At 39.0% G+C, this 115343-nt stretch carries 110 protein-coding genes and 1 other annotated feature (1 of these 111 running past the window's edge); of the genes, 34 read left to right on the top strand and 76 right to left on the bottom strand.

Annotated elements, in window-relative coordinates; genetic code table 11:
• Positions 1-224: the 3' portion of an endo-1,4-beta-xylanase gene (locus J2Z32_RS16550; RefSeq protein WP_210090288.1), read on the top strand. It extends 2095 nt beyond the left edge of the window; the window shows 224 of its 2319 coding nt (coding positions 2096-2319); its start codon lies off the left edge, out of view; its stop codon occupies positions 222-224.
• A gap of 285 nt (positions 225-509) precedes the next feature.
• Here J2Z32_RS16550 and J2Z32_RS16545 read toward each other — a convergent pair whose 3' ends face one another.
• Positions 510-776, bottom strand: coding sequence for a hypothetical protein (locus J2Z32_RS16545; protein WP_210090287.1), 267 nt, complete (start codon positions 774-776; stop codon positions 510-512).
• Positions 777-971: 195 nt separating this feature from the next.
• On the opposite strand from J2Z32_RS16545, the gene J2Z32_RS16540 reads away from it, so the two are divergent.
• The 22 genes from J2Z32_RS16540 (at position 972) to J2Z32_RS16435 (ending at position 31914) form a co-directional block, all read left to right on the top strand.
• Entirely contained in the window at positions 972-3551 is a 2580-nt protein-coding gene (locus J2Z32_RS16540) for a hypothetical protein (protein ID WP_245251545.1), read from the top strand.
• Between the two features lie 216 nt (positions 3552-3767).
• Positions 3768-4046: an HU family DNA-binding protein gene (locus tag J2Z32_RS16535; protein WP_210090285.1), complete on the top strand. Its 279-nt coding sequence runs from the start codon at positions 3768-3770 to the stop codon at positions 4044-4046.
• Between the two features lie 19 nt (positions 4047-4065).
• Entirely contained in the window at positions 4066-4791 is a 726-nt protein-coding gene (locus J2Z32_RS16530; RefSeq protein ID WP_210090284.1) for a hypothetical protein, read from the top strand.
• A gap of 40 nt (positions 4792-4831) precedes the next feature.
• A complete protein-coding gene (locus J2Z32_RS16525) occupies positions 4832-5578 on the top strand; it encodes a hypothetical protein (RefSeq protein WP_210090283.1) in 747 nt (248 codons plus the stop codon).
• 214 nt (positions 5579-5792) lie between these two features.
• Entirely contained in the window at positions 5793-6335 is a 543-nt protein-coding gene (locus J2Z32_RS16520) for a hypothetical protein (protein ID WP_210090282.1), read from the top strand.
• Positions 6336-6338: 3 nt separating this feature from the next.
• Entirely contained in the window at positions 6339-11972 is a 5634-nt protein-coding gene (locus tag J2Z32_RS16515) for a phage tail tape measure protein (protein ID WP_210090281.1), read from the top strand.
• A gap of 46 nt (positions 11973-12018) precedes the next feature.
• Positions 12019-15504, top strand: coding sequence for a phage tail spike protein (locus tag J2Z32_RS16510; RefSeq protein WP_210090280.1), 3486 nt, complete (start codon positions 12019-12021; stop codon positions 15502-15504).
• Positions 15505-15825: 321 nt separating this feature from the next.
• On the top strand, positions 15826-16215 hold the full coding sequence (locus J2Z32_RS16505; RefSeq protein WP_210090279.1) for a PAAR domain-containing protein: 390 nt from the start codon (positions 15826-15828) through the stop codon (positions 16213-16215).
• An 11-nt stretch (positions 16216-16226) separates the two neighbouring features.
• A complete protein-coding gene (locus J2Z32_RS16500) occupies positions 16227-16847 on the top strand; it encodes a phage tail domain-containing protein (protein WP_342453972.1) in 621 nt (206 codons plus the stop codon).
• Positions 16848-16872: 25 nt separating this feature from the next.
• A complete protein-coding gene (locus J2Z32_RS16495) occupies positions 16873-17514 on the top strand; it encodes a hypothetical protein (RefSeq protein ID WP_210090278.1) in 642 nt (213 codons plus the stop codon).
• 9 nt (positions 17515-17523) lie between these two features.
• Entirely contained in the window at positions 17524-18159 is a 636-nt protein-coding gene (locus J2Z32_RS16490; protein ID WP_210090277.1) for a phage tail domain-containing protein, read from the top strand.
• Positions 18160-18173: 14 nt separating this feature from the next.
• Entirely contained in the window at positions 18174-19331 is a 1158-nt protein-coding gene (locus J2Z32_RS16485) for a hypothetical protein (protein WP_210090276.1), read from the top strand.
• 39 nt (positions 19332-19370) lie between these two features.
• On the top strand, positions 19371-19916 hold the full coding sequence (locus J2Z32_RS16480) for a hypothetical protein (RefSeq protein ID WP_210090275.1): 546 nt from the start codon (positions 19371-19373) through the stop codon (positions 19914-19916).
• 143 nt (positions 19917-20059) lie between these two features.
• A complete protein-coding gene (locus J2Z32_RS16475; protein ID WP_245251544.1) occupies positions 20060-20692 on the top strand; it encodes a hypothetical protein in 633 nt (210 codons plus the stop codon).
• Between the two features lie 35 nt (positions 20693-20727).
• Positions 20728-21078 carry a hypothetical protein gene (locus J2Z32_RS16470; protein ID WP_210090274.1) on the top strand — a complete coding sequence of 117 codons (351 nt, stop codon included), beginning with the start codon at positions 20728-20730 and terminating at the stop codon, positions 21076-21078.
• A gap of 81 nt (positions 21079-21159) precedes the next feature.
• Positions 21160-21741, top strand: a complete 582-nt coding sequence (locus J2Z32_RS16465; RefSeq protein ID WP_210090273.1) for a hypothetical protein — start codon at positions 21160-21162, stop codon at positions 21739-21741.
• Between the two features lies 1 nt (position 21742).
• Positions 21743-22849 carry a hypothetical protein gene (locus J2Z32_RS16460; RefSeq protein WP_210090272.1) on the top strand — a complete coding sequence of 369 codons (1107 nt, stop codon included), beginning with the start codon at positions 21743-21745 and terminating at the stop codon, positions 22847-22849.
• Positions 22850-22852: 3 nt separating this feature from the next.
• Complete coding sequence (locus J2Z32_RS16455; RefSeq protein WP_210090271.1) at positions 22853-24622, top strand: hypothetical protein; 1770 nt, start codon at positions 22853-22855, stop codon at positions 24620-24622.
• 90 nt (positions 24623-24712) lie between these two features.
• A complete protein-coding gene (locus tag J2Z32_RS16450; RefSeq protein ID WP_210090270.1) occupies positions 24713-25957 on the top strand; it encodes an SPRY domain-containing protein in 1245 nt (414 codons plus the stop codon).
• 34 nt (positions 25958-25991) lie between these two features.
• Positions 25992-27254 (top strand): SPRY domain-containing protein, encoded by a 1263-nt coding sequence (locus tag J2Z32_RS16445; RefSeq protein WP_210090269.1) that lies wholly within the window; start codon positions 25992-25994, stop codon positions 27252-27254.
• A gap of 73 nt (positions 27255-27327) precedes the next feature.
• Positions 27328-29922, top strand: a complete 2595-nt coding sequence (locus tag J2Z32_RS16440; protein WP_210090268.1) for an SPRY domain-containing protein — start codon at positions 27328-27330, stop codon at positions 29920-29922.
• 33 nt (positions 29923-29955) lie between these two features.
• Positions 29956-31914 carry a DNRLRE domain-containing protein gene (locus J2Z32_RS16435; protein WP_210090267.1) on the top strand — a complete coding sequence of 653 codons (1959 nt, stop codon included), beginning with the start codon at positions 29956-29958 and terminating at the stop codon, positions 31912-31914.
• Positions 31915-32120: 206 nt separating this feature from the next.
• On the opposite strand, the gene J2Z32_RS16430 is transcribed toward J2Z32_RS16435, so the two are convergent.
• Together J2Z32_RS16430 and J2Z32_RS16425 are read right to left on the bottom strand one after the other, a co-directional pair.
• The gene (locus tag J2Z32_RS16430; protein ID WP_210090266.1) at positions 32121-32849 is read right to left on the bottom strand and encodes a class I SAM-dependent methyltransferase; all 729 of its coding nucleotides are present in this window, start codon (positions 32847-32849) and stop codon (positions 32121-32123) included.
• A 291-nt stretch (positions 32850-33140) separates the two neighbouring features.
• Complete coding sequence (locus J2Z32_RS16425) at positions 33141-33578, bottom strand: peptidylprolyl isomerase (RefSeq protein WP_210090265.1); 438 nt, start codon at positions 33576-33578, stop codon at positions 33141-33143.
• 265 nt (positions 33579-33843) lie between these two features.
• Here J2Z32_RS16425 and J2Z32_RS16420 point away from each other — a divergent pair, with 265 nt between their 5' ends.
• On the top strand, positions 33844-34614 hold the full coding sequence (locus J2Z32_RS16420) for an alpha/beta fold hydrolase (RefSeq protein ID WP_210090264.1): 771 nt from the start codon (positions 33844-33846) through the stop codon (positions 34612-34614).
• A 364-nt stretch (positions 34615-34978) separates the two neighbouring features.
• Here J2Z32_RS16420 and lysA read toward each other — a convergent pair whose 3' ends face one another.
• From lysA to J2Z32_RS16345, 15 genes are all read right to left on the bottom strand, one after another.
• Positions 34979-36310, bottom strand: coding sequence for a diaminopimelate decarboxylase (gene lysA / locus J2Z32_RS16415; RefSeq protein ID WP_210090263.1), 1332 nt, complete (start codon positions 36308-36310; stop codon positions 34979-34981).
• 114 nt (positions 36311-36424) lie between these two features.
• Complete coding sequence (locus J2Z32_RS16410) at positions 36425-38284, bottom strand: spore germination protein (protein WP_245251542.1); 1860 nt, start codon at positions 38282-38284, stop codon at positions 36425-36427.
• A gap of 194 nt (positions 38285-38478) precedes the next feature.
• Positions 38479-39234 carry an RNA polymerase sporulation sigma factor SigF gene (sigF, locus tag J2Z32_RS16405; protein WP_210090262.1) on the bottom strand — a complete coding sequence of 252 codons (756 nt, stop codon included), beginning with the start codon at positions 39232-39234 and terminating at the stop codon, positions 38479-38481.
• Positions 39235-39245: 11 nt separating this feature from the next.
• The gene (spoIIAB, locus tag J2Z32_RS16400) at positions 39246-39698 is read right to left on the bottom strand and encodes an anti-sigma F factor (protein WP_210090295.1); all 453 of its coding nucleotides are present in this window, start codon (positions 39696-39698) and stop codon (positions 39246-39248) included.
• Positions 39698-40051 carry an anti-sigma F factor antagonist gene (gene spoIIAA / locus J2Z32_RS16395; protein ID WP_210090261.1) on the bottom strand — a complete coding sequence of 118 codons (354 nt, stop codon included), beginning with the start codon at positions 40049-40051 and terminating at the stop codon, positions 39698-39700. The genes spoIIAB and spoIIAA overlap by 1 nt, the downstream gene beginning before the upstream one ends.
• A 94-nt stretch (positions 40052-40145) precedes the next feature.
• On the bottom strand, positions 40146-41324 hold the full coding sequence (locus tag J2Z32_RS16390; RefSeq protein WP_210090260.1) for a D-alanyl-D-alanine carboxypeptidase family protein: 1179 nt from the start codon (positions 41322-41324) through the stop codon (positions 40146-40148).
• 206 nt (positions 41325-41530) lie between these two features.
• Positions 41531-42358 carry a purine-nucleoside phosphorylase gene (locus J2Z32_RS16385; protein ID WP_210090259.1) on the bottom strand — a complete coding sequence of 276 codons (828 nt, stop codon included), beginning with the start codon at positions 42356-42358 and terminating at the stop codon, positions 41531-41533.
• 69 nt (positions 42359-42427) lie between these two features.
• Positions 42428-43615 carry a phosphopentomutase gene (locus J2Z32_RS16380; protein WP_210090258.1) on the bottom strand — a complete coding sequence of 396 codons (1188 nt, stop codon included), beginning with the start codon at positions 43613-43615 and terminating at the stop codon, positions 42428-42430.
• Positions 43616-43621: 6 nt separating this feature from the next.
• Complete coding sequence (gene xerD, locus J2Z32_RS16375; RefSeq protein ID WP_210090257.1) at positions 43622-44539, bottom strand: site-specific tyrosine recombinase XerD; 918 nt, start codon at positions 44537-44539, stop codon at positions 43622-43624.
• A gap of 23 nt (positions 44540-44562) precedes the next feature.
• Positions 44563-44799 carry a DUF4227 family protein gene (locus J2Z32_RS16370; RefSeq protein ID WP_210090256.1) on the bottom strand — a complete coding sequence of 79 codons (237 nt, stop codon included), beginning with the start codon at positions 44797-44799 and terminating at the stop codon, positions 44563-44565.
• Between the two features lie 275 nt (positions 44800-45074).
• Positions 45075-46082 (bottom strand): ABC transporter substrate-binding protein, encoded by a 1008-nt coding sequence (locus J2Z32_RS16365; protein ID WP_210090255.1) that lies wholly within the window; start codon positions 46080-46082, stop codon positions 45075-45077.
• A gap of 160 nt (positions 46083-46242) precedes the next feature.
• Entirely contained in the window at positions 46243-46704 is a 462-nt protein-coding gene (fur, locus tag J2Z32_RS16360; RefSeq protein ID WP_210090254.1) for a ferric iron uptake transcriptional regulator, read from the bottom strand.
• Positions 46705-46796: 92 nt separating this feature from the next.
• Positions 46797-47408 carry a stage II sporulation protein M gene (gene spoIIM / locus J2Z32_RS16355; RefSeq protein WP_425343015.1) on the bottom strand — a complete coding sequence of 204 codons (612 nt, stop codon included), beginning with the start codon at positions 47406-47408 and terminating at the stop codon, positions 46797-46799.
• 110 nt (positions 47409-47518) lie between these two features.
• Positions 47519-48688 carry an endonuclease Q family protein gene (locus J2Z32_RS16350; protein ID WP_210090293.1) on the bottom strand — a complete coding sequence of 390 codons (1170 nt, stop codon included), beginning with the start codon at positions 48686-48688 and terminating at the stop codon, positions 47519-47521.
• Positions 48689-48780: 92 nt separating this feature from the next.
• Positions 48781-49350, bottom strand: coding sequence for an NUDIX domain-containing protein (locus J2Z32_RS16345; protein WP_210090253.1), 570 nt, complete (start codon positions 49348-49350; stop codon positions 48781-48783).
• Between the two features lie 143 nt (positions 49351-49493).
• Between J2Z32_RS16345 and mciZ the strand changes: the two genes are divergently transcribed.
• Complete coding sequence (mciZ, locus tag J2Z32_RS16340; protein WP_210090252.1) at positions 49494-49661, top strand: Z-ring formation inhibitor MciZ; 168 nt, start codon at positions 49494-49496, stop codon at positions 49659-49661.
• Complete coding sequence (locus J2Z32_RS16335) at positions 49654-50235, top strand: hypothetical protein (protein WP_210090251.1); 582 nt, start codon at positions 49654-49656, stop codon at positions 50233-50235. Before mciZ ends, J2Z32_RS16335 begins: the two co-directional genes overlap by 8 nt.
• 59 nt (positions 50236-50294) lie before the next feature.
• Here J2Z32_RS16335 and J2Z32_RS16330 read toward each other — a convergent pair whose 3' ends face one another.
• Positions 50295-51419 carry a M20/M25/M40 family metallo-hydrolase gene (locus J2Z32_RS16330; protein WP_210090250.1) on the bottom strand — a complete coding sequence of 375 codons (1125 nt, stop codon included), beginning with the start codon at positions 51417-51419 and terminating at the stop codon, positions 50295-50297.
• Positions 51420-51486: 67 nt separating this feature from the next.
• Between J2Z32_RS16330 and prli42 the strand changes: the two genes are divergently transcribed.
• Complete coding sequence (gene prli42, locus J2Z32_RS16325) at positions 51487-51585, top strand: stressosome-associated protein Prli42 (RefSeq protein WP_210090249.1); 99 nt, start codon at positions 51487-51489, stop codon at positions 51583-51585.
• Positions 51586-51707: 122 nt separating this feature from the next.
• Here prli42 and J2Z32_RS16320 read toward each other — a convergent pair whose 3' ends face one another.
• The 7 genes from J2Z32_RS16320 to J2Z32_RS16290 form a co-directional block, all read right to left on the bottom strand.
• Positions 51708-53135 (bottom strand): dihydrolipoamide acetyltransferase family protein, encoded by a 1428-nt coding sequence (locus tag J2Z32_RS16320; RefSeq protein ID WP_210090248.1) that lies wholly within the window; start codon positions 53133-53135, stop codon positions 51708-51710.
• An 18-nt stretch (positions 53136-53153) separates the two neighbouring features.
• Positions 53154-54140 carry an alpha-ketoacid dehydrogenase subunit beta gene (locus J2Z32_RS16315; RefSeq protein WP_210090247.1) on the bottom strand — a complete coding sequence of 329 codons (987 nt, stop codon included), beginning with the start codon at positions 54138-54140 and terminating at the stop codon, positions 53154-53156.
• 2 nt (positions 54141-54142) lie between these two features.
• On the bottom strand, positions 54143-55168 hold the full coding sequence (locus J2Z32_RS16310) for a thiamine pyrophosphate-dependent dehydrogenase E1 component subunit alpha (protein ID WP_210090246.1): 1026 nt from the start codon (positions 55166-55168) through the stop codon (positions 54143-54145).
• Positions 55169-55310: 142 nt separating this feature from the next.
• Positions 55311-56732: a dihydrolipoyl dehydrogenase gene (gene lpdA, locus J2Z32_RS16305; protein WP_210090245.1), complete on the bottom strand. Its 1422-nt coding sequence runs from the start codon at positions 56730-56732 to the stop codon at positions 55311-55313.
• A 121-nt stretch (positions 56733-56853) separates the two neighbouring features.
• Positions 56854-57066 carry a hypothetical protein gene (locus tag J2Z32_RS16300; protein WP_210090244.1) on the bottom strand — a complete coding sequence of 71 codons (213 nt, stop codon included), beginning with the start codon at positions 57064-57066 and terminating at the stop codon, positions 56854-56856.
• Between the two features lie 201 nt (positions 57067-57267).
• Positions 57268-57552 carry an LCI fold-containing protein gene (locus J2Z32_RS16295; RefSeq protein WP_210090243.1) on the bottom strand — a complete coding sequence of 95 codons (285 nt, stop codon included), beginning with the start codon at positions 57550-57552 and terminating at the stop codon, positions 57268-57270.
• 30 nt (positions 57553-57582) lie between these two features.
• Positions 57583-57867, bottom strand: a complete 285-nt coding sequence (locus J2Z32_RS16290; RefSeq protein ID WP_210090242.1) for an LCI fold-containing protein — start codon at positions 57865-57867, stop codon at positions 57583-57585.
• Between the two features lie 301 nt (positions 57868-58168).
• Here J2Z32_RS16290 and J2Z32_RS16285 point away from each other — a divergent pair, with 301 nt between their 5' ends.
• Positions 58169-58495, top strand: a complete 327-nt coding sequence (locus tag J2Z32_RS16285) for an antibiotic biosynthesis monooxygenase family protein (RefSeq protein ID WP_210090241.1) — start codon at positions 58169-58171, stop codon at positions 58493-58495.
• Positions 58496-58576: 81 nt separating this feature from the next.
• Here the strand turns inward: J2Z32_RS16285 and J2Z32_RS16280 are convergent, their stop codons facing one another.
• From J2Z32_RS16280 to J2Z32_RS16130, 31 genes are all read right to left on the bottom strand, one after another.
• Positions 58577-59125 (bottom strand): GNAT family N-acetyltransferase, encoded by a 549-nt coding sequence (locus J2Z32_RS16280; protein ID WP_210090240.1) that lies wholly within the window; start codon positions 59123-59125, stop codon positions 58577-58579.
• 171 nt (positions 59126-59296) lie between these two features.
• Positions 59297-59800 (bottom strand): hypothetical protein, encoded by a 504-nt coding sequence (locus tag J2Z32_RS16275; RefSeq protein ID WP_210090239.1) that lies wholly within the window; start codon positions 59798-59800, stop codon positions 59297-59299.
• A gap of 144 nt (positions 59801-59944) precedes the next feature.
• The gene (spo0A, locus tag J2Z32_RS16270) at positions 59945-60754 is read right to left on the bottom strand and encodes a sporulation transcription factor Spo0A (RefSeq protein WP_210090238.1); all 810 of its coding nucleotides are present in this window, start codon (positions 60752-60754) and stop codon (positions 59945-59947) included.
• Between the two features lie 247 nt (positions 60755-61001).
• A complete protein-coding gene (spoIVB, locus tag J2Z32_RS16265; protein WP_210090237.1) occupies positions 61002-62336 on the bottom strand; it encodes a SpoIVB peptidase in 1335 nt (444 codons plus the stop codon).
• A 102-nt stretch (positions 62337-62438) separates the two neighbouring features.
• On the bottom strand, positions 62439-64178 hold the full coding sequence (gene recN, locus J2Z32_RS16260) for a DNA repair protein RecN (RefSeq protein ID WP_210090236.1): 1740 nt from the start codon (positions 64176-64178) through the stop codon (positions 62439-62441).
• A 39-nt stretch (positions 64179-64217) separates the two neighbouring features.
• On the bottom strand, positions 64218-64667 hold the full coding sequence (ahrC, locus tag J2Z32_RS16255) for a transcriptional regulator AhrC/ArgR (RefSeq protein ID WP_210090235.1): 450 nt from the start codon (positions 64665-64667) through the stop codon (positions 64218-64220).
• A 29-nt stretch (positions 64668-64696) separates the two neighbouring features.
• Complete coding sequence (locus tag J2Z32_RS16250) at positions 64697-65110, bottom strand: hypothetical protein (protein ID WP_245251538.1); 414 nt, start codon at positions 65108-65110, stop codon at positions 64697-64699.
• Between the two features lie 207 nt (positions 65111-65317).
• Complete coding sequence (locus tag J2Z32_RS16245; RefSeq protein WP_210090233.1) at positions 65318-66166, bottom strand: TlyA family RNA methyltransferase; 849 nt, start codon at positions 66164-66166, stop codon at positions 65318-65320.
• A 43-nt stretch (positions 66167-66209) separates the two neighbouring features.
• Entirely contained in the window at positions 66210-68114 is a 1905-nt protein-coding gene (gene dxs, locus J2Z32_RS16240; RefSeq protein WP_210090232.1) for a 1-deoxy-D-xylulose-5-phosphate synthase, read from the bottom strand.
• Between the two features lie 98 nt (positions 68115-68212).
• Positions 68213-69073 (bottom strand): polyprenyl synthetase family protein, encoded by an 861-nt coding sequence (locus J2Z32_RS16235; protein WP_425343014.1) that lies wholly within the window; start codon positions 69071-69073, stop codon positions 68213-68215.
• Between the two features lie 47 nt (positions 69074-69120).
• On the bottom strand, positions 69121-69354 hold the full coding sequence (gene xseB / locus J2Z32_RS16230) for an exodeoxyribonuclease VII small subunit (RefSeq protein ID WP_245251537.1): 234 nt from the start codon (positions 69352-69354) through the stop codon (positions 69121-69123).
• A complete protein-coding gene (gene xseA, locus J2Z32_RS16225; protein WP_245251548.1) occupies positions 69338-70669 on the bottom strand; it encodes an exodeoxyribonuclease VII large subunit in 1332 nt (443 codons plus the stop codon). Before xseA ends, xseB begins: the two co-directional genes overlap by 17 nt.
• A gap of 80 nt (positions 70670-70749) precedes the next feature.
• Positions 70750-71607 (bottom strand): bifunctional methylenetetrahydrofolate dehydrogenase/methenyltetrahydrofolate cyclohydrolase FolD, encoded by an 858-nt coding sequence (gene folD / locus J2Z32_RS16220; protein WP_210090228.1) that lies wholly within the window; start codon positions 71605-71607, stop codon positions 70750-70752.
• 104 nt (positions 71608-71711) lie between these two features.
• Complete coding sequence (gene nusB / locus J2Z32_RS16215) at positions 71712-72167, bottom strand: transcription antitermination factor NusB (RefSeq protein WP_210090227.1); 456 nt, start codon at positions 72165-72167, stop codon at positions 71712-71714.
• 141 nt (positions 72168-72308) lie between these two features.
• Entirely contained in the window at positions 72309-72542 is a 234-nt protein-coding gene (locus tag J2Z32_RS16210) for a DUF2273 domain-containing protein (RefSeq protein WP_210090226.1), read from the bottom strand.
• Positions 72543-72556: 14 nt separating this feature from the next.
• Positions 72557-73099 (bottom strand): alkaline shock response membrane anchor protein AmaP, encoded by a 543-nt coding sequence (gene amaP, locus J2Z32_RS16205; RefSeq protein ID WP_210090225.1) that lies wholly within the window; start codon positions 73097-73099, stop codon positions 72557-72559.
• An 84-nt stretch (positions 73100-73183) separates the two neighbouring features.
• Complete coding sequence (locus J2Z32_RS16200) at positions 73184-73591, bottom strand: Asp23/Gls24 family envelope stress response protein (RefSeq protein ID WP_210090224.1); 408 nt, start codon at positions 73589-73591, stop codon at positions 73184-73186.
• Between the two features lie 120 nt (positions 73592-73711).
• The gene (gene accC, locus J2Z32_RS16195) at positions 73712-75055 is read right to left on the bottom strand and encodes an acetyl-CoA carboxylase biotin carboxylase subunit (RefSeq protein ID WP_210090223.1); all 1344 of its coding nucleotides are present in this window, start codon (positions 75053-75055) and stop codon (positions 73712-73714) included.
• Between the two features lie 24 nt (positions 75056-75079).
• Positions 75080-75571: an acetyl-CoA carboxylase biotin carboxyl carrier protein gene (accB, locus tag J2Z32_RS16190; RefSeq protein ID WP_210090222.1), complete on the bottom strand. Its 492-nt coding sequence runs from the start codon at positions 75569-75571 to the stop codon at positions 75080-75082.
• 415 nt (positions 75572-75986) lie between these two features.
• Positions 75987-76736, bottom strand: a complete 750-nt coding sequence (locus J2Z32_RS16185; protein WP_210090221.1) for a SpoIIIAH-like family protein — start codon at positions 76734-76736, stop codon at positions 75987-75989.
• Positions 76737-76780: 44 nt separating this feature from the next.
• Positions 76781-77434 carry a stage III sporulation protein AG gene (gene spoIIIAG, locus J2Z32_RS16180; RefSeq protein WP_210090220.1) on the bottom strand — a complete coding sequence of 218 codons (654 nt, stop codon included), beginning with the start codon at positions 77432-77434 and terminating at the stop codon, positions 76781-76783.
• Positions 77435-77446: 12 nt separating this feature from the next.
• Complete coding sequence (gene spoIIIAF, locus J2Z32_RS16175) at positions 77447-78253, bottom strand: stage III sporulation protein AF (RefSeq protein WP_210090219.1); 807 nt, start codon at positions 78251-78253, stop codon at positions 77447-77449.
• A 44-nt stretch (positions 78254-78297) separates the two neighbouring features.
• Positions 78298-79506, bottom strand: coding sequence for a stage III sporulation protein AE (gene spoIIIAE / locus J2Z32_RS16170; protein WP_245251535.1), 1209 nt, complete (start codon positions 79504-79506; stop codon positions 78298-78300).
• Between the two features lie 14 nt (positions 79507-79520).
• Positions 79521-79910, bottom strand: a complete 390-nt coding sequence (gene spoIIIAD / locus J2Z32_RS16165; RefSeq protein WP_210090218.1) for a stage III sporulation protein AD — start codon at positions 79908-79910, stop codon at positions 79521-79523.
• 11 nt (positions 79911-79921) lie between these two features.
• Entirely contained in the window at positions 79922-80125 is a 204-nt protein-coding gene (gene spoIIIAC / locus J2Z32_RS16160) for a stage III sporulation protein AC (protein WP_209858749.1), read from the bottom strand.
• A 42-nt stretch (positions 80126-80167) separates the two neighbouring features.
• Positions 80168-80683 carry a stage III sporulation protein SpoIIIAB gene (gene spoIIIAB / locus J2Z32_RS16155; RefSeq protein ID WP_210090217.1) on the bottom strand — a complete coding sequence of 172 codons (516 nt, stop codon included), beginning with the start codon at positions 80681-80683 and terminating at the stop codon, positions 80168-80170.
• The gene (gene spoIIIAA / locus J2Z32_RS16150; RefSeq protein WP_210090216.1) at positions 80676-81674 is read right to left on the bottom strand and encodes a stage III sporulation protein AA; all 999 of its coding nucleotides are present in this window, start codon (positions 81672-81674) and stop codon (positions 80676-80678) included. The genes spoIIIAB and spoIIIAA overlap by 8 nt, the downstream gene beginning before the upstream one ends.
• A gap of 632 nt (positions 81675-82306) precedes the next feature.
• Positions 82307-83557, bottom strand: coding sequence for an aspartate kinase (locus J2Z32_RS16145; protein ID WP_210090215.1), 1251 nt, complete (start codon positions 83555-83557; stop codon positions 82307-82309).
• Between the two features lie 160 nt (positions 83558-83717).
• Positions 83718-84275, bottom strand: coding sequence for an elongation factor P (efp, locus tag J2Z32_RS16140; protein ID WP_210090214.1), 558 nt, complete (start codon positions 84273-84275; stop codon positions 83718-83720).
• 76 nt (positions 84276-84351) lie between these two features.
• A complete protein-coding gene (locus J2Z32_RS16135; RefSeq protein WP_210090213.1) occupies positions 84352-85428 on the bottom strand; it encodes a M24 family metallopeptidase in 1077 nt (358 codons plus the stop codon).
• Positions 85429-85523: 95 nt separating this feature from the next.
• Complete coding sequence (locus J2Z32_RS16130) at positions 85524-86102, bottom strand: YqhR family membrane protein (protein ID WP_210090212.1); 579 nt, start codon at positions 86100-86102, stop codon at positions 85524-85526.
• Between the two features lie 158 nt (positions 86103-86260).
• Between J2Z32_RS16130 and J2Z32_RS16125 the strand changes: the two genes are divergently transcribed.
• Complete coding sequence (locus J2Z32_RS16125) at positions 86261-87265, top strand: DUF1385 domain-containing protein (protein WP_425343012.1); 1005 nt, start codon at positions 86261-86263, stop codon at positions 87263-87265.
• Between the two features lie 7 nt (positions 87266-87272).
• Positions 87273-87593, top strand: a complete 321-nt coding sequence (locus J2Z32_RS16120) for a hypothetical protein (RefSeq protein ID WP_210090211.1) — start codon at positions 87273-87275, stop codon at positions 87591-87593.
• Between the two features lie 66 nt (positions 87594-87659).
• Here the strand turns inward: J2Z32_RS16120 and J2Z32_RS16115 are convergent, their stop codons facing one another.
• The 6 genes from J2Z32_RS16115 to J2Z32_RS16090 form a co-directional block, all read right to left on the bottom strand.
• Entirely contained in the window at positions 87660-88631 is a 972-nt protein-coding gene (locus J2Z32_RS16115) for a patatin-like phospholipase family protein (RefSeq protein WP_210090210.1), read from the bottom strand.
• Between the two features lie 82 nt (positions 88632-88713).
• Positions 88714-90345: a family 10 glycosylhydrolase gene (locus tag J2Z32_RS16110; protein WP_210090209.1), complete on the bottom strand. Its 1632-nt coding sequence runs from the start codon at positions 90343-90345 to the stop codon at positions 88714-88716.
• Between the two features lie 134 nt (positions 90346-90479).
• The gene (gene mntR / locus J2Z32_RS16105) at positions 90480-90905 is read right to left on the bottom strand and encodes a transcriptional regulator MntR (RefSeq protein ID WP_210090208.1); all 426 of its coding nucleotides are present in this window, start codon (positions 90903-90905) and stop codon (positions 90480-90482) included.
• Between the two features lie 150 nt (positions 90906-91055).
• Positions 91056-91859 (bottom strand): metal ABC transporter permease, encoded by an 804-nt coding sequence (locus J2Z32_RS16100; RefSeq protein WP_210090207.1) that lies wholly within the window; start codon positions 91857-91859, stop codon positions 91056-91058.
• 71 nt (positions 91860-91930) lie between these two features.
• Positions 91931-92680, bottom strand: coding sequence for a metal ABC transporter ATP-binding protein (locus tag J2Z32_RS16095; protein WP_425343013.1), 750 nt, complete (start codon positions 92678-92680; stop codon positions 91931-91933).
• Between the two features lie 104 nt (positions 92681-92784).
• Positions 92785-93846, bottom strand: coding sequence for a metal ABC transporter substrate-binding protein (locus J2Z32_RS16090; protein WP_210090205.1), 1062 nt, complete (start codon positions 93844-93846; stop codon positions 92785-92787).
• A 258-nt stretch (positions 93847-94104) separates the two neighbouring features.
• Between J2Z32_RS16090 and J2Z32_RS16085 the strand changes: the two genes are divergently transcribed.
• Complete coding sequence (locus J2Z32_RS16085) at positions 94105-94914, top strand: undecaprenyl-diphosphate phosphatase (protein WP_210090204.1); 810 nt, start codon at positions 94105-94107, stop codon at positions 94912-94914.
• Between the two features lie 704 nt (positions 94915-95618).
• Here J2Z32_RS16085 and metG read toward each other — a convergent pair.
• The 7 genes from metG to adhE all read right to left on the bottom strand — a co-directional run bounded on the left by metG (position 95619) and on the right by adhE (position 107257).
• Positions 95619-97631: a methionine--tRNA ligase gene (metG, locus tag J2Z32_RS16080; protein ID WP_210090203.1), complete on the bottom strand. Its 2013-nt coding sequence runs from the start codon at positions 97629-97631 to the stop codon at positions 95619-95621.
• 67 nt (positions 97632-97698) lie between these two features.
• Positions 97699-97953 (bottom strand) — a binding site (T-box leader).
• Between the two features lie 85 nt (positions 97954-98038).
• A complete protein-coding gene (gene yidD / locus J2Z32_RS16075; RefSeq protein WP_210090202.1) occupies positions 98039-98317 on the bottom strand; it encodes a membrane protein insertion efficiency factor YidD in 279 nt (92 codons plus the stop codon).
• The gene (locus J2Z32_RS16070) at positions 98317-98799 is read right to left on the bottom strand and encodes a Fur family transcriptional regulator (protein WP_210090201.1); all 483 of its coding nucleotides are present in this window, start codon (positions 98797-98799) and stop codon (positions 98317-98319) included. Before J2Z32_RS16070 ends, yidD begins: the two co-directional genes overlap by 1 nt.
• 181 nt (positions 98800-98980) lie before the next feature.
• Positions 98981-101122: a copper amine oxidase N-terminal domain-containing protein gene (locus J2Z32_RS16065; protein ID WP_210090200.1), complete on the bottom strand. Its 2142-nt coding sequence runs from the start codon at positions 101120-101122 to the stop codon at positions 98981-98983.
• A gap of 232 nt (positions 101123-101354) precedes the next feature.
• Complete coding sequence (pflA, locus tag J2Z32_RS16060; protein ID WP_210090199.1) at positions 101355-102098, bottom strand: pyruvate formate-lyase-activating protein; 744 nt, start codon at positions 102096-102098, stop codon at positions 101355-101357.
• A 55-nt stretch (positions 102099-102153) separates the two neighbouring features.
• Complete coding sequence (gene pflB / locus J2Z32_RS16055) at positions 102154-104415, bottom strand: formate C-acetyltransferase (protein ID WP_210090198.1); 2262 nt, start codon at positions 104413-104415, stop codon at positions 102154-102156.
• A gap of 226 nt (positions 104416-104641) precedes the next feature.
• Positions 104642-107257, bottom strand: coding sequence for a bifunctional acetaldehyde-CoA/alcohol dehydrogenase (gene adhE, locus J2Z32_RS16050; protein WP_210090197.1), 2616 nt, complete (start codon positions 107255-107257; stop codon positions 104642-104644).
• A 420-nt stretch (positions 107258-107677) separates the two neighbouring features.
• Here adhE and J2Z32_RS16045 point away from each other — a divergent pair, with 420 nt between their 5' ends.
• A complete protein-coding gene (locus J2Z32_RS16045) occupies positions 107678-108394 on the top strand; it encodes a Crp/Fnr family transcriptional regulator (RefSeq protein ID WP_210090196.1) in 717 nt (238 codons plus the stop codon).
• 147 nt (positions 108395-108541) lie between these two features.
• Here the strand turns inward: J2Z32_RS16045 and J2Z32_RS16040 are convergent, their stop codons facing one another.
• The 6 genes from J2Z32_RS16040 to J2Z32_RS16015 form a co-directional block, all read right to left on the bottom strand.
• Positions 108542-109282: a hypothetical protein gene (locus tag J2Z32_RS16040; RefSeq protein ID WP_210090195.1), complete on the bottom strand. Its 741-nt coding sequence runs from the start codon at positions 109280-109282 to the stop codon at positions 108542-108544.
• Positions 109283-109423: 141 nt separating this feature from the next.
• Positions 109424-109990 carry an FAD-dependent oxidoreductase gene (locus tag J2Z32_RS16035; protein ID WP_210090194.1) on the bottom strand — a complete coding sequence of 189 codons (567 nt, stop codon included), beginning with the start codon at positions 109988-109990 and terminating at the stop codon, positions 109424-109426.
• 61 nt (positions 109991-110051) lie between these two features.
• Positions 110052-110369: a winged helix-turn-helix transcriptional regulator gene (locus J2Z32_RS16030; protein WP_210090193.1), complete on the bottom strand. Its 318-nt coding sequence runs from the start codon at positions 110367-110369 to the stop codon at positions 110052-110054.
• Positions 110370-110647: 278 nt separating this feature from the next.
• Positions 110648-111616: a sugar phosphate isomerase/epimerase family protein gene (locus tag J2Z32_RS16025; RefSeq protein WP_210090192.1), complete on the bottom strand. Its 969-nt coding sequence runs from the start codon at positions 111614-111616 to the stop codon at positions 110648-110650.
• A gap of 60 nt (positions 111617-111676) precedes the next feature.
• Positions 111677-112759 (bottom strand): Gfo/Idh/MocA family protein, encoded by a 1083-nt coding sequence (locus tag J2Z32_RS16020; RefSeq protein ID WP_210090191.1) that lies wholly within the window; start codon positions 112757-112759, stop codon positions 111677-111679.
• Positions 112752-113522 carry a sugar phosphate isomerase/epimerase family protein gene (locus tag J2Z32_RS16015; RefSeq protein ID WP_210090190.1) on the bottom strand — a complete coding sequence of 257 codons (771 nt, stop codon included), beginning with the start codon at positions 113520-113522 and terminating at the stop codon, positions 112752-112754. The genes J2Z32_RS16020 and J2Z32_RS16015 overlap by 8 nt, the downstream gene beginning before the upstream one ends.
• Before the next feature lie 148 nt (positions 113523-113670).
• Here J2Z32_RS16015 and J2Z32_RS16010 point away from each other — a divergent pair, with 148 nt between their 5' ends.
• The gene (locus tag J2Z32_RS16010) at positions 113671-114486 is read left to right on the top strand and encodes an AraC family transcriptional regulator (RefSeq protein ID WP_210090189.1); all 816 of its coding nucleotides are present in this window, start codon (positions 113671-113673) and stop codon (positions 114484-114486) included.
• Positions 114487-114572: 86 nt separating this feature from the next.
• Complete coding sequence (locus tag J2Z32_RS16005) at positions 114573-115187, top strand: TVP38/TMEM64 family protein (protein ID WP_210090188.1); 615 nt, start codon at positions 114573-114575, stop codon at positions 115185-115187.
• Positions 115188-115343: the final 156 nt, after the last annotated feature.

Here is a 115343-nt window from a genome sequence, read left to right as displayed (position 1 = left end):
GAGCCGATCATTATATCGAAATTTCATTTAAGGCTGATGCAGGTACTATTGCAGCAAATGGCGACTCAGGCAGTATTCAAGCACGCCTTCACAAATCAGATTGGAGCAATTTTAACGAAAATAACGATTACTCCTATAAAGGAACCCAAACCTCATTTAGTGATTGGTCTAAAGTGACCTTATATCGAAATGGACAGCTCGTCTGGGGCGTTGAGCCAGAGTAATGAAGCTGTAAGAGGGAGCCAATATTCGGGTTCAAATAAAATTAGTGGTTGTCAACAATGGAGATGGAAGGCTCGAGACAGAGGGTTCTTCCGATCGTTGTTAAAACCAGATTTCATAGTTGATTATTTTATTGTAAAAATCTGGTTTTAAGAGACGAACATTTCACTTCTCCAGAATCCCTCTGTCCCTTCGCTAGCTTGGGATGGTTGTCAACCACTAATTTAAATAAAGAGCCAATATTCGCTTCCTCTTTTTTGCTGTTTTGCTATTGATTTAATTTTCCTCTATGAGGCGAGCTGTTCACCAAAAAATCGAAGTAATGCTTCACTGCTACGCACCTCAAATACAGGGCTCCAATCACAATCCCCCTCAGGATCCTGCCAATCAAACTGGTAGCAGATTCGCCGTCCTTGACGCTCTATTCGACTACACTTCACTTTGATATGAGCTTGTTGACCTTGCTCACCTTCCTCTATTGGATACAGCAGAATTTTACCTATTGGAATTAGCACCTGCTCAGCTTCATAGTTATGGTTAAGTCCTCTCTCCATTGTAGAAATCCACCCTCCAATCCCCCACTAATTATAGGAACGTATGTTTGATTATAACTCTATTATATGATAATATTACCGTATTGGCAATATAAAAAGAAATGAGATTGTCATGTAAGTCGTTGTTATTTCGATTTCCAGTACCATAATGGCAATGAACTATTCATAATGGCTTTATACACAGGGGGGCAACCTATGAATTTACAAAAGCAGGTCCAAATTTACAGTGTGGATACTAGCTTCTTTTATCATCCAGATGAGCAAAAAATACATCATCGTTTATTACGAGCTTATGTATTTCGGAAGCAGATTAAGAGGTTGATGGAGAGCAAAAATGCACCTTATAACGCCGTCAAGCTAGCACAACATCAAGAGAGCAATCAAAGCCGCATTAAACGTTTAAAAGAGCAGCTAGCGACAGAAATTAAAAAAAATGAGCAGATGAGGACGTTAACAGAGGATTTTATCACGCAACCCCGCTATCAAATTTCAATATTTGAGTCGGTGCTTACTAGAACAATAGGGATTGAAACTAATACATTAAGTACCGATATTTTAGTCGTCAAAACGTATTATTTTGATATTTTAAAAAATTTGATTCAGGATGGCTTTTGGTTTCAGGGAAATAAATATGTGTGCTTTACTGCAAGCGCCGGTCAAATCCGCAATAAAAAAACAATGTTTATTAAAGAGGACGTATTTATAAAGCACCAGCCCACGCTGATGTGTGGATTAAGCAAAACAACGATCAATGCCAAAGGAGGCATCAATATTAATAAATTTCTAGCTTACCTGGCACTTTGTTCGACGGCTACTGAAGTCTGGCATGATTTTGATATTGATAAAGCCATTGTAGTAGAGGATATGGAGACGCTAGTTACTGGGGAATTTGATTATATTGATGAAAGCACCTATCAGATTACGAGACAACACATGTCGATTCCTATCAATCATACAGACGGCTGTGGCATGATTTTGCCAAAGAAAAGTAAGAGAAGCAAAATGATTCGTTTGCCTTGGGTAAAAGGCTTACTTGTTCCCTTCCCTTTCGATAAATTTATACGCGAGCAAAACAAAAAAACGGGCAACAAGTATGGGGTTGTAAAGGACATTTACGGGAAGGAGCATGACCTCCTCGCAGAAAAGATTGAGGTTATTTTTACACGCAGTCAATTTAAGCTCTGGAACTATTATGACTCTTGGGAGCAATACCGTCAGTTTTATAAGCAACATCAGTGTGAGGCTGGGTACTGTAATGAGGAGGAAACCTATTTTGCAGATGCAAAGCTCAATTATCAGGTTCTACAATCGTTAAGTGAGATGACAACCAATGAACTAGCGGCGTTATGTGAACCAACGATTCAGCAGATTGGGCAAATTGGCAAGGATAAGCAAGCCATGCTACGGATTTTAGGTGTGGTGCCTGCAAATCGTCATAAAAACTACTATCAACAGGCATTAGAGGTTTATCCTGAAATGCTACAAGATACATACAGCAAAGAAATTTTAAAAAGTGTAAAACGAAAGATGGTCAAGGAGGCGCGTGCAGGAAAGCTAGATATAGAAGGGAAATACACGTTTATTTGTCCTGATCTGTATGCCTTTTGTGAGCATTTAATATTAGGGCATGTTCTGCCCAAGGGCTTGTTACAGGATGGCGAGGTTTATTGCAAGCTATTTGAAGCGGCTACCGAGGTGGATTGCTTGCGAAGCCCTCATTTGTATCGGGAACATGCAGTTCGGCGCAATGTTGTGAGTAAGGAGCGTAGTCGTTGGTTTGTCACAAACGGTTTATACACCAGTGTACACGATACGATTAGTAAATTACTTATGTTTGATGTGGACGGAGATAAAAGTCTAGTATGTGCAGAGCCTACCTTGATTGAAGTTGCCAAACGTCACATGCAAAATACCGTTCCGCTCTACTATAAGATGGCAAAGGCGGCAGATGAAAGGATTACGAACGAGGCGATTTTTAATGGTTTACAAGCTGCTTATACGGGTGGAAATATTGGCGTGATCAGCAACAACATTAGTAAAATATGGAACAGCTCAGTCATCAAATTAGAGGCGATTAAGTGGTTGTGTATGGAAAATAACTTTACGATTGACTACGCCAAAACATTGTACAAGCCAAAGCGACCACCCCATATTCACGAGCAAATTAGTACATATACAGCAAAACGTGTGCCTCACTTTTTTTATTATGCAAAAGACAAGGAGTCTGGGGGCATTGAGACAATAAATCAAAGTGTGGTCAATCAGCTAGAGTCTTTGATCCCTAATCCAAGACTGCAATTTCAAGCTAAAAATATAGGAACCTTTCATTATCAAAGCTTAATGCAGGACGCAAATGTGAAAATAGATCCACAACTTATTGAGCTTTATACAGAACTAGATCAGCGCAGTCATTTTATGATCAAACATGACGAGGACCCTGCCCTACTCCAAGTGTATCAGCATATACGAACACAACTGATCAGCTTGACTGGAAAAGAACCCACCTACATTACAGATGTCCTTGTGCAGTACCTATATGTACATAAAAAATCAAGCTATAAAACCACGTTGTGGGAATGCTTTGGCGATATTTTAGTGCAAAATCTGCATCGTAATGTGGGAACACATTTGGCACAATGTGAATGCTGTGGGGAACGGATCGAGATCACCTCTAATCGGCAAAAGTACTGTCAACGCTGTAAGCTAGAAAATCGTCGCAAGCAAAACCAGCTTCATTTTCAAAAATGGTATCAGTCCACGAGTAAGACTTCATAAAGTTCATAAGCATTTTAAAAAAATGTATTTTAGCTTGATAATCAACGTTTTTTCACTCAATGGACGATTCACTTTCCATCACGATTGGATGCTAAAAGGCTTAAAAAGCTTGATAAATCAAAGAAAACGATAAACTAGTCCATTTTTCCTAGATTGTCTCTAAGGGGAACATAAGTTCGTTTCCCTTTTTAATTTCATTAGAAAGGAGTTGATCCTATGAACAAATCTGAGTTTATTTCACTAATTGCAACCAAGCTAGATATTCCTAAAAAGGATGCCTCAGCCTATGTCACCACGATTTTTGACACGCTAGCAGACACGATTGCAGTAGGGAAAAACGTACATATTACACGCTTCGGTAAATTTGCCGTTAAGCCTGTTGCTGCTCGAAAGGCAAGAAACATTCATACTGGAGAACCTATTCATTTGCCCCCATCACACAGACTGGTATTCTCCCCTTCCCTTTCATTAAAAAAAAGGATGAATAAGAAATAAATTAGGATGATATGTGGTGATGAAGATCAATGAAGCAGATATTAAGCTTAGTGCACTTGCAGGACTCCCCACTATTCTCTCTGGTGTAACCATCCAGCCTGTTGTGCTCAGAGAGATTGCCCGTATTGGTTATGAAGGATACCAGCAGTATTTGTCTATTACTGCATTGCAGAAGGAGCATCTACTAGAGCCGCAGTTTGCTGAAAGTGTGCCAGAGCATATCGCTGTATATGATGTGATTGAGATGTTTGGGACATCCCACCCACTGTATTCATTATTTTATGAGGCCTTACGGTTCCTGATCGGAACGGATAATATTTATTATCAAGACGGGTTAATTATTGATGATATACAGGTGGACACCGAGATGTATCAACAGCTCATGAGGATCATTCAGGTGCAAAATTGTGTGCCGCAAGAGGCAACAGCTACGTTTGCTCCTGCCACTGAACGTGTGCGAATGCTACAGCAAAAAATGCAGGCTAATCGTCAAAAAATTAGACGTCTTAAAAATGAGCAACTGGAAAATCAAGATGCCCCCACCTTCTATGATTTGGTATCCAGCTTATGCAGCCATGCAAATGGGATACATATTTTCAACGTATTTGACTTGAATATTTTCCAGTTCAACGACCAGTTCTATCGGATGAAGCTAGTGTCTGATTATGAGCTTAACATACAAGCATTATTGCATGGTGCAGACTTAAAACATATTAAACTAAAACATTGGATCAGCAAATCATAACAAAAAGTTAGGTTTGCAAAATTTAAGGAGGAAATTACATATGCGTTATGGAACTCGTGAAATTATGGATGTTGTATTAAAGGATGTTGTGACAAAAGAGCCTAAGGTTTACCTTGAAAGCTTAACAACTAGTTCATTAGAATTTGCTGGCTCTACCGTGTATGCACGTGGTGGCAAAGGTCATCCGAAGCTAATCGGTTGGGATTCTGAAAAGGACATTACGATGACGATGGAGGATGCGTTGATCTCCAAGGAATCGCTTGCTGTACTTACTGGCTCTAAATTTGCAAAGGCAGCTAAAATTGTACATAAAAAAGAAGTTATCGTCGTCGATGCAGATAAGAAAATCACGCTTGCTAAAGCACCAATTGCTTCTCAAAAAAGCTTTTTCTACAAAAGTGCTGATGGTACCTCGATGGATGAAAAGCTTGAAATCACACCTGCTTCTGCTTCCAACACCATTGATCTTAAAGATGTCACTAGTGTAGCGGTTGGCGACCAAATTATCGCGGATTACTACTATACTGCACCAAATACAACTCAAAGCTTAACGGTCAACTCCAATGTGTTCCCTGGCACGTACATGCTAGAAGGAACAACAATTTGGAAAAACGAAGCAGGTCAAGACGTGGAGGCACTATATACCATTCCTAAGCTTAAAATCCAACCGGGCTTCACCATTGGGATGGCAAGCTCTGGCGATCCACAACCGTTCACATTTACGGCAGATGTGTTAAAGGATAACAAGTCTACATCGATGGTCATTATTGATTTGTTAGAGCAATAAAAATTAATGCCGACGGTTAGTCGGTAGATCGGGTTATGTAAAATCTAGCTCTAAGCATTAATCGTAAGTTAGATGTAGCCTTGACAAGATTAGCTTTATCGCTTATCGCTTTAATGCTGAGAGCTAGCAAGGAGTGTAGCGTGTGGGGCATATCAACACCCCCTCCTACGCTTCTTTTTATTTTGATCATAAAATTAACAGGAGGTTTATATTCATGGCACGTACTCCACGCAAAAAAATGTTAACGTTAGACATGATTACAAAGGATGCCGCACAATATGATAAAAAGGTCAAAGTTACTTTTGACAACCATACATATACGGAAGTGTACAAAAGCTTTTCTCATGCCAAAATTGATGCCATGCTAGACGATTTATCTTCATTTGTAGCAAGCTATGATGCACAAATCGGCCAGCTTCCCGATTCCAAGTTTCTTGATTATTTATCCCTACATATTATTTTTCATTTCTCTACCCTTACGGAAGAACGTGAATATGCCTTTGAGGAAAAGGTTCAGCTATTTGAAAAAATGCTACAAAGCGATCTCACCGAGCAAATTTTCGAAGCCTTCCCAGCAAGTGAGCTAACTAAGGTATATGAGCGGATTTTCAAAAAAATCGAGCAATACCAGCTGCTATTAGAAAATAATGAGGCGGCTCGCACCTCGCTTGCCAACCATATTGAGGGTTTAAATTTGGAAAACAGAGATGTGATTAAGGAAGTTTTGCTAGGAACTGGCTCCGCAAAGGAGGAATAACCTATGACCTCTAAAAACACACCCATTAAGGTCACGCTAGATATCGATCAGAAGCAGTCTATTTCTCAGCTAAATAAAGCCATTAAAGTCATCGAAAAAAATGCGACGCTGAAAAGGCTCACCTTAAACCTCTCCGTAGACACCACGCTAAAAGAGAAGCTGAAAGAAGCTTTAAAGGAGCAAGCGATTTACAATAGTAAAGCGCTCGCCATTGATAAAGCCCATTACTTTGCCTTACAGCAAAATGCGGCAAGAGATTTAGACTATTCCAAGCAGGTTGCTTCAGCTAAAGGGAAATTAGGACAGCTCAAAAGCAGTTTACCTGTAAATTCAGAGGCACTTAGCTCTCTACAAGCGCTAGAGGGTAAGCTTAAGCAAATTACGAATATCGGGAATTTTTCTACACCTATCGCAGAATTAGAGCAAGAAATCGCTAGTTTTTCCAATGAATTAACGCTAGCAGATACAAAATCGCAGACGCTAAGTAAAGCATTGGAAAAGGTCAGTCTTTGGGGTAAGCAGTTGGCATGGACAGGTGCAAAGGATGTTGTAAAAACGATCATTGAGATCGATGCCCAGATGACCTCCCTTGGCTCTACTATGGGAAACACAGCCAATTTAAAGGCAATGCTAGAGAGCAGTCAGCAAACGGCAAGTCAATATGGACGTTCGATTCAAGAGGTTAATCAGCATATGCTTAGCTTTGCTGGGTTAGGGTATAACGAAAGTGATACCACCGCCTTAAGCAATACCGCTACTTTATTCCAAAATATTGCGAATCTATCTCCAGAACAAAGTATCCAGACGGTTACTGCTGCGATGTCCGCCTTCCAGATTGAAGCCGAAAAAAGCACTAGCCTTGCCGACAAGGTCGCAAGTGTGAATCAAAGCTTTGGCACTTCGTCTACTGTATTATCTACTAGCTTAGCAGGTGCCGCCGAAGCCGCACGTACCTATGGCTTTAGTATTGATGATGTGCTAGGAAATACCGCCGCCATTTCAAGCGTTACCCACCAAAGTGGTGTGGTCATCTCAAGCTCGCTCCAGTCGATTTATGCTGGCATCACTTCACTTTCTACAGCAGGTCCTCTGCTTTCTAATGTTGGCATTTCCATGCAGGATGTAAGTGGCAATCTAAAAAGTGGTACTGTCATTTTAGGGGAACTAGCAAGCAAATGGTCTTCCCTCACCCAAGCCCAGCAAACTAACCTTGCAACGCAAATTGCTGGTAAAGACGGACTGAGTGCCTTTATTGCCCTGATGGGGAAATATGACCTTTCTAGTCAAGCCGCTACCACCTCCCTGTATGCTCAAGGCAATGCGATGCAAAGCAATGAAGTCTATATGGATTCGCTAAGTGGGCGAATTCAAGGAATGAAGACCGCTTGGGATGGGTTGGCGGTGAGTTTGGGGGATGGTGGAGTAAATGCTGCCATCGGACTGCTTGCAAGTTTGCTAACTAGCTTAACAAATGGAGTTACGTATTTGACTGAAAAGTTTGGAGCTTTGCCTGTGGCTTTGGGCGCAACTACTTTTGTATTAACTTTGTTAAAAACGTCGTTCACAGCTTTAATGACAAGCATCTCTAATACAGTGAAAACAATGCTTAGCTTACCCGCAAGTAGTGTTAGCGCTGCCGCTGGAATTTCAGGTGTAAATGCCGCAGCAACGGCAGGTGCATTGGGCATGCGTGGTCTAGGTGCGGCTACGACCGCAGCAAAGGTTGCATTTAAAGGACTGATGTCGGCTACTGTCGTGGGTGCAGTATTTACTTTGATTGGAACTGGATTAGAATGGCTGATCAATAAATTTACTAATGCAGATGATAAACAAAAACAATATTCTAACAATCTTAATGAGACTATTAATCAGTCTAATGAAAAAATTAACTCACTACAAAATCTTAAAAGTGCCTTAGATGATAATTCTAAATCACAAGAAGAACTAAATAGCTTATTTGCTCAAAGCTCCACTCTACTTCCGGAACTGATCGATCATTATGATAGTGAAGGAAATGCAGTTTACAAATCAAAAGCAGCGATTGATGAGATGATCGAGGCGGAAAAAAAACTAAATCTTGCACGTGAAAAAAGACTGTATGCGGAAAAAGGAGATAGTTTAGCGCAGGTTGGAGAACAGGTTGAGGATGCGAAAAGCGAAATCAATGATAAACAAGAGCAACGAAAGGCTATCTCCACTTCCTATGAAGCTATTACCTTTGCACAGCAATTTGTTAGTGATAATGATTTAGATAAGCTAGATAAAAATTCACAAGACTATGTGACTAAGGCGACAGAGTTAAATAATAAAATAAAGCAACTTTTTGCAGATCAAGGCCAATTCGTAACAGAGAACTGGTTATTTTCACAAATTCAAGACAACAACGGCTTAGATAACGCTGCTATGGCTATCCGATCTAGTCTGAGTGACATTGATAATGAAATTAGTGGCTACAACGAAACGATTCAAAATGGTGTCTCCCAATACGCCAGTCATTTTGCCTCCTTTAACAATCAATTGTTAGCTGAAAGCAACAATACAGATGGCAATATGAAGCTCTTTTTCAATAAGATTGCGACCTCATTCGCAGAAGGATCTACAATTACTGAAGGTGGTACTCAGCAGTTAATTTATGACTATCAGGATTTCGCAACCTCAGTGAACAGCTATTTAGCAGAAAATAAAATTGATATATCCCAAGCGATTAACAACGGCAATCTTAATGAGGTTTTGGATGGGCTTAAAGCGCAGTTCCCACAATACGAAGCTTTATTTGAGAAGATGCGAACAAGTGCCGAAACAGCCATGAATGCCCCTACTGCTAAACTTCCTGTATGGGATGAGTTTGGAAAAAAAATCGGTGAAATTAGTGGCAAAGCAGATCAGGCTGCGAATAGCTTTATTGATTTAGAAGAAAAACTAGACGCTAACGGCAATGTTCAAGGCTATACAGGCGCCATTGATAATATTACGAACCGCTTTCTCTCCTTAGCAAAACATGTTGATGACACTAAAAGTGGGATTTCTTTATTAGAAAGGGCTCAACAAGAGCTAACAGATAACAATCTTCTTTCGGCATCCACTTTGCAACAGGTTATTGATAAATATGGAGATCGAATAGATGTCACTAATTTAACAAGAGAAAGCATTGGAGAGTTAATTAAGAAGGTAAGAGAAGATGAAATCGTTACAAGACAATCCGAAATAAATAAAACTGAGATTACAATAAGACAAGCAAGAAAACGTATTGAGATGCTAAAGCTTCAGGCGGCGGCTTTTAATATAATAGGAAACTTGATAACCCTAGGATCAGGAAAAGTAGCTATTAACACCGGAATAGAAGCTGCGATAAGTAATGAAGAGAAACAAATTAATCAATTGCTTTCACTCATAGATCAAGATAAAGCGGCAATTAAAAGCTTAAAATCTTATTCTTCCAAATCCTCCCCCACCTCTAAAGGCTCTAGCGGAGCTAAAAGCACTTCTTCTGCCACCCCAAGAGAAAAGGATCAAAAGGATACTACGAGTGCAATCATCAATGAGATTAATAAAGAAGCTAAAGCGAGAAACGATCTTAATAAAACGATCTCTGAGCGAGCGAAAAAGCTAGAGGATGAGAAAAGATATGCTGATGCGATTAGCAAAACAAGCATGTATATCAAATCTCAAGGAATTGAAGTCGATTTACTTAACAAAGCAAACCAAAAATTAGAGAGTGAAAGAAACAAACTACAGAAGAATGCTGGCTATAATATGTCAGGTTGGCTTGACGGTAAAGGTGAAGAAAGTCTTTCTTTTATAAAATTATACAATTCCTCCTCAGAAGCCACACAGAAAAAGCTGAAAAATTCGTTTGATAAATGGAAATTGCTAACCAATGCGATCCATGAAAACAAAGAAGCAATTTCTAGTGTACAGAATGCGATTCCTGACACAGAGGAAAATTTAAATAAATTAAAATTAAGTCAATCTAATCAAGAGCTAGATGCGCGTAATAAAGTACTTGAAGAGCTAGACCATAACCTCTCTTTGGCGGAGAAAACACAAGCAACTTACACAGAAGGCACAAAAGAATATAACGAGCAGCAAGCTCTCCAAAATCAGATTACGAAGGCTAAAATCAAGTTTTATCAAGAAGAAATCGTCGCAACAGAGCAAAAATTAAAGCAAGGTGATCTCACCAACGAGCAAATTGAGCTTTACAATGACTATCTGAAAAAAAATAAGCTTGCATTGCTAGACGCGCAGAAAGCAGCTCGCACTCTCGCTGAAACTTATGCAAATGACATTATTAGCAACTACAAGCGAATGCTAGAGAAAAGACGAGATTTAGAGCTACAAGGCATTGAAAATTCAATAAAAGCTGAAAATGAAAGACATAAAACCTATACTGACAACCTAGATAAAGAGCAAAAGCAATTTGAAGAATATATTAATCACAAGCTTAAATTGATGAATCGTCAGGATGCTACAGATGATTATGAAGAAGAGCTTCGTAAAAAGCTAAATGAACGTCAAATTCTCGTAGATAGCATAAATACGCTCTCTCTTGATAACTCGATGGAAGCAAAAGCAAAAAAGAAAGGCTTGCAGGAGCAATTAAATACAAAAAACCAAGAAATTGAACGCTTTAAGCTTGATCGAGAGCGGGAGCTTAGAAAAGAAGGATTAAGTGATCAATTAGAGGATCGCAAAGGTTATCTTAGCAAGTTACAGTCAGAAGAAAACGATCATCATACTAAACTACTGGACAATTTGGATGAGCAGAAAAAGCAAACAGAGCAAACCTATCGAGATATTTTGACTAATGAGCAAAAATTTTATGACATGAAAAATGCCTTACTCAGTAATGATAAAAATACAGTTAGCACAACAATCGCTGCTTTAAGGGGTGAATATGAGACCTTTTTCAAATCCTTAACGACTGAAATGTTTGCTACTGCTAAAGAACTTGAGAACTTAAAGTATAGCTTTGAACAAGATAAAAGTAAGCTAAATGATTATGATAATCTCCAAAAGGATACAGGTAGCTCCCAATCCCCCTTACCATCATCACCTTCCCCTGCCAATCCAATTACAGATCGAGCAACAGGATGGACAAAGTATTTAAATAATAAATATGAAGCAGAGGCTCTTTATGAAAAGATTGCTAGCTTAGATAAAAAATCATCCGACTATAAAACAAATAAAGCTATAATCGACAAGCTAAAGGAAGAAAACGATCAGCTTAGAAAGCAATTTGGTTTTGCTGATAAAAGCTATGCGGACTTAAAAGATTTAGACGTGTATCATGCGGGTGGCGAGGTTGGCATTGCGGGTACAACTAGTGAAAAATGGTGGAACAACGTATTAAAATCAGATGAAGTCCCTTCTATTTTAAGAAAAGGCGAGGTTGTGTTAAATGATCCTCTCTCCTTTATTAAAGAGATTGTAATGAATACAGCACAAAACCTTATGAATACAGTACGTCCTTCAACCGTTCCCTCTCCTATGACGCAAACAAAATCAGGAGATGTGAATATCGACACCATTGTTATACAAGCAAACGATCGGGATACTGCCAATACGCTATTAGACAAGTTTAGTACGGCATTAAATAATGCAAACAAGCTTGGTATTTTTAAAAGTGGAAGTTAAAGTTACATGAAGTTAGTGAACTCTTTCTTATTCAGGAGGTGAATATATGCTTGGCGAAATTGACTATCTTAAAAAGCCGATTCAGCCACAATATTTTTTGTGTAAGCCAAATCGAGAAATCATTAGTAAATTAAGCGAAGCCTTTAATGATCGCTTGAGTATTTCGTTAAATAGCGTAGATGAGCTTAGTTTAAGTCTCCCCTACCAAATCGCTATTCGCCATCAGCTTACTCGCAACAAAAATGTGGATCTCATTCATGAGAAATACTTAATCAAAATGGTAACAAATAAGGATATAGCTTGGTTCATTATTGATGAAGTTTCAGAAGAGGTTTCAAATGATAGCGACGTTATAACACTAAAATGTTATTCATGTTCACACGAGTTGACAAATAAACTAATTAAAAGCTATTCCGTTGAATCCTACTATTGTCGTCAAGTACTTAATGACCTGTTAGCGAATACAATTTGGGAAATTGACTACATTGATGCTGATTTTGATCTCACTTATAGAGCTTTTGATTTTCCTTCAAGTAATGTGTTAGAAGCGATTTACACCGTCGCAGAAACCTATAATGCCATTGTAGAATTTAATACAGATCAGAGAAAAATTAGCTTTAACAAACCTGAGCTATATGGCACGAATAAAGGGCTGACGATCAGCTACGGCAAGTACATGAAATCAATGAACCAAACCATTAGTGCAGAACAAATGGTAACTAGATTGGTTGCTAAAGGTAAGGATGAGCTTAGTATTCATAAGGTCAACCCTACTGGACAAGGCTACATTGAAGATTTTAGTTACTTTATGTACCCCTTTGAGCGCAATGACCAAAAGCAAGTGAAAAGCTCTTCCTATCATATGAGTGATTCCTTATGTCATGCGATTTTAGACTATCAGTTACTAGTTGAAGAAAGCACAGGACAATTTGAAGCTCACTTAAAACAGTTAGAAGTGTACGAGCAAGAGCTAGGCAGGCTTGAAGTTGAGCTTAATAAGCTCAAAAATAATGAAGCTGTAATTACAGATGTGGTGCTTAGTCAACAATTTGATGGAAAAATGTTTTTTGAGCGTTATGCCCATGTCGGTAGCTCCTCCAAAATCTTTGGACTAAATAAATTGTACCCATTTGCAGTTTTAATTAAAGTCGATCAAGAAGGTTTAAATGCTACTGTAGGTGGTCTTAATCAGAGTATTCCAGTTAATAAGTGGACTCTAATTGGCAAGGTTAAAGATATTGAATCCTTACAGGTCAATGTAGAAGGAGCTAACAGTAATGTTTTTATTCAAGTTGCCAATATTACTCTAGATGAATGGAACTCGCCTAATAATCATGATGCAATTATTCAAAAATATAGCCTAGACAACAAAGAAAATGAGGTTAGCTTTAAATTACAAGAAATAACTCAAAAACAGAATCAAATCAAAAATGTTCAAGCACAAATTGATGCTTTGCAAGACAAATTACTAGCCCATAACAACTTTACCTCTGCTCAGCTTCAAGAGCTGAATCCTTATGTGATTGAGCGTGAATTTAGTGATGATACCTATGTGGATGAACATGATCTATACTTAGCAGCACAAGAAAAATTTGCAGAGCTTCAAACCCCAGCCCTATCCATTGATATCGGCATCGTTAATTTTCTGGAAATTGTAGAAGAACAACGTAACTGGGACAAGCTGGTGCTGGGTGACTTTATAAACGTCAACTACGAGCCAACACAAACGAAGATCACTGCACGCATCGTTAACATTACGTTTGACTATGAGAAAAGTGATATTAAATTAACGTTATCTAACATTAAAAGCATCCATGATGAAAGCAAAAGCTTAGAAAAATTTCTACACGACGCCAAATCCACCAACATTATCGTCGATACCAACAAAAGCAAATGGGGCAAAGCCGTTATTTCCTCCAACAACATGACCAAGCTTTTTGAAAACTTCTGGAATGACGTGACACAGCAAATTAATATGGCAAATAACGAATTTGTTCATATTGACCATCGGGGTATTACGATCTATGACATCCATGATCCGAACAAATTTGTGCGGATGACCCATGGCGCAATTGGCATGACGGACAACGGCGGATTGCTATATAAAATGGCGATTACCCCTACGCATATCGTAGCTGAAAATGTATGGGGTAAGCTGTTTGTTGGTGAACGCCTTACGTTAGGTGACGTGGATGGGTTGCTGGAGATTACGGGTCCTAAGTTTATGATTTTTGATCGCCAAGGAAGGCTTATACAGCAAATGGGCTTATTAGCGGATAAGCCTGATGTATTTGGCACAGAGGTATTACATTACGCCACCGAAAACAGTGGTGACAACAGCATTATTAACAAAATTTCAATGACCAATAATGATGGTTTTAGAATCGAACGTTATGAAAACGGAGAGTTTAAACCTATATTTATGACTACCCCAGATGGTGATCTATATGTTAGAGCAGGTACAGACGATGAAGTATTTACGATTAATAAGCAAGGACTTGCTCTTGGTAGCTCTGTTTGGGAAAACGCCCCCTTCCATGCAGATTACAAAGGTCAAGTATGGATGAATAAACTCTATGCATTTGAAGCAGACATCAAAAAAAGTAAGTTTACTGATGGTCATATCAGAGGTTCTGACTTAGTTTTAGAGGACGGCAAGGGCGGCATCATTAGCATGTTCCCTCAGTACGGCTTATGGTTTGGTGCTGAGAAGGCTGAAGATGCACCTACTTGGATCAAAATGGACGGAACTGGTATTTTTAAAAAGCTGATTGTCAAAGACAAAGATGATGGGCTGATGATTGATTCCGAAGCCAAAAAAATATTTATGGATAATTGGGATCTAGTTGGTGCAGGCATGGTGGATACTGAGTTACTTGCAGCCAATCTTGTTTCCGCCGAATTTGGTTATATTTCCGATCTTACAGCTAATAAGCTATCCACTATGTCCAGAAGTGCCATTAATGCATACGCCAATTTTATCAATATTGAAAAAAACAACATCAAATGGATTACAGGCAAGGTCGTTCAAGGAGAGCAAAAAAAGCTATCTGATGGACGACCTTTATTTTGGCTAAATGCATCGCAAACTGGAAAAATGACCACTGACACAACCCCATATCCTGTGTACGAATACATATTGGATAAAGAAAGCACCAAAACCAAAATGGAGCAGGGCTTTGACAATGAAGGTGATAGTGCAAATCCCTTTATTACAATGGGTGCAGGCGATGGGACCCCTACTGGCGGTAAAGCAAATCTCAGAAAATATAATGGTGGCTTCAAGGTCTCCTATAATACCTCTAACTCTGGCCGAGATATGAGTATTGATTTCAAGGATAACGGTGTCTACGTTAATGCTGAAACGGACAAAGTGCAAATTCAAGGCAAAGACTTTGAAGTTAAGGCACAAGGTGGCAAAGTCACCATCGCGGATGCTAGTGGTTCTACGATTACGCTAGAGAATGGGAATATTAAGATTCATGCAAGTGGGAAGCTCGATGTGAATGCAACTAGTTATAATTTTAATTGAGTTGTAAAAGCGTTAATTAATAATTAGTGGTTGACTACCTAAGAAGAAAGAGGCTACGGTGCAGAGAGTGGCTTCACCCGCTGTTAAGATCCCATTTCTTTTTTAAATTGTATAAATAGATAGAAATATGAACTTAAAGGCGGGCGCTATCGCTTTTCCACCATCTCCCTGCCCCTTCCCTAATGTAAGCTGTTGTCAACCACTAATTTAAATAAAAGAGCGTTATAAGCTATAGTAAAAAACTAAAGCACTGAGGTGATGATATTGGCTGGTGTTGCAATAAATGGTTCAGTAATAGCCAGATCAAGAAAAAGTAATCATGTGGTTTATGTTGAAGAATACATTGATGGATATTACGATGATGGAAGCCCCCATTATACTACAACAACATGGTACTCCGATGCCATTATCACAGGTACAGTATCATCGAATCATAATATGAAAATCCAAGGGGTTTCCGTTGCGGTGAAGGATGATAAGACAGAAGAGTCTTGGGTTGCTGATCCAATTCCTTTTGCTCATTATGGAGGTACTATTACTAATATTTTTCCAGCTTCTTCTGACACCGGTCGAGGCAAAATCCTTACAGGCAGCAGCACAGCCAATTTAGACGGACAACCCATTGCCCTCATCGGCTCACAGGTTGAGACCTGCCTTGGCACGATTACCACGATCGAAACAGGTAATACCAAAATGAATTTTACAAAATAGGAGGTGAACATGTGACGATACGTGATGCGTTATATTTTAGCTATGCAGGTAAAAAGTCAGTAGATTTTGGCATTACTAATGTCGATCTAAGCTCTGGAATGCAGGAGGAAGCCCTCACCTATAGCAGAGCTATTAACAAGGTATCTACTAAAGGAAGGGATACGCCCTACTTTCAATCGGTGGAAAAGGATGTGCTGAAGTTTAATGTCTCCTTTGCCTTTGAGGATGCTTTTAATGAAAGGAAGCTTAGAGAGGTAACGCGGTGGCTGGCAGGGGATTATAACTATTATCAGGAGCTATATTTTACTAATGAGCTAGGTCAGGAGCCTGAGAAAATCTATTATGCGCTTGTTGTAAATGATCCTGTGCTTATCCATAACAGTCTACAGCAGGGTTATCTCACGTTAACCTTTGAATGCAGCAGTCCTTACGCTTATTCTCCCTTTATCTCCTCTCCCCTTTATGCCTGTAGGGAAAGCAAATTTGAAAGAAAGGACAAGCAATTTACTGAAGGGCAAATAATCGTTTTAAAACCTACAGATTCAGGCTCCCTCACCCTCCCCCCGCATCGTGCAAAATGGAGTGACTGGACGCAGACGTTAAGCTGGCAGGAGCTTGAACAGCAACTTTAAATCATGAAGGCAGGTGATGATTGGAATGGCAAACACAACAAGCAAGCTTGGCTTAATTAAGCCAAATTGGGCAAGTGATGAAATTGCCTACACGCTACAATCCTTAGCAGATAATTTTGAAAAAATAGATGAGGTGCTTGCACCTAACTATGCGGAGGCTCCACCCCTGACGGGAACTTGGCAAGCCAAGCATATGATTTATAACGATCAACCTGAAATTGATCAGCACATCGGATGGGTCAATTTAAGAACAGGAGTCGCCGCCCCAATCTGGAGCAAGCTCACGAAATACAATAATGGGGATCAGGTGGTACCAAAACGAGATAATGGGCATGTATATACCTGTACACAATCTGGATACTCAGGACTAACCGAGCCGATTTTCCCAGTGTCAGAGCAAGGCAAGGTGCAGGACATACGTGGTGCAGGAATGTGGCGGACAAATGAATTTTATGAGGTAAATGATCTCGTTTTTCCAACCCTGGAGAACGGTTTTTTTTATGTGTGCATTCAGGCCGGGGAAAGTGGGGATGTGGAGCCGCAGTGGTCCATCGTAGATGGCTCCACCACTTATGACTATAATGTAGCATGGCATGGCTACCGAATTGCGGAATGGGAAGAGCATGGAACAGCGGCGTTATTTAGACCCTTTGGGAAGATAGAATAAGGTGATCAGATGGCAAAATGGGCAACTTTATTAAACCTAAGAGGCACATATACCTCTCCCCCCTTCCCTATTCCTTTGACCTCAGATGGTGTGGTCAGCAGTATGGATTGGCAAGCAGATGTACCGGAAGGGACACAGCTTGTTATTCAAACCCGTTATCAAGTAGGCAACCAAGATTGGTCGCCATGGCAGACCTGCACCGCGAAGGCTGAAATTCCTGGCTTAGATAACCTACCCCCTTTCCATCAGGTTACTTTGATGTACCGAATTACAATGTGGTCGGATAGCTACGAGGTGAGTCCCTCCCTCCATCAGCTTCAATTTAAGATGAAGCCAGTCATTATTTTTGATAACCAAGGCGATCAGCATTGCCGTCCTGAATTGTGGATTACTAAGGTAAACCAAGGTGACCTAACGATAACCAACCTATCTAGCGCACAACCCCCATTCACCTTTACACAATTGTTGGATGAGGAACAGCTATACATTAATAACGAACAGCAGCACATTGAAACAGACTTGCCTGTTGTCTATCGCTATAAAGATTTTAATGACAACTATCTATCACTTCCCCCAGGGAAAAATATTCTTCATGTCGAGGGACAAGCAGATCTCTCATTAAGGTATCAATATACGTATCTGTGAAAGGAGGTGAAAATTTGCCTGATTTAATTACTCAACTGGAGTACAACGATCCGCTAGTCATTATTAGCCGTACAGGGGACGATCAAGACCCCTATGTGCGACGTACCGACTCCCTGCCGATCATAAACGGCTGTATCACATTATTTGAAATCCCTTCTACCACAAAACGCGTGCAAATTTCAGACATGCTTGAGGTCGATCAGAGTTACTTTGAGCAAAAAAAACAGCTTGCGCCAAATGAGTTCCTTGTGCATTACCAGACGGGAATGATTCAATTCCATCCCTCCTTAGAAGGGACAACCAAGCTATGCACCTATTATGGCAAAGGGTTAATTATGTACCCTGCTTCCCGTATTTATGCCATGGTGTCAAGACATCCTGATGTCGTGGTCACTTTGCAGGATTACATGGATGAAATTGAGCTTAAGCTAACTGAGAACACCTCTCTCGTTCAGCAAATTACAGCTTCTTTAGCCGAAATGAAGGCAACAACACAGCAAGCTAAGCTTGCCATAGAGCAGACCGCAGAAGCAATTGATGCTACGAATGAGGCAGCTGCCTTTGCAAGAGATGCTTATGTAACGACAAAGCTAGTCTGGAAAGAGCCTGTGCAAAGTGATAAGCAGCTATACTCCACCTACCCCCACCCTAACGTGGGCTGGACGGTGCAAACAACAAATGATGGCAAACGTTATCGCTTTGACGGTAGCAATTGGGTGCTGATCGACATCTTTGGCAGTAACCTGCAAACCGTCAACGAAAATAAAGACGGACTTATGTCCATCGCTGATTATCTCAAGCTAAAATCATTTCCAGACACGCTCACGCATAAAACGATTGTCTTCTCTTTTCCTGACGCTGTGCAAGGTGTAATTGAAAATAGCTTCTCCTTTCCCTTCAAAGGAGAGATCATTAGCTTTTATGCCACATGTGAGGATGCTGGAGAAACACCAACTACTATCTCTATTGAAAGAACAAGGAATATGAATGATTGGACTGAAATCACAAACCGTAGACTTACCTTTCAGCCTAATCAAAAGGTTGATGATGGTTTGGTTACCTTTCATAATTTAGAGGTTCGTCCTAGAGACAAATTTAGATTACATATGAATCAGCAAGGATTTGGATTTTATAACTTGACTGCTAATTTTATTATTAAGGTTTTGAATTAAAATAAAATATTTTTTATATAAAAAGGAGAAATGAAGATTATGGCATTAGACGCACCTGTTTTTACTTGGTATAACGAAAATCATAGCCCTATTACAGAACCTTTCAATTTTAAAACAGTAGATGCTGGAGACTGGTCAGAATTATTTACATTTAATATTTGGAACAACAAAAATGGAACCGAAGATGCTCCTAAAGCAGAAGAGTGCACAATTACAACAAGAGACACTAATGGTGGACTTGGAAATACCAATGATCTTAACATTCCTTTGGTTTATGAAAACTGGTTTCATTGTCAAGTAGACTCCCTTGGTGAAACTGACTTGCAAGATGACACTTCTAAGATTGGTATAGTCAGAGCTAAACCAGTAGGCACAACTGGCTCAACCATTAAAAATCATGCAGGAACCAATTATTCTGCACCTATTACCCCTGCTGCTCAAGAAATTTTAGGAATTAATAACAATGGTGAACCTGCTGACTCTGCTGGTAACTTTGTAACTATTACTTTAGCAGCAGATGTTCCATCTAATGCTCGTAGTGGACGACAAGACTTTAAGCTCAGATTGCAATACCGTTACGTATAAACTTAAATACAAATATTTATATCAAAAATTTCAAAATACATACTCATATTTTACTTTACATTCAAAGGGAGTTCACAAATTGTCATGATTTGTGTTCTCTCTTTTTTTCTGTTAACTCACAATGCAATGGGAGGAAAAACTTTATGAACATTTTTAAGAGCAAAGATAAACAGCATCTATATTCTCCAGTTCCAAACAAGCAAGCTTTGATTTGGGTAGCTGAATATGACGATGACACATTTTTAGCAGAATACGATTTTTACTCACAAAAAAAGAATGACTTTTATAGCATCGATAAAGATAAATTATTACGTTTTGGTTTCATCGGAAATGGATCTAAGGCTTATTTTAATGTTTCGGATGGAACGTTTATTATTGATGACAATAAAATTCAGATTAGCTATATCCATAATGAAAACGAAGTTTTTCTTACAGGAAGAACATTTATATACAATGACATTATTCAATTTAAAAGTGCAATCGCTGATATTGACGTAATGTCCCTTAAAAGCAATGAAAATATCATTGGAGATGTGTCTTGTCACTCTATAGGTTATAAAAAGCAATTAGACCTTTTTGACTCAAGCATTCATTTCAAAAGTATTTTACATATTCCAAGTATTGGAAATCAATCGCCGTATTTAGAGATCAAAATATCTTCAAGTATAGATGTAAATGGAGATCTGTTAATTAGAGTAAACAATAGCGAAGTAGATAAAATCGATGCGCCTTTAAAAGCAAATATGGCAGGAATTGTAAACTGGAGATTACATTAAACTAAGTTAATTCATTGAAAGGGTGAAATTTAATAATGATGGAAAATACCTATGTAGACATTTATAAACGTGTATGGGGAAGCTCTTATATTACTGGTGAAATTGAAGTAGATTCATCAAGCCAAGAAATTTTAATAACAACAGATGTAACAAGTTATCCTATTACTGTACCAACAGGGAAATATAAAACTTCATTCCAAAAACAAGAATCAGAAATTATTGATGAGCTTAAAGCACAGGTTCAAAATATTCCACTTGAAGTACAATTGGGTTTTGTTCATAACTCTCCTAAATATTGCTGTATTGTATTCAAAATGAATAATGAAGAGACAATTACTGATATTACTGGTAGCTTTGCTGATAAATTTTTTAGTGGTACAGAATAAAAATTGAGTATTACATACATATCTCTACAATAAAAATTATTACCTTATTTCACGAAATGTTAGGATGGTGAACAAAATTATATGGCAATTCAAGAACTAGACATTCCTATTAATTTATCGCTTGGTGAATTTAAGAAAACAGTATATAAGGATGACAAAATTCAGCTTATTGAACTAGGAAGAGATATTAATGACAAACCGATTTATGAGAAATATGGTGAATGGACTTCTGAAACAATTAAACTCAGAGATAGATTTAAATCATTTAAAAACCTTGTCAAAACCATGACAGGAACCAATGGTGAATATAAAATATTTACCCAATCCTCACTTGATTCATACATATGGACAGACTGGCAAGAAATCAACTATGAAACAGGCAACATCCTCTCCCCTCTTGGTCTATTTGCAAGGATTAAAATTGAAATCACAGCAATTGAAAATGAGAGTGAAATTGTTATTGATCAGTTTAAGGATTTAGAGGAATTTGATAATAAATATATTGATAATAGCAATGGGTATTTGGAATTGAAGAAAAAATATGAGTTTGAGATGATGAAAGACAATGTGAGTCAAGGGAATAATGAGAGCAATGTATACATAAAAACAGTACCTAATAGTGGGTTTAAGAAAATAGATAAAATACGGATTGGGGTGAGATAGGATGGCGAGTGTAGGAGATCAATTAACACAGCCTGAGGCTGGATGGCGTAGGTACGATGATAGTGATAGTGTATTTGAGTATACTGGTTTGTGGATGTTAGGTACATCTACTCTTTACTACAAAGAAAGAGGGAGATACACCACAGATACAGTAAGTACAGTTAGTTTTAAATTTACAGGAACAAGAATAAGAATAATTGCTTACAGATACTCAAATCAGTCACCTAACATAGTTATTACAATAGATGGTGAAGACAATTCTTATTCTTTGGTTAATACTTCAGAAACTTTTATGTCTCTTGTTTTTGAGAAAGAAGGACTTTCATCAGGAACTCATACAGTAACAATTAAGAATAATGCATCAGGAACTTTCAATTTTGATGCTGTGGATGTTGATGAGACTGGAGAAATATCTGGTAGCCCAGTGAACACTACGGGAAAATTGTGTAACAAATTGCATGATATGGAAATTGGAGACTATATTGTATGGAAATATGACGCTACAAATAACTACCAATTTGGCGGTATTACAGATAGACATATTTTAATCCCATCAAGCGGTGTTCCTTTTGCGTCTATGCCTTCATCTTATTTTATGTATTTTATTAAAGTAGATCGAGGATTGTTAATATCTGATAGAGTTTTTTACCATACAAGATCATGGGATTCACTTAACTCTGCAAAAGCAATTCAAGGCTTCCCTACAACCATTAGTGGTGTTTCAGGTGTGATTAGATCCTTAACTGGTGGAGTTGCTTATGCTGATGAAAATGGGAATAAGTCCTTTAAGAATGTAGATCATGGTTGTTTTCCTATTAACAATGAGTACAGCAAGTATATTGTAAATTTCCCAATAAATAAAATCAAACAAGGAAAGACATTAAATGATGTTTGGAACGACTTATCAGTAGTAACATTGACTCAAGATACTATTGCTAACGGTAACTTTATTTCTAACACTGGTTCTCCTTTAAATGGTATGACAAGTACCGTAAGAGTAGCTAGATATGCAGATCAAGGTCAGTGGGGTGGATTTTCAACAATTCTCACAACAGTGTCACATGCAAGTTATGGACTTCGTCCAGTTTTCGAATGGAGGGAGGTATAGACTATGGCTACAATTGGACAACAGTTATTGCATCCAGAACAAGGTTGGAATAGGTATGATGATAGAGACTCAAATATTAAATATAGTGGAACATGGACAAAAGCAACTAATTCTGCCTTACTTTTTCAAACAGAGTCCTACTCAAATGTAATAGGCTCAAATTTGTCTTTTAAGTTTTTAGGGACTGGAATTAGAATCATATCTTCTCTTAATACGAATCGAAGTTCAAATATTGAAGTTTCACTTGATGGAAATAAAGAAATAATTAGCATGTATAGATCAAGTGTCTTAAATCATGTTGTTACCTTTGAAAAACTAGATTTGGTTAATACAGAACATGAAATAGTAGTAACATTAAATGATTCTTCTGGATATATTCAAATTGATGCTATTGACATTGACTCCACAGGTCGCCTTATCCACCCAGATGAAGTTACAGATATTAAAGACATTGAAATAGGCAAACGTATTCGATGCCACTATCAAGCTACTACTGCTAATACTGTTGGAACTTTTAGTGGATTAGGTCAAGAAACCTTAGACTTTATCCCTGTTACAAGCTCCAATGTACCTAACGGTGATTTCAATTGGATTTGTGTTGACGAATATAATAAAAAGAAAATTTTAATTGCGGATAGAAATATTCAACATAGTATATCTTGGGATACATTAAATAGTGATGGAATTGCTAGTGGTAGTGGATTGCCTGTTAATTGGATTGATAACAGTAGGTATAAAACTGCTATAAGACTTCCAACTGGTGGAATTAACTCATCAGATAAAGACAACGAATGGGATAAATATATTGTTAGTTCTACGCTTAATGGAAGTATTGTGGCAGGAGATAATAATGTTTGGAATTGGAGTGGCAAATGGTCATTAACAAGTACCACCACACCTGCCTCTTCTTCAAATAGAGTAGTTCGAGGGTACAACAATCCAAGTGGTTATAGTTATATTCCTTCATCTCAAGTTGACCCATTTAATCAAAACTTCCGTCCATTCCTAGTCATAGAAGATATATTAAAAACTTACACTTTCATCAAAACAAATAATCAATATAAATCATTTAAAAATAATCAATGGAATAATATATCTACAACCTTACCTTCTCAATCAACTTTTATAAGTGATGGAATGCAAAATCTGGCTATTTTAGATAGAAAAGAAACTAAGTTTACTCAAAAAATGAGTAACAATGGAACTTTAGGTGAAGGTAAAGTTTTTAAAAGCACTATTGATTTGAAGAAGCTATTTGAAATTGAGAGCATTAAAGTTATGACGAAGACTCCAACCTACGGAACTGAAACAGCTATACCTCAAATGACATCAAATACTACTCCTAATGGTAGAGCTTTCGCTAGTAGTGTATCTTCAACTAATAATGAGCCTTGGAGAGCATTCGACAGATTAGTGAATGTATTTTCAACTTCTGAAGGTTCAGGTGGTGTTGGTCATTTAGGTTATGAATTTGTTAATCCTATTAAAATTGGTAAGTATGCTGTTAGAAGCCAAAATAGTACTGATGTTACTCGCAATCCCAAAGATTGGACTTTTGAAGGCTCAAATGATGGAACTAATTGGACAGTATTAGATACACAAGATAATCAAATTTGGACTTCTGCAAACACAGATAAAAAATATATCATCGATAATAGTAAAGTTAATAATTACAAGATGTATCGTTTAAATTGGACAGCTAATGGTGGTTATAGTGGTTATACTTTTATAAACGAATTAAGTATGTTCGAAGTATCTTACGAATGGACATAGTAACTAAACAGGAATCCAATAATTAAAAATCGACAAAGTATTTTAATGAATGAAATAATGATTTTATGTAGAAAGGGGATGAGATAAGTTATGGAGATAATTGATGTTACATTAAGTCCAACAGACAAGGATAGTGGAACTACAATATCTGCTGACAGACTTTCGGTTGTTAGTGTATCGAAATCAGGAGGGATTCGAGCAACTCATGGTAGAACCACTGGTAAATGGTATTGGGAAGTTAGATTTGATAGTGGAGAAACAGCTACTAGTATAGGCATAGCTACTAATAGTTTTTCACTAGGAAGTTCTAATACTGGTTCTAATACTAGAACTATTTATGGGAGAGGATATTTATATCCAGACAATATAAAGTACAGCGATAATAGCTGGTTAATTGGCGATATTGTAGGTGTCGCCCTAGATTTAGTTAATTACAATATTGAATTTTTTGTGAACGGTCGGAGTGTAGGAATTTTATACGCATTAAAGACATTAGGAGAGGTATTTCCTTATCTTACATCTTTAAATAATGGAACAAAAGTATATACATTTAATTTTGGAAAGACACCTTTTAAGTATGAAATACCTTATGGATTTTACTCGTATGATGGGAGTCAACGCTACCCCAATAAAATCTTACTTTCATCCAATAGTAAAACTTACTCAATAACACCACCAATCTATGCAACTGAAACAGCAGTCCCCAAAATGACATCTAACACTGCTCCAAGTGGCAGAGCTTTTGCTAGTAGTGAATCTACTATCGGTGTTAGTGCAAGTCAGGCTTTTGACAGAATTGAAAATGGGTATGCAAGTCCAAATGGGTTAAACAGTATTGGTTATCTAGGTTACGACTTTATTGACCACATTACAATTGGAAAATATGCAGTTAGAAGCTATGGAAATTCACTTAATGCAATGCCTAAAGACTGGACGTTTGAAGGTTCTAATGATGGTGCTAATTGGACTGTTTTAGATACACAAATTAATCAAACATGGACAACTGTTAATACAGATAAAGAATATCTTATTGAACTTAACAAAGTTAGTGCATATAAAATGTACCGTCTAAATTGGAGTATTAATAATGGTGGGACACAGATAATTATTAATGAGTTAAAGCTGTTTAAAACAACTATACCTAAGCTAATAACTCTCCCCAACCAATTAGAGCAAACTTTTATTACTTATGGTATAGAATCACCAATAAATATTACACAACTAAATGGAGTTAAGTCTATTGAATCAAACTCAATCACACATGAATCGGGTAAAACATTTACTCATACAATTGATCTATCAAAACGAAGAGTGGATAAAATAATACTTTCATAGCTAAATAATTATGTAGAAAGGAGATGAGTAAAGTATGGAGATTATTGATGTTACATTAAACCCTAATGACATGGGCAGTGGTAAAACATTGAGTAATAGTAATTTAACTGTGACTAGCACCTCTGGATCATCCATTCGTGCCACACATGGTAAATCTACAGGTAAATGGTATTGGGAAGTTAAACTTGATAGCGGTGGAACAAGTAGCGCAATAGGGGTTTCTAATAAGTCGTTTGGAATTTCATCTGTAGCATTAAGCACTAGTGCATATCGGAGAGCTTATTATACTATAAATGGTTATAAATTGCCTGAAAACACTCCCTATGGGTCATCTACCGCAGTTGGAAATATTATAGGAGTAGCTCTCGACTTAGATAATGGAACTCTAGAATTCTATAAAAATGGTGTAAGCATGGGTATCAGTCACACTAATGTTAAAGAATTGGGTGAAGTAGAAATATATCCAACACTAAGCACTCAAAATGCGACAAGTACTGTTTTTACAGTTAATTTTGGTGTAACACCTTTTGTATATTCAATCCCACATAAATTTTATTCTTATGACGGAAGGCAATATGGTAGTGTAAATAAAATCTTGATTTCATCTGAAAATGATTTTTATAGTGTTGTACCAGAAGTTATAGGAATTGAAACAGCAATACCTAATATGACTTCTAATACCACCCCAAGTGGTAGAGCTTTTGCTAGTAGTATTTATGGTAGTGGAAGAGAGCCTTGGAGAGCTTTTAGTGGGAGTGAATATATCAGCGCCCAAAACACCTCTAGTGGCCATATAGGATATGAATTTTTAAATAAAATTAAAATTGGTAAATATGCTCTAAGTTCATCAGGTAATCATACTTACGCACCTAAAGATTGGACATTTGAAGGTTCTAATGATGGTACTATTTGGACAGTATTAGATACTCAAGTTAATCAAACTTGGACTGCTATCGGTATAGAGAAAGAATATATTATCGAAGTAAGTAAAGTAAATAAATATAAAATATACAGATTAAATTGGACTGCTAATAATGGTGGTGGAACATATACTCGTCTTAGTTTATTTAAAATGTATAAGTTCACATCTGGGAAAATAATCAAACTTTCCAACAATTCAGAACAAACCTTCATCAATCATGGTATGAACAAAGAAACTTCGATTGATCTAACCACATCAAAAATATTAGAACGAACATATATTGTTCAAGACAATACACAATTAGGTTCAGGTAAAGTATTTATGAAAAAAATTGATACTGCTAAGATACCCATTAGAAATGCAGTGATTGATTAACTATCAAAATATTTATAAATGAAATTGTTTTTTTATGTAGTTACTTAAATATGGAAAGGAGAGGCTGATTTTTATGAATATTCTTCCGGTCAATTTAAACCCTAATGACCTAAATTCAAGTAACACATTGAGTAATGGGGATTTAACTTTAGTTAGTGGTAGTCAAAATGCGATTCGAGCTACACATGGTAAGTCCAGTGGTAAATGGTATTGGGAAGTTAAGTTTGATAGTGGTAATTCATCAACTTGGATTGGTATATCTAATAAATACTACCCTGTGACTTTAAGTACTTCTAATTCAAATTGGAGATCATACTATGGAAATAATGGCACAAAACATCCTGAAAATACACCTTACGGTTCTGCATGGGTAGTTGGAGATATTATAGGAGTAGCTCTTGACTTAGACAACGGAACTTTAGAGTTTTACAAAAATGGTACTTCAATGGGGATAAGTCACACCAACATAAATGAGTTAGGTGAGGCATATCCTACTATTGGTGTAAATGGAAATGTAAAGACCAATACCTTTAATTTTGGTACAACACCTTTTACTTATAGTGTCCCTAAAGGTTTTTTGGCATATAATAATGAACCAACATATAAATCCCTAATCCTCAATAACTCAACTTATTATTATAACAGTATTAAGAAATTAGATATAAAAGCACACGCTAGCTCTACTGCTAATAGTAGTTGGCTTCCTGAATCTGCAATCAATGAAAATATCACAACAAATAATTCAATTGGAAGTAGATGGTGTTCTGCATTAATAAGTGATGATCCAGAACCTTGGTTTATGATCAATTTTTCTAAAGAAGTAGAGTTAAATAAAATTAAGTTTTTACAATTTTCTGCAAGTGAAACTTATGACAGAATAAAAGACTGTATTTTAGAATTTTCAGATGGAAGTCAGTATACGTATATTTTACCTGATAAATCTGTTCTATTAAATCAAACCATCACAGAAGACAACTGGTCTATAATCGAATTTCCTTCAAAAAGTAGCAAATCAATTAAAATAATTAAAAAAAGTGCATATGGGGGTAAGTATGGTTATACAACCTTTATCGAATTTGAAGCCTACCTAAATGATAAAAAAATTAGAAAAGGTGAAGTTTTTAATGCTGAATGGCGCTCCCTTCCCTCCCCACCAACCGAACAAGACTATCTCGACTACGGAATGGACGACCTATCCATCATCCCCGAATCCGCTTGGCAGGAACTCGAAGGTGAAGTGGAACTCTGTTACTACACAGACGACCCAACTAAATCAGAAGCCTCGTTTAACATCACTACCACCCCCTTCACTCTTGCTGAAGAATGGGAAGATAAAACGATTAGCGTCATTGAATACACAGACGACCCTAATCAGACTGAATCATCGATCACCTTAGAGACTGAACCCTTCACGATTTATGATGAGCTTGGTGATAATGTAGATGTATTATATTACACTGATGATCCTGAAAAAAACGAAGCTAAATTAAATATCACAGCCAACTACTCCCCACTCGATGAGTTAGAGGGAGATTTTGACGTGGTGACATATAGTGAGGATCTAGATGAAAGTGATACATTGTCTTTAAATGTGGAGGCATTACCAGTTGGACAGCTAGTCATTCAGCCTAATTCATTTAAATACTTAGGGGAAATTAAAAGCTTTATCTCTAATTTAGTTAACTCTAATAATGTTGGCATTATTCGCTTTATTATTAGCTTTGATAACGGAGCAACATGGAAATCCTATTCCAAGGGGTTAGACACATGGAGAACTTTTAATATTAACATTTCAGATCACGCTAATGTCATTAAGTATGGAATGAGACATCAGACGTTTAACGATATTCCTGAACATCAGATTACAGCTCATCCTAACGGCAATATCAAGTTAGCTTATTACATTGAAGAAACAAAACATTTAAATCAGCCCATTAGCATTGATTACATATCATACCGCAGCCTTGTTCCCCAAGAGGATGTTAAGTTTGGTGATGTTGCATTCTATGTTCTAAATACAACGGCTTCCATTAAATTGGATTTTGGTGGGAATAAGCTGACTGGGACACTAAGTGACGAAGATTTAACAAAGGTTCAATATCGAGTTTTATTAAATGGGAAGCCATATTATCCGATAAGTGGTGAGTTTACACGTTTAAATACTTCACCACTCAATATTTCTCTAAACATAGATGAAAGAGATATAATTTTTGGACAAGAAAATATGTTAAGAGTGGAGTTCAAGGATAGTTGGGGACAAGAAGCTTATAAAGAAATTCCGTTCACTGGTACATACTCTGGAATCATGTTCAAGGACGCTTCTGGCAAATACTTATCTAATTCATTTGGCGACATTTTAAAAAGATTGGATTTTGATTTTATTATTGCTGGTCAAATCTCATTAGAGCAAAAAGTGATTGCAAAAAATGAAACTGGACAAAGAGTTCAAAATCTATTGTTAGAGGTGAATAAAGACGTATTGCCTGAAGGCGTAGAATTACAATTGTCACGCTCCATTCCATTTATTAATGAAGAACCTTTATTGTTTAATAAGTTTTTTGAGCCAGATGAAGAGTTTGAATTTTATGTACGAATAAAAACAGATATTGAAGCACCTGCAAATGCAAATGGCTTATTTGAAGTCAAAGCAAAAGTACAACCAGTATAATGAGATGTCTCAATACAATGAGATCGGAAGTGAATGCAGTTGGAAGAAAGAAACGACATATTTAGTGAAATCACCGTTATAAATAGAACCGAAAACAGATTTCAGGGTGCGTTTAAGTTATATGCTGTTACTAAGAGTGAAACAAAGGCTTCAATCAACATCGTTCAAAAAAGAGAGTCAATGCAAGAATCCTACATATCGATCAGAGTCCAAAAAGAAAAGGATATTACATCTAGCATTAGAATTACGTATGCAAATACCTCTGATATGATTGGCACGATCCAGACAGTTTCAAATATTGACTTCCCATGTTTTATTGAAGTTCCTATTCATAACAGATTTCAAGGCAGCTTTACTTTGCTATCCGCACCTGTAAAAACTGTAGCATTATCTCCTATTTCAGATGCAATGACACGAAGTAGAGAAGATTTGCGTTCCATAAACTATGGTGATTTAAGAACAATGCTCATTGGTAAGGTCATTGATGAAGGTTATCAATCTTTCCTACAGTTTGGAGACTTAAAAAAATCAATTCCAGATTTAAATATCATTAAAAAAGCAAAGCTTAGATTATATTATTCTGGAATGTTGGGACATGCGAATATCAAACTTTCTCAACCAAATACCTTTTGGTATGAACTAGGAATTACGGATTTAAATAAACCCCACAGTGTAGATATACTAAATGATAATGAGTACCTTAATAACACAAAAGAAAAATACATAGAATTTGACTTTTTTGATGTAGTAAAACGATGGCAGGATAAAGAGCTAGAGAACAATGGATTGATTATTAGTACAGATGATGATAAATTTTACACCTTGTTTACTAGAGAATCCAACAGACCACCACAGCTCATCGTTGAATACATTACAACAGAAGTCTATTCCACTGGTCGAAGCGACAGACAATCAACCATCTTTATTTATGGCAAAAAGCACAAAGACTTATCTGCAAAGATCAACGTTCATAGTGACATTGGGTTTGACTGGCGAAAAGCAACCATCTACGTTCATAGATATGAAGACCCTGTAAACCATGATGTTAGCGCTCAGATAACAGTATCGAAGCCTTCATTAAAATCAAATATATTTGTCAAAATCAGAAAAGAATCCGAACGTGACGCAACGATTCGAGTCACAAATCAAAAGTATAAGTTCTATAAATCTGATCTCACTATTAATAGACCTGATTTAAACAGTGTCATTGACGTATATGGCAATTCTTTTATGAATGCAGCTATAACCATTAGAAGACAAGATGATTCTCCTTTAGTGTCTAATATGAGCATCAATCAACCTGATCTTGTTTCTATGCTTGAAGTGAGTATTTATAAAAAGAAAAATGATTATATTGATTCATCTATTGCGATTAGAACACTGGAGAAATATGATGACATTGCTTCAGGAATAATAACAAATATTCCAAATTTACCTTCGTATATTACTGTGAGCATGTATAAGAAACAGAATGAGGAAAAGAAGGCATTTGTCTCTGTTAGAACCAAAGAACAGTATTACGATATTAAATCAAGCATAGTTGTTAATAATCCTGATCTTAAAGGATTTATTAAAGTAAAAGGCATTAAGGATGCTTATTTATCAAGCACGATTGATGTCATGCAAAATACAAATCAAGCTTCCTTTATTGCAATAAATAGACCTGACTTAACTTCATTTATTACGATAAAAGAATTCAAAGACCTCACATCCACGATTTATGTTAGGTATCAAAGTGATATTAATGCAACAATAGACATTAAACAGATAAGTCAAATATCAGGAACCATAAATATTAAAAGATTTATTGAGATATTAGGTGAACTCTCAGTTAACAGACCTGATTTGGAAGGAATTCTTAAAGTAAGAGTTCAAGGTGAAACAGACCTAGATTCCATACTGATGGTTAAGAAACGGTTTGTAAGCGATGTGAGTTCTGTAATTACAGTTAGTGGTGGTTCAAGAAACAAAAATATGATCATTATGTTTTAACTACTTCAGTTCTGTTACAAACGTTTCAATCTATCAATCGTTATTAATCTTACGCAAATTGTATGCAGTAAAAAGGAAGCTCCTCTCTTGTAGAATTAAGTAATTACAACAACAATTCCAAGAGAGGTCTTCCCTCTTTAAATCAGTAATCATTTTAATTATGAAAATTAAGCTCAAAAACCGAGTTATAACATATATAGATGTTCCTATCCCTTCCTCGCCCTAAACAAAATAAACGAAGGTCTTCGTACCTCGTTCACCAGATTAGGCTTCTTTTCAATCCCTTCTGGTATCGACTCCGGCTCTAATACCTGCTCAATACATAACCCATGTGCGATCTGCACATTAATTAATGTTGATAAAGTACGATGATATTTAATCACCCCATCCACCTTCCAAAACTGTGACCTCTCCCCTTCCTCCTTATAGTTATCTAGCGTCCAATAAAGATTTTCGCCTTGTTCATTGGTGATCCATTTTGCTTGTGCCTTAGAAGCAAGCACAACAGGATGCTCGGTGGAAAATATAAGCTGCCCGTCGGGTTTCAACCAGCTTGCGATACGTCCCATTAGCTCATCTAAATCCTTTACATAATGAAAAGCTAATGAGCTTATAATGAGATCAAATTCCCCTTGTTCAAATTGTAAATCCTCCATTGCCGAATGAATAAAGGTGATATTAGGATGTCCTTCTGCAAGCGCTAACATCTTTTCCGATATATCCACACCCGTTACATGATCCGCGTGATGATCGATGCAATAATGTGCCATTTCACCATACCCACAACCTAAATCAAGCACCCTTTTACCAGCCAAATCAGGTAACAATGACTTTAAAGCAGGCTGCTCCACAAAATCATTATACGTAATTTTTGACGCTCGAAGCTGATGGTAATTTTCAAAAAACTCCGGATTATCGTATATATTTTGCTTCATCGTACACCTAACCTCTCTAATTTTATTAGACTTCCAATGTTCACTGGACGCCGTCGCCTTTGCATTTGTTTGTACTTTTGTTTATTGTCAGTCCTAACTTTTAAATTAAGCCTTATTAATTACTGTCATTTTTAGCTACTTTTTATTTTAACGTGCTTAGGTATTAAGTGTATGCTAAAATTTTTTCCTCGTAAAAAAAGCCCTAAGCAAGCTACGTGATCCAAAGATCAACGTAGCCCCAAAGAGCCTATCCTGCTTGTCCATTATGAACTTAAACTTACAAACCTAAGCTTACGCTTCGTCCCAAACTGTAACTTCCTTCATCTTGTCGCCTGCTTTAATGCCGTCAACAAGCTCCATACCAGAGGTTACTTTACCAAATACAGTGTGTACCCCGTTCAAGTGTGGTTGTGCTTCGTAAACGATAAAGAATTGGCTACCGCCTGTATCTTTACCCGCATGTGCCATAGACAATACGCCACGCTCATGCTTGGTTGTGTTCGTTGCAGTTTCACATTTAATAGTGTAACCAGGACCACCAGTACCTGTACCATGTGGGCAGCCACCTTGTGCTACGAAACCTGGAATAACACGGTGGAATGTAAGTCCATTGTAGAAGCCTTCGTTTGCTAATTTTTCAAAGTTAGCTACAGTTCCTGGTGCTTCCTCAGGCAAAAATTGAATTTCTACCTCGCCGCCTTTTTCTAATACGATCTTCCCTTTTTTCATATCGGTCACTTCCTTAATTTGTTTGTCTTTAAAAAACACTATTACAGTGTACTATGAAATCGTCACAAGAGCAAAGTACGTCATGAAAAAACAGCTTAGCTTGTCCTTATTTAGTCACCAAATCTGACCTGACGTAAAATATATTGTAAATTTAAAATATTGCAGGTTATAATTCTAAGTACAGGGATTGGTAGCTTATTCCATTCGCGGCGAAATACCATCTTGCACAATTATAATTACAGATGATCGAGAGGATTAATTAAAAATGAAAACATTTAAAATTCCAAGCTCAGGCTACCGTTTAAGATATCATGATTTACCTGGGACAGAGACACCGATTATATTTATTCATGGTTTAGGTTGTGCGGGATCATTTGATTATCCTAACCTAGCTGCACAGGAACCGCTAATTGCACATCGTCGTATTCTTATTGATTTGCTGGGTAATGGCTATAGTGATAAACCCGAGGACTTCAGCTATACCATTCAGGGGCATGCAAATTATTTGTTTGAACTCATTACACACTTAAATTTAAAAAAGTTTATCCTATTTGGTCATAGCATCGGGGGTTCGGTTGCTCTAAGTTTAGCCAAGCTATGCGAAGAGCGCATCGAAGCCGTTATTTTGGGCGAAGCTAATTTAGATGCTGGCGGTGGCTTTACAAGTAAATCGATTGCTGCCTATTCCTATGAGGATTTTGTAAGTCATGGCTTTAACACCATATTAGAGAACAATAGACAAAATGGTAATGAATTATGGGCAGCCAGCTTCTCAGTTTGCGCACCCAAAGCAGTGTATGTAACAAGCAAATCTGCTGTAGAAGGACAAACACCTTCATGGAGAGAAATCTTTTATGATTTAACTTGTCCAAAATCATTTATCATTGGAGAGCACTCCCTACCTGACGAAGACGAACTAAACGAATTACAACAGCATGCTATCAAGGTTGAAATCCTAAAAGACACAAGCCATTCCATGACATGGGAAAACCCTGAGGGCTTAGCAGAGGCTATCAAAAATACAATTTCAAACTAACACGAACCTAACTCTAACCAACTAACAATTTGCAATAAAAAAAGCTAACACCCTCTTCCCCTGCATAGAGTACTCCTCCTGCACTGGATAAGATATGTTAGCTTTTTCTATTGAATATTATTTAAATCTTTATATTATTTCATGTTTCTATCTTCCCACTTATTATAAGGCTCAATTTAAAATTGAGTGGTTGACTAACGAAAGTCAAGCGGAGGAAAGAGGGATTGTGGAGAAACGAAGTGTCCGCCTTTAAAACTAAATTTTTTCAACTATATAACTGTAATCATAGGAAATTTAGTTTTAACAGCGGTCGCAACAACCCTCTTGAGGTAGCGCTCCCCTCTCGTATTGTCAACCAGTCATGTTAAATTTTTTGAGCCTGCTTCTTAATGCGCGCCGGAATCACATCATTAACAACAATATCGTCCAAGGACTCCCTTTTCACAACAACATCACTTTCGCCATCCTTAACAAATACTACCGCAGGACGACGAATTCGGTTGTAGTTGCTTGCCATAGAATAGTTGTACGCACCTGTACATGCCACTGCAAGCAGGTCCCCATTTTCTACTTTAGGCAATTCGAGATCCCAAATTAACATATCTCCACTCTCACAGCATTTCCCTGCTACGGAGACGGTTTCCTCGTTATCATCTTGTGCACGATTCGCCAATAGCGCTTCATATTTGGACTGATACAAGGCAGGACGTGGGTTGTCTGTCATTCCCCCATCTACCGCTACATATTTACGTACACCTGGAATATTTTTATGCGTACCTACGGTGTACAAGGTTGTGCCTGCATCGCCGATAATACTGCGACCTGGCTCTACCCAAATTTCAGGCAATGTATCGTATACTGCACCAAAGTGCTGCTTCACACCATCCGTAATTGCCTTCACATATTCAGTCACTTGAAGTGGCGTATCTCCTTCGGTATAACGAATACCAAAACCTCCACCTAAGTTAACCACTTTGAAGCTAATACCAAGCTGAGCCTTCACTTCACCTGCAAAGCTAGCTACACGCTCCACCGCTAATTGGAAGCCTTCCACCTCAAAAATTTGGGAGCCAATATGAGAGTGAATACCTAGCAAGTTTAGGTTTTGACTTTCATTTGCTTGTTTTACCGCTTCAAACGCAGATCCATTTCCGATATCAAAACCAAACTTGGAATCCGTTTGTCCTGTAGCCGTGTATTCATGCGTATGGGCTTCAACACCTGGTGTAACACGAAGCAAAACATTTACAGTCACGCCATGCTCAGCAGCAATCCCTTGCAGCATATGAATTTCTACAAAGTTATCGACTACAAAACAGCCAATCCCTGCTTTAATCCCCATCTCTAGCTCTTCTGGTGTCTTATTATTTCCGTGGAAATGAATGCGACCTGCTGGGAAGCCAGCTTGAATTGCTGTATATAATTCCCCTTCTGAAACGACGTCTAGAGAAAGCCCCTCTTCCTCAACTAAACGACACATCGCCATCACGCAAAATGCTTTACTTGCATACGCAACCTGAAAGGTTAAGCCTGAAGCACGAAACGACTCCATATACTCCCGACATCTTTGACGAACTAACGCTTCATCCACAATATATAAAGGCGTACCATAGGTTTCCTTCAATTCGGTTGTATCACATCCACCAATCTCTAAGTGTGATTTTTCATTAATTTTACTAGTTCCATGTAAATGCATCTATGCAAGCCTCCACTTTTTACGATTTTACAACAGTATAGCAAACATCTTGCCAACTGAAAAATGGATTTTTCAGAGCATCATTTGGATTATTTGTATGACAAGCCGTGTTAACTATTCTTTTGCAGGCATTCTGGTGTTATCTCGCGCTTTATTAAAGGACGGACGCTTCTTGGAAGTCATCACTGGAACCCGGAAAAGAATTGCACCCATGGCCTTTGCATTAAACGGAATAAACGGCCATAAATAAGAGGAATTATACGATCTATGCACGGTTAACAGTATAACAAATAACGTGATCCCTCCCACAAAGCCTGTCACATCAAACAACGCCACTAAAATGAGTAAGCCCAGCCGTACAATCCGATTCGCCAGCCCTAGCTCATAGCTTGGTGTCGCAAACATCCCAATCGCTGCCACAGCCATATACAAAATAACCTCATTAACAAACAAACCTGTCTCAACGGCTATATTCCCGATTAAAATCGCTGCAACTAAGCCCATCGCAGAGGCTAACGGGGTTGGTGTATGCACTGCCGCCATTCGTAGTAAGTCCACCCCCAGCTCTACAAGCAGAAATTGCATAATAAGTGGGATATGCGCAGTTTTTTGTGGTCCAATAAAATCAAGCATCGGTGGCTTAAGCTCTGGATGAGTTACTAACAATAACCACAACGGCAATATAAAAAGGGATGCAAAAATCCCCAAGAAACGCACCCATCTTAAATACGTTCCCATAAATGGCGTTTGCCTGTTTTCTTCTGCATGCTGACATAAATCAAAAAATGTCGTTGGCATAATCATGACACTTGGTGAAGTATCCACAAAAACGGTTAGCCTTCCCTCCATAATATGCGAAGCTACAACATCTGGTCTCTCAGAATAACGCACAAGAGGATACGGGTTCCAGCCTGTATTAATAATCGTTTCCTCTAATTGCTTATCGGCTAAAGGAAGGCCATCTATATCAACACTTTGAATTTTGTCACGGATCGCATCCACCTGTACCTTATCTACGATATCATCGATATAAGCTAAGCAGACATCCGTTCGCGTTCTACGCCCCACGGTCATCACTTCAAATTTTAGCCCTGGGTCACGTAGACGTCTTCTCACCAATGCCACGTTAGATAATAGGGTTTCGGTAAAGCCATCCCTTGAACCCCGCACAACACGTTCTAGCGAAGGCTCTTCAGGCCCTCTGACAGGATAAGAACGTGTGTCCATAACAATAGCCTGCTCTTCACCTTCAATAAACATTGCACTCATGCCTGTAAGCACTTGATTGACGACACCACTTAGCTTAGGCGCAAGCTTAACCTGAATATGGGGGATGTACAATTCAAAGAAATCCTGCACGACATCATAGGATAAATCATCGGAATGCAGATAGGTGAGTCGCTTTAAAATTTCCTGCATACTTTCATCTTTAGCGAAGCCTGTAATATAAAATAGTCCTGTCTTCACATGACCAAACGTCATTTCTCTAAATTCCATGTCAAAGCTTTGCCCAAGACCTACGACCTGCTCTAACGTTTTTTTCGTTACCGCTAGCTCCGTGCTAATGACATCTTTTCCCTGCCAATATATGACCGATTCTTCGATCGTATCTGAATGCTCCTGTTCAATTTTTTGTTTTAGCTTCTCATCCTTAGAATCTGAACCTTTTTGCGCTTCCTGACCTTTTTCCTCGCCATCCTCTTTTCCTAGCGCTTGCTTTCCATCCTTATCTTTACCTTTGTTTTCATCTCTGTTTTCATCTTTATCTTCATTTTGTTCATGTTGTTCATCTTCTTGGTTGTTATAGGTTTGCTCGTTTTGACCGTATTGCTCATATTGATCTTGATGATCTTGTTGCTGATCAGACTCTAGCGAAGACATAAATTTCGGAAAATCAGCATCATGTTGCCCCTGTTCATGCCCATACCCATGCTCTTGCTCCTGTCCACCATACTCCTTGTGCTCATCACTCATTTTTCAAGCTCCCTCCTCATACTCCTACCTAGTATGCAGTCACAGTTAGACATAATGACCATAGTATGCCAAGGAAAGCAGTCCTTTACTCTTCCTTTGCTCCCAAAAAGCAAAAACCCCCATCCCTATACTGAAAACATAAAGTTCTCAAATATAAAGACAGAGGTTTAGGAACACATATCAAATATCAATCTTTATTGTGCAATTTGATCTCGGATGCTTTGCAAAATTTTCTTTTCAAGTCTAGACACCTGAACCTGAGAGATCCCAAGTCTTGTAGCGACCTCAGATTGCGTCTGATCGCGATAATACCGTAAATAAACGATAAGCCGCTCTCGATCGGACAAGCCCGTAATCGCCTCATGTAAGGCGAGCTTTTCAAACCAACGCTCCTGCGATTCATCCGAAATTTGATCCATTAACGTAATTGGATCTCCATCATTTTCAAATACGGTTTCGTGAATCGAGGTTGGTGGTTTATTTGCTTCCTGCGCAAAGACGACATCTTCGGGTGTAACCCCTAATTCATGCGCCACTTCACCAATCGTTGGCAAACGATTTAAAGTTTTAGATAGCTCATCTCGCTTCTTACGAACCTTATTCGCCATTTCCTTCAGGGAACGGCTCACCTTCAGCGTTCCATCATCACGCAAAAAGCGCTGGATTTCTCCGATAATCATCGGAACCGCGTAGGTAGAAAACTTCACATCATAGCTCAGGTCAAACTTGTCCACAGATTTCAACAAGCCAATACAGCCAATTTGGAATAAATCATCTGGCTCATAACCACGATTCATAAACCGCTGCACGACCGACCACACTAACCGAATGTTACAATTCACTAGACGATCCCTAGCACCGCTGTCACCAGATTGACTGAGCGCAATCAATCTTTTCACTTCATTATCGTCTAGAAACTCCCTTGAGGTTTGCTTCACATCAGCATCCATAGATCCAACCCCTAATTATACAAAGCTTTCTTGGATACAATCACTTTCTTCATCCGAATTGACGTACCTCCACCAATTTGACTGGAAACCTCAAATTCATCCATGAAGTTTTCCATAATGGTGAAGCCCATGCCTGAACGCTCTAACTCAGGCTTGGAAGTATATAGCGGCTGCTTGGCCAGCTCCAAGTCTTCAATGCCGTTGCCTTTATCTTCAATCGTTAAGGTCACTGTATCGTTGATAATCTCGGCTGAGATGGTTACAATGCCATCTGGATTACTATCGTAGCCATGAATAATACAATTCGTCACCGCTTCAGATACGACTGTCTTTAGATCCGTAATTTCATCCATCGTTGGGTCAAGCTGGGATACAAATGCCGCTACCGTTACTCTGGCAAAAGACTCATTTTCTGACTTGGCAGCAAATTGCAGAGTCATAAAGTTCCGCTCTGCTGTGTTCATCATAATGCCACCTCCAGTTCAGACAACGCCGTATTCTCATTTTCATAAATAGACATGATCTTGAATAAGCCTGACATTTCAAATAAACGATACACAGATGGATTCACATCACATAACACCATTCTTCCACCCTTATGCTTAATCAGCTTATATCTTCCTAAAATGACACCTAGACCAGAGCTGTCCATAAACTGTAGTGATTTAAGACTTAATACCAGATGACGACAGCCACCTCGCGCTAATTCCTCATCCATCCGCATCCGCACCTCATCCGCAGTGTGATGATCTAATTCTCCGCTTAAACGGACAATGAGTGTTTCACGATTTCTTACCATCTCAACTTGCAAGTTCACGTTATGTTCACTCTCCTCTCTTACGCATGAACACACATTTCTACGCCTTGTCCTGTGATTCCTTCCCCCTGACAAAACTAGAAGAAAACTGCTATCAATCTACAAAAAACAAGCGTGCTGTCGTACGTTTGAACAATGTCCACCAGCCTGCCTTACCGATATCATTGGCCGCGGTTAAATCAAATTCTCTTAGCAGCTTGTCCCCTTGATAAATAACAAGCTTCCCGACAACTTGTCCTGTCTTTACAGGAGCGGCAAGCTGATCAGGCACAACGAGCTTATGCGTAATCGCCGCATTGCCAGCACTTTTTTTAAGTAAAATTTGAATCGGCTTGCTTGCGGCTAGCTGTAGCTCAGATTGCTGTCCCTTTTTAATCTGTACCTTCCCAATCACTTCACCAGTTTTATAAATCGGCTGCAAGCGGTATTGAGAAAAGGCATAGTCAAACAGCGCTGTGACCTCACTGTTCCGCGTTTTTGTATTCGGCTCACCCATAACGACAGCGATTAAACGCATGCCATCACGTGATGCTGTAGCCGCTAAGCAAAACTTAGCCTCTGACGTATAGCCTGTTTTTAGTCCATCCGCACCATCATAAAAGCGAACGAGTTTGTTTGTATTTACTAACCAAAACGGCTTCTCTGAATCTTTACGTAAGTGATCCTGATAAGCGCCTGTGTATTTAATAATTTCAGGATATTTTAATAGCTCCCTGCTCATTACAGCAATATCGTGCGCAGAGCTATAATGATTGTCTTTAGGTAAGCCATTGCAATTTTCAAAATGAGTTTCCTTAAGTCCTAGCTCAGCAGCCTTCTCATTCATCATTTTTACAAATGCCTTCTCTGATCCACCAATATGCTCAGCTAATGCAACAGAAGCATCATTGCCTGAGGCCATCGCCACGCCCTTGAGTAAGTCATCTACAGTCATCTGCTCCCCTTGCTTCAAAAAGATTTGAGAGCCCCCCATAGACGCCGCGTATTCACTCGCTGTAACTAAGTCGGTTAGCTTTAGCTCACCTTTGCTTACAGCCTCCATCGTTAATAACATGGTCATGACCTTTGTAATGCTCGCTGGTGGCAATTTTTCATGACTTTTCTTCTCATAAATAACCGTACCTGTATCTGCATCCATTAAAATAGCAGAGCGGGCTTGCTCGGCTACAACTAAGCTGTCCTCATGAGAAGCTTCCTCCGCAAATGCACCTACACCTGTAATTGGCATAAGCAACAGCAAGGCTGAAAGCCATGTCAACATCAGCTTTTTCATGAAACCATCCTCCTCATTCACATTCGACATTCATTCTCCCATCTAGTATGAACGAAAAAAAGGAAGTTTATTCCTATAACATAAAAAAGCTATAACGACCTTAGTTCCCTTTGGTCTCAGCAGACAGCTTGGGAAAATGATCGTCATAGCTTTTCTTTTTTAAAATTACAGCATGCGTATGTTAAATATAGATTTAATTCTATTCTTTATTGTAGCTTAGGCACAATCGCCAATACTAAATTCAAGAACGTTTCACGTACTCGATCGGTTGTTTCCATCACTTCACCATGGGACAATGGCTGATCCAAAATGCCTGCTGCCATGTTACTAATACAAGACATCCCCAGCACTTCCATACCTGCATGACTTGCCACAATCACCTCAGCTACAGTGGACATACCTACGGCATCTGCACCTAACGTACGAAGCATTCTAATTTCTGCTGGCGTCTCATACGCAGGACCTAGCATACCAGCATAGACTCCTTCTCTTAGTGTAATGCCTTGACTCGCAGCTACCTCATGCGCCATTTGGCGAAGCGCCTTGCTATATGCCTCGGACATATCAGGGAAGCGAGGTCCAATCTCTGCTTCATTTGTGCCCACAAGTGGACTTTTGCCTGTCAAATTCAAATGATCTGAAATTAGCATTAAATCGCCTGGCTCATATTCAAGATTAACGCCACCTGCGGCATTGGTTACAAGTAAACGCTCCACACCTAATTGCTTCATGACACGTACAGGGAAGGCGGTAATTTCAGGCGCATAACCTTCATACATATGGAAGCGTCCCTTCATCAAAATGACAGGCACACCCTTTAGCTCACCCACAAGCAACTCTCCAGCATGACCTTCTACAGTTGAAGTTGGGAAATAAGGAATATCCTCATATTTTAATGTAACGGCATTTTCCATATAATCTGCTAAAACCCCTAAACCAGACCCTAAAATCAGTCCAACCTTTGGTGTCATTTTAGATTTCTCCGTAATATATGCTGCCGCTACAGACATCATTTTTTTCATTGACGTTGACATCGTGTATTCTCCTCTTCCATGACTTTATTATTTTAAATTACATCCATTTGCTTTTACGTTCGTAATTTGTTAAACAAGCTGACGTAAAAAGCTCTTTCCGTGATTGCTTGCGTTTACCCCAAAGTTGTCAGCAATTGTTGCTGCTAAATCGGCATAAGCACCTCTTACCCCAAGACTTCCATTACCTGTAAAAGAAGGGCTATATACTAACAAAGGTACATATTCACGAGTATGATCCGTTCCAGCATGAATCGGGTCATTTCCGTGGTCAGCGGTCAAAATAAGGATTTCGCCTTCCTTCACACTTGCCAGCATTTCAGGAAGATGAGCGTCAAACTCCTCCAATGCCTTCGCATAACCAACGGGATCTCTACGGTGTCCATATAGGGAATCAAAATCAACCAAATTCGTAAATAACAAGCCGTTAAAGTCTTCCTTCATTAGCTCAATTGTTTTTTCAATCCCATGTAGATTACTTTTCGTTGGATACGTTCTTGTAATGCCTTCACCACTAAAAATATCATTGATTTTACCTACAGCGATCACGTCTCTACCCGCAGCCTTTAGACTGTTTAACAAGGTTGGCTCAGGTGGGCTCACTGCATAATCATGACGATTAGGCGTACGTTTAAAATCACCTGGTGAGCCTACAAACGGCCGAGCGATAACACGTCCTACTGAGTATTCAGGCTCTAATGTCAGCTTGCGCGCGATCTCACAGGCACGATAAAGCTCATCTAGAGGAATCACGTCTTCATGCGCTGCAATTTGGAATACGCTATCTGCGGAGGTGTAGACGATAAACGCACCTGTCTCCATATGCTTCGCACCAAGCTCGTCCAAAATTTCTGTACCTGACGCTGGCTTGTTCCCAATCACCTTACGTCCTGTTTCATTCTCAAAGCGCGCGATTAAGTCTCGCGGGAAACCATTAGGATAAGTCTGAAAAGGAGTAGAAACCTTGAGTCCCATTAACTCCCAATGACCTGTCATCGTATCTTTACCCACAGAGATTTCTGCCATTTTACCGTAATAGCCACTTGGCTGATCGGCAGGTGTAATTTGTGCTAATGGAGCAATGTTTCCAAGTCCAAGCTGCTGCATATGAGGCAACTTTACATTTGGTACCTTTTCTAAAATATGACCTAACGTATGTGCGCCAGTATCGCCGTATTTTGGAGCATCAGGCAATTCGCCAATCCCTACACTATCTAATACAACCACCGTAATTTTGTTAAAAGGAACTTGCTTGTCCATTTTTCTTCACTCCTCATTGTGTAGTTCTTCATTTTCTTTTGCCCGCGGGTGAAAGGAGTCATACACGGATTTTAAATTTTGCTTTGAGCGCTGTAAGTACACTTGAATGGTTGAAATGTCACCATGTCCAAGCATCTCCTGCACTGCACGAATATCAGCACCCCGTTCTAACAAATGCGAAGCAAAGGAATGCCTTAACGTATGGGGGGTTAGTTCATCTGTAAGTCCAGCTTCCTTCCCATACTTTTTTATCATTTTCCAAAAGCCTTGTCTACTGATGCCCTGTCCCTGACGGTTCAAGAACAAATGACTGCTTGTCCCTTCCTTATGTAAGACAGGCAATGCTTCCTTCATATAACGTTGTATCCATTTTACCGTAACTGAGCCAATTGGTATAATTCTTTCTTTGCCAGCACTGCTCACCCCTCGTACAAAGCCATAATCCAAATCGATGTCCTGCACCTTAATGGAATTTAGCTCCGATACTCGTAAGCCTGTTGCATACAACATTTCAAGCATAGCCTTATCACGTAAACCTAATACTGTCGTCACATCTGGCATCGCAAGTAGCTTGTCTATCTCTTCAATGCTTAAAATGTGGGGAAGCTTTTTGTCATGCTTAGGCGTGTCTACCTTGACATAGGGATCTTGATGAATTACGCGCGCCGCAAGTAAATATTGAAAAAAAGCCTTTAAGCTAACAGAAGCTCGTGTAATCGTCGCTGACGCTTTTCCCCGTTCCTTTAATGTAGAGAAATAAAGCATAATGCTAGTACGTGTCACTTCTTCTAAATGATGAATATCCCTTTCCTGCAAAAAGCTAAGAAATTGCTTAACGTCTCTTTCATATGATTCTAGAGTTGCTCCGCGTAAGTCTTTTGTTTCCTCCACATACGTAATAAAGGAGGCTACCGCCTGCTCCATGCCTCTTCCCTCCTTAGGCAAGGTTACTCCCCATACCAAAAAAATAACTTTAAGCGCTCAGACATTTTATTAACCCCTGAAACACCATCCTGCTCGATATGAAACACCTTCACTGCTGAACCATCCGGTACACGATACTTATCCACAGGTAGCAAATAAATATCGATGACACCTAACAGTTTGTACAAAAAATAGGCAAGCATCATAAATATAATACTGTATTTGCAAAATCGTACTAGCTTCCGTACTGAAATAATCATGGTCTCTTCCCCCACTACATAAACTTGGCTTTTAATTTAGTATATCGTTTCTGTAGTGAGAATATGTTCCTTTCAATTATAACATAATCATATCCGTACATATTTAATTTCATGTTAAACGGAATGAAAAATAACGATTTATAATTTTATTAATACTTATATCGGAAATAAAGTGATTTAGTAATATATGCAAAAAGGCTGCCCTACTCAATTAAGTAGGGCAGTCTTTAGTCGGACATTCTCTAACCTGTTTTATGCTGAATTAGTTATTGAATTTATTTCACTAAACTAGTAAGTACATCATCAATCATCTGTCCGTTGGCGATTGCACCACTATATAACCAACTGTGATTACGATCGAAGGTAAAGACTTGATTTGCTTTTACAGCCTTCAATCCTTGCCAGATTGGGGCTTTAAGCGCTTCTGATCCGGTCTGAGCATCACTATCAATCAAAAAGATGTAATCTGCATCAAGCAAAGCTAGTTTTTCTTCTGAAATGGCATTCCAGTTAGCAGTTCCTGTGCTGGAAATCTCCTTTACTATCTCGGGGGCTTTCATGCCAAGATCGTGATACAATACCCCACCACTAGATTGATTCTCACTCACGACAAAAAACTTACCTGAGATCAACCAAATTGCAACAACTGATTTATCACCAATCGCAGCTTGAAGTGATTCCTTTGCTGCTTTTGCTTTAGCGTCATATTCCTCCAGCACCTTTTGCGCTTCTGCTTCCTTGCCTAATAATTCTCCAACTTTAGCCAATGCCTTACGCCAGTCTTTACTTATTTCATCACCTAACAAAAATGTCGGAGCAATTTTGCTGTATTGCTCATACTTTCCATCTTGACCTGTCCCACTTTCACCAAGAATAATGAGATCTGGATTATGCCCTGTTACCTCTTCATAAGGCAAGTCATAGGAAATTGCTGGAATATCCTTCAAGTCATTTTGTAAATAATTTTGCACTCCATTTTTCACAGACCATTGGACTATTGGTTTCACACCTAAAGCTACTAAATGATCTTCTAAGTATGAGGCAATAATACGCTCAGGATTAGCAGGAATTTTCACTGTGTTACCTGTTGCATCTGTAAGTTCTCGCTCTGTTGCTACCTGATTATTTGTTTTTGTTTCGTTATTTTGGTTTGCTGCTTCTTGCTTCACATTCCTGTCCTGCTTACTATTATCAGCATTGCCTCCACAAGCTGTGAGCCATAAAGAAGCAAGTAAAATGCTAATAAACACTAAAACCGCTTTCTTATTTTTGAACAAAGACATTACATCTTCCCCCTAAATAATTTCATTTTTTCAATGATAACGATTATCACTATCATAGTCAAGTAAAGTACAACAAAACTAACATAGCAATCTATAAATTTAAAAAAAGCCCCCCATAGGATAATTTATCCTATAGAGAGCTTCTCCAATTATGTTTTTATTAGGATTTGTCTGATTCTTTGTTTTTAGCATTACAGCGATGACACACACCATGGAAATCTAGACGGTGGTCCAATACTGTAAAATTAAATTCTTTATCTAAGCGTTCTTCAAGCTCACCAAGCCAATCCTCACGAATCTCATCCATCGCTCCACATTGCACACAAATTAAATGGTGGTGGTGATGCTTCGACGTATCTGTTCTTAGATCATATCTTGCTACGCCGTCACCAAAATTAATTTTTTCAACCACATGTAGTTCGCTAAGCAACTCAAGAGTCCGATAAACGGTTGCAAGCCCGATTTCAGGAGCTTTATCCTTTACAAGCATAAAGACATCTTCCGCACTGAGATGATCCTCTTCATTTTCGAGCAATACCCTTACCGTGGCTTCCCGCTGGGGTGTCAACTTGTAACCGTGGGATTGCAGCTGTTGCTTGATTTTCTCGATCTTTGCTTCCATGTTCTCCCTCCCCAAGGAATCGCCGCATAATCTTAAACCACTTCTTTCATTATATGGGGAGTGAAACAACAAAGTCAATATTTTACTAGAACTCAAGCCACAAGTCTCATCAGTATTGGTGTCACCCAGGTCTCAAAACAAGATGCAACTAAAATGACACCCGCCATCAACAAAATAATACTACAATACGATAGTAAAGAGGAATGATTGTGGTTAGGTAGCTTCATTAAAATGCGACTTCGGATAATCCCAAGTGAAAAGCTAGTTGCGGCTACACTGGCTGCTAACAGAGCTGGAATAACAATTAGGTTATGTGGTGCAACCGCCATGAGGGCAAATAGGAGTCCTTTCCAACTAAATTGGCCAACTAAACAGCCCACTGTGAAGCCAATTAATACACCTTTAAAGAAATCCAACACAAAAATACCTGGCAGACCAATGACAGATAATCCTAAAATCCAAATTAAGCCTAACCACTTCAAATGTAGGGCAGCCACTTTTGCAAATGAAAGCTGCTCATATTCCGTCCCTCCTTGCGATATGGAGGTAAAAAAATTACTTAAATATCTCGATAAATCCTGCTGTTGCTCTAAGCTTAACGCATTTACCAGCAAGGCTCCAAAAATAACGCCCATTAAAAATAACACAGACACAAACACATATAATGCAGTTTGATCCTTTAACGTATGGCGAAAATGATTCAGCATAATTGGAAGACTTCCTTTCATAGTTCAATTGCGATAACTAGTACATTTACTAATGCATTAACTAGTTCATATATCAAACTATGATTAGGCTTGTCTTGCTATGCCAATTATTTTTGCGCTTGCTCCATACGTTGAACTTTTCCATAAACGCCACCACCACCAACAGAAACGACAAGCTCTCCATGTCTTGCGCTACAGATGTAACCTGCTAGCTCAGATCCTACAATCGTATCCAGCTCTTCATACGATGCCTCATGCAAAATCGTCATTTCCGTACCAAAGGTTTCTAGTAAGCGACGAAGCTTAGCTGGACCTAGACCTGGAATAAATTCCAGAGGAATCTGATAGTAATAAGTGGGACGATGTGGGGGAAGCTTTGTGGTTTTGCGGTCAGCGATGCTTAATATCCGATCCATCACACCCGTAACGATTTTTTTACTGCCACAGGCTGGACACAATTCACCCTTAACGCCAATTGCATCCATATTTTTGCCACACTGTGTACAATGTGTGCGATGGTATTTGCCTAGCTTCGGATTCAGACCATAATTTCCAATTACCTTTCGACCCTCTTGGCGGAGTAAAGCTTTTTCAAATTCAAAATACGTTGGCTTTTGTAGCAAAAGCTTGTTATACTCTCTACCGATTTTTTTAAGAGAATGAGCATCTGAGTTGGTTAAAATCGTGTAGTCATCGAGTTCACTAATGAGTCCAGCCATATCATGATCCGCACTTAAGCCTAACTCCACCCCATGCAATAGCTTAGGATCAAGCACATCTCTCATTTTATCTGCACACGTGCCATAAATACTACGGTGAGGTGTAAATATATGGGCCGGGATCATCATGCCACCTCGACTGTATACCTCTTTTTGGATATCTAGCACTGGCGCATGAACACGCTGTGAGCTTAAGTTCACATTTTTCATCAAAGGCTTTAACCATGCTGTAAAGGCAACAATATCCGAAAAATAAGGGAAAAAGACAAGCACATGTGCAGGTCCCATCCCTGGCTCCCGAAATTCCAGCTCACTACCAAGCAGCAAGGTCGTTCCTTGATAGGAGATCCCCCCATCCTCAAGCTCAGTCATTTCGCCACAATCTAGCAAGGACTGAATATCGTGTTGAACACCAGGGGCATGGCAGTCAATAATACCTGCTAAATGAATGCCCTTCCGATCTCTGGCCTCTTTTGCAATATTTTCAAAGGTCAAATCACGACTGCCGCTTATTTTAACGGCTTGACCTTGGGACGTAGTCCCAATATGAATATGCATATCTGCATAATAAGCAGAAAGCTGTTCTATATGTTGATGTTCATCTTGATGTTCATGTTCATGTTGATCTTCGTTTAGTTTTTCGATCATGATCACAATCCTTTATCTTGTTTGTCCAATAAACCTTGTCTCCACGCGTACACCGCAAGGATCGTTTTCGCATCTGCAATGCGTCCCTCTGCAATATAAGCCTCACATTCCTCTAAGGTGGCTTCGTATACCTCTAAAAATTCGTCCTCATCTAAAGACATTTCCCCTTTTTGTAAATCGGAAGCAATGTATAAATGAATGATTTCATCCGCAAACCCAGGCGAAGTATAAAAGGAATGCAGCGGTTCGATCTTACCACAGGTATACCCCGTTTCCTCTTGTAGCTCCCGTTTTGCCGCTTCCATCGGGTCTTCACCCTTTTCTAGCTTGCCTGCGGGAATTTCCAGCTCACAACGTCCCATTGGTTGACGAAATTGATCTACCAGCAACAGGCGTCCATCATGCACAGCCAGCACGGACACTGCTCCTGGATGCTTGACAACCTCACGTGTCGCTTGATTACCATCCGGTAATTGCACAGTGTCCACCTGCAACGAAATGACTTTTCCCGTAAAAATAGCTTCTGTTGATAATGTTGTTTCATTTAGTGGGGATGACGATGATTTTTTCAATTAACTTCCTCCTAACGCCTTAGAGCGTAAAATAGCAATCTATTTTTTTGTCTTAAGTAGATAGTTTATTTAAGACATAACCTGTCCACCATGATCATATGGTGTTATTATAGCAAATCTATGTCAAAGGAGTGAGGCTTGTCATGAAATCGTATTTTGGTAATGGTCAGCTTACGTTACAAGGAAAGGCTTGGCAAATCCGTATTATGCTCAAACAATGGCTACGTAACTATCAAGCTGATGTTTTATTAAAGGATGTTGTAGCCATTCAAGGTACGGTAGAGCCTAAGGTGGCAGACTACCATGAATAAAGCAAAGCAAGTACATTTACACGTTGTTCCAGAGTCTAACAATAAACAGTCTATACCCATTGACATTTTGATAGAGCAATATGTTACTTCACAGCAATTTTCTGAGGCAGAGCACCTCGTTGCCCTTGATCCATGTGAATACATGTACAGCGTTTATATTGATGCTTTGTATAGACATGGCTATACTGAGCTTGTGAAGCAAAAGCTACTAGAATATGAGTGCAAAATAAAGCAAAGAGAGCAAAACATCCATAGCTATGCTTATTTCCAACTCACCTGGATAAAGGCTGTAATCGCCTATGATGATAGCAACTACGCTGAAGCTTCTCAGCTCTTTGAGACGTTAACCCTTTATCATCCACATGCAGGTCAGGCTTATTATGCTTTAGCCTCATCCTCTCTTCATGAAAACATACAAAATTTACATCGCAGAATTGAGCTCTATCATCCAACCCCCCAAGAAGTGGACAAAATTAATACGTACATTGCTCACCTAACAAAATGCATTCAAATTGTTGATGCAACAAACTGGCATACACAAGATCACAGCAAAGCTAAAAACCCGATTGCCTAATATGATGATTAGCGGCTCGGGTTTTTAGGCTATTGCTTACCTATATTAGCTTACTCATTTTACTTTACAGTTTGCTTAATTATTTCTAATAGCAGCTCTGTAATTTTTACGATATCGTCTTGTTTAATTCGTTCCTTTGTTGTATGAATATCCTCATAACCAATCGCAAGATTAACCGTTGGAATTCCTAACCCATTAAATACGTTAGCATCACTACCTCCACCTGACACGAACGTCGCACCAGATAGTCCAAGATTAGTAGCCGCACGTTTAGTTAGCTGTACAACAGGAGCATCCTCCTCTAAATGAAAGGCAGGATAAAACATTTCGCTCATAAACTCTCCACGTGCCCCAAAATCCTGACAAGCAGACTCCATCGCTTCCTTCATGGAAGCTAATTGTGCTTCTACTTTATTTTGAGACAAGCTACGAGCTTCACCATACAGCTTGACATAGTCAGGGACCACATTAGTCGCCCCACCACCTTCAAACTTCCCGATATTTGCGGTAGTGTCTTCACTAATACGTCCTAGCTTCATCCGAGCTATCGCTTTACCTGCGACTTGGATGGCACTAATTCCATCCTCTGGATTGACACCCGCATGTGCAGACTTACCAAAAATCTCAATCTCCACACGTGTTTGCGTTGGAGCAGCGACACAGATCGTACCCACCTCACCATTAGAATCAATCGCAAAGCCCATTTTTGCATCCAAATATTTGGCATCTAATGCGCGAGAGCCCTGCAAACCTGATTCCTCACCTGCGGTAATGACAAATTGAATTTGTCCATGGGGAAGGTTATTCTCACGAATGACCTGAATCACTTCAAACAAAGCCGCTAAACCAGCTTTATCGTCCGCACCTAAAATCGTCGTTCCATCACTACGAATCCAGCCATCATCACCAACGATCGCTTTAATTCCATTCCCTGGCGCAACCGTATCCATATGACAAGTGAGCAGGATCGGCTCTGCTTTGCTTGTTCCATCACCCTTTAACGTTGCAATGATGTTACCTGCACCATGGCCAGTTTTTTTGTAGGAATCATCCTCAATGACTTCTAATCCTAGGTCAGCTAATTGTTTTTTTAATACATCTGCGATATTCCGTTCATTTTTTGTTTCACTATCAATTGCAATAAGCTCCAGAAATTTTCCAATTACTCGTTCCTTCATGATCATTTTACTTTCCTCCTACGGAAATTTAGGTTAATATGATAAGAATGTTAATATTAAAGGAGAACCAGATATGTCTAAAAAAACATTTAAAATCGTCGTTTACATTATGCTATTTGCCATGGTTGGCTCTTCATTGCTTGCGTTATTAGAACCACTCCTATTTAGATAAGCAAAACCAAATATTGATATGTACTTAACCTAAAAGGAATTTAAGATTAAAACACGCAAAAAAAGTGAAAGAGACGGGATAACTACGCTCTATTTCACTTTTTTTGTTTTCTAGAGCCTCAATTAGTACACCTGTGTGTCTAACGTATAGCCCTCGATATTATCCTTCACACGTTGCATAAACCGTCCGCAAATGACGCCATCCAATATACGATGATCTAGTGACAGACATAAATTCGCCATCGAGCGAATCGCTAACATGTCATTAATAACAACCGGTTTTTTCACAATTGATTCAAACGTTAAAATTGCGGCTTGCGGGTAGTTAATAATAGGCTGAGACAAAATCGAGCCAAATGAACCTGTATTGTTTACCGTAAATGTCCCATTTTGCATGTCATCCAGTTTTAGCTTGCCTGCACGAACCTTGCTTGCCAAATCATCAATCTCTTTTGCTAAGCCTGCAATATTTTTCTGATCTGCCTTTTGAATGACTGGCGTTAACACGGAATCCTCCGTTCCTACCGCTAAGGAGATATTAATATCACGTTTTACGATAATTTTATCCACAGCCCACACGGAGTTCATAATTGGATAATCCTTAATCGCACTAACAACCGCCTTCATCATAAAGGCTAAGTACGTTAAATTAATGCCTTCCTTCTTCTTAAAGTCATCCTTCAGCTTATTTCTAAGCTGTACCATATTCGTAACGTCTACCTCGATCATCATCCAGCCATGCGGAATTTCCGATACACTTTGACGCATATTTCTAGCTATTGCACTTCGAATTGGTGTGACATCAATCAAGTATTCAGAACGATTGCCAGCCTCCACTTCAATTTTAGGAATGGCAGGCGTTTCAGATAAATGAAGTCCAGAATTGCGCACCGGTACTGCCTTAGGCTGCTCAACGGCAATTGGAGTAGGGTTAGCAGGTGCAGTAGGCACTGAGCTGATTGATGCAGCAGCTGCTGTTGACAATGTAGCTCCTGTTGATGATGTAGCTCCTTGGGACGATGTAGATGCACCAGACTGAATGTAATTAAGCACGTCTTTACGTGTAATTCTTCCTCCTAATCCAGAGCCTTGAAGCTGCTCTAGCGCAATTCCATGCTCTGCTGCAAGCGTTAATACCGCAGGAGAGTAACGCCCACGCAAGGCGGAGTTATCACTTCCACCACCGTTAGCATTCACATTTAATTGGTTTCCTATATTCACTTGATTGTTCATATTGGCTTGGTTGCTTGCATTCGCTTGGTTGTTCACATTGGCTTGACTATGTCCTTGCTCTTCACTGGCAACCTCAATCCGACAAATCAAATGTCCAACTGCAACCTCTTGCCCTTCATCAGCCAAAATTTCACCCATAACTCCGTCCATGGTAGACGGAATTTCTGCGTTGACCTTATCTGTGATGACCTCACAAATCGGTTCATATTCCTCAACATTATCCCCTGGTTTTTTTAACCACTTGGCGATCGTAGCCGATACTAAAGATTCTGCGAGCTGAGGCATGACAACATCTACTAGGTTTTTGCTTTTTAACATCACATTTTCACTCCTTGCTTAATACAGCGCTAGCTGTAGCATAGCTTCCTTCACTTTATCCTTGTTGAGCATAAAGAACTTTTCCATTGGCGGACTAATCGGCATTGCAGGCACATCTGGACCACACAAACGATTAATTGGTGCATCAAGCTCAAATAAACATTCTTCAGAAATAATGGCAGATACCTCTGCACCTACGCCACCCGTCTTGTTGTCCTCATGTACTATCAGTACCTTGCCGGTTTTTTTAGCCGCTGCGATGATCGCTTCACGATCAAGCGGTTGAAGTGTGCGCAAATCTAGTACATGCGCTGTAATTCCTTGCTCTTGCTCCAGCTCCTCTGCCGCTTGCATAATAAAATGAAGAGGTAAGCTATAGCTAATCACTGTAATATCGTCCCCTTCGCGTAGCAGGTTCGCCTTCCCAATTGGAACGATGTAATCATCCTCAGGCACATCTTCTTTAATAAGCTTGTAGCATTTTTTATTTTCAAAAAAGAGAACAGGATCAGGGTCACGAATTGCGGCCTTCAGTAAGCCTTTTGCATCATAAGCTGAATAAGGTGCGATAATTTTTAAGCCCGGTGTTCCAAAAAAGATCGACTCCGCACATTGGGAGTGGTATAAACCTCCAAAAATCCCACCACCAATCGGCGCACGTACAACAAGTGGACAAGTCCAATCATTGTTAGAGCGATAGCGGATTTTCGCAGCTTCACTAATAATTTGATTTGTTGCTGGCAACATAAAATCAGAATATTGCATTTCAGCAATCGGCTTCATCCCATACATCGCGGCACCAATCGCTACACCTGCAATCGCAGATTCTGCAAGTGGGGTATCAATCACACGTTCCTCGCCAAATTGCTCGATTAGGCCTTTGGTTGTTGTAAATACGCCACCTTTGACACCAACATCCTCACCCATAACAAATACGTTCTCATCACGCTGCATCTCCTCCTGCATGGCAAGTCGGATTGCGTCGATATATTCCATCACTGGCATAATTACTGATCCCCCTCACTATCACCATATACGTGTAGCAATGTATCCTCAGGCTTAGGAAATGGCGCAGCATCGGCATAGTCAATGGCATCCTTCAATTGCTTCTGAATATCCTTCACTAAGGCTTCATCCTGCTCCTCATCCCATAAGCCACATTCAATCAAATACGCTTTAAGCTTAGGAATTCCATCCTTCTCCCAGTTTGCATCCACTTCTTCCTTCGTTCTATAAGCCAGGTCATTATCAGACGTGGAATGTGGAGATAGACGATACATCATCGCTTCGATTAAGGTTGGCCCTTCACCTGCAATGGCACGCTCACGCGCTTCTTTGACGACACGGTAGACTTCAAGTGCATCATTACCATCTACACGTACACCAGGCATTCCGTATCCTACAGCACGATCTACAACTCTACCACCTAATTGCTTGCTCACTGGCACAGAAATTGCATACTGGTTGTTTTCGCACATTACAATGACAGGCAGCTTTTGCACACCTGCAAAATTCAAGCCCTCGTGGAAATCACCCTGATTACTTGAGCCTTCTCCAAACGTAACAAAGGAGACAAGTTTTTGTTTTTTCATTTTAGCAGCCAAAGCTACCCCTACCGCATGTGGCACCTGTGTTGTTACAGGGCTAGAGCCGGTTACAATACGTAGCTTCTTACTTCCAAAGTGTCCAGGCATTTGCCGTCCACCACTATTCGGATCTTCTGCCTTGGCAAAAGCACATAACATGAGCTCGCGTAATGTCATCCCTACACTAAGCACAAACCCATAATCACGATAATAAGGTAAAAAGTAATCCTTCTCCCGATCCAAAGCAAAAGCTGCCGCTACCTGCGCAACCTCTTGCCCAATCCCTGAAACGTGAAAGTTAATTTTCCCTGCACGTTGTAGCAATAGATTTCGTTCATCATATTTACGAGCGAGCAGGATATATTTGTACATGTCTACAACCTCAGCATCAGATAAACCAAGCTGCTTATGTCTTGACGTTGCTTCTGTCACACTTTTTACATTCATGGGAGTTCCCTCCTTCAATTATAAAAGATTAAAGCGATTTTAATTTAAATTAGAATCTTTATTGTCTCATCTTAAAACCTGGTACTAAATTAGTACCTGATACCAGTATACGCTTTTTTGCCAAAAAAAGAAAATGTTCATTTTAAACACTTGTTGCCATGCCATCTACAGCAAGCGCTGCTTCTCCTATAATTTCAGAAAGACTCGGATGTGCAAAGACAACTTGTCCAATCTCCCAAGGTGTTGCATCTAAAATTTGGGCTAAAGCAGCTTCATTTATAAGTTCCGTAACATGAGGCCCAATCATATGAACCCCCAAAATATCATTACTCTTGGCATCTGCTACAATTTTAACAAAACCGTCTTTTTCGCCTTGAATTAACGCTTTGCCGATTGCTGTAAATGGAACCTTACCCACCTTCACCTCATACCCCTGCGCTACCGCCTGCTGTTGACTTAACCCTAATGAGGCCACCTCTGGTGCACTATACACACAGCTTGGAACATGTAAACTATCAAACTTGTGTCCATGTTGATTCGCCAAATGATTTACAGCCACCACACCTTCATGACTCGCAACGTGTGCGAGCTGTAAGCCACCAATACAATCGCCAATCGCATAAATATGGGGCTCCGTAGTTTGCATATTTGAATTTACTTTAATAAATCCTTTTTCGAGAGCAATATCTGTGTTTTCAATTCCGATGTTATCTATATTTGCTTCACGGCCAATAGAGATTAATAGCTTGTCTGCTTGAAGTGTGATTTCTTTTTCTTTATGTTTAGCTGTGAGCTGTACGCTACCCTCTTGAACCGTATAAGAGGAAAGATCTATCATTGCGCCAGTGTAAATCGTTACGCCCTTTTTCTGTAATGCCTTACGGAGTTCATTTGCAATTTCTTCATCCTCATTAGGAAGGAGCTGCTCAGCCGCCTCCACTAAGGTTACTTTCACGCCAAAATCATTAAGCAAGGAAGCCCACTCCACGCCAATCACGCCTCCACCAATAATCATCATCGATGAAGGAAGCTCTTGTATTTCAAGTGCCTCATCACTGCTTAAAATGTATTCACCATCAGGTGACAAGCCCCCAAGTTGTCTTGGACGAGAGCCCGTTGCAATGATTAGATTAGTGGAAACTACCGTTTCCATCTCTCCATCTTCAAGCTCTACTGCCACCGCACCGCTTTTTGGCGAAAAAATAGAGGGACCAATCACTCGGCCTTTGCCCTGAATAACCTGAATTTTATTTTTACTCATTAAATATTGAATGCCTTTATGTAACTGGTCTACAATGGCTTGCTTGCGTTCTTGAACCTTAGGAAAAACAAGCTCTACACCTGTTGCTTCAATCCCGTATTTGATGCTTTCCTTCATTTGCGCATATAGCTCCGCACTACGTAATAACGCCTTACTAGGAATACAACCTCGATGAAGACATGTTCCACCCAATTTATCCTGCTCAATAATGACCACGTTTTTCCCCAATTGTGCTGCACGGATCGCCGCAACATATCCTCCTGTACCACCACCAAGAATAGCTACATCACATGTGATTGACATTCTCCTACCTCCATCGTTTTCATTTATAATCTATTACATTCATATATGAAACATACGTGTTAACTAGTATTTAATATTGTTAGCCCAACCCCAAACCTAGGACTTCAGGTTGTTGAGTCCACTATTCATATAATGCATCCTTTAATTTTGTAGACATACGGGAGCCCTTTTGAGAATGAAAAAGCACCGCTTTACGTAATCGCCCATTTTCTGCTTGCAGCTGCTGGGCTTGAAATAATAACTCACTAACCAACTGCTTATGCTCTGGCAACATGACCTCATCCTCTAACATTGCCTCAAACTTAGCTAAGTCCAGTCCTTGATCAAGACTCATATTTTGTTTCCTCCGAATAAATAAGACATTAATAACACAATAATTCCTGTCCTATTATAACATTCCTAAAATAACGAAAGCGAATCTAAATTGAGACTAAGATTTAACACTACATAAAAAAACACCACTATTAATTAGCTCAATGGTAAGGCTCACTGAAAACTAGTTAATAGGGTGTTTCTATTCTTTTTAATATTCTAGTTAAATATTAGCTTGATAATGACCAATATATTGACCGTTTGAATATGTGATCGCTTTGAGATACCAAGTAATACCATCCTCAGTAAAGGAATTAGCAAACTTATTTACTGAATTATATACATATCGATAATAAATCGACTGAATAGATACATCTGACTTTTCCGAGTTAATCTGTGTTGAAGAAGGGTTTAAACTTACATTTGTTTCACTTGCGAAGGCTGGAGCTGCTGTTATCAGTAGTGACAAAGAAAGCACGGAACTAAATAACGTTTTCTTTATGTTCATTGATAAAACACTCCTTTTAGTATTTAGAAATTAAGACACATGGCCTTCGTAACGGGCAACATATTGATTATGCTCATACGTAACTCCTTTTAAATACCAAGTCACTCCACCTTCCACGAAGGAATTCGCAAACTGGTTCACAGAGCGATAGATATATCTAGTCTCAATTTTTTGAATCGTCACATTGGAGGTAATTCCTGCTGTTGAGGAGGTAGCAGCTGAGCTTACATTTCCTTCACTTGCGAAGGCTGGAGCTGCTGTTACTAAAAGTGCTAAAGATAATACAGAACCAAACAACGTTTTTTTCATGTTCATTAATTAAACACTCCTTTTGGTTGTTTTTAGTTACATAAAGATAATAACCCTTTTAGACCATAATCAATCGTATTATCCATAAATTAGTCAATAAGTAACATTTCCCAATAAACATTAAGTCATTTTTAACATTTTTAGCATTTAATTTTTAGTATTTAATTTTTAGTATTTCACTTTTATATAATCAGTTCATTCGTTCATAAGAAAAATTATCAATAAAAATTTTCATAGTTTACAACAACTGATCTTCATTCTATAATGATTTCTTTGATACAAAAAGAACGATAAAAGGGGAGTTAATATGAGCGAAATAGCAAAAACACCACAACCACCTTATTATGCAGTCATTTTCACTTCGGAACGAACAGAAGGCGACCATGGTTATGGTGAAATGGCGGAAGAGATGTTCAATCTAGCCTGTAAACAAGCAGGGTTTTTAGGGATGGAAAGCGCACGAGAAGAGGTGGGGATTACCGTTTCTTATTGGGACTCTCTCGAAGCAATCAAGAAGTGGAAACAAAATGAAAGGCATTTGGTTGCACAACAAAAAGGAAAGTCGGAATGGTACGCCACGTATAAAACAAGAATTTGCAAAGTGGAGCGAGATTATGGTTTTGAAGCATTATAAAGAATAAAGGAACCTCATCAATTCCAACTAACCGTCTCTGAAGCACAGTGCGGTTTAGTTGTGTCGGTGTTCCATTTATACTTAGTTTTTATTAAATCTTCCCATTAAAATCGTATTATAAAATTTTCCGTCAGATAAAATCTTATCATTTTTCAAAATACCCTCGATTTCAAACCCAAATCTTTCATATAGCTCAATTGCAGTTGTATTACTTTCTAAAACATTCAGTGTTATTTTTTTAACATTATTAGCGTCAGCCCAAGTAATAGATTGCGTTAAAAGGTTTTTTCCAATTCCATATCCCCAAAACTGTTTCAATACACATACACCAAATTCAACTTTATGAGAAAATCTTTTAAGGTAAATTCCTGCACACCTTGAAAAGCCAACAATTACATTATCCACAACTGCTACTAAAAATAAGTTTCTTGATTCAGTTGTATCCGTCTCTATTAATTGTTTAAATTCAGCTTCATCAATAAAAGCTTCTCCGCTTTCCCGATCAAGATTTTCTGTTTCACCATCAAGCTGTAATCTCAATTCAGACAATTCTTTTGCATCACTTGGAATAGCTGAGCGAATAGAGTAGCGCAGACCTTTTGCTTGAAATTGTTTATTGTTAATAAACATAATGTTCCCCTCGTTTCCATATGTAAGTGGCTCTAGACAGTAATTATCTCAAACAAATAATTTACCAGTTTTCGGATCAAAGTGTTTTAATTTTTTTCTGTTAGTTTTTTTTAAACCTTCTTCAGTGATCTTGTAGGCAAATACGATTTGTATGTATTTACTATATAATCGTTAGCTTGACATACTTTGCAAGCTGTTCTTAGTATCTTTATAACTTCGGTACGTTCCCGCAACCTTGGAAAGAACCCTTTGATTTTCACGTTTTAGATAGTGCATCGTCACCCCGTTAGGTAAAAGACACACATCTTCTTCCTCTATTTTGAACCAAAGTACATTTAATTTAAAAGAATTAGCATATTGTTTCATTCCTATTACTGTATCTAATTTATTTTCTTTGAAAAGGTGGGATTCCTTTCCCTGCCATATATCCATGCTATCAAACAAGTAAATAGCATTTTTGCCATGAAAGGTAATATTGAGCGTATATCCTTTGAAATCAAAGCTGCATACTTCCATGTCACCATCCTTCCACACCTCATCGGCTTGTAGTCTTACCTCTTCCAACGTAATGAGTGTACCTTCGGGCAAACATTGCTGTATTATTCCCTGTCCAATGTACTGCTCCAAGGAAATACCTCCAATTGCTTGTTTAATGTCATATCGGTTATGTAACATCTTCTTCCCCAACTTTCCCATAACAATATTGAAAAAGCTCCTTCACTGGTAATTATCTCACCGAATAAAGGAGCAAACAAGCATGTTTAATTTATTTGAATATAATTCACTTCACCTTAAATTATTCCCTTACTCCTGACCCTTTCAAGACACCTTATGCTCAATTCTGAGCTTGTCAGCAACCATCGCAATGAACTCACTGTTTGTTGGTTTGGACTTACTGATATTAATGGTGTAGCCAAACAGGTGGCTAATGGAGTCAATGTTGCCTCTTGTCCATGCAACTTCAATTGCATGCCGGATGGCACGTTCTACACGAGAAGGTGTAGTTTTAAATTTCTCAGCGATGGCAGGATATAATGTTTTTGTGATGGAACCTAAAATTTCTATATTGTTATAAACCATGGTGATGGCTTCACGCAAGTATTGATATCCTTTAATATGTGCAGGAACTCCGATTTCATGTATGATGGCAGTAATATTAGCGTCTAAATTTTTTCCTTTTCCTAAAGGAACGATGTTAGCTTTTGTGTAGGAGGAGGTTGTTGTTGATCCTAACGTAAGGCTTTGGCTGACCCCTACAAGCTGACGTACCCGATTAGATAATACCTCCATGTCAAACGGCTTCAAAATGTAATAAGAAGCGCCCAATTGAACTGCACGTTGCGTAATGTTTTCTTGACCAAAAGCTGTCAGCATGATGATCTTGGGTTGAGGAGACAAGTTCATATCACGTAAACGCTCCAATACACCAAGTCCATCCAGATGCGGCATGATAATGTCTAATATTAAAACGTCAGGAATTTTGTCTGCATTTTCAATCATCTCTAATACTTCTTCGCCATTGTATGCTATCCCTGTGACAACCATATCGTCCTGCTCCGATATATATTCTGCAAGCAAGTTAGTGAATTCTCGATTATCGTCCGCTAATAACACCTCAATTTTCTGCACTGACAACTTCCTCCTTAAAATTAGAAAAATTTCTTTTATTTTCTCTAAATTAAGGATTCGACAGCCAAAGGTAAATTCCTCCTGTCGAAAATTATTTTTCTTTATTTTTTTTTGAGGTTAAGCTATAATAAAATATTTATCAACAGCATGTGATTCAGTTCGTGAGCATTCGACATTTTCAGGTATTATTTTATTGTTAGACGATCTTTGTGTAATTAAAAAACAAACAAAAAAAACCTTAAGGCGATTAGCTCGCCTTAAGATCTGCAACTGTACTTTGGCTTTGATTTTTGACTACACCAGCATCCTGTAGCATCCATTCAATAAAACAGCCGTAACCAGATTTAGGATCATTCACAAATACATGTGTGACTGCCCCAATGAGCTTGCCATTTTGAATAATTGGACTTCCGCTCATCCCCTGGACAATCCCGCCTGTTTTTTGAATCAATTTAGGATCGGTAATACGAAGTACCATTCCTTTGGTTTGAGGTGAATTTTGCTTAGAGACATGCACAACCTCAATTTTGTAACGTTCAACCTTTTGTCCTTCAACTACAGTTAAAATTTCAGCAGGGCCTTCCTTCACTTCCTCCGCAAAGGCGACTGGAATCGGTTGCTGATAAACACTATGGCTTGGATTTGAATCCATTTTACCAAAAATACCGAAATGAGTATTGCGCTGGATGTTACCTAAAACTTTTCCTTCTTTTAAGAAATGAGCTCTCTTTTCACCAGGCTCCCCACTTTCACTTTTGGAGATCGAGGTCACACTGGATTCTAAAATTTCTCCACTACCTACTACGATGGGGGTTTGAGTGTTCATGTCTGTTATAACATGTCCCAATGCACCATATACCTGATGCTCTGGATCATAAAAGGTTAAGGTTCCTACACCCGCAGCGGAATCACGAATGTATAACCCAAGTCGCCATGCCTGATCTTCATTGTCAAATGCAGGTGACAGCTTTGTATGATACACCTTGCCTTCACGCTTGTAAGTAATTTTTAAAGGTTGCTTGTTTGGAGCCGCCGACTCCACAATTTTACCAACATGCTGTACATCCTTTAATAACACTCCATTAATATGGGTAATTAGATCGCCTGGCTGAATGCCGGCTAACTCTCCAGGAGAAATCTTCTCCTTTTTTGTTGACACCTGGTGATGTCCAACAACTAAAATACCGGCAGATTTAACTTTAACGCCAATCGTTTGTCCACCTGGGATTACTTTTAGATTTGGAACAACATTAACCTTAACCGTTTTGAAAGGTAATCGTCCAAACAGCTTCATTTCAAGCTCTGCTTGGCCACTATTTAATGAAGATAATGTTACTGGGCTCCCAGTGGAGAAACATGAGGTGACATCACTGCGATCATTTAGCTTAACAACATCGGGATGATCCACTGTCACTTCAGTTTGAACGGGTAAAGCAAGTGTAAGCTGATGATTTTCACCTTCAACAAGGCGGATTTCATCATAAAATAAGGGGGAAGCAGTCTTAAGCAACATGCTGCTTGCTAAACAAAAGAAGAAAGCAAGTAAAAGACCGGATAATCTTTTCTTGAGATTGTGGTTCAATGGCTGTCACGCTCCCTTTGCTTCTTTCGCTTGACGAAAAGGTGGTCGCCAATTGCGTACCTATAAGATACCCCCCGAATTCTGTTTTATGACTGTCAATGATTACTCAGCCATGCTAAAAGAAGCCTTTTGTGACATACCTAAATGAAGCATATCTTGCGCGTGCTGTAACGTTTTATCTGTGATTTCTACGCCTCCGAGCATACGTGCAAGTTCCAGCACTCTACCATCACCTGACAGAGCTTCCACCTTCGTAACCGTACGTTCATCCTGAATCATTTTTTCGATTAAGTATTGTTCATCTGCCATACAAGCCACCTGAGGTAAATGACTAATGGAGAACACCTGACAACCATGAGATAGGCGATATAGCTTTTCAGCAATCGCTTGTGCCGCTCGTCCACTCACGCCTGTATCCACTTCATCAAATATCAATACAGGTATTGATTCATGCTTTGCAAAAATGCTCTTTAAAGCCAGCATAATTCGAGAAAGCTCTCCACCAGAGGCAATTTTACTTAAAGGTCGTAGTGGTTCTCCTGGGTTAGCAGAAATTAAAAATTCAACGATATCCACACCATGCTTGGATGGTTTTATTTTTTGACCTTGCCATTCTGTACCAGTAACTACATCTTGGCTCATTTGGAATTGCACCTGAAATACTGTTTTATTCATTTGCAAATCTTTCAGCTCATTTTCAATTTCCTGTGCTAGCTGTTCAGCCTTCTGCTTACGTATCGCTGACAAAGCCGTCGCCTGCTGCATTAACTCAATCATCAGCTTGTCTCGCTCTGACTGGAGCTGGTCTAACAGTTCATCCTTGTTTTCAAGCGCATAAGCTTCCGCTTTAATTTTTTCGTAATAGTTTAAAATATCAGTTATGTTATCCCCATACTTACGGCGTAATGATGAAATCAAGTTTAATCGATCCTCTACCTCATCTAAGCGCGAAGGGTTAAATTCAATATTTTCACGATAATCACGTAAAGCATAAGAAGCATCCTCTAATTGATAAAAAGCGGATTGAAGCTGCTCTACAATGGGTCCGATTACCTTTTGATCAAATGCGGAAATATCCTGCATTCTTGATACTGCCCTTGCTATCGTATCCAAGCCTTGGGCTCCATACAATAACTGATAAGCTTCAGAAATTGCACCCATCATTTTTTCGCTATGGGTTAGTTTTAGCTTTTCTTCTGAAAGTAATTCTTGCTCACCTTCTTTTAGTCCCGCCGCAGCAATCTCTTCAAGCTGAAATTTATATAGGTCGAGCATCTGTAACGATTGTTGATTCGTATTACGTAACTCGTTAAATTGTTTATCTACTTTTATAAAGGATTTAAATATTTCTTGATATTGCTGTTTAACAGGATTAATCGCCTCTGCACCATACGCATCAAGCAAGCTGAGATGTTTTTCTGAGCGCAGCAAATTTTGATGATCATGTTGACCATGCAAAGCAATGAGGCTTTCTCCAACTTCACGCAGCATGGATAAATTAACAAGCTGTCCATTTATTCTAGCTGTGCTTTTTCCTTGTTGACTAATTTCGCGCCGAATAATGAGTAGTTCATTGCGCTCTGCACGTATCCCGAGGTTATCTAAAATATGCCAGACAATATGACCTTCATCTAAATCAAAAGAAGCTTCCATCTCAGCCTTTTCGCAGCCATAACGTATTAAATCAGCAGATCCTCTTGCACCTGCAATTAAGCCTAACGCGTCAATGATGATTGATTTCCCTGCACCTGTCTCACCTGTAAGCACGTGAAAGCCACGATGAAAGTCAACTTCCACCGCTTCAATCACTGCTAGGTTAGTAATAGATAAATGAACTAACAAGGCAGCGCAACTCCTTTCGTTGTCACCAACCGCAGCTACTTATGAAATAAAACCCATAATTTGATTAATAATAAATTCACTATACTCTTCGTTTCTGCAAATCATTAATATCGTGTCGTCACCGCAAATCGTACCTAATAAATCTGACCATTCCATGTTATCAATAAGAACAGCTACAGAATTTGCAGTTCCTGGTAAGCACTTAATGACAACCAAATTACCAGTGTGATCAATACTAACAAAGCTGTCCACTAGAGCACGCTGAAGTTTTTGTACAGGATTATAACGTTGTGCGGTTGGCATAGAATATTTATATTTTCCTTCATCCGTTGGAACCTTAATCAGCATTAATTCCTTAATATCTCTTGATACTGTAGCTTGGGTAACTTGAAAACCAGCATTTCTTAATGATGCTACTAGATCATCTTGAGTTTCGATTTCTTGATTTGCAATAATTTCGCGAATTTTAATGTGCCTTTGACCCTTCATTTTATCCTCCAATTATGTTTAACTTAGGTTTATTCCTCATCATCTTCATTACTAGTTAATTTAACCACTTTGATTTCATTACGCTCTAAATCTACAAATAACACACCCGCACACTCGGGATAGAGAAGTAAATAAGGAAATAATTCCTTTCTTACTCCACTCCCAGTCCACTCCATACTGAGTCGCTCTTTAGAGGTTCTTACAAGATAATATTGCTGATGCCTAGTTACAATATAATCTATAAATATACGACTGTGTAATTGCTTCCCATTCACATCAAATGTAAGGGGAACCTTCATCTTATCACTAACGACCTCATAACCATGTTCCTCTAATAAAGTGACAGCAGGGTGATCTATAATCTCATCATTAAATTCGAATTTCCAATGAGAGCCTATAGAAATTGGTTTGTTGAGCCAAGAACGTAATCCATAATAAATCAAATAAAGTAAAAAACATGTAAAAATGATCATCAGTAAATTTTCAGTGTTTAGACTCACCTCAAATCACCTCAACCATTAATTCGACGAAAAGAACCTACCTCCTGTTTATCCTTAACACAATTATAAGATAAAATTAGTAAATATACATGTTTTCATCATTATAGCGAACATTTGTTCTTTTTTCAACCAATAAAAAATCCACCTCGTTTAAGATGGATTTCCTCTAAACTGGAGATGTGCTTCCTCCACTACTTTTCTAGCAACAACTTGAATTTGACTAAATTCCATAGAGGGTAGATTTGCATTCTCCTCTTCATGTAATGAAAAATGAGCCAAAAATTCGATATTTCCTTCTCCACCCGTAATCGGTGAAAAAGTAACGTGATGCAGAGCAAAACCTAAATGAACAGCAAAGCCTAAAATATCTTCAAGCACCTGTACATGTACCTTAGCATCTCTTACAACCCCAAGTTTACCAACCTTCTCACGACCAGCCTCGAACTGTGGCTTAATTAACGCAACAATATGCGAAGGCTGCTTCAGCAATTCAAGTAATGGAGGCATAATAATTTTTAAGGAAATAAAAGACACATCAATACTTGCGAAGTTTGGATCTGGGCCATCTAGATCAGATGGAGTCATATAGCGGAAATTGGTCCGCTCCTTGACATTTACACGCTCATCACTGCGTAATGACCAATCTAATTGGTTATACCCTGTATCTATGGCATAAACATAGCTTGCACCATGCTGTAAGGCACAGTCTGTAAATCCTCCAGTAGAGGAACCAACATCTAGCATAACCACATCCTGCATGTTTAAATCAAACGCCTTAATTGCCTTTTCAAGCTTAAGACCACCACGACCAACGTAAGGATGGATTGCACCCTTTACCGATAATGCAATATCTCTAGGCACCTTAGTACCTGGCTTCTCAATGCGTTCATGTCCATCAAAGACAAGGCCCGCCATTATGGCTGCCTTTGCCTTTTCTCTGCTATTAAAATACCCTTGTTCTACCAGCAATACATCAATACGTTCTTTTGGAACTGACATAAGACTCTCCTGACTTTAACGTACAACAACGTTCAAACAATATTTAAGAAGGTTTGACTTGCTTCACATACTTACGATGACCTAGACGGGATGTTTTTATGAGTTCTATAACGGATTCAGCGGTAAGACCCACTTCCTCTCGTTGCTCCTTAATCGTACCATGCTCAATAAATACATCAGGAATACCCATTAACGAAACATCCACACCCGTTATCCCTGCGGAAGCATAAAACTCTAACACAGCACTACCTAAGCTTCCCGCTTGTGAAGCCTCTTCAAGCACAATAAGTTTATTACGACGGTGAGCCAATTCTGTAAGCATGTTTTCATCTAAAGGCTTAAGGAAACGTGCATTTACAACCTCTACAGAAATTCCATCCCGCTTTAGACTTTCTGCGGCTGCTTTAGCGACTTCGACCATTGGACCCACCGCTAAAATACTAATTTCCTCACCTGACACTAATGTTTCCCAAGTTCCAATTGGAATTGCTTTTAACTCTTCATCCCAAGGCACGCCAGGCACATTAATACGTGGATAGCGATAAGCAATAGGTCCATCATTATAATCAAGTGCAGTCTTCATCATATGACGTAGCTCATTATCGTCTTTTGGCATCATAATTACGATATTTGGTATGTGACGCATAAAAGCAATATCATAGACTCCTTGATGTGTCTCTCCATCGGCACCCACAAAGCCGGCACGGTCAATGGCAAACATTACATTCGCATTATGGCGACAAATATCATGCACAATCTGATCGTAAGCTCGTTGCATGAAGGTAGAATATACCGCATAAATCGGCTTCATTCCCTCAAGCGCCATCGCTGCACATAAAGTAGCCGCATGTTGCTCCGCAATCCCAACGTCAATCATTCGATTAGGATACTTTTCAGCAAACTTAACTAAACCAGAACCACTTGGCATCGCTGGGGTCACGGCAACAATACGTGGATCTTTGTCTGCTAGTTCCATCAACGTCTGGGAAAATACTTCAGTATACATCATGTTGCCAACCGCTTTTAGAACCTGGCCTGATTCAATTTTGTAGGGAGAAATGCCATGCCACTTATGAGAGTCCTTCTCAGCAGGCGTGTATCCCTTCCCTTTTGTCGTTAATACATGTACGAGCACAGGTCCTGTTACATTTTTAGCCTGAGTAAAAATATCAACTAAGCTTTCCATATCATGACCATCTACAGGACCCAAATAAGTAAAACCTAGTTCCTCAAACAAAATACCAGAAACCATTAAATATTTTAAACTATCCTTAAACCGCTCAACAGTTTTAGCAAGCTTTCCACCAATGGCAGGAATTTTTTTTAGGAACTGCTCAACTTCACCTTTGGCTCGCAAATAATTGCGATCAGAGCGAAGCTTATTAAGATAATTGTGCATTGCACCTACATTTGGCGCGATCGACATTTCATTATCGTTTAAAACAACCATCATATTTTTTTTCTCATGTCCAATGTGATTTAACGCTTCAAATGCCATTCCGCCTGTAAGCGCACCATCTCCAATAACGGCAACTACACTGTTGTCTTCACCCTTAAGATCACGTGCTAGTGCCATACCCATGGCAGCAGAAAGAGAAGTGCTACTATGACCTGCTTCCCACACGTCATGCTCACTTTCGCAACGCTTCACAAAGCCACATAATCCATTTGATTTACGTAATGTATCAAAACGATCCATTCGGCCCGTTAATATTTTATGCACATAAGCTTGATGCCCTACATCAAAAATAATTTTATCCCGTGGACTTTCGTAGCAATAATGCAACGCTAGTGTCAATTCAACGACACCTAAATTAGAGGCAAGGTGTCCACCTGTCACTGATAACTTCTCAATTAGAAATTGACGTATATCAGCAGCTAATGGAACAAGTTGCTCCGTAGTAAAATTTTTCAAGTCGCTGGGTTCATTAATTTGTGAAAGCAGCATTGAAAATTCCCCGCTTCCCATAAATTAGATTTCTCTTCGTTGATAATAGCCTTCATTATATCACATGAATACAATAAAAACGAAAAATCAATAAAACATTAATGATCTCGATGAGTTAAAAAATCAGCAATTTGAAGCAAACGTTCAGGGAAGGGGATACTTCCATCACTTACTGCCTCTTTTGCTGCTAGCGTTAATCTTTCTAATTCAGCCTGTGAAGCCTCTAAACCAATAAAATATGGATAAGTTACTTTTTCTTGCTTCACATCACTTTGAACCTTTTTGCCTAGCTTTCCTTCATCACCCACAAGATCAAGAATATCATCACGAATTTGGAAAGCAAGCCCAATACATTGACCAAACTTAGCTAGTGCAGCAAGCTGCGCTTCAGATGCTCCGCTAACACGTCCCCCCGCCTTTAGAGAGAATACGATCAAATCACCTGTTTTATGCTGGTGAATATATTGTAACGTCTCAAGATCCGTAATCCCTTGCTCCCCTTGCATATCTGCAACTTGTCCCCCTACCATACCCGAAGGGCCTGCATATATAGCCAATTCCTCAATAATGTCTAACGTGGCCTCAGCAGGTACATTATACAAGCGACTAGCTTGGACAACTTGGTGAAAGGCATGTGTGAGTAATCCATCTCCAGCAAGAATTGCCATCGCTTCTCCAAACACCTTATGATTTGTAGGTTTCCCTCTACGGAAGTCATCATTATCCATCGCTGGCAAATCATCATGAATTAAGGAATAGGTGTGTATCATTTCTACTGCTTGTGCAATTGGTAATGCTGCCTCACGTTGTCCACCTACAGCCTCTGCCGCCGCAATAACGAGTAATGGACGTAATCTTTTCCCGCCCGCAAGCAAAGAATATTCCATGGACTCTCGTAATGAAGCAGGTATATTCCAAGTCTGGGGAACCGAGGATGATATTGAGTCTACAAGTCTCATTTCAATCTCTTTCATATATTGTTCTAAAGGAATGAAACTAGTCAATTTTATTCCCCGCCTTCTAATATAAACGGTCTTTTCTGAGATTGTCCTTCTTGCTCTACAATCATTTCTATTTTCCGCTCAACCTCTGTTAACTTGCTTCCACAAATTTGGGACAACTGCATCCCCGTCTGAAACAACTCAATGGCCTGCTCCAATGGTACATCTCCTGCTTCTAATTGAGATACAATTTGCTCCAGCTTATTCATTGCCTCTTCAAAGCTAATTTCCTGTTCCATTGCGTTCTCCTTTCTCATTAGGCTTAGGCTCCATTCCCCAAACCTGACAGCTCAAATCACCATCTGCAACTTTAACCGTAATGAGGTCACCAAGATGAACATCATCAACTGATTTAATCAACTTCTCCTCTTGTTGATCATACACAAGACTGTATCCTCGCTCCATTACCTTTAGCGGGCTAAGTGCATCTAAATGCCGAATTGCTCCACCTAAACGTTGTTTATGCTCTCTCATAAGCCGCTCTATCCCTTGCCCTAACTGACGTGTCAATTCAGTATGTTGACGTTTTACGTTCATAAAGCTCTGGACAGGATGATAACGAAGCAATTGATGATGTATCTGTCTGTGACGTGAGTTTTGAAGTGAAATATAATTCCGAATTAAATATTTCGATCTTGTTTGTAGTGCATCTAAGCGCTCAATATGTTGTGTTAAGCTTCGCTTTGGATGAACTAAAACAGGTGAACGCTGAACACGCTTCAAAGAAACTTGAGCTTGCTCAACTTTGGATCGTACAAGTCGATACAGCATATTTTGCCGTTGCTTAATTACAGCCATCAGCTCTGCTTGATGTGGAACAGCGAGTTCAGCCGCTGCAGTTGGTGTTGCTGCACGCAAATCAGCCACAAAATCGGCGATGGTAAAATCCGTTTCATGACCTACTGCAGAAATCACGGGAATAGAGGAATGATAAATTGCATGTGCCACAATTTCCTCATTAAACGCCCATAGCTCCTCCAGTGATCCACCTCCGCGCCCTACAATTAACACATCCGCCTCTGCCGACTCGTTAAGTGCCTTAATCGCTTTAACAATGGAAGGCGCCGCTCCTTTTCCTTGCACAAGCACAGGATATAAAATGACATTTGCCCTTGGATAACGGCGTTCTAAGGTAGTTATAATATCCCTAACAGCAGCCCCAGTAGGCGATGTGACAACGCCTATCACCTTAGGAAAACGAGGGATTGCTTTTTTACGTTCAGGTAAAAACCAACCCGCAGATTCAAGCTTACTTTTAAGCTGCTCATAGGCCAAATATAAGCTCCCCACACCATCAGGTTGCATCTGAGTCACGTAAAACTGATATTGTCCATCACGTTCATATACAGACACATTCCCTTTAGCGATCACACGCGTACCTTCCTTAGGAATAAAGGGTAGACGTTGATTGTGAGAAGCAAACATAATCGTTTTGATTCTGCTATCGGCATCTTTAAGCGTAAAATACATATGTCCACTAGAATGATGCGTAAAATTGGAGATCTCGCCTCGAATCCACACTTCCGACAACACGTTATCAGATTCCAGCTTCATCCGAATGTAACGATTTAATTCCTTGATGGAATAAATGCGTTGCTCCACGAGAACCCCTCCTTTATAAATTTTAATATTTATTAACGTTGTTGGTGTAGTCTTTTTGCAGCCACAACTGTATTTTGCATAAGCATCGTAATGGTCATTGGACCCACTCCACCTGGAACCGGTGTAATCGGGCCTGACACTTCCTTCACGCTCTCAAAATCTACATCTCCAGCTAGCTTGCCATTATCGAGTCGATTCATTCCAACATCAATGACAACCGCCCCAGGCTTCACAAAAGAAGCATCCACAAAATTAGCACGACCTATCGCTACAACTAGAATGTCCGCTTGTTTTGTAATTTCCTTCATGTTGTTCGTTCTAGAATGACACATTGTTACGGTTGCATTTTCACGCTGTAGTAGTAGAGACACAGGCTTACCCACAATGTTGCTACGTCCAATAACAACGGCATGTTTGCCTGACATTTCAACACCTGCACGTTTAATTAGCTCAATCACACCCGCAGGGGTACATGGCAGCAAGCTATCATCACCGATGACCAAATTACCAACGTTAATCGGATGGAAGCCATCGACATCCTTATGCACAGAAATCGCATCAATCACTGATTTCTCGTGAATATGTGGAGGTAATGGTAATTGCACTAAAATGCCGTGAATATCCTGTTGATGGTTTAGCTTGTCCACTAAAGCAAGAAGCTCTTGCTCTGTTGTATCCGCTGACAAACGATGTACCTCTGAGTAAAAACCTAAATCATGACATGCCTTTTCCTTATTACGCACATAAACGCCAGAAGCTGGATCTTCGCCAACCAAAATAACTGCAAGGCCTGGTGTAAGCCCTTGACCTTTTAATTGCTCTACTTCATTTCTCAACGAATTACGAATCTCTTCTGAAATTTGCTTCCCATTAATAATAGCTGCCGACATGTCATTTCTCTCCTTTTTGAGCGCAGTGAAACAGCAGTGAGGTTTGTTCAATCTGTCACTCTTAATTTAAGTTATATTTATTTTTACTTTAGTAAAGCTCTCGATTATTTCACGAATTTAGATTTTAATTCATCTACATCCCCAATCAGCTTACCTAACACACCATTAACAAACTTACCTGACTCTGGCATACCAAAATGCTTCGCTAAATCTACCGCTTCGTTAACAGCAACTTTACCCGGTACATCATCCCGAAATACCATTTCATAAACAGCTAGTCTTAAAATTTGACGGTCTACTTTAGATAAACGATCTAAATTCCAATTTTGTAAGTAATCCACTAATAACTCATCAATGGCAAGTTTGTTATTTGCAACCCCATTAACAAGCTCAAGTACAAATTCCTTTGTTTTACTTACATCAGACAGTTCAACTTGGGACTCATTTTCCTCAGATGCTTCTGTAAGGAGCATCACTACCGCTTCCTCTGCTTCCACTTCATTCATTTCCATTTGATACAAGCTTTGTATCGCAATTTCTCTTGCTAACCGTCGTTTCATGTAAATCCTCCTTGATAGTGTGCAAAAATGCTAATCTAGAATGAGAGATTAAAGACAAAAAAATCCTCTGACATACTCTCTCCACAAAAATGGGCAAATGAAAAGCATAGCTCTTTTTTAGGAAAAAGCATATCACAGGAATTATTTAAATGGACGATAGCGTCTCTCTAACCAATTCCGTATTGTGCCCAATGAAATTAGATTTTCTTCGCCCAAGTCCTTACGTTTACCCACTATATAACCAATGTATAATAGCAGAGCACAAAACAGCATGTTCCAAAATCCAAAAAAGACATAAATAAGGAAGAAAAACAATCCAGCGCCAAGCCCGATTAAACGGCCTAAGCCACTTTCTTTAATTTGCCTCCATAACATAGGGTGATTCACTCCTATTCAACCCGACTTTTAATCATCGGGGATGATTGCACAAGATTAGCAATAAATACAGATACATAAGCAACAGGAATACCTGTCGTTGTTTTAACGTAATCATGCACTTGTCTTTGTACTTCCTCTGTTACGTCAGGAATAGGGGTTTCTCCATCCACTAATGCTCTTACTTTAATTTCAAGCCCTGCTTCAGTGATACGAATTCTCGTCTTAATATCGCGTACCCCACGTACAGTTGCCGCAGCCTTATAAGCTAAGTTTTCAATCGTCTCCACCGAAATTTGAATATCTCCATATTCTGTACGTTGATCAATGGAATTACCAGCATTACGATCACGTTTAATAGAAATGTAAAGGAAACGTAAGCTAAGCAAAAACAGGACAGAAGCTGCCGCAATCATTCCCACAAAAACAGGATCCTTTGAACTTGATTCATAGGATATAGTCACAACATTAGTTAATAAAAGAATTGCTGCTATGGAGATGACACCAATGCATAAGCTGTAAAGGAAAAGCAACAATCGGTCTACAATTTTAGCCACGAGAGGTAAAGCCTCCTTCATTAGTTCAAGTGAAAAGTGTAGTAAACCCCTGACTCAAGGTCGGGGGTTTATAGATGCATTCATTTATTTTACCCTGTGGTTTACTTCTGCCTCTTCGATCTTTTCAGCCGTTTTGAAGATCACGTCATGAATATGTACGTTCACTTCAATCACATTTAGTCCAGTCATATTTTCAATCGAGCGTTTAATATTACGTTGAATCTCAGTTGCTACCTCAGGGATTCGATTTCCATACTCAATAATGACAGAAACGTCTACAGCCGCTTCACGTTGTCCAACCTCAACCTTTACCCCTTTAGCCAAATTTTTACGGCCAAGAAGCTCAGCAATGTCACCTGCAAAGCCACCACTCATTCCAGCAACGCCTTTTACCTCGACGGTTGCAAGACCAGCAATCACTTCAATGACTTCAGGTGCAATCTGAATTTCACCAATGTCTGTACGTTCAAATTCAGTAGATACTGTACTCATTTCAATCATCCACCTCTCAATAAGTATGACGCTAGACTTAACAAATCCTTCTTAGACAAGCGCACTTATTATACATACTATATCATTTCAGGTTCATTATGACAAACCAAGAGGTTTTTTCTAAATTTCGTTTTCTTCCAAAAACTTAATATCGAAATCACCACTTAAAAAGGCTGGGTGTTCTAACAATTTTTGGTGAAATGGAATCGTAGTATGAATGCCTTCAATTGCAAATTCAGCTAAGGCACGCTTCATTCTTGTAATCGCCTCTTCACGCGTTTTCCCCCACACGATCAGCTTCGCAATCATAGAATCATAATAAGGAGAAATCGTGTACCCTGGATATGCACCGCTATCTACTCGTACTCCTGGGCCACCAGGTGCAAGGTAAAAATCAATTTTACCTGGAGAAGGCATAAAGTTACGGAATGGGTCCTCTGCATTAATACGACATTCAATTGACCATCCATCTAGCACAACTTCATTTTGACTAAAGGAAAGTGGGTTTCCTTCTGCAACAGAAATCATTTCTTGAATGAGATCAATTCCTGTCACCATTTCAGTTACGGGATGCTCAACTTGAATTCTAGTATTCATTTCCATGAAATAAAACTGTCCATCTTGTCCAAGCAAAAACTCCAGTGTACCCGCTCCAGAGTAGTCTACTGCCAAAGCCGCTCTAACAGCTGCTTCTCCCATTTCCTTGCGTTTTTCAGCAGAAAGGACAGGACAAGGAGCTTCCTCAATTAGCTTTTGACGACGACGTTGAATGGAGCAATCACGTTCACCGAGATACACCGCATTACCATGCTTATCGGCAATGATTTGGATCTCAACGTGCTTCATTCCAGTCAAGTATTTTTCTAGGTAAACACCAGCATTGCCAAATGCCTTTTGAGCTTCTTGCTGAGCCGTTTCAATCTGCTTCACTAAGCTTTCTTCATTTTCAGCAATACGAATTCCTTTACCGCCACCACCAGCAGTTGCCTTAATAATGACAGGATAGCCAATTTGTCTTGCAATCACAATAGCTTCATCCAAATCTTGAATCAAGCCATCTGAGCCAGGGATAACCGGAACATTTGCCTCCTGCATCGTTTGCTTAGCTACCGCCTTATCCCCCATTTTAGTGATCGCCTCAGGGGAAGGTCCAACAAAAGTAATGTTGCAGGAAGCACAGATTTCAGCAAAGTCAGCATTTTCAGCTAAAAAACCATATCCGGGGTGAACAGCATCACATTCCGTTAAAGTGGCTACACTCATCAAATTTGTTAAATTTAAATAACTGTCGCGAGATAAGGTCGGTCCAATACAATAGGCCTCATCCGCTAATTTAACATGTAAGGAATCTCGATCAGCCTCTGAATATACAGCAACAGTGGAAATCCCCATTTCCCTACATGCTCGAATAATACGAACTGCAATTTCGCCGCGATTGGCAATTAACAATTTCTGAAATTTCATCTGTTTACACACCCTCCTTGGTAATTACTCCGGTTTGACCAGAAATAGAGGTTGTCCATATTCTACAAGCTGACCATTTTCCACAAGAATATCAACTATGGAGCCCTTCACTTCAGCTTCTAATTCATTCATTAATTTCATGGCTTCAATAATACATACCGTCGTTTTGTCTCCTACTTTATCCCCGATATTTACAAAAGGATTTGCATCAGGTGAAGATGAACGATAAAAAGTACCTACCATCGGAGAAACAATGGTATGTAAATGAGAGGTGTCTGGAGCTGCTACAGCTGTGTCTCCTGCACTTCCGCTTGTAGTTACTTCGCTCACAGTGACTTCAGGCATATTTAAACCTGCTGAGGGAGACATCACCATCGGTTGTGCCATCACTTGCGCAAATTGCGGAGAAGCCTTGCGAATACTCAAGCGACTTCCTTCATTTTCAATTTCCAATTCCTGTAATGTTGATTTGTCTACTAATTCAATCAATTCTTTAATTTCACTTAGCTTTAGCATATTATTATTCACTCCTTCAGCTTTAAATCAGCAAAGCCTTGGCCTTTTTTGTAACATAACTTTATGTATTATATCACAATCAATCAAAATAGAAAGAGTGTAGCATTTCCATACGTACTAAGACATATCTGAAAACTCACCACGCTCAATCCTTTGCAAAAACGAGAGAACGGCTTTATTCAGCTGCTCTAACCCGGGTGATTCAATTGGAAAATGACCTGCACCCTTTAAAATCACGCATTCTTTTTTGGTCAATCGCCATTAAATTATACTTTTAATTCCGCATTTTTAAAAGAACAGAAGAGAGGCGCTACGGAACAAACACTTTTCCGTTTATGCACTCTCTCCTCTCTACTTAAGTCTACAGTCCACCTTCAAAAAGTGAACTTACTTTTGATGCACTATTATTTGCCTATTATTTACTCACATATTGCACACTTACTTTATCTTGAGAAACGCCTAATTCTTTAATAACAAGGTCTACGATGTTTACTGCATCTTTTGCTTCAAGCTTTTCACTTGCAACTACAACCTTATATTGATTATTGTCTTCAGTAACTACGGCATTTGCATATTGTTGTTGTAGGCGCTCTTCAATACCATTAATTTTTTCTTCGTTTTCCTCTAACACTCTTAGTTCCTTTTGAGCAACTGCTGACTCATCAAGTGATTTTCCATCATTAATTTTTTTCAAAAGCTCATCTACTCTTTTAGCATTCGTTTGACTTCTTTCTTGCTGATAAGCGGTAAGTTGATCTAGTTTAGTTGTGCCTTGGCTTTCAAGCTGCTTTAACACATCCTCATCTTTTACCTGTGGATCGGTCACTTGTCCGTTTTGTTGCTTCTCTCCTGTTTGTTCTTTTTCTCCTGATGGTTCTTTATTATCCTTTACTTCAGTTTGTGGCTGCTCTTTATCATCTGTAATTGCGCCTGTAGCTGAGCCATTTTCAGACGTTACTTCAGAAATGGTAACATCTTGACTAGATGGCGCAGAATCTGGGAACACCTTCAGGTCTGTTGGATTTTGCATATTCACAACTTGCTCGCCCTCTACTGGTTTTGAAGCATTTTGGCTTGAATCCTCTGTAAACAAATAATAAGCAGATAAAATGACCATTAAGCTAAGCATGGATACCAACCAAATTGTTTGTCTTTTAGATTTCATAACGATACTTCCTCCTTAGAATCCTTTTATTTAATTTCTTTGTTTTATTGTGATTGTTTCCTAGGCACAACAGAGATTCTGAAGGCTGGAACATTCAATCCTTTTTCAACTGCATCTACAATCAGACCTTTTACCGTATCATTTTCTGCCCCTCTAGCTACAACCAACACGCCTCGAACCTTAGGCTTTACCTTTTTAGTTACAATCGGCTGTTGATTACCTGATACCTCGTAAGTCATAATCTGTCCATCTTTTGTGTATTGCGTAATATTACGCTTTCCCCCACCTGCATCTGTTTCCTCTGTCACCTCTTGACTGTCCTTAACATTACGTTGAACAATAACTTCTTCAGTAGAATCAATTGTGACAAGAACATCCACCGCACCTACACCTACGATTTTTTCCAAAATTTCTTTTGTTTTATTTTCGAGCGAATGCTCAATGTCATCAAAAGGACTTGTACTCGTATCAGCATCATTTAAATTAGGGGTTGTTATATTTTGGAGTACTGGCGGCTCTCGTCCTTCTCCTTCTGGATCTATCTTTTTCACATGAACAAAGGAGTTAAATAACATAATAGCCATACCAATTAAGGCGATTAATATAAGCAAACGAAATGTATTTAGTTTCCTTTTTCCATTTTCATTTTTTCCACCTGCGCTAATAAAGGCTTCTAGCTTATTCCACCACTTTGGCATCAAATCACCTCCTTATTCCTTAAAATTCGCCTCATCCACCACAACAGAAATGACGTTTCTTTGTATCCCCCATTGCTCCTGCAAAAAGCTTTTTATTTTATCGCTCATCTGCTTCATTTTTTCATCGTTAGTATTCTGATGAGCACCCTGATCTTGTTCAACAGTTAATGACTTGTTATGGTTTTGTTCTTTATTGCGTTCCCCAGCATTTTCATCTTTTTGAGATGAGCTAATATCAATTTCAATTTGCTTAACTGCAGGAATTTCTACACTTTGTATTTTTTCTTGCGGCTGTTCTAATTGATCTGAGTGCTCTGTGTGATCTGACTGCTCTGGCTGTGCTGTCGGCTCAGATTGAGCCTGTAGACTGGCTCCCATCACTACCTCGATTGAGGTAATTGTTGTTTCCTTTTTATTTCCTAAGTTTGTTAAGCCTACTGCTACTCGGTTAATCGGTTGCCCTGTCACATTTTTAAGCTGTTCCTTCATTTGCCTTGCAATTTCTTCCCCTGTCCATGCCATAACTTCTTGCTCGCGTTTCTTCTGAAGTTCATTCCCCTCAGCTAAAATCTTTTTCGTCTCTGCCTGTACATTCCCATCCTCTACATCAAATCCCCCGGTTAAAGCAACTTCAATTTTTTTCTCTGTTTGATCTGTAAATAATTTCATAATCGGTGACAGTAAGGTCAGCAGAATCAATAAGCTAATCACAAATTTTACATATCGTTCCATCGAACGATTAGGCAACAATAGTTCAATAAATACTGCAAATAAGATGATAAAAATAATTTCTTTTAGCCATTGTGAAAGCAATGTCATAACGTTCACCATCCCTAAACAAGCGACACTATATCAATTTCTGCTCACCTCATCATCACCGTAATATTTCCGGCGGTTAGCATAATCGTGATGGCTAGAAAAAACATCATCGCAACCGCGGCAAGTGCCGCAAACACGTACACCATACTTTTACCGATGGTCTCTAAGCAAGTTAGAATTGGAGAATCACCAAGTGGCTGTAACACAGCAGCAGCTAGATTAAATATTAGTGCTAAAATGAGTATCTTGATGGCTGGAAAAGCACATAAGAACAGCAAAATAATGACGCCAACAATTCCGACTGAATTTTTGACTAACAGTGAAGCAGATACTACTGTATCCGTCGCATCTGCAAATAACTTGCCAACGACTGGAACAAAGTTTCCAGTTAAATATTTCGCAGCTCTAAGTGTCACCCCATCTGTAACTGAGCCTGTAAAACCTCTGACTGAAATTACGCCTAAAAAAACCGTAAGCAAAACTCCAAGCAACCCCATGCTAACTGTTTTGAGTAGATCAGCAAGCCGATCCACCTTATACCTGTCCGACAATGAGCTAACGATATGAAGGATAACCGAGAAGAACAGTAGTGGAAAAATAATAGTGTGTACTAGTGTTCCTACGGTATGCACCATAAACACGACAAAGGGATGTGTAATCGTCACCGTTACGACATTGCCCATCGAAGCTAAGAGCATAAACAGCAGCGGCACCATCGCAATCATAAAATCAACCATACCTCTTATCGCTGAACTAGCATAAGAAATTGCAACATGAAAGCTATTGATAGCAAGCACCAAAATAACCATATAACAGATCGAGTAGGCAACCTTGCTAACTTGCTTACGTTCAAATGCGGTTTGTAGTGTTTCAAGGATCATACTGAACACACACAACAAAATGATAGTGACCAGAATATGACCGTTGTATAACACCTCATGCCACATATATTTCATCAAGCCAGAAAAAACTGACTTCAAATCAAATCCTTGACCTTCCTTAATCAGCATGTCTTTAAATGAAGGGAGCTTCTGATCAGGGAAAAAACCACCGTATTCCTTCATCAAGCTATCCCAGTAGGTTTCAACTTCATCTGTCTTTAGCTCATTGCTTTGTCGTTCTTTCCAGTTCACTTCTTTTCCATCTGTATCCTTTGCATTTACCTGAAAGGGGAGTAGCAATGATAGTGTTAATGCACCTAGAATCATCAAGAGTAGTGGTAAATGAAGCTGCTTCGTTTTCCATAATTTCATTACCTCATCCCCTTCTAGGTAGGCAATAGCTTCATGATTGTTTCGATTATGATGCTGATTATAGGAACAGCGGAAACCATAATAAGCACCTTTCCTGCTAACTCAATCTTTGAGGCTATGCTCTCTTGTCCAGCATCTCGTACAATTTGTGCACCAAATTCAGCAATATAAGCAATTCCAATTATTTTTAGAATGGTTTTGAGATAAACCATGTTAACCCCAGTTGATTCAGCTAGCTCCTGCAATACACTAATGATGCCACCGATTTTTTCGACCAAGTATAAAAAAATGATGATGCCTGTACACATCGCAAGCAGGAAGGCAAATAACGGCTTTTGTTCTTTAATTACTAAAATGAGTATTGTCGCAATTAAGCCAAGTCCAACAATCTGAATCATTTCCACTGATTATCCACCTACTGGAACAAGAAAATTGATTTAATCTCCTGAAACAAGCTGTCCAGCATTCGTATGACCATAAATAGGACAACAACGAAACCAATGAGTGTAACCCAATGTGCCATATCTTCCTTGCCCATCTGCTTCAATACAGTATGGATCATCGCTATAATTATGCCGATTCCTGCAATTTGAAATATTGCATTTACTTCAATGTTCATTGTTTGGCACCTCACCATCTAGTCAGGATGTAAATGTGGGGGTCAGTACAACAAAATGACCACTAAAATTCCACTTAACAATCCTAAGCTTTTGTACATTTTTTCATAATGCACTTGTTCATCACGAGCCTGAAGCTCCTCATGCTGCAATTGAGAGATTGCCGCAGTAATATGTCCTGCCTGATCCGCTCGATCACTTGTACCTAGGGTATAGCTGAGCTGAACCATAATCTCCCTTTCAGCTGACTTCATATCTGTATGTCCCCAATACTGTGAAATTGCAGTATGCAAGCTTTGTTGTGCTGTTGAATTGTGTTTATCCATCCCACCCGCTGCGTGCTCGAAAATACTTTGTAGCGGAGGTTTTAGCTGCTTGGCAATGACCCTGAGTGCATCTGGTAGAGGTGTAAAGCCATACATAATTTCTGTCTCTAGGCGTTTTAACGCTACAATTAATTGGCGAATTTGCCTTGGTCTGTTAGCATATTGTCGTGCTTTATACCAGCCTGCCAATGTTGCTGCCAATATAATTAATGTAGCCCCTATCATTTTAGCCATAATATTCTTTGCCTCTTTGCACATCGTCATAGTTCAGCATCGTTCTACCCTTGTCATCCCATAGCTTGTACGTAATCGCCTTTCCCTTGCGGCTAAGAACCACATAAGCTTTAAAAAAGTCACTTCCTAAGCTTGAAACAGCTTTAAGTCTTGTTTGTAGCTCTTCCACACTTGAACCGTGTGCAGTAGCAATGACACGTACTCCAGCATGTAACGCTTCAATCAGAGCCTCAATGTCCTCCTTGCGTCCAATTTCATCTACAATGAGTACATCTGGAGACATCGAGCGAATCATCATCATCATACCTTCAGCCTTTGGACAACCGTCCATCACATCAGTTCTTGGACCAACATCAAAGCTAGGAACACCTCGTTTACTGCCAGCAATTTCAGAACGCTCATCAATGACCGCTACCTTAAGCCCTTGCCACTGTGCTTTAGGATTTCGCCAAGTTCCATAACTGATTTGACGAGCCAAATCACGAATCATCGTTGTTTTTCCTTGCTGTGGGGGAGAAATAATTAAAGTATGATTGATGCTTTTCTGCTTAAAATCAAGCAACTTAGGGAGTAAATGATCTGCCACCCCCTGCACTTCTCTTGCCACCCTGACATTAAAGCCGCTAATATCTCGCAAATGAGCAACCTGTCCGCCGCTTAGTACCGTTCTACCAGACAAACCAACTCTATGACCCCCTGCGATTGTAATAAATCCCCGCCTTAGCTCCTCCTCCATCGTGTATAAAGAATGATTGGTAATGAGATCAAGCAGTGTATTACTATCCTTGCGGCTTGGTCGATATGCATGCTCTGGCTTCGATGTCACCTCTCCTTTTGCTGTTAAATAATAAAAGTGTCCACCCGCATTCACCTCAAGGGCACGTCCCTCTCGAAGACGAATTTCCTCAATTTCATCCAAAAGCGAAGAGGGAAGAGAACGAAGCATACTCTGGATGTGATCGGGAAACAAGGATAACCAGCTTAGGCTCATCTTTTTTCCCCCTTTACCTTAAGCTTCCAACCAAAACTAGATAAATAATGTTTGGTTATATCTCATTTGTATGCTTGTACTTCGTGTTTATGACTCTAAATCTAGCATTATGTAAATTTAAGAGACTAGCTGCAGCAAAACGCTACGAGTCAGAGGGTTGCTTCGACCACTGTTAAAGCTTGAATCTTTATTTAAGGAATTTTAAACTGATAAGATTCAAGCTTTAAAGGTGAACGCTAGGCTTCTCCAAAATCCCTCTGCCTCTTCGCTAATATTACTTTTGCTGTTTTTAGGAAACCCCAAAAAAGCACCTCATTATTGTTTAATAATAATGAGATGCTCTTGTATAAAGTTCGCCATTTGGCACAACGAATAGTAACAAAAAAAGGAACTTCATTATTATTCACTAATAATAAAATCCCTTTTTATAAGGTTCGCCGTTCTTTAGGCGACCTCAAAATTATGTTTACTCCTATGAGATACAAAGCGAGCACAGAAGGATTCTGGAGAAGTGAAACGTTCGTATTTAAAACCAGATTACAACGATTAAGTTGTGTAAAAGGAATCTGGTTTTAAGAAACGATCGTAAGAACCTTCTGTGTGAGCGCCTTACTTACATTAAATGTCCTAACCTAGCGGCGATCCTTCCCACCAATGAATGCCTGACCCTCTGAATCCAATCCATAAGCAGTATGAAGTGCAATAACAACCTCGTTTAGTTTATCACTTTCAATAACACAGGATGTTTTAATTTCAGAAGTACTCACCATCTTAATATTAACACCTTGCTTGGAGATAACATCAAACATTTGTGCTGCCACACCTGGATGACTAATCATGCCTGCACCAACGATGGATACTTTGACCAAATTTTCTTCAGAAGTCACTTCACTAAAATTAACCTCTGATGCAATACCTTGAATCACTTCAAGTGCCTTTTTACGGTCGGATAAAGTGGTCGTAAAGGAGAAGTCAGCTTTCCCTTCCAAGTCTCCACTTTGTACAATAATATCTACGTTGATGTCCGCTTCTGCAAGAGAGCCAAACACCTTGGCAAGTACGCCCGGAACATGGGAAACCCCCAAAATGCTAATTCGAGCTACATTTTTATCATATGCGATCCCACTAACAACAACGCCCTGCTCCATACTAACTTCCTCCTTCACAACAGTACCCTCATTATGATTAAAGCTCGATCTTACGACGAGACAGACCTGATGATGCTTCGCATACTCCACAGCACGCGGATGAAGCACAGCCGCACCTAGATGGGCTAGCTCTAGCATTTCATCATAAGAAATTTCCTTTAGCTTACGTGCATGCTGAACCATACGTGGATCTGTAGAATATATACCATCTACATCTGTATAAATTTCGCAGAAGTCAGCAGAGATTGCAGCAGCTAGTGCAACAGCAGTTGTGTCTGAGCCACCACGGCCAAACGTTGTAATCTCTCCATCCTCCGTCATGCCTTGGAAGCCAGCAACAATAACGATGTTGCCTCCTTCAAGTGCTGATACAACGCGAGTTGGCACAATATCTGTAATCCGTGCCTTGCCATGAACTGGCTCTGTACGAAAGCCTGCTTGCCAACCTGTATAAGAAACGCATTGACGTCCAAGAGCACCAATTGCGATGGATAGTAAAGACATTGAAATTTGCTCGCCTGTTGTCATCAGCATATCCATTTCACGCGCCATTGGCTCGGCGTTCAGTAGTTTTGCTTGATCGATTAAATCATCCGTCGTATCACCCATAGCAGATACAACAACAACAACCTGATGTCCTTCATCTTGTTTTTCAACAATACGTTTTGCTACTGATTTCATTCGCTCTATAGTACCTACTGAGCTACCACCAAACTTCATAACATATAAAGCCAAGTTAGACCCTCCTAATCATCATTGCCCAATACAAATATACGCTTAGTTAAGTAACGCTTTAAACTAGTATAATACGAAAGCATGCACCTGTGTTAATCATTTTCAAAAAAAATTCCTCCATCCGCAAAAGATGGAGGAGGATGACCAAAGCTTTTACTTCCTATGCACGAGAAACGTATTTGCCTTCACGTGTATCAATAATAAGCACATCACCTTCATTAATAAACAAAGGAACCTGTACGTTTAAGCCTGTTTCTACTTTAGCATTTTTAGTTGCACCCGTTGCTGTGTTTCCTTTAATACCTGGTTCTGTTTCAACAACTGCCAATTCAACACTGTTAGGAAGGTTAATACCAAGGATTTCGCCTTGATAGCTAACAATTTTAACGTTCATATTTTCTTTTAAGAAATTAAGCTCCCATTTTAATTGGTCTGCGCTTAATTCGAATTGATCATAAGTTTCGTTATCCATAAATGCATGTTGGGAACCACTTGCATACAAGTATTGTACCTCACGGTTTTCAATAATTGCACGTCCAATCGTTTCACCTGCACGGAAAGTTTTTTCCACGGTGTTACCATTACGAAGGTTTTTTAATTTAGAACGAACAAACGCCGCACCTTTACCTGGTTTTACGTGTTGGAAATCAAGAACTGTAAAAATATCACCATCTACTTCTACTGTTAAGCCTGTTTTAAAATCATTAACTGAAATCAATAAGAGAACCTCCCTGAAATAATTTAACCAACATATGTTATTAGATTAACTATTGTTGCTACTTAATTACATTCATTTACTTAATCATTTTAAGTTCTTTGCTGGATTCTGTGAGTCTACGCATGCCGGTTTCAGTAATGACAACATCATCTTCGATCCGCACACCACCAAAACCTGGAATATAAATTCCTGGTTCCACAGTAACAACCATACCAGGCTGTAAAATGGTATCACTCAGCTTAGACAATCTTGGCGCTTCATGAACCTCCATACCGAGTCCATGACCTGTACTATGACCAAATTGATCTCCATAGCCATAACGACTAATAATATCTCTGCATAGTGCATCCGCTTCACGACCCGTCATACCTGGACGTAGGTGATCTAATGCATATAGCTGAGCCTCCAGCACGATGTTATAGATTTCACGATGTTTAGCGGTTGGTTCACCCATAACAACGGTTCTCGTAATATCAGAGCAATATCCGTTCATCATCAACGCGCCAAAATCCATTTTCACAAATTCATTGTTTCCAATGACACGTTCACTTGCTACACCATGTGGCAACGCAGAGCGTTCACCTGACGCAACAATCGTATCAAAGGAACTGGATGCTGCACCGTTTTTACGCATGAAGATTTCCATCTCAAGTGCCATCTCAAGCTCTGTTACGCCTGGCTTTAATACCGTTAGCATATGCATAAAGGTCTGATCCGCAAGGTCTGCTGCTTGCTTCATCAAAGCAAGCTCCTGGTCATCCTTAAACATACGTAACTCTTCTACTAAACCAGAGACAGGTTGTAGCTTGACTGGGGCAAGCTCTTCTTCATAGGTACGGAAGGTTGCATAAACTACATGATCTTGTTCAAATGCAAGTTTGTCAATTTTGTTATCATTTAGTAATTGTTTAACCGTATCAATCACATTGGCAGCATGCTCAACAATTTCAAAGCCTACTGCCTGATGAGCAGCCTGTACCATATAACGGAAGTCAGTAATCAAATATGCTTTATGACCTGTAATTAAAACATAACCTGAGCTTCCCGTAAATCCCGTCAAATATCGGCGGTTCACCTCTCCAGTGATCAAAACAGCTTCTAGCCCTTGCTTTTCAAGCAATTTACGAAGCTGGACAACACGAGTGTTCGCCATCATTGTACGCTCCTTAACTTTATCATTCTTATCTCAATTTCCCGAGAATTAGCCAAAAGTAATTTTAACATACAAGCAAGTCACTTGAGAAGCTTTTATTGTAGGGAGGGCTTTTTAGGTTCTCTTTTTCGCTCATCCGTAAATTCAACCGCCGCAGTATAACCGATAAATAACCCCCACAGCAAATACAGACAAAACTCTACTACCATCGTATTGATCGATAGTTGTATAAAAGGAGGTGTCATCCCCGTCATTGGCCCTGCAAGCAGAAAAATAATACACCACCATAACACACCGTATAACATGCCAGGTAAAGGTCCCTTTAATTTACGAAACAAAAAAACATAAATCATCGTAGCCACAATCGAAAACAGCGTAAAAAATCCCCAGCCTGTGTAATGGCCTGGTGTGGACAGTAAAAAGGAATGCTTAAAAAAAGGTTCAACTAAATAACCCGGTACTAAGGTTGTAAAGCTCATGTAGTAAAAAAATCCTTTTACAGCCCCCCAGATTAGCCCTGCAAAAAAACCGATATTTAATGAAAACAAAAAGAGATTTGTGTTACTTTTTCCCTGTTTTTTAGCATCATTTTTTTTACCCTTCTCTACCTTCTTTTCCTTCTTCTCCGTTGAAGAGTCTTGATTTTGTTGACTTTGTTCTATATTTTCATTCATATCTTTCATCCTTTCACTGACGTTCACCAAACTTTGGCTTAATATGAAATTAGTATGACCAATTCAAAAAAGACTAACCAAACTAGAATTTGACTCTAAAGTTCGTTACAATAGACTCATAAGTGGAAGTAATCTTTTATTAGGGAAGGTGAAGTGTTTTGCCTCAAGAAATAAGGCCTAATATTTATGGTGGCCAAGCAGTGATGGAAGGCGTTATGTTTGGTGGCAAACATGTTAATGTAACTGCCGTTCGTCGTAAAAGCGGAGAAATTACATTTTTAGAAGTTCCAAAAAATGATAAGCCATGGGTACAAAAGCTTCGTAAAATCCCGTTAATACGTGGCATAGTAAGTATCATTGATTCCAGCGCCAAAGGTTCAAAGCATTTAAACTACTCTGCTGAGGCAATGGCTGAGGATGAGACTACACCTGAGGAATTTGCTAAACAAAAGGAAAAAGAGGATTCTAAGCTTTCTTTGACCATGATCGTTGGTGTTGCGATTGTTGGTATTCTTTCCTTTATAATGGGTAAAATTATTTTTACATTAGTACCTGCTGTACTGGAGCAATATTTATTTCAGCACGCATTTCAAGGTTACGTTTTGCATACCTTAGTTGAAGGCATTATAAAAATCTTTTTATTGCTAATCTATTTATGGGCGATATCCCAAACGCCTGTCGTCAAGCGCCTATTTCAATACCATGGTGCTGAGCATAAGGTAATTAGTGCTTATGAAGCGGGTGAGGAGTTAACACCTGCAAATGTACAGAAATATAGCCGACTGCATTATCGTTGCGGTAGTAGCTTTATTATTTTAACGGTAATAGTTGGTGTGATCATTTATTCCTTATTTACATGGGATAATGTATGGGAACGTATGTACATTCGTTTATTATTATTACCTGTAGTCATTGGAGTTTCCTTTGAATTACTTAGATTTACGAATTCAGTTCGTGACATTCCTGTACTTCGATTTCTTGGCTACCCAGGTCTGTGGTTACAGCTTCTTACAACAAAAGAACCTAACGATGAGCAAGTTGAAGTGTCCATTGCCTCTTTTAATCGGATGAGAGAAGTAGATGAAATGATTGAGAAAGGATTAGCTTTAGAACCTGCAAGCTCTTCAGTAGAGCATTCTTCTTTGGACCCTGTGAAAGGATGAGACAAGCATGAGAAAAGGGCGTATCATATTTTGGACTGCAATTAGCCTTGCAGCTATAGGTTTACTTAGCACTTTTATTGATAAAAACGGGATCAATTGGATGCGTTTGCTGCCCCCCCTCATCGTAATTGGTGGTGTGTGGCTACTGTATAAATTTCCTCCTAATAAATTCAAACAGCGCAAGACGCCTAAAGTGAAGCCTTCTGCTCGTACCATGGCTAAAGTTGCAAATCAATCACGGCCTTCTGGGGACAGACGTAAGCACTATCCTTTTCAGGTAATTGAAGGACAAAAGGGTAAGGATGGAGACCATCCTAAATATCATTAATACAACAATCATGACGTGAATTTAAATAAAAAATGATGCTGGAGTGCAACCTCTCAGCATCATTTTTTATTTTCTTCTTTCTTTCTGATACTTCATAAATTGCTCCTCATAAAACTTCGTATTCCATTCTTCAAAGAAGTTCTCACCTGCAATAATTCCTGACTCATACAATAGCAAGCTTTCCTCTTGATCAATATCAAATTGAGTTGTGCTCACACCTAACGTAGGAATTTTAATTGTACGATAACGATTATATTGTTCAATATAACGCTCATCATGTGCAGACAACATCGTTTCGACGATCGCTTGCAGCATACTAAATGGACCTTTAATAATATGTGGCTGGTTAGCATTTTTACCAACCATTTGAAAACCCACAGTAGGAATTGGTTTTCCCGCACCTTTAATATCCCCATCCTGATCAAACAACCACAATGGGAAATTACTAAGCAAACCGCCATCAACGACGTATAAAAACTGGGATGAAAAAGATTTCCCTTTCGTATACTTTAATGGCAATCGCAAGCGTACAGGATCAAAAAAATAAGGAATGCTACAGCTCATTCTTACGGCTCTAGCTACTTCAAATGTTTCCGTATTCATGCCAAAACGTTTTAAATCATCGGGAAGCACCAAAATTCTGCCATTTGTAATATCAGAAGCAATAATTCGTAGCTTTCCTTTCTCTAAATCTCCAAATGTGCGAATACCTTTCGCTTTTAACGTTTGACGAATCCATTCCTCCAAGGCTTCCCCTGAATATAAACCGGACTTTAATAGTACACGTAGAGCAGGACCAATCACAGACGTATTAAAAATCGGCGCTCTCTTCAAAAAGGTAGTGAATGACGTCGTTAATATAATTTCTTTCATTTCTTCAGCGTTATATCCTGCAGCGATCAAAGCCGCAACAATCGAGCCTGAGGATGTCCCTGCAACACGGTGGAATTCAAATCCAAACTTTTCAGCGGAATGTACAGCACCAGCTAAAGAGATGCCTTTAACGCCTCCACCTTCAAACACACCATTGATGAGCATAAATTAAACAGCCCCCATCTACACATAGAAGTCTTTACTCTTATGTATGAGAATGGGGGCTGTACCTATTCGCTTTTCTTATTTATTTACTTTCATAATAAGACTGTAACAACGGAAGAAGTCCTAGCGTGTTTCTCATTAAATCCTTTGCACTAAAAAACACACTACCTTTAACCTCAGGCAATCGTTCATTATAATACAACTCATTAATAATTTCTTGAGCTGTGTTCCAGCCAATCTCTGGTGTACCGAGCTTATAAGCTGCATGACCAATATACAGCTTCACATTGGTTCCCTTCACTTGATCTGCCCACCAATTTGTGATTACATCATAACGAACCTCACTACGTGATAAACTCCAATAAACTTGAGGGATCACATAATCAATCCACTCATTTTTAATCCATAAACGGACATCTGCATACGTGCTATCGTAAGCCGACATGCCTGCTTTTGTATCAGAACCAAGTGGGTCACTTGCCTTGTTGCGCCATACACCAAATGGACTCACACCATAAGATATCGAAGGTTTTACAGCATGAATTTTTTGTCCAAGCTGCTGTACAAACGTACTGATGTTATCTCTACGCCAATCGCCCTTATTTCTTATATTTTTATCATTATACATTGCATAGGTGCTATCATCCCCAAACGTATTACTTTTTGTTTCGCCTGACGGATAAAAGTAATCGTCCATATGCACACCATCAATATTGTAGTTGTTAACAACTTCCATCACTGCTTCTATAATATGTTGTCTTGCTTCAGGAATACCTGGGTTAATATAAGACTTACCCCCATATTTAACAATCCACTCTGGATGTGCGTTCACTACATGATCATTAGTTAACTTACTAGTATCACTACCTGTACTTGCTCTAAATGGGTTAAACCAAGCATGAAACTCCATTCCACGCTTATGTGTCTCATCAATAATAAATTGTAAAGGATCATAGCCAGGATCTTTCCCTGGTGTACCTGTTAACACATTTGACCATGGAACAATAGTTGAAGGATAAATGCTGTCTGCCGAAGGTCTAACTTGGACAAATACTGTATTTATACCACTTTGAGCTAGCTTGTCTAGTAGTGCGATATATTCATTTTTTTGCTTCTCTTCATTACCGCTAGCAGCTTGGCTAGGCCAATCAATATTAAAGACTGTGGAAATCCACACGCCCCGCACACCTACTTCACTTACCGGCTTAACTCCTGACACAGTAGCTGGAGGTTTGGTTTGACTTCCATTTCCACTATTGTTTTGTCCATCATTTCCTCCTACATTAGAGGTTAACGTAATTATTTTATCATTTCCATTCCATGCCACTTCAAGACCCAGCTCTTCACTTACAAAACGAAGCGGAAGCATCGTACGGCCATTCACAAATTCAACCGATACATCTAAGGCAACTTCTTTCCCATTCACTACAGCTGTGTTAGCCTTAGGTGTTAAAACAATGATATTACTATCCTTTTGTATCGTAATATTTTTGTTCGTAGGGGTAATTGTTGCACCAATTCCCTCAGAGATAATACGTGCAGGCACCATCGTTATTTTCTCTGCTGGCTTAATATAAGGAGCTGTATCACTTACTAAAGATTTGCCGTCCAAAAAGATTTGGATCTCTTTATTGGAGCTTGCTTGCACTGTTGCTGCAGCTTGCCACACCATAATAAAGGCTAGCAAAGGCACCAACCACTTTTTTACTCTCATCTTTTTCCTCCGTTCCTAAAGTTATGCTATATATAGTAAACGCTTGTCACCCACTAAGAGTTGCGCTTTTGCTAACAAATATATAGAAAAAGAAAAAAAGCACCTACCCTAAAAAAGCAGCAGATGCTTTACCTCTATGATTCAGCCAAAATCTCTTCGTGTACACGCTCAAGATCTTGAACTCTTGTCTGATCACGCTTAAAGTATTCAACAAGTGTAGAAATACGAGTAATAGAATCCCAGCTCAGATGGTGCTCAATGCCTTCTACATCTTTATAAATATTTTGTTCATTTACACCAATCATCTCTAAAAACTCTTCAAGTAGCTGATGTCGATCCACAAGTCGCTTACCAATCTTCTTCCCCTTGTTTGTTAACACCAACCCTCGATATTTCTCATAAATCAAATATTCATCCTTGTCCAATTTTTGAATCATCTTGGTAACGGATGAAGGATGAACTTCCAAGCCCTCCGCAATATCGGAGACTCTCGCGTATCCTTTCTCATCAATGAGCTTATAGATACGCTCCAAATAATCCTCCATACTAGGCGTTGGCATACTTCGACAACCTCTTTTCCATGAGTTAACAATACCTTTTGCAGTAAGGCTAGCTTCAGTTAGCTTTACACAATCTATTTTAATGATACATGTTTAACTCGTCCGTTGGCAAGTGCAGATGTGCACAAACAACATTTTTGCTCATCTTCGTTATACTCGCAAACTGCGTTTTCCTAATAAAGTGAGTATAAGCATACAAATGAGCAATAATACAATTGTTGCACCTGGAGCTAAATTTAAAATTCCAGCTACAAGTAAACCTGCTACTACCGCGATTTCTGAAATAATGACGGAAAAAACAACTGAGCTTTTGAAGCTTCTAGCAATAAGTAAACTACATGCCGCAGGAATCGTTAGTAATGCAGAAACCAGCAACGCTCCTACAAATTTAATTGCGGTACTAATCACAAAAGCAGTCATCACTGTAATAAGCATATTTAAAAACTTTACAGGGAGTCCACTTACCGCCGCCGCATCTTCCTCAAAGGATAATAAGAAAAGCTCCTTGAAAAATATGGAAATGACAGCAACCACTAATAACGTAACAACGCCAACAACGTACAGGTCTGTATTTTCCAGCGTATAGATACTGCCAAATAAATAACTATTTATATCGGTATTGATTCCGTTATTTAATGTAAAAAATAGAGAGGCTAATGCAACCCCACCTGACATGATGACAGCAATAGATAATTCCGCATAACCTTTATAAGCCTTCCTCAGCTTTTCAATTGCAAATGAAGCAATAATAGCAAATATTAATCCTGCAGCGATTGGATACATTCCAATTAATAAACCTAAGCCCACACCTGCAATCGTTACGTGAGCGAGGGTATCACCAATCATCGATAATCTTCGTAATACAAGGAAAATACCAATCAAAGGAGCTGTTAATCCAATTAATATCCCACCTGCTAGCGCGCGTTGAAAAAATTCCGCTGTTAAAATTTCCACTCCCTACATCTCCCTCAATCCTTGATCCTGCTAATCTTTATATACAACTATCCCAGCCCGCTGTCTCAACTTTACTCAATTGAATGCTGCAAATCAGGAATTAAACAATCTTGTTCATGTGAATGTCTAACATGGAAGCGAATGGCTCCACACTTATCTACAGGCTCTTGACCTAAATAATCCTCCACCATATCAATATCATGTGAAACCATTAAAAAGGTCATATTATGGTGCTTATGCATATGAAAAATGAGTTCAAAGAAATCATGTTGTGTCTCTGCATCAATCCCCACTGTCGGCTCATCTAAAATGAGCAATTCAGGGTGATTAATTAACGCTCTTGCCAAAAACACTCGTTGTTGCTGTCCCCCTGATAATTGACCAATGCGCTTGTTCGCAATGTCTGTAATCGACATTACCTCCATCGCATCTTGGCATTTCTTTTGTTCCATCGAATTAATTCTTCTAAACAATTTCTTGTTATTGTATAACCCTGATAACACCACTTCCCGAACAGTAGCTGGGAATAAAGGATTAAAGTTATTTTTTTGCGGTACATAACCTATACGTTCCCAGTCCCGAAACTTTTGAATCGGCTGACCAAATAATTTAATATTTCCTTCCGTTGGACGAAGCAATCCCACCATCATTTTTAATAAAGTGGTTTTACCGGCACCATTTGAACCAATCACGCCTACAAAATCTCTCTTTTTAACTGCAAAGCTAAAATCAGAAATTACCTTTTGATCCTGATAAGAGAAATGTATATTTTGTAATTCAATGACATGATCATGATCTTCACAATACACCTCAGAAGCCATGTCTTTTATTTTCATCATCGTTACCCTTCCATCTATAACTTTCTGTAACTCACTAAACTCACAAAACTCACTAAACTTACTATAACCTACGTATATCTATATTTTTATTTTAGCGCTAACAACAGGTTTTCCAAGTTTTTTTCCATCAAAGTATAATAATTTTCTCCAGCCTTCTCCTGTTCAGTCGTTAAGCCTTCAACTGGATTTAAGACTAATGTTTGTACACCTGATTCAGCCGCTAACATTTTTGCTAACTTATCTGATACCAATTCTTCAAAAAAGATATATTTAATTTTCTTTTCCTTCACTAGCTTCGATAAAGCTACAATATCTTGTGCTTTTGGCTCTGACTCTGGGGATAAGCCCATAATTGCATGTTGTGTAAAGCCATAATCACGTGCTAAGTATCCAAAGGCTTGATGAGAAACTACAATTTCCTTTTTACTTGTATTAGACAAAGCTTCTGTATACTTTTGGTCTAATTGTGTTAGCTTCTCTTTTACTTCCTCAAAGCGTTTCTCATAATTAGCTTTATGTTTAGCATCTACTTCAATATAGGCATTTTTAATGTTTTCTGCAATTGTAATTGCTGATTTAGGACTAATCCAAGTATGAGGGTCACTATGCTCATCTCCGTGATCATGGTCATTTTCATCTCCATGTTCTTCTCCATGTTCATGTCCATGCTCGGCAAGATTTTCACCCTGTTCACTTTCATGATCATGACTAGCATCATGGCTATCTTCGTGGCTGTTATTGCCCCCATGATTATGCCCATCATCCTCATTCGTATAAATAAGTGGAATCCCCTTGCTTAACTCGATAGTTTTCACCGTGGATTTAGAATCTATCCCTTTAAGGAAATTAGGAACCCATGATTCAAGTCCTGCACCATTGTATAAAAACAACTGTGCTTTTGAGGTATTTAAAATATCCTGACTGCGTGGCGTCCAGTCATGTGGTTCAACCCCCGTAGGCAATAAATTCATAACATGAGCATCTTCGCCGCCAATTTCATTTGCAAAAAAATAAATAGGATAAAAGCTAGTTACAACATTCACTTTATTCGGATCAATATTTTCATTTGCTTTCGTTCCACAGCCCGCTAAAATTAAAATAAATGACATCAGTAATACAAATGATAGTTTTTTATGTTTAAACAACATCGTTAATCTCCTTTTAATCGTAATTATTACATTTAGAATTATAGAGTTAATGTTTTGCTTATGTCAATCTATTTTAGTGACAAAAATGTAAGTTCATTAAACTTTATGTAAGGAAAATAACAGGAATAGTACTATACCATGGTATAAACTAAGTACATTGGCTAGTAAAATTAATTTGTATTTTTGACAAATGCTAGTTTTACAGCTTAACATAGATAAGTCCAGTTCAAGATCAAAATATGAAAGGAGAGAAACAAATTGGACATCCTGGAGTTAATAAAATACGCTTTTCTGGGTTTAATTCAAGGTTTAACCGAACCAATTCCTGTATCTTCAAGTGCTCACCTAATTATAATGGAAAAGATTTTTGGCATGCATATTGAAGGTCTTAGCTTTGAGGTACTAGTAAATACGGCTTCATTAATTGCTATCGTCTGGGTTTATCGTAAAGATTTAATGGAGCTAATTGTATCCTTTTTTAGATACATAGCTAAGCAAGAGGCACGTGACCTCCCCCATTTTAAAATGGGTATATATCTCATCATTGCCACAATTCCAGCGGGCATACTTGGTACATTATTCAAGGATAAAATTGGAGAAATTTTTAAAGGAATGACCACGATTGGCGTCGCATTGCTCCTTACAGCATTAGCCCTGTGGATCATTCGTAATTTAAGGGGTAAAAAAGGTGATAAGGATCTATCATTACGAGATACTTTAATTGTGGGCTTTACTCAAGCCATTGCACTAATTCCTGGCATTAGCCGCTCTGGATCGACGATTGTCGCGGCAATGCTGCTTGGCTGGAAGCAAGAAACAGCACTTAAATTTTCATTCTTTTTATATATTCCTATTAGCTTAGGTGGTATGGTCCTCACTATAGGAGATCTAGCCAAAGATCCGCAAATTAATCAGCTTATGTTACCTTATGCGGCTGCATTTATTTGCTCACTCATCGCAACTTACTTCTCATTGAAGTGGTTTATGAACATTATGGCTCGTGGTAATCTAAAAGTATTTTCGTTCTACTGTATTCTAGTCAGCTTGGTTGTTTTATTGTTTTTATAATTGTTTGATTAGATTAAATTAATGGCTTGTAGCTAAAGAAAGAGGCTACGGCGCAGAGAGTTGTTACATTCACTGTTAAAGTCCGATTGTCTGGATATTTGCAGGTTAGGTCACAATCGGACTTTAAAGGCTCACTCCACAATCACTCTGCACCTTCGCTTCTTTTCCGCTTACATGGAGAAATAATTTAGGAGCAACCAAGCAATTATATTTGGGTTTCATATTAAATTGTAAAAATAAAAGGATCGCTCTGCGTGACTGGAGTCAATCTCCATTCACGCAGAGCGATCCTTTTTATGTCCCCCACTTTAAAATGAAGACTTTAATATGGGGTAGACTCCATCGAGATACAAAGCGAGGGTAGAGGGATTGCGGAACAATGGAATGGTTGCCTTTAAAACTGGATTCTAACCTCATTTCAGCTCAATAGAAAGAATCCAGTTTTAACAGCAAGTGAAGCAACTCTCTACCCGAGCGCCTTCCAATTAAGCGATCTTTTTTATGTCCCCACTTTAAAATGGGGACTTTAATATGGGGTAGACTCCATCGAGATACAAAGCGAGGGTAGAGGGATTGCGGAACAATGGAATGGTTGCCTTTAAAACTGGATTCTAACCTCATTTTTGCTCAATATAAAGAATCCAGTTTTAACAGCAAGTGAAGCAACACTCTACCCGAGCGCCCTTCCCTAAAAAGTCAGAATTTTATTTCACCACTGCACCATTTGGCATACTATCCGGCACTGTTGCTAGTGTAAGCTGATCGCCTTCTGATGCTGCTAAAATCATACCTCTAGATAACTCGCCACGTAGCTTCACAGGCTTCAAATTCGTTACACAGATGACTTTGCGCCCAACTAGCTCCTCTGGCTTATAAAACTTCGCAATACCAGACACAACTTGTCGCTGCTCGAAACCTAAATCAAGCTGAAGCTTCAATAGCTTATCTGCTTTTGGAACAGGCTCACATGCAATTACCTGTGCAACCCGCAGCTCAACTTTTGCGAAATCATCAATGCCGATTTCTTCTTTCAGCTCCGGTGCTTCGGTCGCCGTCCCAGAAGGGGCAGCTACCTTCTCCTGAGCTTCCGTTACAGGCGTACCTCCACTCATTTGGCTCACGATATAAGTTACTTCCTGCTCCACATCTAAACGAGGGAAGATTGGCTCTGCTGTTCCTAATTTAGTTCCTGCTGGTGTGGAGCCAAATTCTCTTGTGCTATCCCATGTTGTTAATTCACCTGAAGCTAAACCTAATTGACTCCAAATTTTTGCTGGTGTTTGTGTCAAATATGGCTGTAATAAAATAGATACAATCCTTAATGTCTCAACAAGATGATACATAACCGAAGCTAATTCGTTACGAGTTGCTTCTTCCTTCGCAAGCACCCAAGGTTTTGTCTCATCAATATATTTATTTGTACGACTAATCAACGCACTAATTGCAGTTAGGGCAACTGAAAACTCAAGGTTTTCCATCACTTCTTCGACTTTATCAATCGTTTGTGTAATGGTTGCTTGTAAATCACCATCAAATGCAGTCACTTGTCCTGCATAGCTAGGAACTACACCGTCAAAATACTTGTTCACCATCGCAATGGTACGATTTAATAGGTTTCCTAGATCATTTGCTAGGTCGGAATTAATACGCTCCACGAAGCTTTCAGGTGTAAATGCGCCATCAGAGCCAAAAGGAACCTCACGTAGGAAGTAATAGCGGGCAGCATCTAAACCATAACGATCAATTAATACGTTAGGATCTACCACGTTTCCTTTTGATTTAGACATCTTCCCTTCCTTCGTTAAAAGCCAGCCATGTCCAAATACCTTTTTAGGCAGTGGAAGCTCTAGCGCCATCAGCATAATCGGCCAATAAATCGTATGGAAACGTACAATTTCCTTACCTACAAGATGAACATCCGCAGGCCAATATCGATTAAACAACTCTTCATTATCAGAGCCATAACCAAGTGCAGTGATGTAGTTCGTTAAAGCATCAATCCATACATAAACGACATGCTTAGGATCACCCTTTACCTGAACGCCCCACTCAAATGTAGTACGGGACACCGCTAAATCCTCTAGTCCTGGCTTAATAAAGTTGTTAATCATTTCATTTTTACGGGACTCGGGTTGAATAAATGTAGGATTATCCTCATAATACTTGAGCAAACGATCTACATAATTACTCATTCTAAAGAAATAACATTCTTCTTTTACGAGCTCAAGGGCGTGACCACTTTCAGGACTTTTCGCACTAACAATTTTGCCATTTTCATCACGAACTACATCTGCAAGCTGAGATTCTGTATAATACGTTTCATCTTGAATGGAATACCAGCCTTCATATTCTCCTTTATAAATGTCACCTTTTTTTAATAGACGGTCAAAGATTTCCTCAACTCTTTTTTTATGGCGTGGTTCTGTAGTACGAATAAAATCATCATAGGAAATTTCAAGCTTTTTCCACAATTCTTTGATTCCAACTACAATTTCATCGACAAACGCTTGTGGTGTAGTATTGCTCTCTAACGCCTTGCGTTCGATTTTTTGACCATGCTCATCAGTACCTGTCAAATAAAGCACATCGTATCCTCTCAAACGCTTGTAGCGCGCCATAGCGTCCCCTGCCACAGTCGTATAGGCATGACCAATATGCAGCTTTGCACTTGGATAGTAAATTGGAGTTGTAATGTAAAACGTTTTTTTATCACTCATGTTATATCCTCCTTAAAATGTTATGTAGCATTTCAAAAGCTTAAAAACACAAAAAAACTCCCATCCCTAATGGGACGAGAGATTACTCACGCGGTACCACCCAAATTTCCTGACTCTTCACAGAGACAAGCTTTGCTAGTCATTTAAGACCTTCTATTAACGCTAGAACACGCTACATGCTTACCAGCTAAGCTATTATTTAGCTAGCTCACACGCAGTCCCTCCTGGACCATATTCCAAAGTAAAGTTCAGTCCGGATCTCAGCTTCCCCGGCTCTCTGCTGCTGAATTACACTTTGTACTCATCCATTCATCGGTTTTAATCTGCTTATAAAATTGATTCCATTATAGGAAATATAGGAACATGCTGTCAAGTAAATTAGCCTAACTAATTAAGTCCATTCACCCTCAACCAATCTGTGAAGAATGTGATGTCTTAGGCTTGCCCTCTTTTACCTTCTCATTTTTAGGAGGCACAAGATCAACCCCTCCAGGATGAAAAGGATGGCATTTTACAATACGCTTAGCCGCAAGCATAGACCCTTTTAATGCACCATGTACCTCGATGGCCTCCAGCGCATAAGCTGAACAGGTAGGATAAAATCGACACACTGGTGGCTTCAGAGGAGAAATAACTTTCCGATATACATGAATTGGCGCTTGTACAATTTTACGTGAGATCGACATTATTTAACCTCTCCATGCTGGTGAGAGCAATCATGCTGGTGCAAATTATCCTCACCTTGTAACTGCGACTGTGGTTTACATTTACTACAATAACCAAATACTTCAAACTTATGCTTAACCACCTGAAACTCTTCTGGTGCATCTGTCAGTGGCATTGGACAAAAATGTATCGGATAGGTCTTCTCGCATTGCAAACAGATCATATGATGATGGTGGTGGCCTTCACTACAGCTCGCCTTAAATTTCAACCCATCCTCAAACATAATTTGCTCTAACACACCCAATTCTTCCATGACCCTTAAATTGCGATATACGGTATCGAAGCTTAAGCCTGAGTAATATTGACACATATAATCATAAACATCTTTAGGTGTTAAATAGCTTTCACTCTCTGCGAATAATTTAGCCAGACTTTTGCGTTGGTCTGTAATTCTTAATCCGCGGGAGGACATAACCTTAATTATTTCTTCGGTTGATAACATCCAATCACCCCCGTCAAAAAAATCAACTATTATTGTATTCTGTCTACAAACCCATCTATAATCCCATTTATACTCCACTTAATATAATGCCCCAAATTAACGGACGCGTCAATGTTAGCTCATTGAAGTAAAAGAAACGACAGCCACTTCCACAGAAGAGCTGTCGTTATAACAAATATGTTTATTTTTTAGGTGGTAAAGGCTGGAACAAAATGCCGACAGGCAAATTACTTCCTGGTGCAGCCGTAAACGTAAACTCTAAGTTTTGTTCTCTATCCCCTGTACGGTGTAATACGCTATTTTCATTCGTACCTTTGCTCCCACCTACGTTTGGAATGGACACGACATTTCCATTGATCGTGATGACTCCAGAGTAAAATCCACCTCTAGGATTAAACGTGATCAATGTGTTTGGAGCCACACGTGGTAACCGGATGCGGTACACAACGCCAAAATTGCCAGAATTCATTTTATATTCACCAGTTGGACCATCACTTCCAACTAGATAGGGATCACTTGAGTTATCTCCAAGCATTAAGCGAACCGGTGTCTTCCCAACAAGCTCACTATATTGTACATCTCTTGTTGCTTGTTCAAATGTACCACGCTTATGCACATCTTGAGGTAAAAATTTGAGATTAGGTAATGCCTTGATCGGATTTCTATCCGGTGCAACCATCACTAACGTATATTGAATCGTATGGTCACTCGTTAAATCGGCAATTAAGGAAATTACCTCTTCATTTTTTAAATCTTTAGCGCTTAGCTCTGACATAATAATTTTACTTTGACCTGCTGCCAAATAAATGTCTTTATATTGATTGCCATAACGCAGTGATTCAAAATAGCGTTGTATCGATTGTTTTCCTGCAGCGCCCGCGTAAATACTTGGTCCCGCAAACCCTAAACCGGTTTGAACGAGATGCGCCGGCTTACTATTCTTATTTGTAGCAATCAAATAAATTTTCATATTTTTTTTCGTCATATTGACGTGATGCACTAAAAATCTTGTATCTCCTATAGCCGATTCACGATATAAAATCCCTTCAGAATACACAGTCTCAGGACTATTACTACGAATCAGTGTTGTTGGTTGGGAAGTATACGTATAGTTTAGCTTCTCCCACTCAAGCACTTGCTTCCCATTAATTTCAAATTTCTCACCAACAGGTACAAATAGCTTGTTAAACTCGTCGCGCGTATACAATTGTTCATCCGTAATTTTTATTGTTTTTTCAACGGTAGAATATAACCCATATTTATTAACAACCTTTAATCTTACAACTACATCACCTGGTGCAAAAAATGCCAATTCCTTATTTTCCCATTTAGTTTCAGTAATTGAATTTTCTTCATCTGTACTTAAATCTGTATAAGTAATAGGCTCGCCCATCTTATAGGTATCTTTATCAGTCTTAAAATTAGCCACGGGTGGTGTGTGAGGCTTGACAACATGAATGGTCATACTAAATGTGTTACTCCATTCCCCGCTTGCATCCTGCACCCGATAGCTTACCGTATAATATCCAGGTGTATTAAATACGTCCTGTTTGTTTTGCCATTCCTCTTTTACAATTGCTAAGCCTTTAGGTGAGTATGATTGAGGCAAATATTGCACATAGGTTTGTCCAGCATAAACTTCCTGATTTCCTATACGGAATGAAGCAATTGGACCTGTAGAAATTTGTAATGTTACTGTTTTTTTAGTGTTATCCACCGTAAAAGGAATATTAAGATGGTCCGCAACTGCCGCTAAAGGAACCATAAAATTGTTTTTACTTGAATAAGCAGGTCCCTTCATGGTGTTTACTGCACCATTTACTTTAACTTTAGTATTTCCAGCCTTAAAACGAAGCTCATCATTTCCACGAGTTAAAATAACCTCATTTGTTGAAGAATCTGTTGATACTGTCATTCCTGCCGCAGCGGCAAAACCTCGAATAGCAACAAAGGAAACTCCCTTTTTCACTTCCATAGGATGTCCAGCCAAGCTTAAAGAACCATTGTTAAATATTTTTTTGCTATTCATAATTAAAACAAGTTCAGTATAGCTACTTGATTGCGTAGTATGACTTAAATTGTTTGAGCTTGTTCCTTGGTTAATATTCGTTGAATCTGCTTCTTTATCACCTGTTGCACCTTGTGCTTCTGTAGCATCTTTTGCTTCTGTCTGAGACTGTGACTGTCCTGCTTTCTCCTCAATGACAGTTACGTTTGTGCCTGTTGCATCACTACTATTATTTTGATCAGCACTTGCAGGGATTGCTAAACCCATTTGTGAAACCGCAAACAAACCTACTAAAAATAACCTTTTTAAATTCATCCTTTAACTCCTCTGCTGCCTATATTAAATTTTAAAACAACCCAATTATTATATACACAAACTATTAAACGCTTAAACGTTAAGAAAGTTTCTCTGTTTTCTCAAACATAAAAATATGTATTTTAACATCATAACATAAATTTCTAATAAAAAAGATATTGAGTATCAAAACGATTAAAAAAAACGACTAAGCTCTAACTTATCAGTTAGATTTAGCCGTTTTCCTAAAAGTTTATTGTTTAATGAGTGCGCCTTGTTTTCGTCCTTCTTCAATAATGCGATAAGCACGCTCAACTTCCTCTGCAGTAGGTGAAGGTACACCCTCAAGCTCATAATCCCAACCAAGCTCTTTCCACTTAAAAACGCCCATTTGATGGTATGGAAGTATCTCAAACTTTTCTACACCTTGCAAGCTACCAATGAACTTACCTAAATTAAATAGGTCCTGCTCATCATCATTTATACCAGGAACAAGTACGTGGCGAATCCACATATTACGTTCATGCAGGGATAACCAACGTGCCATCTTTAACATACGATCATTAGGTCTGCCTGTTAACTTAATGTGCTTTTCATTGTCAATATGCTTGAGATCAAGCAAAACAAGATCAGTTACATCAAGTAGATCACGAATTTTGTCCCCATCGTTATATCCATTAGTATCAAGCGTTGTGTGCAGATTCCAACGTTTTTTCACTTCGCGGAACAACTCAGTCACAAATGGAGCTTGCAATGTTGCTTCACCACCTGAGACAGTGAGCCCCCCACCTGAGGAGCGGTAATAATTTAGATAAGGTTCAATTTCTGACAATACCTCTTCTAAAGTCACCTCTTTACCGTCCGTCAGGCTAAGGGTATCTGCATTATGGCAATATTGACATCTTAACAAGCAACCTTGCATAAAGAGTACGAAACGAATACCTGGGCCATCCACCGTTCCGAATGTTTCCAATGAATGTATGCGACCTTTTAGCATCTTCCGCCACTCCGTTCTGCTGTCTTTTTTATAATTAATATTTTAACAAACGAGCTTACATTTGACCATGGAATGTACGGTTAACTACATCCAATTGTTGCTCACGAGTTAATTTAATGAAGTTTACAGCATAACCAGAAACACGAATCGTCAATTGAGGATAGTTTTCTGGATGTTCCATTGCGTCAAGTAATTGCTCACGAGCAAATACGTTAACGTTCAAATGGTGTCCGTTGCTACCGAAGTATCCATCTAACATAGATACAAGGTTAGATTTACGGGATTCTTCTTCTTTACCAAGTGCTTTAGGCACGATAGAGAACGTGTTGGAAATTCCATCTAAGCTGTGTTCATAAGGAAGTTTAGCTACAGAGCTTAATGAAGCAAGAGCACCCTTCTTATCACGACCATGCATAGGGTTAGCACCTGGTGCAAATGGTTCACCAGCTTTACGTCCATCAGGAGTAGTTCCTGTTTTCTTACCATAAACAACATTAGAGGTAATTGTCAAGACAGATTGTGTTGGTAAAGCATTACGATACGTTTTGTGCTTACGGATCATAGTCATAAACGATTCAACTAGCTCAACCGCAATTTGGTCAACACGATCATCATTGTTACCATATGCAGGATATTCGCCTTCGATTTCAAAATCAACTGCGATACCAGCTTCGTTACGAATCACTTTAACTTTAGCATGTTTAATTGCACTTAAAGAGTCAGCTGCTACGGACAATCCAGCAATACCACAAGCCATAGTGCGCAAGATGTCGCGGTCATGCAATGCCATTTCAATACGTTCGTATGAATATTTGTCATGCATGTAGTGGATAATGTTCAAAGTGTTCAAATATAGCTTAGCTAACCATTCCATCATTGGTTTGAAGCGTTTCATTACTTCATCATAATCCAAATATTCAGAAGTGATTGCTGGATATTCAGGACCTACTTGAACGCCTGATTTTTCATCTTTACCACCATTGATTGCATAAAGCAATGCTTTTGCAAGGTTAGCACGAGCGCCAAAGAATTGCATTTGTTTACCGATTTCCATAGCGGATACACAACAAGCAATACCGTAGTCATCGCCATAGATCGGACGCATTAAGTCATCATTTTCATATTGAATGGAACTAGTTTCGATAGAAACTTTAGCACAGAACTTTTTGAAGGCTTCTGGCAATTGCTCAGACCATAATACTGTCAAGTTTGGTTCTGGTGCAGGTCCCAAGTTGTTTAATGTGTGTAAGAAACGGAAGCTGTTTTTTGTAACACGAGTAGTACCATGTACAGTCATACCACCGATGGATTCAGTTACCCAAGTTGGGTCACCACTGAACAAATCGTTATAGTCAGGAGTACGCAAGAATTTAACGATACGTAATTTCATTACGAAATGATCAACTAGCTCTTGTGCTGCTTCTTCAGTTAATGTTCCTTCTGCAAGATCACGTTCAATATAAGCATCTAAGAAAGAAGATACACGTCCAAGGGACATCGCTGCACCATTTTGTTCTTTAATAGCTGCAAGATAACCGAAGTATACCCATTGGAAAGCTTCTTTAGCTGTGTTTGCTGGTTTAGAAATATCAAAACCATGCAATTGTCCTAATTGTTTTAATTCGCCTAAAGCACGAATTTGTTCAGACAATTCTTCACGAAGACGAATCACATCATCGCTCATTGCGTCTACTTCAAGCTCTTTCAAATCATTTTGTTTTTGTTTGATCAAGAAGTCCACACCATACAATGCTACACGACGATAGTCACCAATAATACGACCACGACCATAAGCATCTGGAAGACCTGTAATAATACCAGCTCTACGAGCTGCTCTGATTTCAGATGTATATGCATCAAATACACCTTGGTTATGCGTTTTACGAATATGAGTAAATGTATCGATTACTTCTTGTGGCAATTCAAAGCCATAAGCTTTACAAGCATCGATCATCATTTTAATTCCACCAAAAGGTTGAATAGAACGTTTGAACGGAGCATCAGTTTGAACCCCAACAACTTGTTCCTTGTCTTTATCTAGGTATCCTGGTCCATGAGAAATAATAGTAGAAGGTGTGTTTACATCTACATCAAGAACCCCACCAGCATCACGTTCTTTTTTGTTAAGGTCAGACACGATATCCCATAATGCTTTTGTGTTTGCAGTTGGACCTGCTAAGAAGGACTCATCCCCTGTGTAAGGAGAAAGGTTAGTATCCAAGAAGTTACGAACGTTAACCTCTTTTACCCATTTTCCTTTTTTAAAACCTCTCCAACCAGACTGAACATCACTTACTTCTCTCTCGATCACCGACATCTTTATTCCCTCCATTTTATAGTTTGGAGTACGCGGTTTGAAGGATATATGTTTTCCGCGTCTCGTGATTCCTTAAAATTTGTGATACTTTTCACAAATTGGACACTGATAAGGCCAAATTTAGGAATCATTTATGTCCTTATCATATAACATTTAGCATAAAACCAGTGTGACAAATATCACTTTTCGAGTGATATTTGTCACTTTTTTCTTCTTACTTGTTCACTTATTCTTCAAATCTTCCGTAGAATGCATCACGGTATACATCTGCTAGTTCAGTTACTAATGGAAGCTTAGGATTCGCAGTTGTACATTGGTCTTCAAAAGCACGATCTGCTAAATAATCTACTTTGGATTCAAATTCTTTAGCTTCAAAGCCAAGCTCTTGGAACGTTTGTGGAATACCTAATTTTTCATTTAATTCACGAATTGCTTTAATTAAGCTCTTCACGCCTTCTTCAGTTGTACGAGCTGGCAATCCGAGGATACGTGCAATTTCAGCGTAACGTACGTCTGCAACAAAGTTTGTATATTTAGGCCATGCCGCGAATTTAGTAGGTTTTTTAGCATTGTAACGAATAACGTGTGGTAACAAGATCGCATTTGTACGTCCATGTGCAGTGTGATATTCCCCACCCCATTTATGCGCCAAGCTGTGGTTGATTCCTAAAAATGCGTTAGCAAACGCCATACCTGCTAATGTAGAAGCATTATGCATTTTTTCGCGTGCTAGCGGATCACCCGTTAATGCTGATTTTTCAAGCCATTCAAATACAAGTTGAATTGCTTTGATCGCAAGTCCGTCAGTAAAGTCATTTGCCATAACAGACACGTAAGCTTCAATACCATGTGTTAATACGTCCATACCTGTATCTGCAACTGCAGTCTTAGGCAAGCTGTAAACGAACACTGGATCGATAATCGCTACGTCTGGAGTCAATTCATAATCAGCCAACGGATATTTAGTATTACCATTAATTTTATCTGTAATAACTGTAAACGATGTTACTTCAGAACCCGTACCAGATGTCGTTGGAATTGCTACAAATTTAGCTTTTTGTCCTAGACGTGGGTACTTGTAGATCCGTTTACGAATATCCATGAATTTTTGTTTTAGGTTTTTGAAATCTGTATCTGGGTATTCGTAGAACAACCACATTCCTTTTGCAGCATCCATTGGTGATCCACCACCTAATGCGATGATGCAGTCAGGCTGGAATTTAGTCATCAATTCAGCACCACGTTCTACAGTTGTTGTAGATGGATCAGGTTCTACCTCAGAGAACACTTCAATCGCTACTGGAACTGGGCGTTGACGCAAATAGTGCTCTACTCTTTCAACATATCCAAGTTTAACCATCATTGGGTCTGTTACAATTAATACGCGAGTAATGTCAGGCATTTTAGCTAAATATTGAGTGGAATCTTTTTCAAAATAAATTTTATCCGGTACTTTGAACCATTGCATATTCACGGTACGACGATTCACCCTTTTCACATTAATTAAATTAATTGCAGTTACGTTAGAAGAAGTGGAGTTACGTCCATAAGATCCACAACCTAATGTCAATGAAGGTAAGTTCGTGTTGTAAATATCACCGATACCACCTTGAGAAGATGGTTGGTTCACTAAGATCCGGCAAGTTGGCATACGATCAGAAAATTGTTTAATTACTTCTTCATTATGAGAATGAATAACAGAAGAGTGACCCATTCCACCAAAATGCACGATTTCGTCGGCACGTTCGATACCTTGTTCTGCATTTTTTACTTTATAGCATGCAAGCACTGGACTTAATTTCTCAGCAGACAATGGGAACTTCGTACCAACGCCTTCAATTTCAGCAACAAGGATTTTTGTTCCAGCTGGAACTTGAATTCCACACATTTCAGCAATTTTTACAGCAGATTGACCAACAATGGATGGGTTAACTGCACATTTATCAGCAATGATAGCACCAGCAGTTAATTTTGCTGCTTCCTCTTTATTGACAAAATAACATCCATTTGCTATCATTTTTTTCTTAACTTGATCAAAGATAGGTTCTTCAATAATAACGGCTTGCTCAGACGCACAAATCATACCATTATCAAATGTTTTGGATAGGATTAAGTCATTCACTGCTTGATCTAGATTAGCACTTTTTTCAATGAAGCAAGGTACGTTACCAGGTCCTACACCAAGTGCTGGTTTACCACAGCTATAAGCCGCTTTAACCATTGCAGATCCACCAGTTGCTAGAATACAAGCTACATCAGGATGGTTCATCAATGCATTTGTACGATCCATGGAAGGGTCTTCGATCCATTGGATACAATCTGCAGGAGCACCATGCTCAACCGCTGCTTCTAACAAAATTTTTGCTGCTTCTCTACTACATTTTTGTGCAGATGGGTGAAAACCAAAAATAATTGGGTTACGTGTTTTAATTGCGATAAGTGCTTTGAAAATTGTAGTTGAAGTTGGGTTAGTTACAGGTGTGATCCCCATAATGATCCCTACAGGTTCAGCTATTTTTTGGAAGCTTTCATATACGTTATCTTCAATAACCCCTACTGTTTTATCTTTTTTAATACTGTGATATATATATTCAGTTGCAAACATATTTTTTATAATTTTATCTTCATAAACACCACGGCCAGTTTCTTCCACTGCCATTTTTGCTAAATACATGTGGCGGTCCATTCCGGCAATTGCCATCGCTTGAACGATGTCGTCAATTTTTGCTTGGTCTAATTCCATAAATGCTTGGGAAGCTTTGTTACCTTTGTCAATTAAAGTCTGGATGTAATCTCCTGCAGTTGGCTGAACTTTTGTCGTTACGTCATTTTTAACGGCCATCTCTCTCATCCTCCTAAAGTTAGGTAAAGGGGCATTTTATTTACCAAAAATTATTTAAAGTGAATATTTTCACTTACTATGCACCCTTTAATTTTTGTTTTGCTTTCCTTGATGAACCAAGCATAACATATAAAATTTGATTTGTATAGTGAATTTTTTCACATACTTTAAACAAAATGAAAAAAGTTTCATTCCCCTGCTTTTATTTTCATCCTCAGTTTACATTTATAGTATAAAACCCAAATAAAGTGCTTTCATATATGATCGGAAGCATACTAATACTATAAATTAAGTGAAAATAGTCACAATGTTGAAATTTGGACACTTTTTTCGCCTTTCCTCTTCCCTCAAAATGCAATAATCGTTATATAATTAATTTAAATTTTCAGAAAAATTTGGAGTACAAAGGGGAAATCAACGATGAGTGAAACGATGAATGCTGCTCTTAATAAAGGAAATACGAGCTGCTTCTCAGAACAGAGCTTCAATCGACTTCTCGTAACGATGAAAGACAAAATATATCCTGAAGGCACTCACTTATTTTGGGAAGGTGATTTTGCTGATAAGCTTTTCTATATTAAGCGTGGTCGCGTTAAGCTAACGAAATCAACAGACGAAGGAAAAGAGCTTATCTTATATATGTATGGTCGTGGAGACATGGTAGGCCAAGCCGATCCTTTTTTCAGCACCAAATATAGTTTAACCGCTGAAGTGATTGAAGAGTGTGAGGTTGGAATCATTGAACAAAAGGATTTAGAAATTTTAATTTGCCAGCATTGTGAATTTGCGATTGATTTTATGAAATGGATGGGGATTCACCATCGCTTAACTCAAACGAAGTTCCGTGATCTAATGATGTATGGAAAACCTGGTGCATTATGCTCAACATTAATTCGCCTCAGTAACACGTACGGTGAGAAGCATGACGACACCATTTTAATCAACAAAAAAATTACGCATACTGATTTATCCAATATGATTGGCGCTACACGTGAAAGTGTGAATCGTATGTTAAGCGACCTACGTAAAAAGGATGCACTTGAATACGAAAACGGCATGATCGTAATTAAAGACCTTGTTATGCTTCAGGATATTTGTCATTGTGAGTTATGTCCAAATGAAATATGTAGAATTTAATATGTATTTTTATATGTCTATTTAAAAAGGAGTAGATCATCGTTGCCCTTATCTATTCTTTACCTTAATACATGGTAAGACCCCCATTTTCCTCCCTAATTTAGGGTTGAACGGGGGCCTTTTTATTATATAATTGGGCTTTTCATTCTAATATCTAACTAATTCAATATCCACAACATCATTTGCACTTAATCTCATATCTAAGCCTGCTTCAATTAACACTTTTTTATTTACTTTAAGCACCCATTGCTCTGTCGCATCACAATGATAACCGCTAACAGCCAAAATTTGCTTATAATTAGGTGTTAGCTGGACGATTCCACTTGATACAAGTAAATCGCGTACAGTAATCCCTTCCTTAAACTTGGTAAGAAAATATCTTCTCAATTCGGGTTTATGTATTCCACCCTGCACTGATAATACTAATGAACCTTCCATTGTATTTTCTGGATAAAGACGAGTTGACGTTACATAAACTGAAATATGATCTCCTATTTTAAGTTTCGTCCCCCATTTGCTTGCTTTAAGCTCCTTTTGATTCAGCTTTACACCCCATGCTAAACTAGTATCTAATGCAACATTACCTACAGATTGTATGGCTGTTCCATTTTCATTCAAAATAATCAAGTTGCTACTTCGCAATGCATCACGCAGTGTTAAATCCTTCATATATTCAAAATGTATGCTACGAGTGACATCCGGAATAAAATTATTACCATCGATCGTTAATGTAATATCATCTTCATGGTCTACAGCTTGTTGTTGTTCTATAGGCTGCTCTATAGAAGTGGCAAACTGCGGCAAAAATCTAGTAGCTACAAACGTGCCAAGAGCTAAAAGTATTACTACAGCTGTCATCTTTAGTAGCCAACTTACATTTTTGTTCATTGCTGCAATCCCCCATGCTGTGATTTCTACATCCCCTTCATAGTATACCTTATATTATAATGAAAAAAGGCCCTTCTGGACAACTTTCACGCCAGAAAAGCCCTGTAATTTATGGAATTAGTATATAAAATGAAAAATAGCTTATTTTAATACATCATGATCCACGTAACGCTCACCATTAAGCTCACTTATAATTTCAATGGCTACCTTTGCGCCATCCCCGGATGTAATAATCGTATGGACACTAGTTCCAGCAACTGTACCTGCTGCCCAAAGTCTTGGTCTGCTTGTGCGGCCATAACGATCTGTGTCAATTACTTTCTTAATTCTTGGCTCTCTACCATCAACAAGCTCTAGTCCGGTAGCGCTTGCAAGATCAGTTAATGCACCTGTTGCAAAAATAACATGCTCTGCTCTGTAATTACGACCAGATTCAGTTTTGACATAAACCGTTTGTCCTCCATTAGTATCAACAACGGTTACTTTCTCTTCGATAAATTTAGCGCCAAACTTTTCTGCCTGTTCACGTCCAATTTCCAGTAATTGAGGCCCTGTTAGCTCTTTAACGCCATAATGATTTTCTAGCCAAGCCCTTTTAGTCATGCTAGAATTACTGTCTAATACTAATGTTTCTTTACCTGCTTTAGCTAAAAACAAAGCTGCGCTTGCCCCAGCAGGCCCTGCTCCAATCACGATGACTTCAGCCACAATGACACCTTCCTTCTTTAATAGTCATGCCGCACTGTCACCAGCTACGGCATGATCGCCACTATACCCATTCTTCTGCCCACTGCTGTACTTGTTCCATCACAGAACGGAGTGCATGACCTTTTTCGGTTAATTCATACTCAATACGTACTGGTGTTTCTGGATAAACTTTGCGAACTAAAATCCCGCTATTTTCTAAATCCTTCATGCGTTCTGACAGCATCTTATCGCTCATAAGCGGAATGCGATTAGAAATATCCTTAAAACGTTGTGGTCCAACCATTAACGACTGAATAATTAATCCATTCCATCTTTTCCCTAGCATCGTAAATGCTGATTCAAAACGGGGACACATTGCAGGTTGATGTAATTCTTCCATATATATTCACCCCTTTTTCAAACATTGCTTACAATAAGTTAGTATATATAATAATAACATATTTATTAGTAAAAATACACTGAATAATGTCTCATTATACAATATACTCTTAAAAGCGTGAAGTAATTATGTCATGAAGTCTTTAAATCGCTTACAAGAAAAGCTTACAAAAAAGTGAAATATGCAAGTGGATAGAAAAACGATCACCCTAAAGAGTGATCGCTTAGTATAATATATTTACTTGTGGCTCAGCTTATGCTATACCTACTTAAACTGTCTTATACCCACCAAGCTTCACTTGGCGCTTCCTCAATCAATATTCCTTGCAGATTACGCACTGCCTTACTAAACCCTTCCTCCACAGACATTAACCCATCCTCATGCTCAATGCTCACAACATAATCATACCCAACTAGACGTAGCGTACTAATGATATCACTCCATGTTTTCATATCATGTCCGTAACCTACTGTTCTGAATTGCCATGCACGATCTAGCATTTTTGTATAAGATTGCATATCCGTAATGCCATGCTTGTTCACATTAATTGGATCAATGGATGTATCTTTGGCATGGAAATGATGAATAGCCCCTTGGCGTCCAAGAATAGATACAGCCTGAACAGGGTCAATCCCTTGCCACCACATATGACTTGGATCTAAATTGGCTCCAATCACTTCACCTGCTGCCTCACGAAGCCGAAGCAATGTGCCTGGTGAATGAACAGAAAAGCCACCATGAAGCTCTAGTCCAATTTTCACACCATGATCTGCCGCATATTTCCCCCACTCTGTCCAATAAGGAATAATTTTATTATCCCATTGCCATGTAAGGATTTCTTGATAATCGTTAGGCCATGGAGCCACAGGCCAATTCGGATATTTTGCCCCCTCATGATCACCAGGACAACCTGAAAAAGTATTCACTACAGGTACTTCTAATTTTTGAGCAAGCTGAACTGTTTTTACATAGACATCATGGAACTTTGCCGCGATCTCTTTTTGTGGATGTAAGGGATTGCCGTGACAGCTTAATGCACTAATGATCATGCCTCTAGACTCTACTGCATGCTTAAATTGCTTCCGTGCGGTTTCGTTTGCTAATAGCTCATCCAAATCAACATGACTACCCCCAGAATAACCACCCGTTCCAATCTCAACTGCCTTTAAGCCTGCCTCTGCTGCTAAGTCAAGTGCTTTTTCAAAAGGATGTCCACCAAATAACACTAAAAATATACCTAATTTCATTGATACCCCTCCTTACTTAATCATCACATGATAGGATTTAACCCTGACTAACTGTACCCATTAATCAAAATATACGGTTTTTCCTGTTTTAGCGGATTCATAAATCGCTTCTAAAATTTCAGTAACAACTAAAGCTTGTTCAGGTTTTACCAAAGGCTCCTCATCATTTAAAATGGCTTTCACCCAAGCGCTAGCTTCGCGTGTTGCTTCCGTCTCTTCTTTTCCCTCAAAAAAGGCTACACTACCTGTACCTAAGTCCACCTTTGTTTCATATAAGCGGCTACGCTTTTCTCCATTTAAACGCAAGCCATGTGTCATATCTGCGCCACCTTCAGTTCCACAAAGCAACGTTTTAGCTTCACCAAAATCAACAATGTTTAGCGCCCAGCTGGATTCTAGCATAATTGTTGCGCCATTTTTCATCTTAATATAGCCAAATGCAGAGTCCTCTACCTTAAATTGCTCGGGATCCCAGGGACCAAACGCATTTGCTGCATTTTCTTTTTCTCCAAGCTTATGAAATACAGAACCTGTTACACTTTCAGGCTCGTAATTGTCCATTAACCACAAGGTTAAATCAAGTGCATGTGTTCCAATATCGATGAGGGGGCCGCCACCTTGCTTTTCTTCATCTAAAAAAACACCCCATGTCGGTACTGCACGACGACGTGTTGCAAGCGCTTTCCCAAAATAGATGTCTCCTAACTCGCCGTTTTCACAAACTTCCTTCAAGTATAAGCTATCACTGCGGAAACGGTTTTGGTATGCAATGCTTAATTTTTTGCCGGTACGTTTTGCTGCATCTAACATTTGACGGGCTTGTTCACTTGTTTTTGCCATCGGTTTTTCACACATCACATGTTTACCTGATTCTAAGGAAGCCACCGTAATTTCAGCGTGGGAATCGTTAGGTGTACACACATGAACAACATCAATATCTGTATCACGTAAAAGCGCTTGAAAATCGCTATATACCTTTGCACCGTCAGCTCCAAATTTTGCTGCGGCTTCCTCTGCACGTTCTACAACAATGTCACAAAATGCAACCAACTCAACCTCTGGCTGTACACTTAGGCTTGGCAAATGCTTGCCGTTTGCAATTCCTCCACAACCAATTACAGCTACCTTTAACTTTTTAGACATCTAAGTTGCCCCCTTGCTTTGCGTAGTTTTTAACCCATTCCATACTTGTTTTAACACTTTCTATCTGATCATTGGCACAATAGTCTTGTTCAACAATAGCCCACTCTACATTAATCTTCAGCATTGCATCTGCAATTGCTTTATTGTCAACTTCTCCTTTGCCTAACTCGACGGTTTGCGGCGAGCCATCTTCATTTTTAATCATATCCTTGAGATGCCATAACAAAATTCTAGAGTTGTATCGATCAATATAAGCTAAAGGATCATATCCGGCATGGTGCACCCAACATGTATCTAACTCTACTTTAAGTTGGCTAGCAGGAATTTGTTCATATAACCAATCTAACACTGGTTGTTCTTCAATATGCTGTAACAATTCAAAGTCATGATTATGATAAAAAAATACGAGTCCCTTTTGTTCACAACGTTGTGCAATCTTTTTCATATCCTCTGCAATTTCAGACCAACGATGTCGATCCTCTTCTGCGATATATGGCAAAATAATGTACTTACTACCGATTGCAATATTAAATTCAATAACCTCGTCCAATTGATCGCGTAATAATTGATAAGGCGTATGTGACCCGATTGCCACAAGGCCCGTTTCTTTTAAAATGGCGGCGACTTGCTCACTAGTTCGACCATAAAATCCGGCAAACTCTACACCTTGGTATCCAAGCTCTGCAACTTTTCTTAACGTACCTTCAAAATCCTGCTCTAACTTATCACGCAAAGTAAAAAGCTGTATTCCTACCCTTGTCATGTTTATCACTCCAACCCTATGTTAGTAAATAGATTGAGCCGCTCAATTACATAGTATTTGATTTCTAGCTATAGTAAAATGAATAATATGATTAAAACATGAACAATCTGATAACTATTTTTGAAGTTGCTTAGGAGGACATATATTTATGGGAGCTACTGATCTGCAAATTTTAACGGCGGGATATTCTATCCACCATAAACCCTTTCATACAATAAATACAAATGGACTTGGAAGCTACTTAATTCGATTACAATCATTAGGTAAATGCCGAAGTCGTCTAAATCATAAGCTTGAATTGCTAGAGCCAGGTGATTTATTGTTGTTTGCACCCAATGATCCCTATGAGCTGAAAATATCAACCGAACAGCAAGGGCGTGATACTGAAGCAGTTTACAGTGGTGATTATCATATTTTTGCAGGTGGTGCTTGGCTCGAACAGTGGTGGCAAGAGCGGGAACGTCCACATAAAATTAAGGTTCCTCTATCTGAGGGCATTATTGGAGCTTTTCGGCAAATCATGACCGAGCTACGACGAATTCCAAATAATAATCCCCAAATCATTGAATATTATTTTAAAATTTTATGTATGGATATTGATCGACATTATACTGAATATCCAATACCTACCTACAAAACATATATTGCTAGCCGCATCAAAAACTATATCGAGGAAAATGCAACAATTCCTTTTAAACTAGAAGAAGCCGCGGCACATGTAGGAATCAGCGTAAGTCACGCTGTTCATCTTTTTAAAGAAGCGTTTGGCACAAGCATCATTCAATATACGTTAGAAATTCGGCTAAATATGGCACGAGAGCGGATTATGTTTAGTCCCTCTTCCCTTGAACACGTTGCAGAAAGCTCTGGTTTTCCAAGCTATAATTACTTTCATAAAGTGTTCCGCAAACGCTTTGGGATGTCGCCAAAACAGTTTCGACAAAGCCTTATGCATGAGCAATAACAACACTATTATGAAATAAATTAACATTGTTAGATTGTCCTTTTTCATTCAGAAAAATGCAATATCCACATGAAACCGGAGGTATTATGAAAATTTGGGCTTCCATTGCAATCTATGCCGCTCTTTTGATTACAGCACTTATTTATCGCGAGGAGTTAACATTATGGGTTACAAATGATCCGCCAATATATCAGCTATATATTATTTCCATTGTGTTTGCTGTATTACCGATCCTTCCATATAAAATCATTATCGCGGCAATTAGCTATGCTGCAGGAGTTCAACTAGGTATGCTGATCACACTGATTGGATCTACTGTGGCAGGAATATTATTTTATTTTGGTGCGGCTTATGTTTTTCGGAATACAGCACAAAAGTGGCTAGCAACAACTCAGGTATTCAAAGGGATTACTACATGGATTCATGAGCAACCCTTTAAGTCTATTTTAATCTGCAAGCTACTCCCAATCATCCCGCAAAATGCAATAAATATTTATGCCGGTGCAACCGCAATTCCATTTGGCGCTTATGTTGCTGCAACGATCGTTGGTAAATTACCTGGCATCATCGTATATTCGTATGTTGGAGACAAGCTGTTAAGCTCCCCCATCGCAGCAATTAGCATTATGCTTATCTATATGGTCATCATTAGTTTAATTTTGTGGCTTTATCATAAAAAAAGTAAAATAACAACACAATAAATTTGGGCTATAACCTGAAATCGGAGCTTGACAGCTGGGCCCAAACTAGCGAAGGGCCAGGGAGATTCTGAAGATTGTCTCCCTCCTTATATTTCATTTTTCTTACGCTAGCTCGCTCATTCGCAGAATATCATTTGTTAGATTATCAAATGAAGG

This window comes from Paenibacillus turicensis, assembly GCF_017873435.1.
Taxonomy (GTDB): domain Bacteria; phylum Bacillota; class Bacilli; order Paenibacillales; family Paenibacillaceae; genus Fontibacillus; species Fontibacillus turicensis.
The sequence above is the reverse complement of the archived record's forward strand: the minus strand, read 5'-3'. Positions and strand labels throughout refer to the sequence as shown.

What these genes read in the sequence shown, in the direction of transcription:
- J2Z32_RS16245 (WP_210090233.1), bottom strand. Translation starts at nt 66,166, where the DNA reads ATGTCAGTTCCAAAAGAACGTATTGATGTATTGCTGGTAGAACAAGGG.
- J2Z32_RS16435 (WP_210090267.1), top strand. Translation starts at nt 29,956, where the DNA reads ATGCAGTTGGAAGAAAGAAACGACATATTTAGTGAAATCACCGTTATA.
- J2Z32_RS16480 (WP_210090275.1), top strand. Translation starts at nt 19,371, where the DNA reads ATGGCATTAGACGCACCTGTTTTTACTTGGTATAACGAAAATCATAGC.
- sigF (WP_210090262.1), bottom strand. Translation starts at nt 39,234, where the DNA reads ATGGATGCTGATGTGAAGCAAACCTCAAGGGAGTTTCTAGACGATAAT.
- J2Z32_RS16350 (WP_210090293.1), bottom strand. Translation starts at nt 48,688, where the DNA reads ATGCATATTCATATTGGGACTACGTCCCAAGGTCAAGCCGTTAAAATA.
- metG (WP_210090203.1), bottom strand. Translation starts at nt 97,631, where the DNA reads ATGAGTGATAAAAAAACGTTTTACATTACAACTCCAATTTACTATCCA.
- J2Z32_RS16320 (WP_210090248.1), bottom strand. Translation starts at nt 53,135, where the DNA reads ATGTTAAAAAGCAAAAACCTAGTAGATGTTGTCATGCCTCAGCTCGCA.
- J2Z32_RS16450 (WP_210090270.1), top strand. Translation starts at nt 24,713, where the DNA reads ATGGAGATAATTGATGTTACATTAAGTCCAACAGACAAGGATAGTGGA.
- J2Z32_RS16030 (WP_210090193.1), bottom strand. Translation starts at nt 110,369, where the DNA reads ATGGAAGAATTACATCAACCTGCAATGTGTCCCCGTTTTGAATCAGCA.
- mciZ (WP_210090252.1), top strand. Translation starts at nt 49,494, where the DNA reads ATGAAATCGTATTTTGGTAATGGTCAGCTTACGTTACAAGGAAAGGCT.
- J2Z32_RS16385 (WP_210090259.1), bottom strand. Translation starts at nt 42,358, where the DNA reads ATGTCAACGTCAATGAAAAAAATGATGTCTGTAGCGGCAGCATATATT.
- spoIIIAB (WP_210090217.1), bottom strand. Translation starts at nt 80,683, where the DNA reads ATGGCTAAAATGATAGGGGCTACATTAATTATATTGGCAGCAACATTG.
- J2Z32_RS16425 (WP_210090265.1), bottom strand. Translation starts at nt 33,578, where the DNA reads ATGAAAAAAGGGAAGATCGTATTAGAAAAAGGCGGCGAGGTAGAAATT.
- adhE (WP_210090197.1), bottom strand. Translation starts at nt 107,257, where the DNA reads ATGGCCGTTAAAAATGACGTAACGACAAAAGTTCAGCCAACTGCAGGA.
- J2Z32_RS16005 (WP_210090188.1), top strand. Translation starts at nt 114,573, where the DNA reads ATGAAAATTTGGGCTTCCATTGCAATCTATGCCGCTCTTTTGATTACA.
- J2Z32_RS16025 (WP_210090192.1), bottom strand. Translation starts at nt 111,616, where the DNA reads ATGAAATTAGGTATATTTTTAGTGTTATTTGGTGGACATCCTTTTGAA.
- J2Z32_RS16420 (WP_210090264.1), top strand. Translation starts at nt 33,844, where the DNA reads ATGAAAACATTTAAAATTCCAAGCTCAGGCTACCGTTTAAGATATCAT.
- J2Z32_RS16515 (WP_210090281.1), top strand. Translation starts at nt 6,339, where the DNA reads ATGACCTCTAAAAACACACCCATTAAGGTCACGCTAGATATCGATCAG.
- yidD (WP_210090202.1), bottom strand. Translation starts at nt 98,317, where the DNA reads ATGTCGATCTCACGTAAAATTGTACAAGCGCCAATTCATGTATATCGG.
- lpdA (WP_210090245.1), bottom strand. Translation starts at nt 56,732, where the DNA reads ATGTCAATCACATGTGATGTAGCTATTCTTGGTGGTGGTACAGGAGGA.
- J2Z32_RS16090 (WP_210090205.1), bottom strand. Translation starts at nt 93,846, where the DNA reads ATGTTGTTTAAACATAAAAAACTATCATTTGTATTACTGATGTCATTT.
- J2Z32_RS16275 (WP_210090239.1), bottom strand. Translation starts at nt 59,800, where the DNA reads ATGTTACATAACCGATATGACATTAAACAAGCAATTGGAGGTATTTCC.
- J2Z32_RS16020 (WP_210090191.1), bottom strand. Translation starts at nt 112,759, where the DNA reads ATGTCTAAAAAGTTAAAGGTAGCTGTAATTGGTTGTGGAGGAATTGCA.
- spoIIIAE (WP_245251535.1), bottom strand. Translation starts at nt 79,506, where the DNA reads ATGAAATTATGGAAAACGAAGCAGCTTCATTTACCACTACTCTTGATG.
- lysA (WP_210090263.1), bottom strand. Translation starts at nt 36,310, where the DNA reads ATGCATTTACATGGAACTAGTAAAATTAATGAAAAATCACACTTAGAG.
- spoIIIAF (WP_210090219.1), bottom strand. Translation starts at nt 78,253, where the DNA reads ATGACATTGCTTTCACAATGGCTAAAAGAAATTATTTTTATCATCTTA.
- fur (WP_210090254.1), bottom strand. Translation starts at nt 46,704, where the DNA reads ATGGAAGCAAAGATCGAGAAAATCAAGCAACAGCTGCAATCCCACGGT.
- J2Z32_RS16535 (WP_210090285.1), top strand. Translation starts at nt 3,768, where the DNA reads ATGAACAAATCTGAGTTTATTTCACTAATTGCAACCAAGCTAGATATT.
- accB (WP_210090222.1), bottom strand. Translation starts at nt 75,571, where the DNA reads ATGCTAAAGCTAAGTGAAATTAAAGAATTGATTGAATTAGTAGACAAA.
- J2Z32_RS16185 (WP_210090221.1), bottom strand. Translation starts at nt 76,736, where the DNA reads ATGAAATCTAAAAGACAAACAATTTGGTTGGTATCCATGCTTAGCTTA.
- spoIIIAG (WP_210090220.1), bottom strand. Translation starts at nt 77,434, where the DNA reads ATGCCAAAGTGGTGGAATAAGCTAGAAGCCTTTATTAGCGCAGGTGGA.
- J2Z32_RS16540 (WP_245251545.1), top strand. Translation starts at nt 972, where the DNA reads ATGAATTTACAAAAGCAGGTCCAAATTTACAGTGTGGATACTAGCTTC.
- J2Z32_RS16430 (WP_210090266.1), bottom strand. Translation starts at nt 32,849, where the DNA reads ATGAAGCAAAATATATACGATAATCCGGAGTTTTTTGAAAATTACCAT.
- J2Z32_RS16285 (WP_210090241.1), top strand. Translation starts at nt 58,169, where the DNA reads ATGAGCGAAATAGCAAAAACACCACAACCACCTTATTATGCAGTCATT.
- J2Z32_RS16330 (WP_210090250.1), bottom strand. Translation starts at nt 51,419, where the DNA reads ATGATCATGAAGGAACGAGTAATTGGAAAATTTCTGGAGCTTATTGCA.
- J2Z32_RS16065 (WP_210090200.1), bottom strand. Translation starts at nt 101,122, where the DNA reads ATGAATTTAAAAAGGTTATTTTTAGTAGGTTTGTTTGCGGTTTCACAA.
- J2Z32_RS16290 (WP_210090242.1), bottom strand. Translation starts at nt 57,867, where the DNA reads ATGAACATGAAAAAAACGTTGTTTGGTTCTGTATTATCTTTAGCACTT.
- J2Z32_RS16095 (WP_425343013.1), bottom strand. Translation starts at nt 92,680, where the DNA reads ATGGCTTCTGAGGTGTATTGTGAAGATCATGATCATGTCATTGAATTA.
- J2Z32_RS16335 (WP_210090251.1), top strand. Translation starts at nt 49,654, where the DNA reads ATGAATAAAGCAAAGCAAGTACATTTACACGTTGTTCCAGAGTCTAAC.
- J2Z32_RS16010 (WP_210090189.1), top strand. Translation starts at nt 113,671, where the DNA reads ATGGGAGCTACTGATCTGCAAATTTTAACGGCGGGATATTCTATCCAC.
- J2Z32_RS16530 (WP_210090284.1), top strand. Translation starts at nt 4,066, where the DNA reads ATGAAGATCAATGAAGCAGATATTAAGCTTAGTGCACTTGCAGGACTC.
- xseB (WP_245251537.1), bottom strand. Translation starts at nt 69,354, where the DNA reads ATGGAACAGGAAATTAGCTTTGAAGAGGCAATGAATAAGCTGGAGCAA.
- prli42 (WP_210090249.1), top strand. Translation starts at nt 51,487, where the DNA reads ATGTCTAAAAAAACATTTAAAATCGTCGTTTACATTATGCTATTTGCC.
- J2Z32_RS16070 (WP_210090201.1), bottom strand. Translation starts at nt 98,799, where the DNA reads ATGTTATCAACCGAAGAAATAATTAAGGTTATGTCCTCCCGCGGATTA.
- J2Z32_RS16470 (WP_210090274.1), top strand. Translation starts at nt 20,728, where the DNA reads ATGATGGAAAATACCTATGTAGACATTTATAAACGTGTATGGGGAAGC.
- J2Z32_RS16365 (WP_210090255.1), bottom strand. Translation starts at nt 46,082, where the DNA reads ATGTCTTTGTTCAAAAATAAGAAAGCGGTTTTAGTGTTTATTAGCATT.
- J2Z32_RS16280 (WP_210090240.1), bottom strand. Translation starts at nt 59,125, where the DNA reads ATGTTTATTAACAATAAACAATTTCAAGCAAAAGGTCTGCGCTACTCT.
- dxs (WP_210090232.1), bottom strand. Translation starts at nt 68,114, where the DNA reads ATGCTGCTTTCACAAATTAATGAACCCAGCGACTTGAAAAATTTTACT.
- spoIIIAC (WP_209858749.1), bottom strand. Translation starts at nt 80,125, where the DNA reads ATGAACATTGAAGTAAATGCAATATTTCAAATTGCAGGAATCGGCATA.
- J2Z32_RS16045 (WP_210090196.1), top strand. Translation starts at nt 107,678, where the DNA reads ATGAGTGAAACGATGAATGCTGCTCTTAATAAAGGAAATACGAGCTGC.
- J2Z32_RS16455 (WP_210090271.1), top strand. Translation starts at nt 22,853, where the DNA reads ATGGCTACAATTGGACAACAGTTATTGCATCCAGAACAAGGTTGGAAT.
- J2Z32_RS16120 (WP_210090211.1), top strand. Translation starts at nt 87,273, where the DNA reads ATGAGAAAAGGGCGTATCATATTTTGGACTGCAATTAGCCTTGCAGCT.
- J2Z32_RS16300 (WP_210090244.1), bottom strand. Translation starts at nt 57,066, where the DNA reads ATGAGTCTTGATCAAGGACTGGACTTAGCTAAGTTTGAGGCAATGTTA.
- J2Z32_RS16510 (WP_210090280.1), top strand. Translation starts at nt 12,019, where the DNA reads ATGCTTGGCGAAATTGACTATCTTAAAAAGCCGATTCAGCCACAATAT.
- J2Z32_RS16210 (WP_210090226.1), bottom strand. Translation starts at nt 72,542, where the DNA reads ATGTTATGGAGGCAAATTAAAGAAAGTGGCTTAGGCCGTTTAATCGGG.
- J2Z32_RS16545 (WP_210090287.1), bottom strand. Translation starts at nt 776, where the DNA reads ATGGAGAGAGGACTTAACCATAACTATGAAGCTGAGCAGGTGCTAATT.
- J2Z32_RS16460 (WP_210090272.1), top strand. Translation starts at nt 21,743, where the DNA reads ATGGCGAGTGTAGGAGATCAATTAACACAGCCTGAGGCTGGATGGCGT.
- ahrC (WP_210090235.1), bottom strand. Translation starts at nt 64,667, where the DNA reads ATGAAGGGTCAAAGGCACATTAAAATTCGCGAAATTATTGCAAATCAA.
- J2Z32_RS16390 (WP_210090260.1), bottom strand. Translation starts at nt 41,324, where the DNA reads ATGAAAAAGCTGATGTTGACATGGCTTTCAGCCTTGCTGTTGCTTATG.
- J2Z32_RS16235 (WP_425343014.1), bottom strand. Translation starts at nt 69,073, where the DNA reads ATGAGACTTGTAGACTCAATATCATCCTCGGTTCCCCAGACTTGGAAT.
- J2Z32_RS16130 (WP_210090212.1), bottom strand. Translation starts at nt 86,102, where the DNA reads ATGAATGAAAATATAGAACAAAGTCAACAAAATCAAGACTCTTCAACG.
- J2Z32_RS16040 (WP_210090195.1), bottom strand. Translation starts at nt 109,282, where the DNA reads ATGAACAAAAATGTAAGTTGGCTACTAAAGATGACAGCTGTAGTAATA.
- J2Z32_RS16135 (WP_210090213.1), bottom strand. Translation starts at nt 85,428, where the DNA reads ATGGCGAACACTCGTGTTGTCCAGCTTCGTAAATTGCTTGAAAAGCAA.
- J2Z32_RS16440 (WP_210090268.1), top strand. Translation starts at nt 27,328, where the DNA reads ATGAATATTCTTCCGGTCAATTTAAACCCTAATGACCTAAATTCAAGT.
- xerD (WP_210090257.1), bottom strand. Translation starts at nt 44,539, where the DNA reads ATGGAGCAGGCGGTAGCCTCCTTTATTACGTATGTGGAGGAAACAAAA.
- J2Z32_RS16115 (WP_210090210.1), bottom strand. Translation starts at nt 88,631, where the DNA reads ATGCTCATCAATGGTGTGTTTGAAGGTGGAGGCGTTAAAGGCATCTCT.
- J2Z32_RS16315 (WP_210090247.1), bottom strand. Translation starts at nt 54,140, where the DNA reads ATGCCAGTGATGGAATATATCGACGCAATCCGACTTGCCATGCAGGAG.
- spoIIAB (WP_210090295.1), bottom strand. Translation starts at nt 39,698, where the DNA reads ATGAACACAGCAGAGCGGAACTTTATGACTCTGCAATTTGCTGCCAAG.
- mntR (WP_210090208.1), bottom strand. Translation starts at nt 90,905, where the DNA reads ATGCCAACGCCTAGTATGGAGGATTATTTGGAGCGTATCTATAAGCTC.
- J2Z32_RS16295 (WP_210090243.1), bottom strand. Translation starts at nt 57,552, where the DNA reads ATGAACATAAAGAAAACGTTATTTAGTTCCGTGCTTTCTTTGTCACTA.
- J2Z32_RS16310 (WP_210090246.1), bottom strand. Translation starts at nt 55,168, where the DNA reads ATGAATGTAAAAAGTGTGACAGAAGCAACGTCAAGACATAAGCAGCTT.
- J2Z32_RS16465 (WP_210090273.1), top strand. Translation starts at nt 21,160, where the DNA reads ATGGCAATTCAAGAACTAGACATTCCTATTAATTTATCGCTTGGTGAA.
- xseA (WP_245251548.1), bottom strand. Translation starts at nt 70,669, where the DNA reads ATGAAGCTGGAATCTGATAACGTGTTGTCGGAAGTGTGGATTCGAGGC.
- J2Z32_RS16410 (WP_245251542.1), bottom strand. Translation starts at nt 38,284, where the DNA reads ATGAGTGATGAGCACAAGGAGTATGGTGGACAGGAGCAAGAGCATGGG.
- nusB (WP_210090227.1), bottom strand. Translation starts at nt 72,167, where the DNA reads ATGAAACGACGGTTAGCAAGAGAAATTGCGATACAAAGCTTGTATCAA.
- accC (WP_210090223.1), bottom strand. Translation starts at nt 75,055, where the DNA reads ATGAAATTTCAGAAATTGTTAATTGCCAATCGCGGCGAAATTGCAGTT.
- J2Z32_RS16495 (WP_210090278.1), top strand. Translation starts at nt 16,873, where the DNA reads ATGGCAAACACAACAAGCAAGCTTGGCTTAATTAAGCCAAATTGGGCA.
- J2Z32_RS16525 (WP_210090283.1), top strand. Translation starts at nt 4,832, where the DNA reads ATGCGTTATGGAACTCGTGAAATTATGGATGTTGTATTAAAGGATGTT.
- J2Z32_RS16200 (WP_210090224.1), bottom strand. Translation starts at nt 73,591, where the DNA reads ATGAGTACAGTATCTACTGAATTTGAACGTACAGACATTGGTGAAATT.
- pflB (WP_210090198.1), bottom strand. Translation starts at nt 104,415, where the DNA reads ATGTCGGTGATCGAGAGAGAAGTAAGTGATGTTCAGTCTGGTTGGAGA.
- pflA (WP_210090199.1), bottom strand. Translation starts at nt 102,098, where the DNA reads ATGCTAAAAGGTCGCATACATTCATTGGAAACATTCGGAACGGTGGAT.
- J2Z32_RS16475 (WP_245251544.1), top strand. Translation starts at nt 20,060, where the DNA reads ATGAACATTTTTAAGAGCAAAGATAAACAGCATCTATATTCTCCAGTT.
- J2Z32_RS16520 (WP_210090282.1), top strand. Translation starts at nt 5,793, where the DNA reads ATGGCACGTACTCCACGCAAAAAAATGTTAACGTTAGACATGATTACA.
- J2Z32_RS16490 (WP_210090277.1), top strand. Translation starts at nt 17,524, where the DNA reads ATGGCAAAATGGGCAACTTTATTAAACCTAAGAGGCACATATACCTCT.
- J2Z32_RS16015 (WP_210090190.1), bottom strand. Translation starts at nt 113,522, where the DNA reads ATGACAAGGGTAGGAATACAGCTTTTTACTTTGCGTGATAAGTTAGAG.
- spoIIIAA (WP_210090216.1), bottom strand. Translation starts at nt 81,674, where the DNA reads ATGAGCCTAAGCTGGTTATCCTTGTTTCCCGATCACATCCAGAGTATG.
- folD (WP_210090228.1), bottom strand. Translation starts at nt 71,607, where the DNA reads ATGTCGGCAGCTATTATTAATGGGAAGCAAATTTCAGAAGAGATTCGT.
- J2Z32_RS16370 (WP_210090256.1), bottom strand. Translation starts at nt 44,799, where the DNA reads ATGATTATTTCAGTACGGAAGCTAGTACGATTTTGCAAATACAGTATT.
- J2Z32_RS16110 (WP_210090209.1), bottom strand. Translation starts at nt 90,345, where the DNA reads ATGAGAGTAAAAAAGTGGTTGGTGCCTTTGCTAGCCTTTATTATGGTG.
- J2Z32_RS16445 (WP_210090269.1), top strand. Translation starts at nt 25,992, where the DNA reads ATGGAGATTATTGATGTTACATTAAACCCTAATGACATGGGCAGTGGT.
- J2Z32_RS16380 (WP_210090258.1), bottom strand. Translation starts at nt 43,615, where the DNA reads ATGGACAAGCAAGTTCCTTTTAACAAAATTACGGTGGTTGTATTAGAT.